We start from the raw sequence: 102769 nt of genomic DNA on the forward strand, positions 1-102769 counted from the left end.
TTCCGCCGGGTCCTCGGCGGCGACATGGTGCCGTATCTGATGAACTCGGCGATGGCCACGGTCATTTCGGTCCTGCTGACGCTGGCACTCGCGGCACCGGCCGCCTACGCCCTGGCGATCCGGCCGGTGCGCAAGTGGCGGGACTCGCTGTTCTTCCTGATCTCGACCAGGATGATGCCGCCCGCCGCCTCCATCGTCCCGCTCTACCTCATCGCCCGCGACGCCGGCCTCCTGGACAACGTGTGGGCGCTGATCCTGCTCTACACGGCGATGAACCTGCCGCTCGCGGTGTGGATGCTGCGCTCCTACTTCATGGAGGTCCCGGTCGAGGTGCTGGAGGCCGCCCGGATGGACGGCGCGGGCCTGCGGGTGCAGATCACCACGATCCTGCTGCCGCTCACCGCGCCCGGTATCGCCGCCACCGCACTCATCTGCGCGATCTTCTCCTGGAACGAGTTCTTCTTCGCGGTCAACTTCACCACCACCACGGCCGGCACAGTGCCCGTGTACCTCAGCGGTCTGATCACCGGGCGCGGCCTCTTCCTCGCCCAGCTCTGCGCCGCCTCACTGCTCGCCTCGCTGCCGGTGATCCTCCTCGGCTGGATCGCCCAGAAGCAACTGGTGCGCGGTCTGACCATGGGCGCCGTCAAGTGACCCCCGCATCCACCCCCTTGGAGTCCTCCGCCATGACCGCTCACCCTTCTTCCCCGCCCGTCGCCGACCGGGCCGGCTGGACCGAGCTGGATGTGCGCGCCGTGGACACCGCCCGGCTGCTCGCCGCCGACGCCGTGCAGCGGGTGGGCAACGGCCACCCCGGTACCGCGATGAGTCTGGCGCCCGTCGCCCATCTGCTGTTCCAGCAGGTGATGCGGCACGACCCGGCCGACCCCGGCTGGCTCGGCCGGGACCGCTTCGTCCTGTCCTGCGGGCACTCCAGCCTCACCCTGTACTGCCAACTCTTCCTCACCGGCTACGAGTTGGGCCTGGACGACCTGAAGGCGCTGCGCACCCAGGGCTCCCTCACCCCGGCCCACCCCGAGTACGGGCACACCCCGGGCGTGGAGATGACCACCGGGCCGCTGGGCCAGGGCCTCGCCTCCGCCGTCGGGATGGCCATGGCCGCCCGCCGCGAACGCGGACTGCTCGACCCCGAAGCGGCGCCCGGGGAGAGCGTGTTCGACCACCAGGTCTATGTACTGGCCTCGGACGGCGACCTGATGGAGGGGGTCACCGCGGAAGCCTCCTCCCTCGCCGGGCACCAGCGCCTGGGCAACCTGGTGGTGATCTACGACGACAACAAGATCTCCATCGAGGACGACACCGCCGTCACCTTCACCGAGGACGTGGCGCAGCGCTATGCCGCGTACGGCTGGCAGGTCATCGAGGTCGACTGGCGGACCGGCCCGGACGGCTACACCGAGGACGTCGACGCCCTGCTCACCGCGATCGAGACCGCCAGGGCCGACACCGGCCGGCCCTCCCTGATCACGGTGAACACGGTCATCGGCTGGCCCGCCCCGACCCTGCGCGACAGTGCCAAGACCCACGGCAACGCCCTCGGCGCGGCGGAGGTCGCCGCCACCAAGGAACTGCTCGGCTTCGACCCCGAGGGCACCTTCACCGTCGAGGACGAGGTCCTGGCGCACACCCGGCAGGCGGCCGAGCGCGGCTGGCGGACCCGGGAGCGCTGGGAGAAGAAGTACGCCGCCTGGCGGTCCGCGCAGCCCGAACGGGCCGCGCTCCTCGACCGCTTGCGCGACCGCCGCCTCCCCGACGGGGTGGCCGAGGCCCTGCCGGTCTTCGCCCCCGGCACCGCCATCCCCACCCGCAAGGCATCGGGTGCGGTACTGGACTCGCTCAGCGGACTGCTGCCCGAACTGTGGGGCGGCTCGGCCGACTTGGGCGAGTCCAACCTGACGACGATGAAGGGCGAGCCCTCCTTCCTCCCCGCCGACGGCCGGACCGGCGCCTGGCAGGGCGGCCCGTACGGGCGGACCCTGCACTTCGGGGTCCGCGAGCACGCCATGGGCGCCATCCTCAACGGCATCGCCCTGCACGGACTCACCCGCCCCTACGCCGGCACCTTCCTGGTGTTCAGCGACTACATGCGGCCCGCCGTCCGGCTCGCCGCCCTGATGGGGCTGCCCGTCACCTATGTGTGGACGCACGACTCGATCGGCCTCGGCGAGGACGGCCCCACCCACCAGCCCATCGAGCACCTGGCCTCGCTGCGCGTCATCCCGGGCCTCGACGTGGTCCGCCCGGCCGACGCCAACGAGACGGCGATCGCCTGGCGCACCGTACTGGTACGCACCGACCGCCCCGCCGGGCTGGTCCTGAGCCGCCAGCCGCTCCCGGTGTACGACCGCACCCGCGGCGGCTCCGCGGAGGGCACGGCCCGCGGCGGCTATGTACTGGCGGAGGCCGAGGGCGGCCCGGCCGCCGTGCTGCTGATCGCCACCGGCTCGGAGGTCGCGGTGGCGATGGACGCGCGGGCCCTGCTCCAGGACGGCGGAATCCCGACGCGGGTGGTGTCCATGCCGTGCCTGGAGTGGTTCGCCGAGCAGCCCCGCGCCTACCGCGAGGAGGTACTGCCGCCCTCGGTCACCGCCCGGGTGTCGGTGGAGGCCGGGGTCGGCACCGGCTGGCGGGAGATCGTGGGACCCGCCGGAGCGATCGTGAGCATCGACCACTACGGTGCCTCGGCCGACGCCGCCACCCTCTTCGAGGAGTTCGGCTTCACCGGCGAGGCCGTGGCGGCCACCGCCCGCCGACTGCTGGCGGGGGAGGGGTAGGCCGACACGGCCTTGAACGGCCTGCGCCGGGTTTCCCGGTCGGGCGGCGAGCGCAATACCCTTGCGCTCAAGTACGGGTACGGCAGGCGGAGTTCGGCGGAGGGAGGGCTCGGAACCGATGGCGGTGAAGAAGGTCACGATGGCCGACATCGCAAGGCTGGCGGAGGTGTCCGTCACCACGGTCTCGCATGTGCTCAACGAGACCCGGTTCGTCGCCGAGGGGCCGCGGCAGCGGGTGCTGGACGCGGTGTCGGACACCGGCTACACCCCCAACAGCGTGGCCCGGTCGATCGCCACCTCCACGACCGAGACCATAGGGCTCGCCCTGCCCGCCATGTCCAAGCCGTCCTTCTCCGGCCTGCTCAAGCACATCGAGTCCGAGGTGCGCTCCACCCGGTACAGCCTGCTGCTCACCGACACCGAGGACGATCCCGCCCTGGAGCTGCACGTCGTCGAGGAGTTGCACGCTCGCCGGCGATGAAGTTCCTCGCCGAACGCGGCATCCCCACCGTGGTCATCGACCGTTTCGTGTCCAAGAAGTTCGACCAGGTCGGCGTGGAGAACGCCGAGTCGACCGCCACCCTGGTCGAGCATCTCGTCGGGGTGGGCCACCGGCGGATCGCCATGATCTCCGGTCTGCGCGGGCTGAGCACCACCAGCGAACGTGTAAGCGGCTTCCGTACCGGCCTGGAGCGGCACGGTCTGGTGGCCGACCCGCAACTGATGATCACCGGCCATGGCGACGAACGGCACGCCGAGGAGGCGGTGCACCTGTTCCTGGCGCTGCCCGAGCCGCCGACCGCGCTGATCACCGGCAACAACCTGATGACCATCGGCGCCATGCGCGCACTGACCGACCTCGGTCTGGAAGTCCCCCGGGACATCGCCCTGGCGGCCTTCGACGACTTCCCGTGGGCCGATCTCTTCCGGCCGCGGCTGACCGCGGTGGCCCAGCCGCTGGCCGAGATCGGGCAGACCGCCGTCCAACTGCTGATCAGCCGTATGGCCGACCCCGACCGCCCCCCGCGGACGTTCCGTCTGCCCTCCCGCTTCATGCACCGCGAGTCCTGCGGCTGCACCGCGAACATTCCCTGAACACCCGCCCTCCGACGCCCACTTGACGCTGCGGCACCCGTCCGCGGATGCCGGTGGCCGGGTCGAGGCTTAGCGGCGCGTGCAGGTGGAAACGACTAACCCCGGAATGATTGTCGTCACCAAGAGACGGCACATGGACGCGGGGAGGGTACGTGACGCAGGACGCAGCCCTGTATCTGAGGCCGCGGGTGGAGCCACCGCTCGCCTCACTGCTCGGCGACGCACGGTTCCTGCACTCGCTGGTGGACGCCCTCGGCTCACCGCTCAATGTGCTGCTCCCCGAGGTCGTCGCCGAGAACGCCGCACGCTTCCGAGCCGTCTACCGGCGCCACCACCTCGCGGGCCGGGTGTACTTCGCCCACAAGGCGAACCGGTCCAGCGCCCTGGTACGGCGGCTGGCCGCCTGCGATCCCACCTCCGTCGGCGTCGATGTGGCCTCACTGCGGGAGTTGCGGCACGCGCTGGGCTGCGGCTTCACCGGGGACCGGGTGATGGCGACCGGCCCCAAGGACCCGGAGTTCCTGTGGCTCGCCGCCCGCGTCGGAGCCACCGTCAACGTGGACTCGGTCGGCGAACTCCGCCAACTCGCCGCCCTGGTACGGGAACACGGCCTCGGCCGGACGAAGGTACTGGCGCGCCTCTCGGGCTTCGAGTCGGACACCGGATACGGCGGCGCGGGCACCCGGCTGCTGTCCCGCGGCAGCCGGTTCGGCACACCGGTCATGGAAGCAGGGGAACTGTGGTCGGCGCTGGCGGAACTCTCGGACCAGGTCGAACTCGTGGGCCTGGCCTACCACTTGGACACCACCGGCCTGGAGGAGAAGGCGCGCGCCCTGGAACGGTGCGTGCTGCTGGTGGACGAGTGCCGGGCGCGCGGCCTGGCCCCCGGCGCCGTGGACATCGGCGGAGGCTTCGGCGTCGGCTATCTCGCCGAGGCCGAGGAATGGGAGCGGTGGACCACCGCGCTGAGCGAGGCCGTACTCGGTGTGCGCCCGCCGATCACCTGGCGCGGCCACGGCTACGGGCTGCGCGCCGAGGACGGCACCGTACGCGGCACCGCGGCCCTGTATCCCGCACACCGGTCCGTGGCCGGGCCCGGCTATCTGGACCGCCTGCTCTCCCAGCCCGCCCCGGCCCTCGGCCGGCCCCCGGCCACCCTGCTGCTGGAGCACCTCGACGACCTGCACATCGAACCGGGCCGCGCCCTGGTCGACCAGTGCGGGCTGTCCCTGGCCCGGGTACTGGAGGTGCGGCGCACGGGCACCGGCCCCGACCGGTATCTGGTGCGCCTGGGCATGAACGCGGGGGACGTCAGCCTGGAGGAGCACGGCGTCCTGGTCGACCCCGTCCTGCTGCCACGCGAGGGCACACGGGGCGAGTCCGGCGGCGGTGGTCCGGTCGCGGTCCATCTCGTCGGCAATCTCTGCCTGGAGTCCGATCTGATCACCCGCCGGCTGGTGCACCTGCCCCGACTCCCGTGCAGCGGGGACCTGCTGGCCTTTGTCAACACCGCCGGATACGCCATGGACTTCCACGCCCATCAGGCGCAGCAGCAGCCCCTGGCGCGGACGGTGGCGGTCACGGAGGAGCAGGACGGCCGCTTCCGCTGGTGCCCCGACGAGGACTACTGGCCGCTCACCCACCCGCAGGAAAGGCCGTTATGAGGTACGACCGCATCACCGACGCCATCGGCAACACCCCGCTGGTCCGCATCGACGCATCCGTCCACGGGCTGAGCAACATCGACCTGTACGCCAAGCTGGAGATGCTCAACCCCTTCGGCTCCGTCAAGGACCGGCCCGCCTGGCACATGGCCCGGCCGCTTCTCGCGGAGGCGGCGGGCGGCGAGGGCACCGTCGTGGAGCTGTCCAGCGGCAACACCGCCAAGGCCCTCGCCCTGCTGGCTGGGATCAGCGGACTGCGGTTCAAGAGCGTGACCAACCGGATGCGCGTCCCGGAGATCAGGGAACTGCTCCTGCTGCTCGGCGCGGAGATCGAGGAACTCCCCGGCCGCAGCGAGTGCCTGGACCCCACCGACACCGACGATCCGCTGACCCGCTTCCACCGGGAGCTGTCCGAGCCGGGCGGTGAATACCTGCACACCGACCAGTACTTCAACCCGCGCAACGTCGAAGCACACGCGACGGGGACCGGGCCGGAGATCATCAAGGACCTGGACGGCCGGGCGCCCGACTGGTTCATCGCCTGTGTGGGCACCGCCGGTTCCTCGACCGGCGTCGCCAGGGTGCTGCGCGAGCATGATCCGCGGGTGCGCGTCCTCGGGCTGGTCGCCGACAAGTCCGACTTCATCCCCGGCATCCGAACCATCGACGAGGTGCACCAGGTCGGGCTGTTCCACCCGGCGACCTACGACTCCATAGCGCCGGTCACCTCCCAGGAGGCCATCGACGGCATGGTCACCCTGATCCGCCGCTGCGGCCTGCTGTCCGGCCCGACCGGTGGCGCCGCCTACCAGGGAGCCGTCCGCCAACTCACCGCCGTCAACGAGGAGTTGGCGGACACCGGGCGACGCCAGACCGCGGTCTTCATCGTCTGCGACCGGGCCGAGAGCTACCTCAGCTACGTCCGGGACCGCTGCCCCGAACTCCTCGGCAGGGCCCGGCGCGGCCACTCCGCCGCCACCCTCAGCGACGCCGAGGTCCACACCGAAGGCAGGACCATCGGCGTCGAGGACGCCCGGCGCTGGGTGACCGAGGGCGACCCGCGCCCCCTGGTGATCGACCTCCGCGGCCCGCACGCCTACGCCGCCCTGCACATCGCGGGATCGACCAACATCGTGGACGAGGTCTTCGAGGAACTGGTGCGGAACGGACTGCCGTTCAGCAAGCGGACCCCGGTGCTGCTCGCCTGCCCGGTGGGGGAGAAGTCGCTGCGCTACGCCGCGCTGCTGACCCGGATGGGGCACCCGGATGTGCGCAGCCTCGCGGGCGGCATCGTCGCCTGGCGGGACGCCGGCGCACCGCTGGTGAGGGAGTGAGCCGATGCCCCAGGAGACACAAGACGCGGGCGGGGACTGGCAGGCGCGTGCGCGGGCGCAGTTCCCCATCCTCGCCCGCCACCCGGAGCTGACCTATCTGGACAGCGCGGCCACCTCGCAGAAACCGCAGGCCGTGCTGGACGCCGTACAGGACTATCTGACGACGTCCAACGCCAACGCCGGCCGCGGCACCTACCCCTGGGCCAACCGCACCACGGAACTGGTCGAACGCGCCCGCGAGCGGGTCAAGGAGTTCCTCGGGGACCCGGCCCCCGACCGGTCCTCCGTGCACCTCACCAGCGGCACCAGCGAGGGCCTGCGCACCATCGCCCGCGACTGGCTGCCGCACCAACTGGCCGACGGCGACGAGATACTGGTCCCCTATGAGGACCACCGGGCCAACCTCGAACCCTGGCTGGAGGCACGGCAGTTGCTCGCCGAGCGCGGCACCCGGGTGCAGGTGCGCGCCCTGCCCCGGCAGTCCTCCTCGGGCGAGTACGACCACCGCGCCCTGGCCGACGCCGTCGGCCCCCGTACCCGCTTTGTGGCGGCGACCCATGTGCACCATGTCTACGGCGGCGATATGAACGTCCACCGCATCCGCGCCGCCGTCGGCCCGGAGATACCGATCTGCCTGGACGCGGCGCAGAGCGTCGGGCATCTGCCGATCCGGCTCGGGGACCCGGCGCTCGATGTCGACTTCGTCGTCTTCTCCGGGCACAAGGCGCTGGCCCTGCCCGGTACCGGGGCGGTCTGGGCGCGCAACAGTCGGGGCCCGGCACTGCGGCCCGCGGGCTGGGCCGGCACACCGAACACCGTGGGCGCCGTCTCCCTGCTGGCCGCCCTCGACTGGCTGGACGCGGTCGGCGTCGACCGTGTCGCGGCCCATGTCATGAGCCTCACCGTCCTCCTGACCGACCGCCTCGGCCGCCTGGACTCCTATGAGGTCCTGGGCTGCCCCGCCAGTCTGACCGCGGACTCGGTACTGCCCGCAGCGCAGCGGCGGCACGGCATCGTCACCTTCCGGCACCGCGAGATCCCCTCCGACGACCTCGGTTTCATCCTCTTCAGCCACGGCTTCATGGTCCGCGCGGACAGCCTCTGCCAGGCCGGCGCGCACGAACAGAACGGCTCCGTCCGGGTCAGTCTGCACGTCTACAACACCCGCGAGGAGATCGATCGGCTGCTCGCCCTGCTGGAGTCCCTGGAGTGAATGACTATTGACAACGATTTTCACCTGTAGATTGCGCGGTAGCCACAAGGGGTGAGAGACGGAAGAGGTGCACCACCGGTGAGCGTGAGCATGGAGACGGCCAGGACCTGGATCGAGCGCTGGGAACGCCAGCAGCAGCGATACGCGCTCGACCGCGAGGAGCGCTTCACCGTGATCTGCGACGTGGTGGAGCATGTGTGCGTCGACCGCACCCGCCCGACCCTGCTCGACCTCGGCTGCGGTCCCGGCTCCCTGTCCGCCCGGCTCGCCCGCCGGCTGCCGGACGCCGAGATCGTCGCGGCCGACATGGATCCCATGCTGCTGGAGCTGGCCCGCGCCCACCATGCCGGCATCGCCCGCTATGTGAACGTGGTCATCGGCGAGGACGGCTGGACCGACGCCCTGGGCCTGGAACACGGGCTGGACGTCGCCGTCACCACCACCGCCCTGCACTATCTGCCCGCCCCCGTCCTACTCAGGACCTACCGCAGCCTCGCGGCCCTGCTGCGCCCCGGGGGAGCCCTCGTCAACGGTGACCACTTCCCGCCGGACGCCCGCTCCTGCTCCGACCTCACCGCCCATGTCGGGCGCCGCCGGGCGGAACGGGCGGGCGAGCAGTGCCAGGAGGACTGGGAGTCCTGGTGGGCGGCGGCCTCCGCCGATCCCGAGCTGGCGGACCTGTTCGAGCAGCGGCAGCGGAGCCGCCCCTCGTCCGGCGGCAGCGGCGAGAACTGGCATCTCCCCGTGAGCCGCCACACCGAACTGCTCCGCCAGGCGGGATTCGGCCGCGTCACCCCGGTCTGGCAGGTCGGGGACAGTTGCGTACTGGTGGCGTTGCGGGACTGACCGCCGCCGGCACCGTATTCACCGGAGCCGGAGGAGGTTGAGCCGGTAGTCCTCGACCTGCGGGAGACGCTGTGCCGCCAGGCCCGACAGCATCTCCCGCAGGGAGTCCGGCAGCCGGTCGCACAGCGGTGGGGGCAGCTCGGCGACCGTGCGGGAGTCGAGCACCGAGGCCACCCCGTGCCAGTCGGTGAGCGCGGCGGGAGCGGGGCAGTTCCACTGCATACGTGCCTCGACCTTGGCCAGCACATCGTGCTCGTCCTGGGTGTCGATCATCCCGGGACCGGTCGTGTCCAGCGCCAGCAGCGAGCCCGGGAACCGCTCGGCGATCCCGTCCACCACCCGGTGCACCTCGTCCTCGGTGAGGTAGGGCAGTACGGCCTCGGCCGCGAAGAAACAGGGGCCGGGCGCGGTGAGCGCGACGGTGTCGAGCCAGGACGGATCGGTCACGGAGGCGCTGATCGAGGTGCGGCGCGGGGTGTCGGCGAAGAAGGACCGCCGCACCGCCATGACGTCCGGCAGATCCAGCTCGAACCAGCGGGCCCTGCCGTTGTCCGTCCGCTCGTAGCGGGTGTTGAGGCCGGTGCCGATCTCCACCACCGTTCCGTCCGGGTGGGCGGTGAGGAACTCCGACACCCACTGGTCGAAGAGGGCGGTGCGCAGGACGGAGCCCAGCAGGCTCGGCATCCCGTCGAAGCGGGCGAAGTCGTAGTCGATGGAGGCGACGATCGCCTCGGCCCGGGGGTCGCGCAGCGCCGGTTCCGGCTTGCGGCTCTCCACCGCGCGTCCGTACAGGGGGATCAGCAGGGTCTCCTGCACCGTGCCGAGGGTCACCGCTTGGCGTGCGGTCATGGTTGCCTCCAGGGGTGGGCGGGAGCGTGTGCGTACGGGTCCCCGACCGACGTAGCGAACATGATTGTCATATTAGCCAGGTCGGGCGCCGGGCCGCAGGCTCCGTCCTCAACTGCCGGAATTGCAGAGCCTGATGCCGTTTCCGCATGATGTGCGGATGGGGAACGCGAGGCAGGACAGGCTGGCGGGGGTCGGACCGCGACTGCGGGAGCTGCGGCGCCGGCGCGGGATGACCCTGGCCGGGCTCGCCGAGGAGACCGGCATCAACCAGAGCACCCTCTCCCGGCTGGAGGGCGGCACCCGCAGACCGACCCTGGACATGCTGCTGCCGCTGGCCGAGGTCTACGCCGTCCCCCTGGACGAACTCGTCGGCGCCCCACCCACCGGGGACCCCCGTATCCATCTCAGGCCGGTCACCCGGGGCGGTATGACCTATGTGCCGCTCAGCCGTCCCGGCGGTGTCCAGGCCCACAAGCTGCTGATCCGGCCCGGCCCGGACACCGAGCCGGAGCTGAAGACCCACGAGGGCTTCGAGTGGGTCTACGTCCTGGCCGGGCGGCTGCGGCTGCTCCTGGGGGAGCGGCGGATCGTGCTCGGTGCCGGGGAGGCGGCCGAGTTCGACACCCATGTACCGCACTGGCTCGGCCCGGACGACGAGCGGACCGTCGAACTCCTCGTCCTCTTCGGCCGCCAGGGAGAACGCGCCCACCTCAAGGTCCGCACGCCCTGAGTGGGCTCGTCAGCGCGCGTCGGCGGCGGCCAGGTCCTGTTCCAGCAGTCGGCCCACCACGGCGATCGCGGCGGCCGAGGCCGCACCGGCGGCGGTGATGACCTGGGCCCGCGGATCGACCACGTTCCCGGCCGCCCACACACCGGGCACACTGGTCGCGCCCGCGGCGTCGACGCGCACCCATCCGGTGCCGGGGTCGGTGGCGCAGCCCAGGGCGCGCAGGGTGCCGTCGTTCGGGCGCGGGCGGGGCGCGATGAACACCGCCGCGCAGTCCAGCCGCCCGCCGCCGGCCAACTCGACGCCCACCAGGCGCCCTTCGTCGGTGGCGAGGCCGGTGGCCTTCCCGTCGGCGATACGGACGCCGTGGGCGCTGAGCCGGCGGAGCTCGGTGTCGGGTACCTCCATCCCGTTCGGGCAGAGGGTCACGCGGTCGCTGTATCTGCGCAGCAGCCCCGCATGGTGCAGGCTGATCGGCGGCATCCGCCCACCGAGTACCACGATCTCCTGCCCGCGCACCTCGTACCCGTGGCAGTGCGGGCAGTGGTGCACCGACTCGCCCCACAGCTCCCGCACACCGGGCAGTTCGGGTAGCTCATCGGTCAGCCCGGTCGCCACCAGGACGGCCCGCGCCCCGGCCAACGAGCCGTGGCTGAGCCGGAGTTGGAACGAACCGTTCGGCTGCCGGACCGCGTCCTCCACCCGCCCCTCCGCGAGGGTGCCCCCGTAGCGGGCGAACTCCTCCTTCCCGGTCCGCTGGAACTCCAGCGGAGACATCCCGTCCCGGGACACGAACCCGTGCATCGCCGCCGCCGGGGCGTTCCGCGGCCGGCCCGCGTCGACCAGCAGCACCTCGGCCTGCGCCCGGGCCAGTACGATCCCGGCCGTCAGCCCGGCCGCACCGCCACCGACGACCACCACATCATGACGACTGTCCATATGCGTCACCTCCGGCGCAACCATGACCAGGGCATTGCCGTAGACGCAATCTTTGTTGCCGAAACTGGAACGCCGTGCTGGAGTGGCCGGATGGATTCCATCCCGGAGATCGCGGCGACCCTCGACCGGATCCCGGCGCGGCTGCGGCAACTGCGCGAGAAGCGGAGCATGTCCCTCACCGATGTCTCCGCCGAGACCGGCATCTCCAAGAGCACCCTCTCCCGGCTCGAATCCGGCCGGCGCAAGCCCAGTTTGGAGCTGCTGCTGCCCATCGCCGCCGCACTCGCCGTCCCCCTGGACGAGATCGTGGCCGCCCCGCGCGTCGTCGATCCCCGGGTGCCCAGGGAAGCCGGCCGCGCCGCCGGCCGCACCTTCATGCCGCTCTCCAGAACCCAGGGCGAGCCCAAGGCGTTCAAACTCACCATCCCCGCCGGCGAGACCCAGCCCTGGCCCACCACCCACAACGGCTATGAGTGGCTGTACGTCCTCAGCGGGCGCCTGCGCCTGATCCTCGGCGACTACGACCTGGTACTCGGCCCCGGAGAAGTCGCCGAGTTCGACACCCAACTCCCGCACTGGATCGGCTCCACGGGACAGGGCCCCGTGGAACTCCTCAGCCTCTTCGGCAAGCAGGGCGAACGCATCCACATCCGCACCCGCCCCGGCGCACGACCGTCCTGACGGCCCCGCGAGGGGATCGGCCGCCGACGTCCCTGCAGGTTCCTGCCACTTCCTGTCATCGGGGGTGACCATTTCTCGCCGCCAAGTGACCGGATATGGACGTCCGTTGGCCGCTTGTGGCCAGCTCGTATGCCGCCATGCCGTACCGCGTTTCTACTCTTCTCCAGGGGGCCGTCGATTCCGGTGGCCGGGACACAGAGGAGAGGCAGATGCCGGCGCTCACCACGCGGGCCCGGAGGTGGTCGGTCGCCACCCGGCTCACTACACGGGAGAGGGGCTTGGAGCGCCGTATGACGCGCTCCCTCGATCAGGTGGAGGAGCGGCTCCACGCCTGCGTCGGGACCGCGTCCGAGCCGCTGCTCGTCGACTCGGTCAGCCATCTGGTGACGGCCGGAGGCAAGCGGCTGCGCCCGCTACTCACCCTCCTCGGCGCCGAGTTCGGCGATCCCGCAGCCCCCGGTGTCCTCGACGCGGCGGTGGTCGCCGAACTCGTCCACACCGCCTCCCTCCACCACGACGACGTGATGGACGCGGCGCCGCTGCGCCACGGCGTCCCCAGTGTCAACGCGCGCTGGGGCAATCTGCTCGCCGTCCGCTCCGGCGACTGGCTGCTGGCCAAGGCCGCCCGGGTGGGCTCGGAGCTGGACCGCGACGCGATGATGCTTCAGGCGGCGGCGTCCGAGCGCCTGGTCCGTGGTCAGATGCGCGAGTTCTCCGGTCCCGCCCCCGGGGAGGACCGGCTCCAGCACTACTTCGAGGTGATAGCGGACAAGTCGGCGTCCCTGATCTCCTTCTCGCTCCAGCTCGGCGCCGTGCAGTCCGGGGCGCCGCAGGGGGTGAGCGAGGCGCTCGCGCGGTACGGCGAACACCTCGGCGTGGCCTTCCAGATATCCGACGACCTGATCGATATCACCGTGCCCTCCTCGCAGTTGGGCAAGGAGCAGGGCATGGACCTCGCCGCCGGAGTCGCCAGCCTGCCGGTCCTGCTGGTACTCGAAGCCGGACGCCCCGAGGACGGGGAACTGCGGGCCCTGCTGTCCGGGGCCGCCGGGCTGGGCGGCGAGCAGCGGGCACGTGCGCTGGAGCTGCTGGAGTGCTCCTGGGCCGTCCGCCGCGCCGAGGAGATCATGCGGGAGCGGCTGTCGGCGGCCCGTACGGCCCTCACCCCGCTGCCCTCGGGCTCGGGCCGACGGGCGCTGACCACACTCTGCGACGTGGTGGAGTCCCGCAAGGAGTGACCCCTCCCGGCCGCATCAGGGGCCTCCCGGATCTCCGCTGAGCCCCGTGGTGCCGGCTACGCCCCCGGCGGGGGGCCGGTCTCGTGGGAGAGGAGGGTGCCGAGGGGGCCCAGGTCGAGGTTGAGGTCTTCCCGGCGGAGGCCGTGCAGGGTGCAGAGTTCCGTCATCCGCTCGTCCAGCAGCATCAGGGTGGTGCCGACCCGTTCCTCCTGATCGGGCGTCAACTCCCCGCTGTCGAACCGCCGTACCGCCTGCCGCTCCATGAGCTGGCGGAGCAGTTCCACCACCGTCAGGACGAGCGAGGCGAGATCGCGGCCCGCGCGCTCCGGGTCGAGGTCCACCCGGGTGCCGCTCACAACGGGCCCCCGTCGCCCCAGGGCGCCGGCACCCGCTCGCTCACCGAGGCCAGCAGCGCGTGCAGGGAGAGGCGGACCAGCGGCACCTCCGCGATGGCGATCACCAGATCCCCGCTGATGACGACACCGGTGCCGAGGACCCGGTCCAGCAGGTCGACCAGGGGCACCCCGATGGGCGCCGCCGACTCCGGTCCCTGCCACGGGACGGGCTCACGCGTGCTCTGCACGGTCTTCTCCCTCCGTGAGGTCCGCGAGATCGGTGAAGGAGTAGGGGACCCAGGGCCCGGAGACATCGATCTCCACCCCGGCCAGCGCCGGATCGTCCTGCAACTTCCCGATGGCGGCGGGTAGTTCGGCGCTCCGGTCGTCGGCGATCAGATAGGCGGCGTTCATGATCTGGGTGCGGTCGCGGCCGGTCACCTCCGCGCCGTGCGGCCGCCGCCGCATCGCCGCGACGGCCAGCCCGCGCACCGTACGGTCCACCTGCTCGGCGGCGTCCAGCGCGTTCTGCCGGTGCTGCTCCCGCACCTGCTGGCGGCCCCGCAGCCGGTCCAGATAGGCGCGCCCGGAGACGGCCTGACCGGCTGCCGGGGTGGCTGGGCGGGGCGGGCCTGCGGCCTGGGTGAGATGGACCTTGACGGCCCACTCGGCACGTCCGGTGACGTGCTCCAGCGCCCGGAGGAACCGGTCCCCGTGCTCCCCGAGCGCCGCCCCGGCCCGCGCGTCACCGAGGTAGAGCGTGGCCAGTGGCAGCGGTACGGCGGGGCCGGCGGCGGTCGCCGCGGTGACCACCTCGTGGTGGGTGCGGGCGCAGTGCTCCAACTCGGCGGGATCCGCGAACCGTTGCCGGAGAGCCGTCTCGCTGAAGTCCCCCTCCGGCACGTCCTGGACCAGGGCGCACACCGCTCCCGCCGCCAGCAACCGCAGCGGTCCGCCGCCGCCGTGTCCGCGGACGGTGGCGGGTACGCCCGGGTGCCCGGCACGGCAGACGGCATAGACATAGGTGGCGGTGGCGGAGGCGGTGGGCGAGGTGGGGGTGCGGGGCGGGGTCACGGTCATCGGTGGCGCAGTTCCTTCGTTCTGTCCTTCGTTCTGTCCTTCGGCCGGTCCGTCGTCCAGTCGTGCACGGGGTCGCGGGTGCCGGTGTCCCCGGTCTCGCCGGTGTCGGCCTCCAGTGCCTCGATGCGCTCCCGCAACCGCCGGTTCTCCTCGGCCAGGGCGTGGTCCGCGGCGCGGGTGGAGAGCGCGGGGTCGGTCTCCCACCAGTCGATGCCGGCCTTCTTCGCCGTCTCGACGGAGGAGATGAACAACCGCAGCCGGATGGTGAGCAGTTCGATGTCCAGCAGGTCGATCTTGATGTCACCGGCGATGACGATGCCCTTGTCCAGGACCCGTTCCAGGATCTCCGCCAGGTTCGCGGTGGCGGGCGGGCGCGAGGGGGCGTTCGTGGTCCAGGGGGCCGGTTCGGTCATGGCCGGCCTCCCGCCCCGGGCGGCCTCCGCTCCAGCAGGTCGAGCAGCCGCTCCTCCTCGCGCTCGAACTGCTCCGACCCGATCTCGCCGTCGTCCAGCGCGCGATTGAGCGCGGCGAGCCGGGCCCGGACCACCGCCGGGTCGTACAGCTCCGCCTCCGCCGCGTCCGTGAGCCGGTCGGCGATCCAGACCACGCCCTGTACGGGGGCGAGCGGGAGCAGCAGGGTGCCGGAGATGAGGCCCATGTCAGACCCCGGCCGGGACGGGCGTGGCGTCGACGAAGCTGTAGCAGGGCAGCGGCCCCGTCACCCGCAGCTCCACCCGGTCCGCGTGGGCAGCGCCGAACTGCTCGGCGACGCCCCGGAGTTGGGCCTCCGCCTCCCGCGGCACCAGGAAGGAGGCGTTCAGCACGCAGCCGTCCACCTCCGGCCCCTGGCGCAACTCCTCGGCGAGCGGGGCCAGTTCGGCGGTCAGCTCGGACGCCGCGGCGGCGGCCCTGCGGTGCAGCCCGGCCGCCACCGCCTCACCGAGCCGGATGCTGTTCTCGTAACTGGGCTGCCCGCGCGTCTCCTCCCGGAGCCGCCGTACCACCGGGTCCTCCCGGACGAGCGCGGCGAGGCCGTCCTGTACGGGGGTGGCCTTGATGTTCACCTCGACCCGGGCGTCCAGGCGTGACAGCAGGGCGCCGTACTCGGCGCCGCGGGCGGTGACACCCGCCGACGCCGAGGTCTCGTCGGGGGCCACCATGCCGAAGCGCATCGGCAGCACCGGCCCGGTCGCCGCCAGCGCGAGCAGCAGGTCCTGGTGCGCCAGCAGGTCGCGGCGGCGGGCCCGCAGCCCGGGAGCGGCGGCGCTGACCACGACCGCGAGTTCCCCGGCCGGCAGCAGCCGTACCGGGGCCGGCGGGTCGCCCACGCCGCTCGCACCGGCGGGGAGCGCATGGTCGCCGCGCACGATGCCGTACACGTAGATACCGGATGCGGTCATCGGTCAGCTTCCCTTCTTCTGGCGGGTGCGGGTGCCGGTGGTGCTGCGGGTGCGGGAGGACGCGGCCTTGCGGGGGCGCTCCTCTTCCTCTTCCTCTTCCTCGTCGTCTCCGCCGGCTCCGACGGCCTGCTTGACCTTCTCGCCCACGGAGTGCGCGGCCTTCTTGGCGCCGGTCTTGCCCACGCTCCTGGTCACACTCCCGCCGAACAGTTCGGGGACCGTCCTGCTGGACTGGTCGGTCTCCAGATCGAGCCGGTTGCAGGCCTCGGCGAAACGCAGATAGGTGTCGACGCTGGCGACGACGATCCGCGCGTCGATCTTCAGGATCTCGATGCCGACCAGCGACACCCGGATGAAGATGTCGATGACCATGCCGCGGTCGAGAATCAGTTCCAGCACGTCGTAGAGGTTGCCGGCGCGCGGCACGCGGACAACTTCCTCGCTGTATGCAGTCACGGTACGGCCGTCTCTCAGCAGGGGGCCTGGGGGGATGGAGGTCATGTGTCCGCCTGACCACGTCGGTAGCGACGGACTCTGCGGTACTGCCGCAGGGCGCCGTCCTGGTCGAGGTCCACCTCGTAGGTGGCGAGGAGACTGGTGGTGTCGGGGATGCGCGGCAGTTCCAGTACGTCGATGTCGACCTGCCAGCCGTCTTCGGTCCGTGACACCGCGGACACACCTTCCGCCCGGTGCCTGATCAGTCGCGTCAGGCTGTGGCAGGCACGTTCCGCCGCGTCCTCGGCACCCGACACATGCTCGGTGCTCGCCCCGGGGCGAGCAGATCGGGAGGTGCGGGACTTTCCAGCACGTTGCTCTGGCATGTTCGCCAGTCTCATCACTGGTCGAGGGGCCCGCTTCCGGGAGGGGACCGAACGGGCCCCCGGCGGTTCGGCCACCCGATTGGCGGGGCGCCGGGGTGCGGGGGACATTGGAGTGAGGGAGCGCACCGTCCGGCGCCTCTCCTCGGTGCGGGGCCGCGAGGACGGGGAACCGCGCCAGACCACGCTCGCGGAGGCACTCATGGACAACAGCAGGAAGGTCTGCCTTGCCGCTGCCCTGGCGGCGGGCTACGTCCTCGGCCGGACCCGGAAGGGAAGACTGGCGATCGCCGTCGCCTCCGTGGTGGCGGGCCATCAACTGCCGCTCAGCCCACGTGAGTTGGCTGCCCTCGGGGCACGCAAGCTGGCGGAGAACCCACAGTTCGCCCCGCTGGTGGAGCAGGCACGTACCGAGGTGCTGGAAGCGGGCCGCACCGCCCTGTCGGGCACCGCGAACCGCCGCCTCGAATCCTTCGCCGACGCGCTCCAGCAGCGGACCGAGGCCCTGCTGGAGGAACCGCTGGAGGAGGGCGAGGAGGGAGAGGAAGAGGAAGGCCCGGAGTCCTCCTCGGAAGCCCCGGAGGGCGAGCAGGAGGCAGAACAGGAGGCGGGGGACGCCGAGGCGCGGGAGGATGAGCGGCCCGCCGCGAGGAAGAAGGCGCCCAGAAGGACCGCCGCGGCACGCTCCTCGGACCAGCGGAGGCCGGGCAGGAGCACGTCGAAGAAGGGCGCCGCCAGGACCGCGCACACCAAGGCGGGCGCGGCGGACAAGTCCCCCCAGCGCAAGAGCCGGAGGAGGTAGCTCTCATGGTCGAGCAGAAGGAGCGCCACGCGGGTTCCGGTGACGGTGCGTCCGGACTGGACCGGGTCAAGGAGCAGTTGTCCGCCTACGCGGGTGCCCAGGGGCAGCGGCTGCTGGACTCCGTCGGCGGGAAACTCACCGATGCCGCCCAGGGATTGACGGGCAAGGACGGCGGCGGGGACGGGCACCGCGGTGGTCTTCTCGGCGTCGGGAAGCGGGTGTTGGGCGGCGAGAGCCCGGTGAAGGCCTTTGTCGGGGAGAAGGCCGGCGCGGTGAAGGACAAGGCCGTGGACACCGTCAAGGGCGCGTTGGAAGGCGGCGGCGACGGTCAGAAGTCCGGCAGCCAGAAGGTGGTCAACATCGTGGAGGCCGTCGACATCGGCAAACCACTGCGGGCCGTCTACGACCGGTGGACCGAGATCGAGGAGTTCAACGCCTTCGCCAAGGGCGTCACCGATGTCTCCCAGTCCGACGAGGTGGAGAGCGACTGGAAGCTGAAAGTGGCCTTCTCCAACCGGAGTTGGAAGGCGACCGTGGAGGAGCAGGTGCCTGACGACCGTATCGTCTGGACGTCCCAGGGCGCGCGGGGCACCACACACGGAGCGATCACCTTCCACGAACTGGCGCCCAGCCTCACCCGGGTCATCGCCGTCGTCGAGTACACCCCCTCCGGTTTCTTCGAGAAGACCGGCAACATCTGGCGTGCCCAGGGCCGCCGGCTGCGCCTGGACCTCAAACACTTCCAGCGCTACGCCACGCTCACCAGCGAGGAGGAGGTCGAGGGCTGGCGCGGCGAGATCCGCGACGGTGAGGTCGTCCGCAGCCACGAAGAGGCCATGGCGGACGAGGAAGGTGAACCGGGCGAGGACGAGGAAGCGGAGCCGGAGGACGAGGCCGACGAGGACGAGGACACGGAGGACGAAGAGGGGGAGGACGAGTACGGCGAGGACGAGGAGGGGGAGGACGAGGCCGAAGGGTGAACGGCGGGGGCCGAAAAGGGGGTTGGCAGGGTGTGGCGGGCGGGGTGCGGGCGGGGGAGTGGGTAGCGTCGCTGGCCGCGCCGGAGCGTGCAGGACGCCCGTCGTGCCAGCCGCGGCCCCGCCCCGAGGAGTGCCACCATCGCCGAGTCCGACAGCCCCTCGAACCCGCCGCGGCCCGTGCGGCAGAGCCCGCAGGAGGCCCCCTTGGGGGAGACACTGCGCAAACCGGGCTATCTCAAGGCTCTGGTGTTCTCCGCGATCATCGGTGTCCCGGTGTCCCTGGTGGCGTTCTGGTTCCTCGGGGCCGTACATGAGTTGGAGCATCTGATCTGGTCGAGCTGGCCGGGCGCGGCCGGGTGGGCGCGGCCTCCGTGGTGGTGGCCGCTGCCGCTGGCGGTGGTGCCGGCGGTGGCGGTGGTGCTCGCGGTGCGGTATCTGCCGGGGCAGGGCGGGCATGTGCCGGCGGCGGGGCACCTCGGCGGCGCGTCGAAGGCGGCGCTGCCCGGTGTGGTGCTGGCCGCGCTCTGCTGCCTGCCCTTCGGTGTGGTGCTCGGCCCGGAGTCGCCCCTGATCGCCCTCGGCGGTGGACTCGCCCTGTTCTTCCGGGACTTGGTACGCGCCCCCGCCACCCGTGCCGGTACCGCGCTGCTGGGTGCGGCCGGGTCGGCGGCGGCCATCTCGGCCATTTTCGGCAATCCGCTGGTGGGCGCGATCCTGCTGATAGAGGGGGCCGGGTTGGGTGGGCCGCAGTTGTTCGCGGTGATGCTGCCGGTGCTGCTGGCCGGCGGTGTCGGTTCGATCGTCTTCACCGGCTTCGGCCACTGGACCGGGGTGAAGACCGGCAGCCTCACCCTCCAACTCCCCCCGCCGCCACGGCTGGACACCGGTGATGTGGTCTGGTCGCTGCTGATGGGGGTGGCCCTCGGGGTCGCCCTCCACTATGTGACCGGGCTGGGGAGGCGGATCGCGGTGGCGGTCGTTCCCCGTCCGGGGCCGGTGATCGCGGCGAGCGCGGCGGGGATGGCGGTGTGTGTCGCGCTGTATTCGGTGGCCACCGGGCGTTCGCCCGCCGAGGCCGCGCTGTCCGGCCAGTCGACGCTGGCCAAACTGGCGCAGGACCCGCACTCCTGGCCGGTCGCCGCACTGGTCGCGGTGCTGGCCTTCAAGGGTGTGGCGTACGCGCTGTGCCTGGGGAGTCTGCGCGGTGGCCCGATCTTTCCCTCGCTGTTCCTGGGGGGTGCGGCGGGGGTGCTGCTGGCGCCGTTGCCCGGCTTCGGGGTGGTGCCGGCGATGGCGGCGGGGATGGCGGCGTCCTCCGCGGCGGTCCTGCGGCTGCCCGTCAGCTCGGTGGTGCTGGTCGCGCTGCTGGTGGGCCATGTCGACGCGCTGCCGGTCATCATGCTGGCCGCGGTGGCGGCCTTCGTGACGGTCGAGTTGATGCCGCAGGGCCCCAAGGTGCCGCCGTTTCAGGGGAGTTGACGGTGAGGGGCGGCTGCGGTGCGGTGCACCGGGGGCCGAGGTGCGCTGGTCGGGCACGTCAAGTGACAGGCTGATCACGCTTGTTGTACCCCGCAGTCATCTGCTTCAGTGGTGCCTCCTGGGCTCTGGAGTACCACTCTTTCCTCTGTCATGCTCTGGTCAACGACGCGCGTAGAATCGCGCGTTCCCCCCAGGGAGGATCGGGACATGTGTGAGCAGTGCGGTCCGGTCGGCGCGGCGGAAGAGTTGCACGACCACGGGCCCGCGGGCCCCTCGCGGAGAAAGCTGCTGCTCGGCGTCGGCGCCGGGCTCGGAGTGGCACTGACGGGCGTGCCGGCGCTGACCTCGTCGGCCGCCGCCGCCTCGCTCAAGGACGGCCGCTGGTGCAACCCGGCGCTCGGCTACTTCCCCGCCGGCGGCGGCTACGGAGTCCCGCGCGGCGGCCTCCCGCACGCCGGCCAGGACGTCACCAACTCGTCGGGCACGGCCGTCTACGCCGCGGCCGCCGGCACCGTGGTCCGCCGCGGCACCAACGTCATCTCCGGGCGCACCGGGAACGGCATCGTCATCTCCCACGGCAGCGGCCGCTACACCTACTACGGGCACCTCAGCGCCTTCCGGATCGGGCTCAACGCCAAGGTGGCCGCGGGGCAGCGCATCGCCGACATGGGCGCCACCGGCAACGCGACCGGCCCCCACCTCCACTTCGAGACCCACAGCGGAGGTCTGGGCGCCATCACCAACCCGGTGTCCTACCTGGCCGCCCGCGGGGTGCGCCTGGGCGGCGGCTGGTCCTCCGTCGACCCGGGGGCCGCGGGCGCCACCATCAAGGTCGTCCAGTACCTGATGACCCAGCGCGGCACCAAGCTGGAGGCCGACGGCACCTACGGCTCGGTGTCGGTCGGCGCGGTCAAGAGCTTCCAGAAGGCCAAGGGCCTGGTGGCGGACGGCCAGGTCGGCCCGAAGACCTGGGCGAAGCTGGTCTACACGCTCACCAAGGGCAGCTCCGGCAACCATGTGCGGGCCCTTCAGACGGCGATGAACAAGCGCAGCGCGGGCCTCGCCGTCGACGGCACCTTCGGCGCGGTCACCAGCACCGCGGTCCGCGCCTACCAGAGCCTCAACCGCCTGGTCGTCGACGGAGAAGCCGGGCCGAAGACCTGGCAGGCACTCGTCGGCTGAGCTGACGGGGAGCCACATCGACAGGACGGGGGCGGAGCCGATACGACGGCTCCGCCCCCGTACGCGCGTCCCGCGGGTGCGCGGGCCGTGCCGGGCTCAGCCGAAGACGCCCAGCGCGAGCAGCACCACCCCGGCGAGGGCCGCGACTCCGGCGCCGATCCCGAAGCCCAGCACCTTGTTGTTCTCGCCGCGGAGCAACTCCTCCTCGGACTTGACCGACATGGTGAACAGCCCGCCCTCGGCCGGTGCCGCCATGGCCAGCTTCCCGTCCGGGTCGGCGGCCTCGCCGAGGACGTAGAAGGAACTGCCGGGGCGCACCAGCCACTCCTCGCGCTGGAAGCCGATGGTGCCGCTGCCGCCGCCGAGGTCCAGGCTCACCGGGCCGAGGTGCAGCCGGTTGCCGCCACCGGTGTGCGGGTCGAAGCGGTCGAGGACCTTCTCGGCGCCCGTGACCTGGTGCTGCCCGGGGCGCACCACCATCCGGCCGCTGGCGTCCGCCACGAAGAACGCGGTGGAGCTGCTGAACTCGGACACCACCTCGTTGGAGGTCCGCCGCTTCTGGTTGCCGTCGCTGTCCCGGTAGGTCTCCTCGTAGCGGCGGGTGATGCGGTGCCGGTGCCAGACGCAGTCCTGCTCGGCCAGTTCGGAGCGCAGGGCGCCCTTCACATGCGGCTGGACCTGGCCGACCAGTTCGCAGCGGTAGCGGAAGCTGCCCTCCCCGGCCGCCTGGACGGCCGCCGCGTGCAGTGCCCGCAGGTCCTTGACGGGCAGGGTCTCGGTGCTCTCCATGACGGCCGCCTTGCGGTGGGCGGCGCGGGCGAAGTACCCGCACACCGCGGCAACCACCAGTGCCCCCAGCCCGATCCAGATCACGTGCGTCTCCCCGTTCGCATCCGTCGTCGACGGGCGCGACCCTACCGGGGATACGGGGGCCGGGAGGTCGCCGGGTGCTATCCGCCCGTGATCGGTGTACCGGTGGCCAGTCCGTACGGGGCCAGGCCGAGGGCGGCGGCCGCGGTGGCGCCCACGTCGGCCAGGCTCGATGTGTCCGGCAGTCGCCGGGCGGGCCCGGCACCGGGGCGGTGGATGAGGACCGGGACGTACTCGCGGGTGTGGTGGGCGTGGCCGATGGCGGGGTCGTTGCCGTGGTCGCCGGTGACGATCAGCCGGTCGCCGTCGCCGGTCAGCAGGGACAGCAGCCCGGCGAGCCCGGCGTCCACCTGCTCCAGGACCTGCCCGTACCGTGCGGTGTCCTGCTGATGGCCCGCCAGGTCCGTCTCCTGCACGTTCGCCACCACCAGGCCCTCGCCTCCGGCGCGTACCGCGTCCAGGGTGTGGGCGAGGACCTCGGCGGTGGGCACCGCGGGGCGGCGCTCGGCGGCCTCGCAGGCCAGGATGTCGGCGGCCTTGCCGACCAGGGTGACGGGGAGCCCGGCGCGCGCCGCGAGTTCGGGGAGCTGCCGGGTGTGGTCCAGGGGCGCGCCGAGGTGCCGCACCCGCAGACCGCCGTTGCGGTAAAAGCCGCTGGCCGGGGTGTCCAGGCCGACGGTGTCCCCCTCACCGGCGCGGACGAAGCGGGGCAGGGGGCCGTCCGCGTGCCCGCCGACGGCGATGACGCGGGCCACGGGGGCGACGGTGCGCACGGTGCGGGCGATGGCGAGGATGCCGCCGGGCCCGTCGAAGGCGAGGTCGTCCAGGCGTCCGGAGGCGTTCCAGTTGATCCCCGGGTCGGCCTCCAGGTTGTCGTGCACGAGGACCGCCCCGTCGACCACCAACAGGGGCTGCCTGTCGAGGAGTTCGACCCGGTGCCCGGCCTCGGTGAGGGCGCCGGCGACCTGGTCGAGGTGGTCGGCGAGGCGGGCCACCGCGACCCGGCTGAAGTCGGCGCCCATCATGGTCTGGTGCCCGGCGAAGGTGTCGGCGCCCGGGTACCCGAGGGCGGCGCGGCCAGCGGCGACCGGGAGCCGGGTGGAGCGCGCCAGGCCGGGGTGCGGGTGCACCAGGCCGAGCCCCAGCGCACCGAGTACGGGTAGCCGCGGCGGGCGTCCGGCCGGGGTGTGCGCCTGGTCCAGGACGTGCCCGCAGGTGTCGGCTGCCGTGTCCCCGGGCCGGAGGGTGCCCGCGTCGGGCATGGCGCCGACGCCGAACCCGTCGATGACGACAATGACCGTCTTGGCCATGGGAGTTGCTCCTTACAGTGCTCGGCCCTGCGCGTCGTACAGCCCGGTCAGCCGGGGGGTGCCGGAGGCGAGTCCGGAGACGACGGCGACGGTGGAGCGGGTGACGAAGATCTGGGTGCGGAAGGCGAGGACCGCGGTGTCCCCGAGGCGGATTCCGGTGCCCGCGGGGGGCGCGTCCAGCAGCCGGTAGTAGTCGATGTTCTCCGCGGGCGCCGTCCGCACCGGCAGCCGGGCGCCGGTACGGGGCAGCAGGGCGGTGTGCGGGTGGGAGCGGGCGTAGAAGCCGCCGCCGAAGAGCGCGGGCCGGCCGTCGGCGAGGGTGTGCGCGACCTCGCTGACATACACATAGGCGGGCTTCTCCGGCTGGTCCGGGTCCAGGGCGTGCAAGGGGGTGGTGCCGGTGAGGGCGTGGCCCGGTTCGCCGTGGGTGGCGCCGAGTCGGGCGAGCAGCGGCAGCGAGGCGGCCGAAGTCGCGCTGGGCGCACTGAACTTCAGCTCCTGATGCCCTCGCCCGGCCAGCAACTCCCTTGCCTTCAAGGCCAGTTCGAAGTTCGGGGTGGCGATGGGGCGGCCGGTTGCCGGGTCGCACAGTACGCAGGGGAAGGCGGTGACCCCGGCGATACGGATGCCGTCCAGGGCCTCCGCCGCCTCGGCGAACGCGCCGAGTCCGTCCAGCGGTACCCCGCCCTCCTGGCCCGGGTAGACACTGCCGTCGGCGCCCTCGATCCGGATCAGCACCTCCTGGACGAAGCCCTGGGCGCGGGCCGCCGCGGCGACGGCACGGGCGTTGTCCAGGTCGTAGACGGTGACGAAGTCCGGCCGCCGGGCGAGGAGTTCGGGCAGGACGCGGCGGGGGATCTGCACCAGGTGGCCGAGGTTGCCGAGGCGGGCGCCCGCGGTGTGCAGGATGCGGGCCTCGGTGGTGTCGATGGCGGCGGCGTCCGGGAGGTGCCGGGCGATCGCGCGGATCAGCTCCGGGTTGCGGCCGAGCTGCTTCACCACGAACCACAGCCCCACACCGTGGAGTTGGGCCTCGGCGGCGAGCAGTGCGGCATTGGCCTCGATGGCGTCGAGGTCCATCACATAGGTGTCGGGCGGGATGGCGCCGCTGGTGTGCAGGGCGGCGGCGGTGTCGACGAGTTCGGGATTGCGGGCGAGCACGGTGTCGAGGAACACGGTCAGCGGTTCTCCGTTCCGTCGAGGGCGGCCAGCGAGCGCCGCAGGATGTCGATGACGAGATCGGCACCTGCCCGCATCGGGTTGATCCGCACCGTCCAGTCGGCCAGCCGGGGCGAGTCCTCGCGGGCGGAGCTGGACATCCGGTAGAAGAGCGGCGCGATCTCGTACCGCGAGTTGGACCCCACCGGATACGGGGCGGCGCCGAACCGGGCTGCCACGGACGGGAGTTGGGGGGCCACGGGCCGGTCGAGCCGAACCAGCAGGCAGCGGTCCTGGGCGTTGGCGACGCGCACCTCGGCGACCCCGGCCACCTCGCCCGCCGCCAGCCGCCGCGCGACCTCGGCACCCACCTGCGACTGCACCGACCACAGCACCGGCACATGGGTGAGGGCACGCAGCGCGTCGAGCGCCTGGTGGCCCTGGACCTGACCGCCGCCCGAGTAGTTGTCCTGACGCACCCGCGCCACCAGGTCCCGGGCGCCGACGACCAGGCCGACACCCTCCGGGCCGTGCAGCTTGAAAAGGGAGAAACACGAGGCGTCGGCGCCGAGTTGGACCCCGGCGGCGGGTGTGCGCAGCACCGTGTAGTTGTCGTCCACCAGGGTGCGCACCCCGGCCGCCCGGCAGGCGGCGATGACCTCGGCCGGGTCGTAGGAGTCGGCCAGCCGCTGCCGGCTGTGCTGGATGTACGCCCAGCGGAAGCGGCCGGAGCCCAGCGCCTGACGCAGCGCGGCCGGGTCGTTGAAGTCCGCCTCGACGGTGTGCACCCCGATTCCGCGCAGTGTGGTCCCGGTGGTGCGGTAGACCGGCGCACGGTGGATCAGCAGCGAATCTCCGCCGCTGACAGCCGAGTTGAGGGCGGCGCGGATGGCGCCGGTGCCCGCGCCCTGCACGAAGGCGGCGTCCTCGGCCCCGAAGAAGTCCGCGAGCACCGCCTCCACCCGCGCGGTGGTACGCGGCCGGCCGAGACCGGGTACGACTCCGGCGTCGGCGGCGAAGAGCTGCTCGCCCTCGAAGTGCGCCGCGGTGGCCTCCAGCAACCGGAATTGCAGCGCGACGGCCTCGTCCAGGGGGACCGTGGGCAGCGGGTGGGTCTCGGGCAGAGTGGGGGGTTCGGGCAGGGGGGTGGAGGGTTCGGGAAGAGTGGGGGGCATCAGTTCTCCTCGGCGCTCGCGCCGGTCAGGAAACGCAGGGGGTTGCGGCGGGTGAGCAGGTCGATCAGGTCGTCGTCGGCGCCCGCCGCCCTCAGTTCTGGCAGGAAACCGCGGAAGAGGTGCCCGTAGCCCTGCCCGCCCTCCTCGGTGAGGTAGCCGTGGCGGGAGATGTCGCAGCTCAGCAGGGCGCGGTCGGCGTGCCCGGCCTCGATCAGGGCGAGCAGCAGCCGCAGCCGTGTCCGGTCGCTCTGGTAGGAGGACTTGCCGACGGTGTCGAAGGCGACATAGGCGCCGCGGGCGGCGAGTTCGCGGTGCACACCCGGGTCGTCCAGCAGGTCCTGGTGCCCGACGCACACCCGGTGGGCGGGCAGCAACTCCGCGGTGAGCAGGTCGAGTTGGGCGGGTCCGCCATGGCCGAGCTGGGCGTGGGTGGCGACGGAGAGGCCGCCGGCCAGGGCGGCGCGGGCGGCGGCCCGCAGCACCTTCGCCTCCGCCGGTGCGGGGGTGTCGCCATGGCTGCCGACCTCGCCGATCACCCCGGGCCGCACCCCGTCCGGGCCGATGCCGTCCTCGATCTCCCGCACCAGTACGGCGGTCAGCGCCTCGACGTCCAGCCCGGTCACCTCGTCCGGGTGGAACGGCTCGTAGTACCAGCCGGTGGCCGCGACCACCGCCACGCCCGCCGCCCGCGAGATCCGGCCGAGCGCGGCGACGTCCCGGCCCATCCCGCGGCAGGTCAGCTCCACGACCAGCGACAGCCCGAACTCCTCGCGCAGCGCGGTGAGTTCGGCGGTGACGGCAGCGGCGTGGCGGTCCGGCGCGAGGACGGCCGCCCCGTCCCCCCGGTGGTCCAGGTCGAGTGCCAGATGCTCATGGGGGAGGACGGGGCCCCGCACCGAGGCGGTGTCGAGCCCGCCGGTGACGGTGCGCAGGGTGCCCGGCGCGGGGTGGTCCATGGTGGCGCTCTCTCCTCGGTACGGCCGTGGTTACGGGGTGGCCTCAGCCCTTGAGCGGGGTGAACAGGTGCAGCCAGTGCAGGACGTTGAGCAGGATCCCGCCGACGATCACGGCGGCCGGGGCCGCGGCCATCCGCACCACGGGCCGGCCCATGGACTCGTTCAGCAGGTAGAGCCCGCCCACGATCAGAATGCCGAGGCCGCCGCCCATCGCGTGGGCCGCCATCAACGAGCCGAAGAGGATGGCGAGTTGGAGGCTGTCGGTGATGGCGCTGCGCAGGTGCTCCGAGGAGTCCCGCACACTCGGCAGCCGGCCCAGCACCCGCCCGATCCAGGACAGCGCCAGCACCTCCACCGCGAACACCAGGGCACCGACGACGACCGCCAGCAGCGGGTTCGGCAGCAGATAGCCGATCGGGTACACCAGGGTGAATCCGGCGATGCCGTACGCACCGGAGGCCAGCGCGGTGGTCGCGATCAGCGGGACGAAGCCGAAGACGCGGTAGAAGTCGACCTGGGCGGCCTCGGAGTACTGCCCCTTGGCGATGAGGAAGCTGGTCGCCTCACCGCCGCCGAACACATGCATCTGCGCCAGCAGGCACACCCCGGCACCCAGCACCATGAACAGCGGCAGATACCGGCGCAGCCGGGCCGCGTTGGCGCTGAAGAGGGACGCCATCGGGTCGTCCTGCGCCTTGGCGGAGGGGTCGGCGGTGGCACCCTCGGCGGCACTCGCCGCCTGGTCGGCCCGGCGCTGCCGCAGGTCCTTGGCAACGGCCAGGCCGATGAGTATCAGCACACCCACCGCCATCGCCAGCGCACCGGCGAACATGTTCGGCCACAGCTTCATCGTCATGACGACCAGGGCCAGTTCGACCACACCGGCCAGCGCGCCCCAGCGGCGGCCGAACTGCTTGGTGATGGCGAGCACCGGGAAGAGCGTGAAGAGGAACAGGATCGGTGTCGACATCTGCTGCATCGCGGTGAGGAAGTCGACCGGCAGATCGTGTGCGAGGCGGTTGGTGCCGTTCAGGCCGAAGACGACCACCGCGCCCCAGCCTCCGCCGAGGATCGGCGCCAGCCACCTCTTCGGTGCCAGCAGGCCCAGGATGTCGGTGGGCAGGAACAGCAGCCACGGGTTGAGTACCCCGCTCGACAGCGCCATCGGGGCACCGAGGCCGAAGATGAAGCCCGCGGAGAGACCGAAGGAGACGGCCGTGGTCGCGTTGCGGGTGGTGCGCCCCTGGATGAAGTCCAGCAGGAACGGGCGCACCCCGTCGTTGAACACGGCGAGCGCCATATGCGAGATGTAGGCCGTCAGCGCACAGAGGGCTATCACGGTCAGTTGCTGCGCCAGCGAGAAGTCGAGGCTGGCGCCGGCGGCGAGGGTGGTGCTCACAGGTCACTCCTTGGGCCGGTGGGAAACCTAACCGCGGGCGGCGATGGCGCGGGCCATCCGCGGGGCGATGGTGTCGAGTTGGTCCATCGAGAAGCCGAAGACCTTCTTGCCGTCGGCGAGCAGGGCGGCGATCTCCTCCTCGGTGGGGGTGCCGCGGCCGAAGGTGTGGCAGACGGCGCTGCCCATCAGGCCGACCAGGACGCCCAGCGAGGCACCGGCGCCGGTGTGGCAGGTCCCCAGGTAGTAGTCGGCCTGCCCGGCGCGGAGCTTCATCGCGGCGTCCATGTCGCTGGACGGTGTGATGTCGAGGGACTCGATGCCGAGTGCGGACACGGCGCGGGTGACCTCGGTCTTGCCGACTCCACCGGTGAGGATCTTCGTCATGGCGCTCTTTCTCTCTGTGTACGGGGGTGTGGGCCTGGTCAGTTGGCGGGAGCGGACGGGGGCTGCTGGGCCAGGACGGCCAAGTGCATCCCCAGGAAGTTGACCTCGGACTCGGGGAGTTCGGCGCCCAACTCCCGTGCCGCGCGGGCGGATACGGCACGGGCGCGGGCCACGGCCCCGGGGTGCTCGGCCAGTTCCGCGGCGATCTGCTCGTCGGTGGGGAACTCGGCGATCGGTTCCCCGCGCACCAGGCGGGTGAGCGCCATCATCAGATGGCTGGTCAACATGCCCGCCGTGGCTTCGGTGACGGGCCGGCCCTCGGCTTGCAGCGCGGCCAGTTCGGCGGTGACGAAGTCCGCCACCTCGGGCGTGACCTGGCCACCCTCGCGGAAGAGCCGGATCCGCAGTTGGAGCTGGTCATCCATGAGGTCCTCCTTAAAACAACAGTAACCAGGATTCTGGATTCTTGGGAGTGCGGGGCCTGTTGGGATTTCCCGGCACCCCCCGGGGGTCCGGTGGTGCGGCCGCTCGGCGGTGGACGATCGTCAACGAGCAGGCAGCCACGGCCCGTTGACGGCGGCCCGGTTCAGTACGAGGGGACGCGCTCGCCCCGCAGCACCTCGTTCTGTAGTCGCGCCACCAGGGAGAGGTCGAGTGAATCGCGCACCGCGGCAAGGGCCTTGGCGCCATCGGTCCGGCCGATGAGTGCCGCCCGGGAGTTCCGCGAGGCGAGCCCTTCGGTGATCTCCTCGGCGAGGGGCAGTACGTCGATACCGGGTCCGAGCCGGTCCCGCACCTCGTCCAGATTCCACACCGTGGCGTCCACCTCCCCGCGGGCGAAGAGATCCGGCAGTTGCATATACGAGGCCTCACGCCACTCGACGTCCGTACGGCCCGCGAACGCCCGCTCCACCAGCATCCGCAGATCCTCCGAGGCATGGTCGACCGCGACCCGCAGCCCGGGGGAGTCCGGGTCGACGCCGTGCCGCACCAACATGCCGTGCGCGCCGACATAGGTGTCGGGTCCGAGGTCGGCCACCAGCTCCAGCGGTTGCTCCTCCATGAGCCGGTCGGCCGCGAACCGCGACAGCACCACCAGGTCGACCTTCCCCTCCAGCAGTGCCGCGGTACGGGCGCCGGCGCCCCGCATGAACGTCACCGCGAAGGGCGCGCCCGCCGCGTCGAAGGCCTCCCGCAGCCCGGTCGCCAGGCCCTCGTAGCGGCGGGAGTAGGGCAGGGGCATGGCGGCGAGCAGGGTGCCGAGGCCGGAGAGGCGCCACAGTATGGCGCGGTCGGAGTGGACCAGGAAGGTGCCGAGATGGCCGCGTGCCGCGGTGGTGATCGCCCCTGATTCCTCCAGGAGTTGGAGCGCGGCCTGCACTGTGCCGTTCCCGCAGCCCAGCTCCTCGGCGAAGTCCCGCACCCGGGGCAGCCGGGTGTCCGGCTCATGGTGCAGCAGGAGCACCGCGAGCTGGCGGGCGGCGAGGCCGTTGCGGGTGAGGAGCCGCTCCTCGAAGTCGTTCACGAGGGCGACAGTAAACAGAATCCTGGATATTGGCAAGGGTCCCCGGGATCAGTGCGATACCGGTCCTTCCGGCCCGCCCTCGCCTCGCTGCCAGCGGATCTCGCCCTCGTGCCGGTGGGCGGTGGGCGCCAGTCCGGCGGCGGTGGCCACGGCGGCGGACGCGCGGTGCTCCGGGTGGATATGGGCGATGACGGTGTGCACCTGCTGCCGGCCGAGCCAGCCGACCAGTGCCCGCGCCGCTTCCCCGGCGATCCCCCTGCCCTGCCATGGGGTCCCCACCACCCACGCGATCTCGGCGAGCGGCCCGGCTTCGGCGGGGCGGACGGTCGCCTGGACGGTACCGGTCAGACAGGACTCCGCACGCAGCCGGACCACCCAGTTCAGCCAGGAGACGTCAGGATCGGGGGAGCCCGCGGCCAGCCGCCGGTAGCGCGAGCGCAGGCCCCGCGGGGTGTCCGGCGCGCCACCGACGAAGGTGTGCAGGGCGGGGTCAGACAGCACCGCCGCCATCTCCTCGGCGTGCTCGACGCACAGGGGAAGCAACTCCAGCCGCCCGGTGCGGATTTCCTGCGCGACGCGGGCGTTCACCGGGCGGGTCCGCCGTCTCGGGTGACGGTGGTCGACGGTACGCCGAGGGCAAGTCGCCCCTGCTGCCGGTGAGTTGGTCGGTGCATGGACTCATCCAACACGGTCGTCTCCCGGCGCACGAGTACCGGAGCCGGATCACCGCCGACCACCGTGACCGCGCCGCGAGGGACGGCTCACGCGCCTGGCGGTCCAGGGGGTCGGCCCGTACACGCGGGGAGTTGGGCCTATGTGCATACGGATACGCCTTGCCGGTGACGCTGCCGGGACGTCTGCGGTGAGGCGTGGCCGAGGGGTGGTAGGGCTGAGTGCCGTCGTCCGTCCCGGACGGTATCCGTGCCGCTCATCAGGAGTCCGTCGATGGCCGATGTGGTCTTCATTGCCGTGACGATCGCGTTCTTCGGGGCGATGGTGCTCGTGGTGAAGGGGGCCGAGCGCCGGTGAGCGCGGAGAACACCGTCGGCCTGATCGCCTCGGCCGGCCTGCTGCTCTATCTCGTCCTGGCCCTGCTCTTCCCGGACCGCTTCTGATGAGCGACACCGCCGCCGGGCTGACGACGATCGCCGTGCTGGTGCTCGCGCTTGCGGTGGTCCATGTGCCGATGGGCGAGTACATGGCGCGGGTGTACGGCGGCCAACGGCACCTGGGCGTCGAGCGGTTGGTGTACCGGGTGGTGCGGGTGGCGCCGGACAGCGAGCAGCGGTGGACCGCCTATGTGCTGTCGCTGCTCGGCTTCTCCGCCGTCTCGGTGCTGTTCCTCTACGGCTTTCTGCGGCTCCAGGGGGTGCTTCCGCTCTCCCTGGGCTTCGGCGGTGTCCCGCCCGCCGGTGCGTTCAACACCGCGGTCTCCTTCGTCACCAACACGAACTGGCAGTGGTATTCAGGGGAGTCGACGCTGGGCCACCTGGTGCAGATGGCCGGGCTCGCGGTGCAGAACTTCCTCTCCGCGGCCGTGGCGATGGCCGTGGCGGTCGCCCTGGTACGCGGCTTCGCCCGCTCCCGTACCGACCAACTCGGCAATTTCTGGGTCGACTTGGTGCGGGGCACGGTACGCGTCCTGCTGCCGGTGGCCTGTGTCGCGGCGGTGGTGCTGCTCGCCGGGGGAGTGGTGCAGAACTTCGCCGGGCCGCAGCAGGTGCACACACCGGGCGGCGGGGTCCAGGCACTGGTGGGCGGGCCGGTCGCCTCACAGGAGGCGATCAAGGAGTTCGGCACCAACGGAGGCGGTTTCTTCAACGCCAACTCGGCGCACCCCTTCGAGAACCCGAACGCCTTCACCAACCTCCTGGAGGTCTTCCTGCTGCTGCTCATCCCCAGCGCCCTGCCCCGGACCTTCGGGCGGCTGGTCGGCAACACCCGCCAGGGCTGGGCGATCCTGGCCGCGATGGCCGTCCTGTGGGCGGGCGGCCTCGCGGCGGTGACCGGCGCGGAACTCGCCCACCCGGGCACCGTGCCGCACACCGCCGGCGCCTCCGTGGAGGGCAAGGAGCAGCGCCTCGGAGTATGGGACACGGCCCTCTTCGCCGACGCCACCACCATGACCTCCACCGGAGCCGCTGACTCGGCCCACGACAGCTACACCGCCTACGGCGGCGGGGTGCTGCTGCTGAACATGCTGCTGGGCGAGGTGTCACCCGGCGGCACCGGCTCGGGCCTCTACGGAATGCTGACCATGGCGGTGCTGGCGGTGTTCCTGGCCGGCCTCATGGTGGGCCGCACACCCGAGTACCTGGGCAAGAAGATCCGCCGACGCGAGATCACCTACGTCGCGCTCTACGTACTGGCGATGCCGTTCTCGGTCCTGCTGGGCACCGGGCTGGCGCTCGGCTTCCCCGGGCCGCGCGCTTCCCTCCTCAACCCCGGCCCGCACGGCCTCTCCGAAGTGCTGTACGCCTTCGCCTCGTCCGCCAACAACAACGGCAGCGCCTTCGCCGGACTCAGCGCGAACACCGACTTCTACAACGCGGCACTGGGGCTGGCGATGCTCATCGGCCGGTTCCTGCCGATCGTCTTCACCGTGGCGCTCGCCGGCTCCCTCGCCCGGCAGCGGCACGTCCCCGTCGGCGAGGGCACCCTCCCCACCCACCGGCCGCTCTTCGTGGTCCTGCTGATCGGCGTCGTCACCATCGTGGCCGGCCTGGCCTTCTTCCCGGCACTCGCGCTCGGCCCCCTCGCGGAAGGGCTGTCATGACCTCGGCCGGCACCCCACCACCCCAAGCAGACCGGGTCACCGCCGGCCTGTTCAACCCGAGACAACTGCTGGTGTCCCTGCCGGAGGCGTTCCGGAAGCTGGACGTACGGCACATGGTGCGCGCCCCGGTGATGTTCGTGGTGTGGGTGGGATCCCTCCTCGCCACGGCCTTCGCCGTCCGGCACCCCAGTGTCTTCTCGGTGGCGACGGCGGTGTGGCTGTGGGCGACAGTGGTCTTCGCCAACCTCGCCGAGGCCGTCGCCGAGGGACGGGGCCGCGCCCAGGCGGCCACCCTCCGCCAGGCCAAACAGGAGACGGTGGCCCGGCGGCTGGCCGCCGACGGCACCGAGGAGCAGGTACCGGGCACCCGACTGCGGGTCGGCGACCTGGTCGTCATCGAGGCCGGGCAGATCGTGCCCGGCGACGGCGAGGTCACCGAGGGCATCGCCAGCGTGGACGAGTCGGCCATCACCGGGGAGTCGGCGCCCGTCATCCGTGAGTCGGGCGGGGACCGCTCGGCGGTCACCGGGGGCACCAAGGTGCTCTCCGACCGGATCGTGGTGCGGATCGTGGTCAAGCCCGGGGAGAGCTTCATCGACCGGATGATCGCCCTGGTGGAGGGCGCGGTCCGGCAGAAGACACCCAACGAGATCGCCCTGAACATCCTCCTGGCCGGACTGACGATCGTGTTCCTGCTGGCGGTGGCCACTCTCCAGCCGCTGGCCGCCTACTCCGGGCGGCAGCAGGCCATCGTGGTCCTCGTCGCCCTCCTGGTGTGCCTGATCCCCACCACCATCGGCGCGCTGCTGTCCGCGATCGGCATCGCCGGGATGGACCGGCTCATCCAGCACAACGTGGTGGCGATGTCCGGCCGCGCCATCGAGGCCGCCGGAGACGTGGACACCCTGCTCCTCGACAAGACCGGCACCATCACCCTCGGCGACCGGGAGGCCGCCGAGTTCGTACCGGTGGGAGACATCGCGCAGACCGAACTCGCCGACGCCGCCCAACTGGCCAGCCTCGCCGACGAGACCCCGGAGGGCCGCTCCATCGTGGTCCTCGCCAAGGAGCGCCACGGACTGCGGGCCCGTGAGGAAGGCGCCATCCAGGGCGCCCACTTCGTCCCGTTCTCCGCGCACACCCGGATGTCCGGCGTGGACCTGGACGACCGTCGGGTACGCAAGGGCGCCGCCGCGGCGGTCATGAAGTGGGTGCGCGACAACGGCGGCCACCCCGCGGCCACGGTCGGACCCGTCGTGGACGCCATCAGCGCCGAGGGCGGCACCCCGCTGGTGGTCGCCGAGCATCTGCCGGGGGAGCCGGCGCGGGTGCTCGGCGTCATCCACCTCAAGGACATCGTCAAGGCCGGGCTGCGGGAGCGGTTCGAGGAACTGCGCAGCCTCGGCATCCGCACCGTGATGATCACCGGCGACAACCCGGCCACCGCCCGGGCCATCGCCCGCGAGGCCGGAGTGGACGACTACCTCGCCGAGGCCACCCCCGAGGAGAAGCTCGCCCTCATCAGAAGCGAGCAGACCGGCGGCCGGCTGGTGGCGATGACCGGCGACGGCACCAACGACGCCCCCGCCCTCGCCCAGGCCGACGTGGGTGTCGCCATGAACGCGGGAACCACCGCGGCCAAGGAGGCGGGGAATATGGTCGATCTCGACTCCAACCCCACCAAACTCATCGAGATCGTCGAGATCGGAAAGCAACTCCTCATCACCCGGGGCGCGTTGACCACCTTCTCCATCGCCAACGACGTGGCCAAGTACTTCGCCATCATCCCGGCGATGTTCGCCGCCGCCTACCCGCAGCTCGACCACATCAATGTGATGCGGCTGGCCACACCGGAGTCCGCGATCCTCTCCGCCGTCATCTTCAACGCCCTGGTCATCGTGGCGCTGATCCCGCTCGCCCTGCGCGGCGTCCGCTACCGCCCCACCGACGCGGCGGCCATGCTCCGCCGCAACCTCGGCATCTACGGCCTGGGAGGCATCGTCACGCCCTTCATCGGCATCAAACTCATCGACCTGGCCGTCGTCTCCCACCTCCCGGGACTGGGGTGAGCCGCCGATGACCGCCAACTTCCTGCGGCAGGCGGCGGCCGGACTGCGCGTACTGCTCGCGCTGACCGTGGTCGTCGGCGTCGTCTACCCGCTCGCCGTCTGGGCGGTGGGACAGCTCGCCTTCCCCCACCAGGCGGGCGGCTCCAAGGTCAGCCACCAGGGCCGCACCGTCGGCTCCTCGCTGATCGGGCAGGACTTCACCGGCCCGGCCTGGTTCCACCCCCGGCCCTCCGCGGCGGGCAAGGGCGGCGGATACGACCCGCTCGCCTCCGGCGCCTCCAACCTCGGACCGGAGAACCGCAAGCTCCTCGCCCAGGTCGAGCAGCGCCGCACAGCGGCCGCAGCGGAGAACAAGGTCACCGCCTCCCGGGTCCCGCCGGACGCGCTCACCGCCTCCGGCAGCGGTCTCGACCCGCACATCTCCCCGCAGTACGCTCGCCAGCAGGCAGCCAGGGTGGCGACGGCACGGGGCCTCGCCGGGGCGCGGGTCCGCGCACTGGTCGAAGACCACGTCCAGGGACGCGTCCTGGGGTTCCTCGGTGCACCCCGCGTCAACGTCCTGGAACTCAACCTGGCGCTGGAGCAGCTCGCCCGGAAGGGGTGACGGCCACCGTGCCGCGCGGAAAGCTGTGCGTCTACCTCGGGGCCGCCCCGGGTGTGGGCAAGACCTACGCCATGCTGGCCGAGGGACACAGCATGGCCGGCCGGGGCACGGATGTGGTCATCGGCTTCGTCGAGGACTACGGGCGGCTCCCCACCCGCAGGATGACCGAGGGCCTGGAGACCGTACCGCGCCGCACCATGACCTACCGGGGTGCGAGCTTCACCGAGATGGACCCGGACGCCGTGCTCGCCCGGCACCCCGAGGTCGCGCTGATCGACGAACTCGCCCACACCAACATCCCCGGCTCCCGCCGCGAGAAGCGGTGGCAGGACATCGAGGACCTGCTCGGCGCGGGCATCGACGTCATCTCGACCGTCAACATCCAGCACCTCGCCTCGCTCAACGACGTCGTGGAGCAGATCACCGGGGTACGGCAGCAGGAGACCGTCCCCGACGACGTCGTCCGGCGCGCGGACCAGATCGAGTTCGTGGACATGTCCGCCGAGGCGCTGCGCCGCCGTATGGTCCGCGGCAACGTCTATCCGCAGGAGAAGGTCGACGCCGCCCTCACCCACTACTTCCGCTCCGGGAACCTCACCGCCCTGCGGGAGATCGCCCTGCTCTGGGCGGCGGACCGGGTCGAGGAGGCGCTGCTGCGCTACCGCCGCGACCACCACATCCAGCAGCCGTGGAACACCCGCGAACGCCTGCTGGTCGCCCTCTCCGGCGGCCCCGAGGGCGCCACCCTGATCCGCCGGGCCAAACGCATCGCCGCTCGCGGAGCCGGCGGCGAGTTCCTCGCCATCCACGCCAGAACCGGTGACGGCCTCGCCGGTGCCTCGCCTCAACTGCTGGCCAGGCAGCGGGAATTGGTGGAGGAACTGGGCGGCAGCTTCCACACCGTCACCGGCGACGACCCGGCCCGGGTCATCCTCGCCTTCGCCCGGAAGGTCAACGCCACCCAGATCGTCGTCGGCGCCACCCGCCGCAGCCGCCTCAAGGAACTGATCCGCCGCGGGATGGACGAGGCGCTCATCGAAGGCTCCGGCGACGACATCGACGTCTATGTGGTCACCCACGCCGAAGCCGCCCACGGCCGCTGGCTCCGCCGCCGCACCCCCGCCCCAGCCCCCGACCGCACCCCGGACGCCCCGGAGGACGACATCGAGTAGGCCACGGCTGATCGCGCAACTACCTTGCGCGGAGGGGGAGTTGGTGGTGCCAACCCGGACCGTCAGGGCCGCCGGAGCCAGTGTGGGCGCCAGGGGCCGTGGGGGCGCCTCATCGCCGGGGGCGGTGGCTGGGCGGGCGGGGGTGGCGGCTGTGGGGGCGGGGGAGGCGCGGCGCTCCGGGCCGGGTGCTCGATGGTACGGCTGGCCGGGTACAGGGCCTCCTCGTCGTAGTGGGCCGCGGCGATGGTGTCGATGATCTGCCGGTCCGTGAAGCTCTCGGACCCCGGCACATACGGCACAAAACCCACCAGCACACCGTCCCGCAGCACCTCCGCCCGCAGCCCCGCGGCCCCGCCCATCGTCCACAGCGCCTCACTGCCGTCGGGGATCACCACGCGGACGCCGTACTCGTAGACGCCTTCGTCGGCGCGGTGGGCCATGACCTCCCGGGCGCGCAGAGCGGACACGATGCCGTCCACACGATCGCTGTCCACCACGGGGACCTCCTCGTCGGCGAGCCTGACCAGGTGGTTGCCTCACCCACAACTCACCATACTGCGGCGGCCCGCGGACGGTCGCCCGGGAACGTCAATCCCGAATTTCCCTTCCTTTACCTGATCGGGGAGTTCGGTGAGTGTGCCGGTGCCAGACTGTAAGTGGTGTCTCCCGATACCGGTGAACGCGGTATCGGGGAGAAAGTCCCACGCAAAGGAAAAACCATGCTCAGCATTCGGAGTCGAAGCACCCGGCTGATGGCCGGGGGTCTGCTGTCGGCCGGTCTGCTGGCCGGTGGAGCGATAGGCGCGACGGCCGCCTCGGCTGCCGCTCCCGCCCATCCCGCCACGGTCGCCGCGGCCACGACGGCGCACGCGATCTCGATCAAGGCAGTTCCGACCACGGTCACGGCCGGCAACGAGGCCACCTTCGTAGGCCACGCGTCAGGCATGAAGCAGGGCGACGTGGTCACGCTCGAACACCAGGTGAACGGCACCTGGCAGCCCGTCACCCAGTCCGGCAAGAACGTCAGCACGACGCTCAACAGCTCCCTCAACTACTCGATCCACACCAAACCCACGATGAAGGGAATGCAGCTCTACCGGGTCGCCGTGGGCAATGAGACCTCCGCCGCGGTGAACATCACCGTCAACTGACGCCCCGCACACGGAAAAGGGAGATTTATTAGGTGCAATTTATTAGGCCGGTTCTCCGGCGGTTTCCTCGGCGCCCGGTGTCATCACCTGGGTGTGTTCCAGGAGGGCGGCCACCAACTCGTCCAGATCGAGGCGCTTCTCGACCGCCGCCAGTTCGGGCAGACGGGCCCGGAGGCTGACGCGGGGCGGCGCGAGCAACTGGCAGCAGTCCTCGTCGGGCAGTACCGAGATGCCGGCGGTGCCGATGGTGCGGGCCTCGTCGATGATCTCCTGCTTGTCCCAGCCGATCAGCGGACGCAGCACGGGGAGCGCCGCCGCCTCGTCCACCGCCGCGAGATTCGCCAGGGTCTGACTGGCGACCTGGCCGAGGCTGTCCCCGGTCACCAGCGCCTCGCCGCCGTCCCGGGCCGCCAGCACGGAGGCCGTACGGACCATCAGCCTGCGCTGCGCCACCACTTGAAGCCGGCCGGCCCCGGCGACGGAGAGCTGCCTCTGCGCCTTGCCGAGGGCGATCACCTGCAACCGCCCCGGCGGCTGGTACCGGTTGAGTTCCCGCGCCAGTGCGTACGCCTTGTAGACGGAGGACGGGTTGGCGTATGGGGCGCCGCTGAAGTGCACGAAGTCGCAGGCGAGTCCGCGGCGCATGGCGTGGTGGGCGGCGACGGGCGAGTCATAGCCACCGGAGAGCAGCACCAGGGCGCGGCCGCTGGAGCCGACCGGGAGACCGGTGAGGCCCGGCAGGCGCCGCCAGGACAGATGGGTCTCCCCGCGGTCCACGGCGATCGAGAGCCGGACGTCCGGACGCTTGAGGCTGACCGTCAGTTGGGGCAGCGCATCCTTGATCCTGGCCCCCACATACCGGTCCACACCGGAGGAGTTGAGCGGGAACCGCTTGTCCCTCCGGCGGGTGCGTACGGCGAAACTGCGGACCTCGTCGCGGTCGCTCTCCGATTCCAGGCGGCGCAGTGCCGCGATGGCGTGGTGGGTGATCTCGTCCAGGGTGCTGGGGATGCGGATCGCCGGTTCGACATGGGTGAAGCCGATGACGCGGCGGGCCCGTTCCACCAACTCCTCGACGGGCGCGTCACCGCCGAGGACGGTGACGCTCTGCACCGGCTTGATCCAGGTGGAGCCCTCGACACCGCGCAGCGCGACGCGGAGGTTGTCGTGCAGGCGCTCGGTGAACCGGTGGCGGTTGCGGCCCTTGAGGAAGACCTCGCCGTGCTTGAGCAGCACACAGGGCTGTCCGGGCGTGTCCATCGTCAGGTCCTTCGGGGTGCGGGGGTCCGGGACAGAGGGTAACCGGCCGGTCAGCCGGTGCCCAGCTCACGCCGGACGATGCGGGCGGCGGCCACCAGATGCTCCAGGGAGGCGCGGGTCTCCGGCCAGCCGCGGGTCTTCAGCCCGCAGTCCGGATTGACCCAGAGCCGCTCGGCGGGGATGGCCCCGAGCCCGGTACGCAGCAGCTCGGCGGCCTCCGCCGCGCTGGGGACGCGGGGGGAGTGGATGTCGTACACGCCGGGGCCCGCCTCCCGGGGGTAGCCGTGGGCGGCCAGCTCGTGGGCGATCCGCATACGGGAGCGGGCGGCTTCGAGGCTGATGACATCGGCGTCGAGGTCGTCGATGGCCTGCACGATGTCGCCGAACTCGGCGTAGCACATATGAGTGTGGATCTGGGTGTCCGGACGCACCCCGCCGGTGGTGAGGCGGAACGCCTCGGTGGCCCACGCCAGATACGCGGGCCGGTCCGCGGCCCGCAGCGGAAGAGTCTCGCGCAGTGCGGGCTCGTCTACCTGGATCACCGAAGTGCCGTTCGCCTCAAGGTCGTTCACCTCGTCGCGGAGGGCGAGCGCCAGTTGCCGGGCGGTGTCGCCGAGCGGCTGGTCGTCGCGGACGAAGGACCAGGCGAGCATGGTGACCGGGCCGGTGAGCATTCCCTTCACGGGCCGGCCGGTGAGCGACTGGGCGTACGCGGTCCAGCGCACCGTCATCGGCCCGGGCCGGGAGATGTCGCCCGCGAGGACCGGCGGGCGGACATAGCGGGTGCCGTAGGACTGGACCCAGCCGTGCCGGGTGGCGAGGTAGCCGGTGAGCTGCTCGGCGAAGTACTGCACCATGTCGTTGCGTTCGGGTTCGCCGTGCACCAGGACGTCCAGGCCCGCCTTCTCCTGGAAGGCGACCACCTCGCGGATCTCACCGCGGACGCGTTCCTCGTAGCCCTCGGTGCCGAGCCGCCCGGCGCGCAGATCGGCGCGGGCGGTGCGCAGTGCGGTGGTCTGCGGGAAGGAGCCGATGGTGGTGGTCGGCAGCAGCGGCAGCCCGAGGCGCGCCCGCTGCGCCGGGGCCCGCTCGGTGTACGGCTGGGAGCGGTGGGTGTCCGCCTCGGTGACGGCCGCGGCGCGGGCGCGTACCGCGGAGTCGCGGGTGAGGGGGGAGGTGGCGCGGGCGCCCAACACGGCGCGGTTCACGGCGAGTTCAGCGGTGATGGCTTCGGTGCCGCGGGCAAGTCCCTTGGCGAGGGTGGCGAGTTCGGCGGTCTTCTGGCGGGCGAAGGCGAGCCACCGCAGGAGCTGCGGGTCGAAGTCCCGCTCCAGGGCGGTGTCCAGCGGGACATGCAGCAGCGAGCAGGAGGCCGCGACATCGACCCGGTCGGCGAGGCCCAGCAGGGCGCCGAGGGTGGTGAGGGACTTCTCCAGGTCGTCGGCCCAGATGTTGCGGCCGTCGACGACACCGGCGACCAGGCGCTTGCCGGGCAGGCCACCGACCGCGGCGAGTGCGTCCAGCCGGGCGGCGGCGGGCCCGGTGAAGTCCAGCGCCAGACCCTCGACCGGCGCCTCGGCGAGTACCGGCAGGGCGTCACCGAGGCGGTCGAAGTAGGTGGCGACGAGCAGGCTGGGGCGGTCGGTGCGGGCGCCGAGATCGCGGTAGGCGCGGGCGGTGGCGTTCAGCTCGGCCGGGGTGCGGTCCTGCACCAGCGCCGGTTCGTCGAGCTGCGCCCACTCGGCCCCGGCAGCCCGCAGATCGGCCAGGACCTCCGCGTACACCGGGAGCAGCCGGTCCAGCAGGGTGAGCGGATCGAAGTCGGCGGGCACCCCGGGCGCGGGCTTCGCCAGCAGCAGATAGGTGACCGGGCCGACCAGCACGGGCCGGGCGGTGAGACCGAGGGCACGGGCCTCCGCGAACTCGCCCACCTGCTTGCCGGAGTCCGCCGCGAAGACCGTGTCCGGCCCCAACTCCGGTACCAGATAGTGGTAGTTGGTGTCGAACCACTTGGTCATCTCCAGCGGTGCGACGTCCTGGGTGCCGCGGGCCATCGCGAAGTAGCCGTCCAGCGGGTCGGCGGCGACAGCCGCGCGGTGCCGCTCGGGGATCGCGCCCACCATCACGGTGGTGTCCAGCACATGGTCGTAGTACGAGAAGTCGCCGGTGGGGACCTCGTCGATGCCGGACTCGGCCAGCTCCAGCCAGTTGCCGCGGCGCAGTCCGGCGGCGGTGGCGCGGAGGGCACCGGCGCCGGTACGGCCCCTCCAGTAGCCCTCGATCGCCTTCTTGAGCTCCCGGTTCAGCCCCTGGCGGGGGTAGCCGTACACGGTGGCCCGTGCTGCCGCGGCTGCGGTCTCGGTGGTCACGGAGTGCTCCTCCGAGAGACTCCCTCTTACGACGCCCCGCCCGGCAGACGGGGCGAACCAACTGCACACACCAGCCTACGGTCCGGCGCCCGCGGAGCGCCAACAGCGCCCGCGGCACGGACACCGCCCGCCCGAGCCGCCGGAGCGGGACGCACGATGCGGGGGAACCGTGGCGGCGGGCCCGGGGTGCGGCTCGCCCCGGCCGTCGAACTCCATCTGCTGCCCCTGCTACGGGACTTGGGCCGGCTCGGCCCGTCCGCCGCCGCCGGAGAGGTACCGTCCCACGGGGCGATCACCCCCTACCGTGAGGCCCGGGGCGCGCCGGGGTGAGGAGGATCACGTATGACTGAGGGCAGGAGCGACGGCACGGGTGGGGACCCGCACCGGTCACCGCGGGAGGGGGGCCGTACCGATCCGCTCGTCCGGCTGTCCCTGGAGCAGTTGCGGCAGCGCAGCAGTACGAAGTGGCGGGCGCACCCGGCGGACGTGCTCCCGCTGTGGGTGGCGGAGATGGACGTCCCGCTGGCGCCCGCTGTCGCCGAGACCCTGCACCGGGCCGTCGAGTTGGGCGACACCGGGTACCCGCACGGCACCGCCTACGCCGAGGCGCTCGCCGGGTTCGCCGCGACGCGCTGGGGGTGGGACGGGCTGCGGGTGGAGCACACCACCGTCGTGCCCGATGTGATGCTGGGCGCCGTCGAGATCCTCCGCCTGATCACCGGCCCGGGCGACACGGTCGTGGTGTGCTCGCCCGTGTACCCGCCGTTCTACGCGTTCGTGGAGCACTCGGGCCGCAAGATCGTCGAGGCCCGCCTCGGCCCGGATCTGCGGATCGACCTCGACAACCTGGAGCGGGCGTTCCGCCTGGCGCGGCAGCGGGGGCGGCGGGCGGCGCTGCTGCTGAGCAACCCGCACAATCCGACCGGCGCGGTGCACACCCGCGCGGAGCTGGAGGCGGTCGCGGCGCTCGCCCGCGAGCACGGTGTGCGGGTCGTCGCCGACGAGATCCACGCCCCGCTGGTGCTGCCCGGCGCCTTCTTCACACCGTTCCTCAGCGTGCCAGGCGCGGAGAACGGCTTCGCGCTGACCTCCGCGTCCAAGGCGTGGAACCTGGCCGGTCTCAAGGCCGCCGTGGCCATGGCCGGGACCGAGGCGGCGGCCGATCTCCGCCGGATGCCGGAAGAGGTCAGCCACGGGCCGAGCCACTTCGGCATCCTCGCCCACACCGCCGCCCTCCGCGACGGGACCGACTGGCTGGACGACGTCCTGCGCGGGCTCGACGCCAACCGGACCCTGCTGGGCGAGCTGGTCGCCGAACACCTCCCCGGGGTGAAGTATCTGCCGCCGCAAGGCACTTACCTCGCCTGGCTGGACTGCACCCACCTCGGACTCCACGACGACCGGCCGTCCGAAGGCCCCGGGACCGTCGGCGAACTGGCCGGACCGGCGCGGGTGTTCCTGGACGAGGCGCGCGTCGCCCTCAGCTCCGGGCACATCTTCGGCACCGGCGGCGCGGGCTGCGTTCGGCTCAACTTCGCCACCTCACCGGCGATCCTGCGGGAGGCGCTGGCACGGATGGGCCGGGCACTCGACGGCCTCGGGCCGGGCGCCATCCACTCCTGAGACCCCCGCGGACCACCCGATCCCCACCTGTTGCGTACGAGAGGGAGACACCCGGTATGGCGATCCAGCGGATGGACAACGTCCTCATCGTCGTCGACGACCTGGACTCGGTCGTCGACTTCTTCGTCGAGGCGGGCATGGAGCTGGAGGGGCGGAGTGCCGTCGAGGGGCGCTGGGTCGACCGTGTCATCGGGATCGACGGTGCCCGGCAGGAGGTGGCGATGCTGCGCGTCCCGGACGGCCCCGGCCGTATCGAGCTGGCGAAGTTCCACACCCCTCGGGCGATCACTCCCGAGCCCGCCGAGGCTCCGATGAACACACTCGGTCTGCGCCGGGTGATGTTCGCCGTCGACGACATCGAGGACACCGTCGCCCGACTACGTGCCCTCGGTGCCCAACTGGTCGGCGAGATCGCCCGGTTCGAGGACTTCTACCTGCTCTGCTACGTCCGCGGCCCCGAGAACATCGTCCTCGGACTGGCCCAGCGACTCACCTGACCCACCCACCGACCAGGGGGCGGTCTTGGCCGCGGCGGAGGCACACGGTAACTTCAGTACGTTGTTGACGACGGTACGACGGAAGCCGGTGGAAGTCCGGCACGGTCGCGCCACTGTGAGCGGGCGGTCCTGGGACCGTGCGTGAGTCAGACCCGTGGCCGTCGTCCTGTGCACCACCGAGACGGGACGCGAACTCCCGAAGGAGGCTCCGCCATGGCGCAGCACGTCGCCCAGCCGACCGCCACCACCCCCGCCATACCGGCCAAACTGCCGCTGAAGGACATCGCCCCCTGGGCGGCCTTCTTCGGTGTGCTGATGCTGGTCCTGCTGTACTTCGTCGGCGCCGAGCAGGGCGCCACCTCCGTGTTCAGCGGCGCGGGGGTCCATGAGTGGGTGCACGACGCCCGCCATCTGCTCGGCTTCCCCTGCCACTGACCAGAGGGACGCCGCCCGCTCATGAACTCAACAACCGTACGCAACCTGCTCGTTCGGGGAATGCTCGCCGGTCTGGCCGCCGGCGTGCTCGCCCTGATCGTCGCCTACTGGCTCGGCGAACCCCATGTCGACGCCGCCATCGGCTTCGAGGAGGCCGCCCACGCCGGGCACTCGCACGGCGACGACGGCGAACTCGTCTCCCGCAGCCTCCAGTCCACCGCCGGCCTGGCCACCGGAATCCTGGTCTACGGGATCGCGTTCGGCGGTATCGCCGCCCTCGCCTACAGCTTCGCCCTCGGCCGGGTGGGCCGCTTCAGCCCCCGCGCCACCGCGCTGCTGCTGTCGTCCTGCGCACTCCTCGCCGTGTACGTCGTGCCGTTCCTCAAGTACCCCGCCAACCCGCCCGCGGTGGGCGGCGAGGACACCATCGGCAAGCGGACCACCCTGTATCTGCTGATGATGGTGCTGAGCGTGCTGCTCGCCGTCGCGGCCACCATCGCCGGGAAGCGGCTCGCGCCCCGGCTCGGCGGCTGGTGGGCGACGGTGGCGGCGCTCCTCGGTTTCGCCGTGGTCATCGGTGTGGCCTACGAGTTCCTGCCGGTGGTCAACGAGGTCCCGGAGCACTTCCCGGCCGACCTGCTGTGGCGCTTCCGCCTCTCCGCGCTCACCATGCAGCTTGTGCTCTGGGGCGGATTCGGCCTGCTCTTCGGGGAGTTGGCGCAGCGCCTGCTGCAACCGGAGGACACCGAGGCAAGGGAGCCGGTACCGGCCGGGCAGTGACGGGCATCGTCATACGAGGGGGCGGCCCAGGCGGAGGTTCCAGCGGCCGTCCCGCCCGCTCAACTCGGTGACGGTCAGCGGCGGTACGTCGAACCGCCAGAAGGAGGTGAGCGGGGCGCCCGTCGCCAGAACCGCCGCGGCCCGCACCACCTCCGCTTCCACCACGGCCACCCACCGTCCCGTACCACCCTCGGCCACCCCGTCCAGCCAACCGCCGACCCGTGCGCACACCCCGGACACCGACTCCCCACCGGGCGCCGCCGACTCCGGATCGGTCAGCCAGCGGGACAGCAACTCCGGTTCCGTGGCGGCGACTTCGTCCAGGGTCCGGCCCTGCCACCGGCCCGCGTCAAGACCGGCCGGCGCACCGCCACCGTGCTCGGCGCGGAGCCCCAGGGCGGTCGCGGTCCGCGCACACCGCACACTCGGCGAGTGCACCGCGCGGGCGTCCCCGGGCAGTGCTCCGGCCGCCGACTTGGCCTGCGCGGCGCCCTGTTCGTCCAGCGGATCCCCGTCGTCGAAGACACCCCGTCGCAGCGAGCGGGTCATGGCGGGGGAGACGAGCAGGAGACGGACGGACACGGCACTCCTCGGACGGACACGGGACAGTGGGAGCCTTGAGCCTGCCATGGCGCGGGCGGAACACTCATCCGCGCCCCTGGTGGAAGCGTTCCAGCCCCTCGGCGAGGTCGACCACCGGTTCCGGATAGTCCAGCCGGGCGCGCCGCTCCACCGGGAGCTGCCAGGGCTCATGCACCAACTTGCCCTCCACCGACCGGAGTTCGGGCACCCAGCGCCGTACGTAAGCGCCGTCTGGATCGAAGCGCCGGCCCTGGGCGACCGGGTTGAGGACACGGTTGGGCCGGGTATCCGTGCCGGTACCGGCCACCCACTGCCAGTTGAGCTGGTTGTTGACGATGTCCCCGTCGACCAGCAGCGCAGGAAGTGCCGGGCGCCGATCCGCCAGTCCACATAGAGCGTCTTGGCGAGGAACGACGCGGCCACCAGCCGGGCCCGGTTGTGCATCCACCCCTCCTGCCGCAACTGCCGCATCGCCGCGTCCACCAGCGGATAACCGGTACGCCCCGCCCGCCAGGCGGCGATGTCCCCGGCCGCCTCGTCCTCGGTACGCCACCGGTCGTGGCGGGGGCGGTAGTCCAGGGCGGACGCCTCGGGGCGGGCGGCGAGCACCTGGTGGTGGAAGTCCCGCCAGCACAACTGCCGTTGGAACGCCTCCGCACCCGCACCGCCCCGCGCCCGCCGCACCAACTCCAGCGGGGAGAGCGCACCGAAGTGCAGAAAGGGCGAGAGACGCGAGGTGGCATCCCCGGCCAGATCGTCGTGCCGCTCCTCGTACCGCGGCAGTCCGGTGCGCGACCAGCGGGAGAACTGCTCCCGCCCCACCTGCTCCCCACCGGCGGGCAGCCCCGGTGAGAGCTGCGCCACCGCACCCCGCGAGGGCAGCGGCTCCCCGCGCACCCCGTCCGGTACCCGTACGGTGCGCGGCGCCGCACGGGGATCGCGGAACCGCTGGGTGGACCAGCGGCGGAAGTACGGGGTGAACACCTTGTAGTGGTCGGAGCCGGCGGGGGTGATCTGCCCCGGCGGCAGCACGGTCGTCACGCCCTCATGTACCTGCAACGCCGCGCCCTGGGCAGCGAGTTGGGTGTGCAGCAGCTCCTCGCGCCGACGGGCATAGCCGGTGACCGCCGCGGCCAGATGCACCTCGCCGGCCCCGCACTCGGCGGCGACCGCGGCCACCTCCCGCGCCACCGGACCGCGGCGGACCACCAGCCGTCCGCCGCGGTGGCGCAGTGCGGCGTCCAGATCGGTGAGGCAGTCGGCGAGGAAGGCGGTGCGGTTGGGGGTGTCGAAGCCCGCGGAGTGCACTCCGGGATCGAGGACGAAGAGCGGCACCACCTCCTCCGCCGAGGCGCAGGCCGCGGCGAGCGGCGGATGGTCATGGACCCGAAGATCCGCGGTGAAGAGGACGACCGCGCAGGTCATGGCGTCACTCCTGGCGTCGGGCAGCGGCTGCCGCGCCCCGGAGGCCCCACCGGGGATCACGGGGAGTCGGCGAGTGTATCGACGGGCCGCAGGAGTCGGCCTGTTGCCGCTCAGGCGCCCAGGTCCGCCACGAGCCGCCGGGCGAGCAGTCCGGAGGAGGCCGGATTCTGCCCGGTGTAGAGAGTGCGGTCGACCTCCATGTAGGGGCGCAGCGGCAGCAGCCCCTTGCGGTAGTCGGCGCCGCTCTCCCGCAGGCGGTCCTCCAGGAGCCATATCGCCCTGCGGCCGAAGCTGTTGAGCTTCTCCTCCAGATTGGACAGGCCCGTCATCCGGTATCCGGCGAACGGCCAGGAGCCGTCTTCGTTCCGCGCCGCCAACGCGGCGGCCGGTGCGTGGCACAGCAGCGCCAGCGGCCGGCCGGCCCGCAGTACATGGGTGAGCAGCGCTCCCGACACCGGGTCGACGGCGAGGTCCTCCATCGGCCCGTGCCCGCCCGGGTAGAAGACCAGGTCGTAGGCGTCCGGGTCGATCTCGCCCAGGGGGACGGGGCTGTTCAGTTCACCCTGGAGGGAGTCGAGGTACCGGGCGACCCGGCGCAGCCTGGACGGCCGCCCGGCGGTGCGGGACATGCTCAGGCGGTCCAGGGTGGGGGCCTTCCCGCCGGGTGTGGCCAGCGTGATCTCCCATCCTGCGAGGGTGAAGTCCCGGTGCGGCACGGCCAGTTCCTCACCCCAGTACCCCGAGGGATGCACTTCGGCGCCCTGCAAGGTCCAGCGGTCGGCCGCCGACACCACGAAAAGGACTCTGGTCATCTCTGTACTCCCGGGTTCTGGATGGTGGCGTGCAGGGCCGAGGTGAGGGTGTCGACGGCGAGGGTGCGGGCGGCCTCGGCGGCGCGGGTGTCGCGCAGGCTGTCCAGCATCAGGAAGTCATGGACCATGCCGCCCACCCGCACCGATGTGACATCCACCCCCGCTTCCCGCAGCCTGTCGGCGTACTGCTCGCCCTCGTCGCGCAGCACATCCGCCTCATCGGTGACGACCAGCGTGGTGGGCAGCCCCCGCAACTGCTCCAGGGACGCCCGGAGCGGAGCGGCGTACGCCTCGGCGCGCTGGGCGGGGTCATCGGTGTAGGCGTCCCAGAACCACCGCATCCCGGCGCGGGTGAGGTAGTAGCCCTCCGTGAACTGCCGGTAGGACGGGGTCCCGAAGCCGGCGTCGGTCACCGGGTAGAGCAGGACCTGGGCCTTGAGGCCGATCCCGCCGCGCTCCTTGTTCATCAGCGCGAACACCGTGGACATACAGCCGCCGACCGAATCGCCCGCGACGGCGATACGCGAGGCGTCCAGGCCGTACTCCGCGCCGTGTTCCAGGATCCACCGGCCCACCGCGTAGTTCTGTTCCACCTGGGTCGGGTACTTCGCCTCCGGCGCCCGGTCGTAGACGGGGAAGACGCCCGCGGCGCCCGCTCCGACGGTGAGTTCGCGGAAGAGGCGGTCATGGGTCTGCTCGTCGCCGAAGACCCAGCCGGCGCCGTGGATGAAGAAGACCACCGGCAGCGGTCCGCTCACCCCCGCGGGGCGGATGACGCGGGTGCGGACGGTGCCCCACTGCCCGGCGTCCACCGCGACCCATGTCTCGTCGACGTCCGGGCGGGGCACGCTGCTGTCGCTCTGGAGGTCGCGGAGGACCTGCCGTCCCTGCTCCGGTGGCATCTCGTAGATCCGCGGATGCGGGTCGGTCGCCTCGGCCAGTTCCTTCGCCGCGGGTTCGAGGTAGGGGGCGTTGGGCGGCGGTGTCTCGGGCATGGCTGCCTCCCGGTCCCGGGGTGGATGTTCCGTCGCGCCGCGCGTCCGGCGCCCGCCGGAGTGCGCGGCGCATGTCCCCCTCTTCATCGTGGTGCCTCACCCGCGATACGCAACCTCGCGGGACTCCCGCCGGAGCGGGGCCGGAGTGCGCGGGCCTCGTGGCGCCGTCGTTCGGCCCGGCGGCGGGCCGTGGTCACGCGGCCCGGTTCGTCGTCGGGGCGGTGTGCGGGGAGGCGGTCAGCCAGGTGCGGTAGCGGCGGAGTGCGCGGCGCTGCCGGAGTTGTTCGCAGGCCAGGGCACGCGCCGGGTGGGTGCCGGGCCAGGGGGCGCTGCCGCGGGCGATACGGCGCATCTGGTGGCGGACCTGAGCCATGGTGGCGGCCGAGGCGAGCGCCTTGTCCGACCAGGTCACCGGCCGCAGTCGACGGTCCGCCTCGCGGCCGCCGCGCCAGCGGTCGGGCAGATCCGGGGTGACGGAGAGCGCGGTGCCCATCCCGACGAGCGCCACCCCGCTGTCGAGCACCGCCTCGGCGGTCCCACGACGGGTGATGCCGCCGGTGAGCATCAGGGGCAGCGGGCTCACGGTGACCAACTCCCTTGCCAGGTCGAGGAAGTAGGCCTCCCGGGTCCGGGTGCGCTCATCGGCGGGGCGGCCGGTCATCGCCGGACTCTCGTAGCTGCCTCCGGACAGTTCGACCAGATCGACGCCGAGCGGCTCCAGCATGTCGATCACCTGGCGCGCGTCGTCGGCGGAGAACCCGCCGCGCTGGAAGTCGGCCGAGTTGAGCTTCACCCCGACCCCGAACGACGGCGAGACCGCGGCCCGCACGGCACGGACGACGTCCAGCAGCAGCCGGGCGCGGTTCTCCAGCGAACCACCCCAGGCGTCGGTCCGCTTGTTGACCAGCGGAGACAGGAACTGCGACAGCAGATAGCCGTGTGCGGCATGGATCTCCACACCGTCGAAACCCGCCTGCTCGGCACGGTGCGCCGACACCGCGAACCGGGTCACCGTGGCATCGATCTGCTCAGGCGTCATGGCCACGGGCCGGCCGAACCGGCCGCTGTGCCGCCCCAGTTCGACGCCCACCTCCGAAGGACCCCAGACGACGCCCGGCATCCCGGCCTGCACCTGGCGTCCGGGATGGTTGAGCTGCATCCATATCGAACCGCCGCCCGACTTGCCGGCCTCGGCCCACTCGGTGAACGGCGCCAGCGGAGCGGCCTCGTCCAGCACGACGCCCGCGGGTCCGGTCAGCGCCTCGGCGTGCACCATCACATTGCCGGTGATCAGCAGCCCGGCCCCGCCCGCGGCCCACTCCCGGTACAGCGCCGCCAACTCCCGGCCGGGCAACTGCCCTTCGGCGGCGAGGTTCTCCTCCATGGCCGCCTTCGCGATCCGATTGCCCAGCACCTGCCCGGAACGCAGGGGCAACGGCGAGAACAGCTCGCTGCTCATGGGAATCCCTCTCTGCTCTGCGCGTATAGAATGTGTACGGCGCTCACATTAACCGGAGAATGTAAGCGGTGCATACACGAGAGGGTGTGTCCTGTGCCACAAGCGACCGCGTACCACCACGGCGATCTGCCTGCGGCCTGTCTGAGCGCCGCGCGGGAACTGCTGGAGGAGGACGGCAGCGCCGCACTGTCGATGCGGGCCGTCGCCCGGCGCGCAGGCGTCTCCCCGACCGCCCCCTATCGCCACTTCCCGGACCGTGAAGCCCTCGTCTCCGCGGTCGCAGCCCAGGGCTACCGCGAACTCGCCGAACATCTGGCCGCCGCCCACCCCGCACCCACGACCCCCGAGGAACTCGCGGCGGTCGCCGTCGCCTACGTCCGCTTCGCCCTCGACCACCCCGCGCTGTTCCGGGCGATGTTCGCCGAGCCCTGCGACCCGGGCAACGAGGAACGGAACGCCGCGACCGCCGCCGTCGCCGAATACGTCCGCGACATCGTCCACCGCACCTTCCCCGGCGCTGACCCGGACGCACTGTGGACATCGGTCTGGGCACTCGCCCACGGTCTGGCGTTCCTGCACCTCGACGGCAAACTCGACGCCGCGACTCCCGAAGCGGTCACCGTCCAGGTCCGCACCGCGGTCCTCGCCCTGTTCACCGCCGCCCCGGCACTCCCGTAGCGCGGCACCCGTGCGGCCCCCGGCAGCGGGCGCCCGGTACCAGGGCTTGGCGATCACCGTTGCTAGCCTCGCGGGATGACTGCAATCTTCGACAAGGCCGTCCGTGCACGGCTCAGCGCCGCCAACATCTGGTACGTGGGCACCGTGTTCGCCGACGGAGCCCCGCAGGTCAGCCCCATGTGGGTGGACCTGGAGGGCGAGAACGAGCTGGTGTTCAACACCTCCGTGGGCCGGGTGAAGGAGGAGAACCTGCGCCGCGACCCGCGCGTCTACCTCTCCCACGCGGACGCCGAGGACCCCTTCGACCGGGTGCAGATCAGCGGCGAGGTCGCCCGCTTCATCGAGGGCGAGCAGGCCCATCACCAGATGGACCGGCTGGCCCACAAGTACCTCGGCCATGACCGATTCCAGTGGATCATGCCGGGGGAGAAGCGCGTCGCGGTCGTCGTACGCCCGGTCAAGGTGCGGCACATCGTCGGCGTCGAGCGTTTCCGCCCGGGCGGCCCGGTCCCGGCGTCCTGAGAGCGGTGCCCCGCGGGCCGCGGACCTCGAACTGGGCCGCGGCACGCGGGTGTTGAGGCTCCCGCGGTGGTACCGGCGGGTCAGGACGCGCCGTCGCGCAGCTCCGCCAGGGCCGAGGCGGTGAGCTGCCGGGGTATCTGCTCCGCGTCCACCAGGACCACGGTGCAGCCGGCGCTGTGCGTGAGCGCCGTGGTGAAACTGCCGTCGGCGAACTGCGCCAGCGGCCCGCGCGGCGAACATCCGATGGCGACGGTACGGGCCCCCACCTGACCGGCGTGCCGGGCCAGGGCTCGGCCGGCGGCGGCGTGGTCGCCGACGCTGGTGAGGATCTGTCCGGTGGCGGGCGTCCCGTGGGCGGCGAGCCGGTCCAGATGGGCGGTGACCGCGGCCCGCGCCTGCTCCTCGGACTCGGTGTCCACGGCCTGCTCCTCGACCACCGCGGTCTGCTGGACATGCACCACCTCCAGCGGGCTCCCGGTGTCCCGCGCCAGCCGGGCCGCCGCGTCCACGGTGCCGGGGGCCAGTTCATGCGCTCCGACGGCGACGATCACGGGCGCCGTACCGGTCGCGGCCGGGGCGCCGACCGGGATCAGCGACGGGCCGACCGGCTCCGGATCGCCGGGACCCGACTCGGCCTTGGCCAGCAGCCGGTGGCCGCTGGCCAGGACCGGGATGGCGATCAGGAAGGTGGCGGCACCCAGATAGAAGGGCACACTCAGATCGGTGGCATCGGCCAACTTGCCCGCCGCATAAGGCGCCAGACCCCCGCCGATGAACCGCAGAAACCCGTACGCGGAGGAGGCCACCGGCCGTTCGACCGGCGCGACGAGCATCACGGCCTGAGTGGTGAGGGTGTTGTTGATACCGATGAAGGCACCGCTGACGATGACCGCCACGATCACCGTGCTCGGACTGCCGACGCCCGCCGCGATCACCGTCATCACCGCGGTGAGGCCGAGCAGATTGGCGTAGAGGACGGGCGCCGTGCCGTAGCGGGCCTGGAGGCGGGGAGCGAAGAAGACACTGAAGGCGGCGACCAGCAGCCCCCAGCCGGTGAAGACCAGTCCGAGCTGGTGGGCCCCGAGCTTCATCGGGTACGGCGCGTAGCCGAGCATGGTGAAGAAGCCCCAGTTGTACAGCAGGGCCATGATGCCCATGGTGAGCAGCCCGCGGTGACGCAGCGCCTTCAGCGGGGCGAGGGGGGAGGTGGGGCGCTTCGGCTTCGGCAGCGAGGGCACAAACGCGAGCGTGGCGAGCAGCGCGATGGCCATCAGTGCGGCGACACCGAAGAAGGGCCCGCGCCAACTGATGGCGCCCAACTCGCCGCCCAGCAGCGGTCCGACGGCGATTCCCAGGCCCAGCGCGGTCTCGTAGAGGATGATCGCGCCGCCGAAGCCGCCGCTGGCGGAGGCGACGATGACGGCCAGCGAGGTGGCGATGAAGAGGGCATTGCCCAGACCCCACCCGGCGCGGAAGCCGACGATGCCGTCGATCGAGTCCGTCGCCCCGGCGAGCGCGGCGAAGACCACGATCACGGCGAGGCCGATGACCAGGGTGCGCTTGGCGCCGAACTTGCTGGAGAACCAGCCGACGAACAGCATCGCGACCGCGGTGACGATCAGATAGGTACTGAACAGCAGCGACACCTGGCTGGGCGTGGCATGAAGACTCTCGGCCAGCGCGGGCAGGATCGGGTCCACGAGGCCGATGCCCATGAACGAGATGACACAGGCGAACGCCACCGCCCACACGGCCTTCGGCTGCCGGAACGGACTGGCTCTCCGCCCCTGCACGACAGGCGCACTCTGCTCGCTGTGCGGTCCTTGCTTGCTCTGCGGTGAACTCATTTACCGCTTCTCTCCACTCTGCTGGCACGGGGACGGTCGATCGTGCGGCGCGGCGCGGCGCGGGGCGGGCGCGGCCCGGCCGGTGTGCTCCTGCGGACGGGTGCTCATGGGCGTGCGGGCCGGTCCGCGATCACTCGGGCCAGCGCCGGGAGGGCGACCCGTACCGCCTCCCGTTCCGGACCGGTCAGCTCGTCCATGAGCTGTTCCAGTGCCCGGACACGTTCGGCACGCCGCTCGTGGAACACCCCAGCTCCCGCCTCGGTGGCCGCCACCAGCACGCCCCGCCCGTCGCTGTGGTCGGCGGTGCGCCGCACCAGTCCGGCGCGTTCCAGGCGGGTGACCAGTTGCGTCATGTTCGGCTGCGAGGCGTTCTCCGCCCGGGCCAGCTCGGTCAGCCGCTGCGGTCCCTCGCGGCCCAGCCGACTGAGCGCGGAGGAAGCCGCGGTGCTGAGCCCTCCGGCGGTGGCGCTGCGGCGTACGTGGCGGACCATCTGCTCGATGGCGAGCATCAGGCGCTCCGTGGACACATCCGGAGAGCCGGGGTCCATAACCCGCTTATGCATCACTCCATTATGCATAAGCGTGTACGGGGCATCAATATGGGCCGATGCTGGGGTGGGGCTGAGCCGGACTGGTCGGGCGAGGGTCCGGTCGCGGTCAGGGCGCCGGTATGAAGGTGTCCGCGAGCGCGGTGCGCAGGCCGTCGAGGTCGGGGGCGGCGGCATCATCCGAGGCCCAGGCGACATAGCCGTCGGGGCGGAGCAGTACGGCGGCAGCGTCCAACTCCTCGGTGGAGGTGGCGCGGACGAGGTCGACGCGCGGTGGCAGCGGGAAGCTCTCCGGGACCAGTCCGGTCAGGTCGAGCAGGACGGCGTGCCCGGAGGAGAGCAGTCCGGAGAGCCGGGTGGGGCCGGTAGATGTGTCCAGATCCGCGTCCGGCAGGCGGTGCCCGGTCAGCGGATGGGTGCCCGGCAGGTCGTAGTGCAGTGAGATGCCGGAGACCAGGCCCGCGAGATGGCGATTGGTGTCGGGCAGACGCAGTAGGTCGATGACGATGTCCCGGAGGGCGGCCACATCCTCGCTCGGAGCCGGGTCGGACAGTACGCGCTGTGCCGAGGTGTGGTGTATGACCTCGGCGCCGACCGGGTGCCGCTCGGCGTGGTAGGTGTCCAACAGGCCGTCCGGCGCCCGGTGTTGGACGACCGCGGCCAGTTTCCAGCCGAGGTTGAAAGCGTCCTGGATGCCCAGATTGAGCCCTTGGGCACCGAGTGGGGGATGGATGTGCGCGGCATCGCCCGCGCAGAGCACGCGGCCACTGCGGTACTGCTCCAACTGCCGTGTGCCGTCGGAGAATCGAGAGGAATTGTCAACCTCGGCCAGCGTGGTCCCCTCGCCGTACAGGGCGTGCAGCGCGGTGCTGATCTCCTCCTGGGTGACGGGGGTGACCCGGTCGCGTTCGGGCTGGTCGGCGCGGCCGAAGGTGAAGCGGTACCGATGGTCGCCGAGCGGGACCAGCATGGCCCAGTGGTCGCCGGCCCGGCGGATCAGTGTGCTGACATGCCCCCGCTTCTGCGGCACCAGGGGTGAGGCGGCGGACAGTCTGATGTCGGCCAGCACCGCCTGATGTGTACCCGACCGGCCTGGGAAAGGTAGCCCGAGCAGCTTGCGTACCGTGCTGTGGCCGCCGTCGCACGCCACCAGATATTCCGCCCGCACCCGCAGTCCGTCCGCCGTCACCACCACCCCGTCGTCGTTCTGCGTCACCTTCGAGACGGCGGCACCGCGCACCACCCGTGCCCCGGCAGCCACCGCAGCCTCCTCCAGCGCCTCCTCGATCTCCCACTGCGGGACCGCGATCGGATAGGGGTGCCGGGTCGGCAGGGAGGTGTAGTCCAGCGGTACGGGCAGCAGCGCGAAATTCCCGCCGACCGGCTCGCGCGGCCCGGCCCGCTTGAGCAATGGCTCCAACAGGCCCCGGAATTCGAGGAGTTCGGCAGTGCGCGGCTGCACCCCGCCGCCCTTCACCTGCCGGACCCGCTCCGTCAGCCGCTCCACCACCAGCACGCCGACCCCGGCCAGTGCCAGCTCATACGCCAGCATCAGCCCCGTCGGCCCGGCCCCCACCACGGCAACCTCAACCTCGACTTTAGCTTTAGGGATATCGGGCATCATCATCGCTTCTCCGCTCCGTCCATCGCCAACCTGAGTGTAAATGTACACCAGGTATAGAAAGATACCAGGGGAATTTATCTGCTAGGGTGGGCCTGTGGACAACAAGCCAGGACTGCGGGAGCGCAAGAAGCAGCGCACTTATGCGGCGATCTCCGATGCGGCGATCGGCCTCTTCCTTGAGCACGGCTTCAACCAGGTCTCGGTGGCCCAGGTGGCCGAGGCCGCCGAGGTGTCGAAGCGCACCCTCTTCGCCTACTTCCCGACCAAGGAAGACCTGGTGGTGCACCGCCTCGCCGACCACGAGACCGAGGCGGCCCGCGTCATAAGGTCCCGCCCCGAGGGCACCGACCCGCTGACGGCACTGCGCGAGCACTTCCTGAGAGGGCTGCGGGAGCGGGACCCGATCACCGGGCTCAACGACCACCCGCAGGTGCGCCGGCTGCACCGGATGATCCTGGACACGCCCTCACTGGTCGCCAGGATGGGGCAGTTCCAGACGGGTGCCGAGCGCGCACTCGCGGAGGCTCTGCGCGAGACCGCCGGCACCGAGGAGATACCCCCGCTCACCGCCCGTCTGGCCGCCGCCCAGATCGTCGCCGTCCAGTGGACGCTGGCCCAGGACAACGCCGAGCGCCTCGCCTACGGAGAGCCGGCCGACGACCGTGCCCCCGCCGCCACGGCAGACGCGGAGCAGGCCTTCGCCCTCCTGGAGAACGGCCTGGGGCAACTGGCCGCCCGGCCCTGACGCGGGCCTCGGGCGTCGCCGGAGAGGGAGCGGAGAGATCGGTGTCCCTCTGGGGCCCGCCGCCTCACCGCTCCGCCCGCAGTCGGTATCGATGCAGGTCAGTGGCGCGTTAACAGAGATGACAACGGTCACCGGTGCAGCCTTTGGCGATTCACCGGGGAGTGAGGTTCACTGCGGACAGGGAGGACCAGAGCCGGACCCACCGGCCAGGTCGCCGACGGCGGCACCAACGGGTTCGACGGCGAATACGGCATCGACTACGGCATCCGAACGCGAGGGGGAAGGCGTACACGATGAGTGGCATGGGGCAGGCGCACGGCGCGGAGCACGGGCACGGCGCCGGGCATGTGCACGGCGCGGGTGGGCACGCCGGGCATGGGCACGGGGTGTCCGCGGACGCCGACCGCCGCTGGCTGGCGACAGCGCTCACCCTGATCACCGCCTTCATGGCGGTGGAGGTCGTCATAGGTGTCCTCGCCCAGTCGCTGGCGCTGATCTCGGACGCGGCCCATATGCTCACCGACGCCGCGTCCATCGTCCTCGCTCTCATCGCCATGCGGCTGGCCGCCCGTCCCGCCCGCGGCGGCTACACCTTCGGGCTCAAACGGGCCGAGATCCTCTCCGCCCAGGCCAACGGCCTCACCCTGCTCCTGCTCGGTGTCTGGCTCGCGTACGAGGCGGTGCGGCGGCTGATCGAACCGCCGCAGGTGCAGGGCGGGTTGATGCTCGGCACCGCACTCGCCGGGATCGTGGTGAACATCGCGGCGACCTGGTGCCTCTCCCGGGCCAACCGCTCGTCCCTCAATGTCGAGGGCGCCTACCAGCACATCCTCAACGACCTCTTCGCCTTCATCGGCACCGCGGTCGCCGCCCTGGTCGTGGTCCTCACCGGCTTCGCTCGCGCCGACGCCATAGCCACCCTGGTCGTGGTCGCCCTGATGGCCAAGGCCGGGTACGGGCTGCTGCGGGAGTCCGGCCGGATCTTCCTGGAGGCCGCCCCGGCGCATGTCGACCCGGACGTCCTCGGCGACCAACTCGTCGCCAGGCCCGCCGTCGTCGAGGTCCACGACCTGCACGTCTGGCAGATCACCTCCGGGCAGACCGCGCTGTCCGCGCACATCCTGGTCGAGCCCGGCGGCGACTGCCACGCCGTACGGCGCGGACTGGAGAAGTTCCTGCGGCAGGAGTACGGCATCACCCACACCACGCTCCAGGCCGACCACGCCCCGCTGCCCGCGCTCCACTCCCTCGGGCGTGGCCATCGCAGCCTGCTGGCCACCGACGAGACCGCGGGCCACTGCGAGGAGTCCCACGGCCCGGTCCACCGCCCCGAGCCCCACTCCCACTGAGCCGACCCGCCCCCGAGTCCCCGCCCGCGCAGGGCGTCCCCTCGCCCTACCCGGAGGGGGGACGCTGCGGAGGACCGGAGTCCCGGCGCGTCCGGCGGCACTATCGTGGGCCCCCGCGGGAACGCTACTCAGGGGTGGCCGGACGATTCGGTGCGTGATGCCCTGCCCGCCAACGGGGAGGAAAAGTACCGGTGTTCAGCGTCATCGTCGTACCGGCCGGAGTCCAGGGGCCCGACGCCCAGATCCGCCTCGGGCCGGGCGAGGTACTGACCTTCGGCCGCGGCCCGCACCAGGGGGCGGCGTACGACGCGGCCTCGGCGGGCGGTGGGCATCTGACGGTCGACCATCCCGGGGTGTCCCGTACCGCCGGGCGGATCGCGGCTACCGGCACCTTCTGGACGCTCACCAACCTCAGCCGCCGGCACACCTATGTGGTGGAGAATCCGGAGGGCGCCGGCGAGTACATCAAGATCACACCGGGGCGGATCGAGGCCCCGGTGCCCTTCGAGTTCTCCCGTGTGGTGCTGCCGGCCACCGACCGGTTACTGACCTTCGACGTGTGGGCGCCGCGGCACGACTTCCTCGACCGTGAGGTGCCCAGCAGCAGCGGCGAGCCCACCGCCTCCGCTTTCCCGCTCGACCACAGCAAGCGGTACTTCCAGGTGCTGGCCGCGCTCTGCGAGCCGCGGCTGCGGCAGGCTCCGCACTCGCCGCTGCCCACCGTCAAGCAGATCGTGGAGCGGCTGCGGCCCAACTGGCCGAAGGCCAACGCGGCTTCGGTGCAGTGGAACATCGACTACCTGGCGGTGAAGCTGCGGCTGAAGGCGGCCCCCGAAGCGGCCGATCCGGGCCCCCGGCTCAACGGCAAGAAGGAGGCCCTGGTCTCCCTCGCCCTGCGCTTCGACCTGGTCCGCGAGGAAGACCTCGGCTCCCTCGGGACGGACCCGGGAGCGCTCGGCACGCATCCGGGGGCGCCCTGCACGAACGCCGGTTCGTTCGGGACCGACTCCCGTTCGTTCGGGGCGGATCGCGGATGAGCGGCGCGAGGGGGACGGGCGGGAGCGGCGGGCCGGGCCGCGGCCCCGGTCGTGAGGCGGCGGCCGTCCCCGTACCCGACGGCTACCGCGTCGGGCGCTGGCAGGTCGGTGAACTGCTCGCCTCCGGCGCCTTCGCCAGCGTCTACGCGGCGCACCGCACCGACGACGGCAGCGGCCCCGACGGGCTGCCCGCACAGGCCGCCCTCAAATTCCTCCCCACCGGCACCAGCACCCCGCGCCAGCTCCGCCACCTCAAGGAACTCGCCGAGCGCGAACTGGAGTTGCACCGCAGACTGCGCCGCCCCCGGCTCAACACCCTCTACGAGGCCCTGACCGTCGACGACCCCGGGCGGCCCGACCTCGACGGCGCCACCGTCCTCGTCCTGGAACGCGCCACGGGCAGCCTCGACCGGCTGCTGGACGAGCACGCCCCCGGCCCGCTGCCCGACGGCCCGGCGATCCTCGCCCAGATCTGCGAGGGCCTGGCCCAACTCCACGACGCGGGCTGGGTGCACGGCGATCTCAAGCCGGGCAATGTCCTGCTGATGCCCGACGGCTCGGTACGCCTCGGGGACTTCAACCTCGCCGCGGAACTCGAAGGCACCCACGCCTACACCCCCGCCTTCTCCACCCCCGACTACACCCCTCCCGAAGTGCTCTGGTCGGAGATCGGCGAACGCGGCCAGCAGCTCCGGCCCACGGCCGACGTGTGGGCCTTCGGTGTCCTCGCCCATCTGGTGCTGACCGGCTCCTTCCCGCTGCCCGGTGCCAGTACCGCCGCCCGCCGGGACGCCGCGGTGCGCTATGCCCGAGGCCAGGAAGGGCTGCGCCTTGCACCCGAACTCCCCGCCGCCTGGCGGGAGATCATCACCGACTGCCTCGCCCCCAGCCACCAGGAACGCGCCCGGCACCCGGCCCGGGACCTGCGGCGCCGGGCGGAGGCGGCGGCCGGAAGCGCGCCCGCCGCGCGGTGGTTCAGCGTCCGGCGCCCGCGGTCGCCGAGGCTGTGGGCGCGGCACCCGGTGTTCTGCGCCGCGGGGGTGGCGGCCGCCCTCTCCGCGGTGGCCGCCGTCACCCTCACCGTCCTGCTGTCCGAGCAGACCCCCTCCTACGGCTACCAGCGCTGCCCGGTGGGCACCGTCTGCTTCTTCAGCGAGCCCGACGGCAACGGGAAGATGTGCAGTTGGGCGGGCGACGACACGGACTGGCAGTCCGGCGCCGAGACCTGCCCCTGGGCCCGCACCAGACCCGTCAGATCGATCTTCAACAACGACCGCGAGTCCAAGGAGCGCCACGACGTCGAGTACCACTGGCGCGCCGGATACAAGCCGCTCAAGGACGGCCGGATCCGCATCGGCTGCACCGCGGTGAACGCCCAGGGAAACCTCGCCGGCACCTACGCCCCCCAGGCCCACCGGTGGATCAAGCACTGCTGACCGCCACTCTGCCAGCCCCGGCCGCGCCCAACACCCTCTGATCTACGAGGTGTTGTCCCCGCGGCGGCACTGCTTCACTGGCCGGCAGGGCTGTCCGGCCGACACCGCCGGAGACCCGCCCAACGCCGCGACCGGCCCAAACGACCGGCCGGGCCGGTGCGGCAGCAGACCTGTACAACATCGGGGGACAGGTGTTGAGGATCCATTTCAGCGATCGCGACCTGGCACGGGTCACGGTGGTGGGCGACCCCATGTGGGAAACCCTCCTCGCCGTGCACCAGTTGGGCGGACGATCACCAGCGAACTTCCGGCCCTGGCGGCGTCAGGTCGCCCAGGCCGATCCGACCGGGCCACTCGGCCGGGCGGTGCGTATGCTGCGCACCCTCGCCCCGCCGCAGGCCGGATACTTCCCCGACTTCCTCACCCCGGAAGCCGGACGCGGCGGCCTCACCGCAGGCCTGGACGCACTCCGCGGTACCCGCCGCCGCAGACTCACCGACGAACTGGTCCGTGCCTTCGACGGGCGGCGCCCACCACCCTGGGTGCGGGACCTGGCCCGCGGTGACGACCAGCGCCTCACCGAACTGGGCGGCGCCCTGCGCACCGTGCACCGCAGCGTCGTCGCCCCCGACTGGACCGGTGCCGCCTGCGCCGTGGAGGTGGACCGGGTCCTGCGGGCGCGGGCGCTGCGGGATGGCGGGGTCCACGGACTGCTGCGCACCCTTCGCCCGATGCTGCGCTGGCGGGCGCCGGTGCTGGAGATGGACTATCCCGAATCCAGGGATCTCCATCTCGACGGGCGCGGGCTGTGCCTCGTCCCGTCCCGCTTCTGCTGGGGCAAGCCGGTGGCACTGGCGGACCCGGATCTGCCGCAGGTGGTGGTCTACCCGGCGCAGCAGGACACGGTCCGCCCGGTGGCCGCCCCCTCCGAACCGCTGAAGGCGCTGCTGGGGCGCACCAGAGCCCGCGTACTGGCCGCGCTGGAAGGCGGCTGCACCACCGGGGAGGCGGCGCGCATCCTCGACCTGGCTCCCTCCTCGGTGAGCGAACACATCACCGCGCTCCGCGCTGCCGGACTGGTGCACAGCCGGCGCCTGGACCAGCAGGTGCAGCACGTACTCGCGCCGCTGGGCACCGGACTCCTGCACAGCGGGAGCCCGCGCCTGCGGTGAAACCAGACCGCCCCGGCCGTACCCACGGGGGGACGGCCGGGGTCGCCGTCAGCTCTGTCCGGTCTGCCCGGCGAAGACCGGTGCCAGTTGCTCCCGCTCCTCCTGGGTGATGTCCTCGGCGCAGCCGTGCCGTTGGGTGAGCCAGGCCTCCAGGGTGAAGTCCTGGCCGAGGAGATAGGTGGCGAGGCAGTAGTCGAGGCCCGTCTCGGACAACTCGTCGAGGGCGTCCGGCAGATGCTGCGCGACGTGGCGGATCAGGCCCTCCGCTATCTGCCAGGCGCTGCCGTCGTACCAGAAGACGCCGCCCGCGTAGAGCACGGTGTTCCCGGTGGCCTCGTCGGTGAGGTTGAGGGACTCGTAGGTCTCCGGCTGGTTGAGGACGACGGACTTGAGTTCGTCGGGAACGCCGTCGTACAGGGCCAGTTGGAGGGCGTAGTCGCCCTCGGCGTAGAGATTGAGATCGGTCTCGTGGTCGAAGACGGCGAGCAGGGCGCGGCCGTCGGGGAACCAGTACCAGACGGTGGACTGCCCGCCGCCGTCGTTCCACGCGCTGCGGACGGCGGGGCCGACCCGGTGTGGGTCCTCCGTGCCGCCCGCCTCCAGCCGCCGGACCGCGTCCACGATCTCGGCGCGGCGGCGCACCTCCTCGACGGGGGTGTCCCGCAGGGCCTGCAAGGCGCTGTGGTCGGTGCTCATCGGGAGGCTCCGTTCCTCGGCGGCCCGCACCCTTCGGCGCGGGCTCTCGTCATCCGATTCCACCAGACACCACTGACAACGACCGGCGCTCGTAGACGTAGATCCCGGCTCGATCAGGTCGGCGGCGAGGGCGTAGCGGGCGTAGTCGAGGCAACCGGCGGCGGCTCTGGCCGGCTTGACGACCTGCGCGCATCCCGCGAGATACGCGTCGCGGTCGTCAGGGTCCAGCCGCAGTTCTCCGGCAATGATGATCACGGAGCTCCTCGCCTTGCGGTTGCTCGTCCGACGACGGCGACCGCCCGCCGTGACGGCCACCGGAGAGACGGACCGCAGCCGCCCCAGAACTCATCGGTATACGAGAGCGCGGCACCACGGCCGAACCGGTACCGTCAGCCGCGCAGTTCAGACGGAGGACTCGGTACACGGACGGGGCGTGGATGGATCTCGGGATGATCAGTGCGGCCGGAGCCGCGGTCTGCTTCGGGCTCGCCACCGTGCTCCAGGCCATGGCGGCCCGCTCCGCCTCCCAGGGCGGCACCGCCGGGCTCGACCCGGGACTGCTGCTGCGCTCCCTGCGCAACTGGCGCTATCTGCTGGGCCTCGCCCTCGACGGCGCCGGTTTCCTGCTGGAGTTGGTGGCGCTGCGCACCCTCCCCATCTATGTGGTGGGCGCGGCCCTCGCGGCCAGTCTCGCGGTGACTGCGGTGGCCGCCTCCCGACTGCTGAAGGTGCGGCTGGCGGCTCGGGAGTGGTCCGCGGTGGCCGTGGTCTGCGGCGGGCTCGCGCTGCTGGCGCTCGCGGCCGGCAGCGAGGGGCACAGCCGGGGTTCGACGGCACTGCGGATCGGGATGCTGTGCGGCGCCTTCGCGCTGCTCGGTATCGGCGCCGCCGCCGGCGCGCTGCCGGACCGCGCCCGCTCCGCGGTGCTCGGCCTCGGCGCGGGCTGCGGCTTCGGCGTGGTGGAGGTCTCGGTACGGCTGATCGACGGGACGACCCCGGGGGCGCTGCTCACCAACCCCGCCACCTACGCGGTCCTCGTCGGCGGCGGCACCGCCTTCCTGCTGCTGACCTCCGGGCTCCAGCAGGGAGCGGTCACCGCCGTCACCGCCGGAATGGTGCTGGGCGAGACCATCGGCCCCTCGCTGGCGGGCGTGGTCTGGCTCGGCGACCGCACCCGGGAGGGCCTGGGCGCGATGGCCGTCGGCGGCTTCGCCCTGGCGGTGCTCGGCGCCCTCGCTCTCGCCCGCTTCGGCGAACCGCCCGCCACGGACTGACCCGGCGCCATCCCCGCCCGGGTGCGCGGGGGATCGTGGGCGGGCAGGGTGGGGCGGGCAGGAGTCGTCGGCCGCGGCCGGCGGTGGCGTACGGAGGTGGTCGTGCCGGCCGGAAAGGGCAGCGGGAGCGGATCGGGCGGGAAGCGGTCCCGGCCGGGGGATGTGCCGGGCCTGGAGGCGATGCTGGACGAGCTGTACTCGGTACCGCCCTCGGACTTCGTGACCCGGCGTGCGGAACTGGCGGCTGCGGCGGCACGGGCCGGCCGCCGCGAGGACGCCCGTGCGCTCCGGGTGATGCGGCGGCCCACGCTCGCCGCCTGGGCGGCGAACCGGCTGGTCCGCCGGCGGCCCGAGGAGTGCCGCCGGTTTCTGGAGTTGGGCGTGGCGCTGCGGGAGGCGTACCGGACCTTGGACGGGGCGCGGCTGCGGGAGTTGTCCGGGCGGCAGTCGGGGGTGGTGGCCGCGCTGGCGGCGCAGGCCGGGCAGCTCGCCGAGGAGGCGGGGCGCCCGCTGGCCGAACCGGTACGGCGTGAGGTGGAGTCCACCCTGCGGGCGGTGCTCGCGGACCAGGAGGCGGCGGACCAATGGGCGGCCGGGCGTCTGACGGTGGCACTCGTCCCGCCGACGACCCTGCCGTCCGCCCCCTCTGCCCCCTCCGCTCCGCCGTCGGCCGAGCCGGCAGCGCAGACCGGGGACGAGCTTGCCGTGCGGCGGCGGGCCCGGGAGGAGGCGCTGGCCAAGGCGCGTACCCGGGCCGAAGCGGCCCAGCGCCAACTGGCCCGTCGGCGCGAGGAGAAGACCGCGGCGGAGGCCGCCCTCGCGCGGGCGCGCGAAGGCCGGGAGCGGGCGGAGCGGGAGGTGGCCGAGGCGGACCAGCGGCTGCGCCGGGCGCGTACCGCACTCCGGGAGGCCGACGAGGAGCAGCGCGCGGCCGAGACCGGGGTGCGCGCGGCGGGGGAGGCGGTCTCCGGGGCGCGGCTGGAGGCACGGGAGGCGGCGGACGAGGTACGCCGCCTGACCGCCCGCCGAAGCCCCCGCCGCCGATCCGACCCGCACGACTCTCCCTAGCCTCCCGCGAGCCCCGTTACCGGTGGCTGAACTCCGCCCCGGGCAAAGGGAGTTCACCAGTTCCGCGCCTCGTCTCGGTCCCTGGTCACCGGCTGTCTGTGGCTCATGGAGGTGGCATACCATCTCTGGATGCTGAAGCGACTTGAGGGCGCTGCGACCACCGGGGGCCCGCCCGGGGTGTGGCGGGTGCCCGGGATGCAGCCGATGCTCGCCGCGACCGGACTGGGCTTCGCCGGTGTCTCCCTGCTGATGCCGGTCGCGCCGCTCTGGGCCATCCACGGCGGCGCGGACGACCTGGTCGCGGGACTGGTCAACACCGTACTGATGGGCTCCACCGTCCTCGCCCAACTCCTCGTCGTCCGGCTGCTGGACCGGTACGGCTGGCAGCGTTCGCTGGCGCTCGGACTGCTGCTGCTCGGCCTGCCGGCGCTGGCGCATCTGGCCACCGACCGGCCGGCGGTCGTGGTGGCCCTGGCCGCGGTGCGCGGCCTCGGCTTCGGCATCCTCACCGTGTGCGGGGCGAGCGCGGTGGCGGCACTCGTCGAGCCCGCCCGGCGCGGCCGGGCGATCGGCGCCTACGGTCTGGGCATCGCCCTGCCGCAGTGCGTACTGGTGCCGATCGCGCCCTGGCTGGCCGAACGGGCCGGATTCTGGCTGGTGTTCGCGGGTGCCGCGGTGCCGCTGCTCGGTGTTCCGCTGACCGGGCGGGTGGCGCGCGCACTGCACCCCGCCGAGGACGAACCCACCGCCCCGGAAGGCCCGGCGGACCGGGCCGGGCTGCGGCGGGCCCTGGTCGGACCGGTCGCGGCGCTGGTGGTCATCACCGCGGCGGGCGGCGCCATCCTGACCTTCACCTCCCGGCTGATCCCCGGCCAGGCAGCGGTCTACCTCGCACTCCTCGCGTTCACCGCGACCGCCGCGCTCGCCCGGTGGGGGATCGGGCACCTGGCCGACCGCCGCGGGCCCGCACCCGCGATCGCCCCGCTGCTCTTCGCCGGCGCCCTGGGACTCGGGGCCATCGCGGCCGGAGCGGCGGCCGGTACGGGTTTCGGCGGGGCGCCGCTGGTGGTAGCCGGGATGCTGGTGGTCGGTGCCGCCTACGGCGGTTTGCAGAATCTGACGCTCGTCCAGGCCTTCGCCGCGGCGGGGGAGCGGTCGCGGTCCTCGGTCAGCGTCGTGTGGAACATCGGCTTCGACGGCGGCACCGGTCTCGGCGCCTTCGCGGCCGGCGCACTCGCCACCGCCAGCTCCTACTCGGTGGCCTATGTCGTCCTGGCCGCCGTCACCGCCGCGGTCGGCACCGGCTGGGCGGCGGCACGGTGGCGGGGGAGCGCGCGGGAGGGTTCTGCGAGCACCTAGACAGGTCGCCCATTTGGTATGCCGGTGTCAACTCGGCGCAGCGGGTGGGCGGTTCCATCGGCCCGGCCGCGGCGCCGTAGCCGCAGCACCCGGGTCCGTGTCCGGTCAGGAACGCGACCGTCCGGCCAGGGCGGGGACCAGTTTCTGAGCGTCGACGGTGCCGAGGCCGGAGGCCAGGTCGTAGCCCGGGCCCGCCGGATAGCCGCCCGTGCCGTTGCGGCCGGTGGTGATGTCGACGATGCCGGACGAGGCGCCGGTCCCGGGATCGGGGGCCAGCCGGTAGAGGGCCGGGTTGATGTTGCCGAGGCCGCCGCCGTGCTTCTGGTCGGCGAGGGCGACGATGCCCGCGAAGAGCGGCGCGGACAGACTCGTACCGCCCATCGGTTCCCAGCCGCTGCCCTGGTCGTCGGTGAAGCGGACCATGGTGGAGCCCTCGGCGGAGGCCGTCAGGGAGAGATCGGGGACTGCCCGCTGCTTTCCTGCCTTGTCCGCGACGGAGGACTGGTAGGCGGGGCGGCCGAAGACCGCGGAACGGCCGCCGCCGGGGGCGCCCACCGAGTCGTCCCAGACGGAGTCCGGCCGGGTGCGCCGACCCGCGTCGTCCAGGAAGAGCCGGGTGCCGCCGACACCGGTCACCTGGGGGTCGGAGGCCGGCCAGTCCACCGTGCGGTCCGGGGCGCCGCCGACCGAGCCGTTCGGGTCGAAGGCGCCGTTGTCACCGGAGGCCGCCACGAGGGTGATGCCCTCGCCCACCATGCCGGAGAACATCTCGGAGGCCGCCCGGTAGAGCGCCCCGAACTCCGGGACACCGGGGCCGGCCTCCGGGTAGCCGAGGCTCAGCGAGATCACCTCGGCGGAGCGGTGCCGGCCGATGTCCGCCAGCGTCCTGACGAGTGTGGTGAAGGCCGCCGGGTCGATCTGGTTCTCGACCTCGGTGGGCGCGAACCGCATCTGGTGCAGCACGATCCGGGCGTCCGGCGCCATCGCGTGCACCGCCTGGAGGTCCATCGTCACCTCGCGGGCACTGTCGGCCATGGTCTTGTTCTTCCAGTCGAAGGGCGCCGCGGAGCCGTTCGCCGGCTGGTGGTCGACGACCTTCAGATGCGGTGCGGGCAGCCCCGACTGGCGGCTGAACTCCTTGAGGTCCCGGGCCGCGTTCGGAGCGCCGATCGGATCGATCACGGCGACCGTGACGCCCTTGCCGGTCAGGCCCTGCTTCGCCAGGGCGTCGATGCCGTAGGCGGTGCGCAGTTGGCCGAAGGTGTAGCAGGCGGTGTGCGTACCGGCCCGGCACTCGGCCTGTACCGCACCCGGCGGCGGTGAGGATTCGGCCCGCCCCAGTACCTCGGCCCGGTCCACCTCGGCGGACTGCCGGGAGGTGCAGGCCGTGGCGGCGATGAGGGCGAGGGCCAGCGCGGGGAGGACCAGACGTCGGCTCGGGCGTACCGGCATGGGCAGTTCACTCCCAGATCCCCGAGACCGTGCGAATCGACTGACACCGCGCACCAGCATCGCCCACCCCGCCCGTCCCCGCCACAACAGCGGCCATGCACAGGGGGAGATTAGGGAAAAGCGGATTCTTTCGGTCAATATGTGCCCATGTTTTCTTCTCCCCCCTGGAACAGCCGGAGCGGCCGCCGATGAGTCATCTCAGTGCCGGTACGGAGGAAACGTTTCGGTCGGCGCCGACACCCGAGGCCGCCTTCGACGCGCTGTATCTGCGAGCCGCCCCCCACCTCATCCACCAGACACATCTGCTCACCGGTCGCCGCGCCCGCGCCTTCGAGTCCGTCGAGTACGCCTTCCGGCACGCCTGGCAGCACTGGCCCGAGGTGGCCGTCGACCCGGACCCGACCGGCTGGGTACGCGCCCACGCCTACGAGTACGCGCTCTCGCCCTGGCACCACTTCCGGGAGGGCGTCGGCGAGGTGCCGCCCGCCCCGGACGACCCCGTGCACCGCGCACTGCTGTGCCTGGCCCCGCGCCACCGGCGCACCCTCCTGATGTGCGACGGACTCGGCCTGGACGTGGCCCAGGTGGCCGCCGAGACAGAGGCAAGCGACCCCGTGGTACGGAGCCGACTGCTCAACGCCCGCAGTGAACTGGCCGCACAGGTACCGGAGTTGGCCACCGCCCCGGACGAACTCCGGGCCCGGATGCGGACCTTGGCCGGCGCCACCTCCACCGCCACCGTTCCCACGGCCACTTCGGTACGCGCGGGCAGCGACCGCCGGCTGGCACTGCTCACCCGCACCGTGGTCGGCGCGGTCGCCGCACTGGTCGGACTGGTCAGCCTGTCCATCGCCACCGGCCCGGACCAACACCAGCCGCCCCAGGAGTCCTTGGGGCGGCTGGGAAGCTAGGCCCGTACCGCCCTGCCGCCCGTCAAGGGGTCGGGCGGTGGGGCGGTCAGAGCATGTTCTGGCGGAAGCGCTGGCTGGTCAGGGCCCAGATCACCCAGATGTCCAGCGCGATGGAGATGATCGCCCACAGCGGCTGGTAGGGCAGCCAGAGGAAGTTGGCGATCAGATTGAGACTGGCGATGAAGACGCCCAGCACCCTGGCCCACATGGCGTCCGTCAGCAGCCCGATACCGGTGATGACCGCGACCGCGCCGAGCGCGAGCAGCGTCCAGCCCCACCCCGTGAGGTCGAAGCGGTAGACGTAACTGTTGACCCGGCCGTAGATGTCATTGGTCGAGATCGCGGTGATGCCCTTGAGGATGCCGAGCAGGCCGTCCACGATCAGCACCACTCCGGCGAACACGGTGCCGCCCGCCGCCCATGGGCTCGTCCGCTCCCCGGTGCCGAAGTCCCCCCGCGGAGGAGCCCCCGATGAGGTGTGGTGTGCCATGACGTGTTCCCTTCCCTCGGATGAGACCAGCGTCCGCGCCGGGCGTCGACGCCACCATTCGGATGCGTCCGAACGGGTGACATCTCGCGGCCCGCCCCGGACCGGTCCCGAGCGCCGCCGCCTCAGCCACCGCCGTCGGCACCGTCCCCCGCGTTTTCGGTTGCGATCCCGGTGTTGAGCCAGTGCGCGAGTACGGCGGCCTCGCTGTGGTCCACGTCCTTGGTGGCGGTGAGCAGGGTGACATGGCCCGCCGCCGCCAGTTGCCGCAGGCGGTGGACGGCGGGGCGGTGCTCGGCGTCGTGCAGCTCGTCGACATAGCGCTGGTGGAAACCGTCGAAGCGGTCCGGCTCGTGGTGGTACCAGTGGCGCAGTTCGGTGGAGGGGGCCACCTCCTTCAACCACTCGTCCAGGCGGGCCCGTTCCTTGCTCACACCGCGCGGCCAGAGCCGGTCCACCAGCACCCGCTTGCCGTCCTTCGGGGTGGCGTCCTCGTAGATCCTGCGGTAGCCGAACTTCCCGGCCATGGTGGGGTCTCCTTCTGGGTGGGTGTTCCGTGGGGTGGCGCTCCCGGGGAGGAGGCCGTCACGGTGTGATCCGCACCAGGATGTTCTTCATCAGCGGCTGGTCGCTCTGGCTGCTGTAGTCCGCCGCTCCGACCAGCACGTTCATCTCCGGCATATATCCGGCGGCGCAGCCCCGCGGCATGTCGTAGGGCAGTGCCCGGTAGCCGGACAGCCTGCGGGTGGTGCCGTCCTTGGAGGTGGCGGTGAGATCGACGAGGCTGCCCACTTCGATACCGCGGGCCCGCATGTCGTCCTCGTTCATCAGGACCAGGGTGCGCAGATTGCGGATGCCGCGGTAGCGGTCGTCGTCGGAGTAGATGGTGGTGTTCCACTGGTCGTGGGAGCGCATCGTCTGCAGGACGAGGGTGTCGCCCCGCGGCACCACGTCCGGCAGCGGTGCGGTGGAGAACTCGGCGCGTCCGGACGGTGTGCGGAAGACCAGTTCACGGGCCGGCTGCTTGATGCGGAAGCCCAGCGGCAGCCGTACCCGGCGGTTGAAGTCCTCGAATCCGTCCAGGACTTGGGCCATGGTGTCGCGGATGCGGTCGTAGTCCTCGATGTAGTGCTCCCAGTCGGTGGGGCTCTGCGGGAGGGTGGCGCGGGCCATGCCGGCGATGATGGTCGGCTCGGACAGCAGTTGGGGTGAGGCGGGGCGCTTCATACCGCGGGACAGATGCACCATGCTCATCGAGTCCTCCACGGACGTGGCCTGGAGGCCGCGCCGCTGCTGGTCCCGCTCGGTGCGCCCCAGGCACGGAAGGATCAACGCCCGCTTCCCGTGCACCAGATGGCTCCGGTTCAGCTTGGTACTGACATGCACCGTCAGCCGGCAACTCCGCAGCCCCTCGTGCGTGTACGCGGTGTCCGGCGCGGCCATGGCGAAGTTGCCGCCCATCCCGACGAACACCTTGACCCGGCCCTCGTGCATGGCCCGGACCACGCCGACCGTGCTCAGCCCGTGCTCCCGCGGCGGCTCGATCCCGCACACCGCAGCCAGCCGGTCGAGGAACTCGGGCGGGGGCCGGTGGTCGACCCCGCAGGTGCGGTTGCCCTGCACATTGCTGTGCCCCCGCACCGGCGACGGGCCGGTGCCCTCCCGCCCCAGATTGCCGCGCAGCAGCAGCACGTTGACGATCTCCCGCACCGTGTCCACCCCGTGCTCGTGCTGGGACACCCCGAGGCACCAGCTGATCAGGGTCCGGTCGGAACGCGAGTACACACCGGCCGCCGCCAGGATGTCCGTACGGGACAGGCCCGACTGCCGCTCCAGTTCCTCCCACGGGGTCGACTCGCAGAGCGCCCGGTACTCCTCGAAGCCATGGGTGTACCGCTCGATGAACTCCGAGTCCAGCGCCTTGGGATCGGTGGCCGACTTCTCCAGCAGCGCCTTGGCGATGCCCCGCATCAGCGCCAGATCGCCACCGGACCGCACCTGGAGGTTGAGCGTGCTGGTCGGCGTCGACTTGTTCAGCGCCATGTCGACGAACTCGTGCGGCACGATGGTCCGCGTCGCCGCCGCCTCGATCAGCGGATTGATGTGCACGATCTGCGCCCCGCGCCGGTACGCGTCGGCGAGCGCGGTGAGCATCCGCGGTGCGTTGGACGCCGCGTTGGCACCCATCAGGAACAGTGCGTCGGCGCGCTCCCAGTCCGCCAGGTCCGCCGTGCCCTTGCCGGTGCCGAGGGAGGCCTTGAGGGCGCGGCCGGACGCCTCGTGGCACATGTTGGAGCAGTCCGGAAGATTGTTGGTGCCGTATTCGCGGGCCATCAACTGGTACAGGAAAGTGGCCTCGTTGCTGAGCCGGCCCGAGGTGTAGAACGCGGCCTCGTCCGGGTCGTCCAGGGCCCGTAGTTCGCCGCCGATCAGATCGAACGCGTCCTGCCAGCCGATGGGTTCGTAGTGGTCGGTCCGCTCGTTGTACACCATGGGTTCGGTCAGCCGGCCGGCGTCCTCCAACTGGAAGTCGGTCCAGGTCGCCAGCTCGGACACCGGGTGCGCGGCGAACAGGCCGCGCCCCGCGCGCTTGGGTGTCATCTCCCAGGTGACGTGCTTGATGCCGTTCTCGCAGATGTCCAGCCGCAGGCCCTTGATGTCGTCGGGCCAGGCGCAGCCAGGGCAGTCGAAGCCGCCGTTCTCGTGGTTCATCCGGAAGACGGCCCGCGGCCCGTCGACCAGGGTGCGCTCCCGCAGCATCACCCGGGCGACGCTCTTGGCGGCGCCCCAGCCGGCCGCCGGATGGTGGTAGGTGTGCTGCGCGGCGCGTCCGGTGGCCTTCGGCCCGTCGCCGCCGGGCGGCGAGGCCCGGTGCGCGGTGTCCTGACCGCCTTGTCCGCCGGGGGAGTTGGCGCCGTCTTCGGCGTCCGAGGTGCTCATGCTCATCTCGCCTTCGCATCGGTGACCGGCCTGCACCCGCGGTGGGCCGGTACGCCCGGCGGCCGCGGTCCGCCTCTCATCGTCCCCCGCCGTCATCGGGGCCGCGACCGGCACGGCACCCGCCGCCGTCAGCCCCGGGCCCGCACCTCGATCCGGCCGTCCCGGACCCGGGTCTCGTACCCGGGCTGCGGTACGGACGCCGGGCCGTGCACCACCCGGCCGTCGGTGAGGGAGAAGGTGCTGCCGTGCCACGGACAGGTGACGCAGCCGTCGGAGATCCGGCCCTCGTCCAGCGGCCCGCCCATATGCGTGCAGGTGGCGGACAGCGCGAGGACGGAGTCGCCGTCGCGGTACAGCAGCACCGGGACACCGTCCACCGCCACCCGCCGGTGCTGCCCCGCGGCCAGCTCCGCGTCCGCCAGCGCGTCGGTCCACTGCGGGGGCCGGGACTCGTAGGCGGTGCGGTTGACGTTGGTGCCCTCCGCGTAGGTGAGGTGGCCGCCGAGATAGCCCCCGGCGGCCAGGGCGCCGAGGCCGGACAGGGCGAGGGTCCGGCCTCGGTGGCGCTGCCCGGTGCACCGGGCCCACAGCGAGCCGGCGAACAGGCCGAGCGCGGTGACGTTCGCCGCCGCGTGCACCAGGCCGACGCGGCGCGGTGCGCCCACCGTGTTCGACCAGTCGTTGAGGCCGGCCGCGGCGGTGGGTACCGCGGCGCCGATACCGACCATCACCAGCAGATCCGCGGCCCGCTCGCTCCGCTCCCCGCCCGCCGAGTCCAGCAGTACCGCCATACCCCAGGCCCCGATCGGCAGCGTGGTCAGCGGCGGGTGCACGGGGTGGCCGACATGGCTGCCGCTCAGCAGATCGCGTACCGGTCGGGGCCGCACCGCACGGCTGACCAGGGCCGACAGGGGGCGGGCGACCGCGTCCAGGGCCTCGGACCTTTCCAGGAGCCGGGCGAAGTCGTAGAGGAAGGGCATGGTGGGGACTCCTCACAGAGGGGCGGGCGGGATCGTGGAGTGCGGGCCGCGGAGGTGCTCGCGACGGCCGGCGCCGTACGGCGGCCCGTGCCTCAATGCCGTATCACCGGGCACTCGGGGGGAAACGGGCCGATCGGGTTGGTACGCCCGAGTGGGCGTGAAAACTCGAAAAAGGGACGGAGCGAAGTGAGGGAGCGGGATGGTGCACCGCATCTGCACGATCGGGCATTCGAACCGGGAATTCGACGAGGTGCTGGCGATGCTGCGCACCTGCGGTGTGACCTTGCTCACCGATGTCCGTTCCTTTCCCTCCTCGCGGAAATTCCCGCAGTGGAATCAGTGGGCCGTCGCCGAGGCGCTGCCGCCCGATATCGGATACCGCTGGATTCCCGCACTCGGCGGCCGCCGGTACACGCCCGTGGATGTGCCGAGCCGGAACGGGGCCTGGCGGGTGAAGGCGTTCCGTGACTACGCCGACTACATGGCCACGGACGCTTTCGCGCAGGGCCTGGCCGAGTTGCTGGCCCTCGCGGAGCGGGAGTGGCCGGCGATCATGTGCAGCGAGGCGGTGCCCTGGCGCTGCCACCGCCGGCTGATCACGGACGCACTGCTGGTCGAGGGCGTGGAAGTACGGGACATCCTGTCGGCCACCTCCACCAGACCGGCCGTGCTGCACTCCGCGGCCCACATCGAGAACGGACAGATCACCTACCCGCCGCTCAGCGATTCGGGGAAAGGGGCTTGAGGGAGGTCGGAGAGAATGCGGGTGTGAATTGCCGGAGAAGGTTCTGAGTGACGCCCGTGAAGAAAGCTGAAAAGAAAATATCCAGCCTGATAAGTCGGGCCTATCAAGTGATCCAGATCGCTTGTTTGACATTGCCACCGGTTCTGCTGGAATCTTCGTCATGCCGCGGGAACGGGCGGGTCGGCACCGCAGGCGCCATACGCCCTCCGGCACCGGTATTCGGACGAGAAGAGGCGAGTACAGCATGAGCCGCAACGAGGACCCGGGTGACGAGCTGAAGGTGACCGAGCCGAAGCGCTGGGCCACCGGGGCGCCCGCGGTCGCGCACGCACTGCAGTACTCCCTGGAACAGACCTCGGTCCGCCGCACCGCCCTCACCCTGCTCAACATCAACCAGGTCAAGGGCTTCGACTGCCCCGGCTGCGCCTGGCCCGAACCGGCCCCCGGCAAGCGGCACTTGAACGAGTACTGCGAGAACGGCGCCAAGCACATCGCCGACGAGGCGACCAGCCGCCGCATCACCGCGGACTTCTTCCGCGAGCACTCCATCGCCGAGCTGGACACCAAGTCCGACTACTGGCTCAACCAGCAGGGCCGGCTCACCGAGCCCATGGTCAAGCGCCCCGGCGCCGAGCACTACGAGCCCATCGGCTGGGACGAGGCCCTCGATCTGCTCGCCGGTGAACTGCGCGCCCTGGCCCACCCCGACGAGGCCCTCTTCTACACCTCGGGCCGCCTCAACAACGAGGCCGCCTTCCTGCTCCAGCTCTTCGCCCGCGTCTACGGCACCAACAACCTGCCGGACTGCTCCAACCTCTGCCACGAGTCCAGCGGTTCGGCCCTCCAGGAGACCATCGGCGTCGGCAAGGGCACCGTGTCCCTGGACGACATCCACAACGCCGACCTGATCTTGGTGGTGGGGCAGAACCCGGGCACCAACCACCCGCGGATGCTGACCGCCCTGGAGGAGACCAAACGCAACGGCGGCCGCGTCATCGCCGTGAACCCGCTGCCCGAGGCCGGCCTGATCCGCTTCAAGCACCCGCAGAAGGTCCGCGGGGTCATCGGCCACGGCACGAAGATCGCCGACGAGTTCCTCCAGATCAAGGCCGGTGGGGACCTGGCCCTCTTCCAGGCGCTCAACCTGCTGCTGCTGGAGGCCGAGGAGGCCGCCCCCGGCACTGTCCTCGACCACTCCTTCATCGAGTCCCACACCACCGGCTTCGCCGAGTTCGCCGAGAACGCGCGGAAGACCGAGTGGCGGGACATCCTGGACGCCACCGGGCTCACCCGCGAGCAGATCGAGCGGGTCCACGAGATGGTCCTCGGCAGCAAGAGCGTCATTGTCTGCTGGGCCATGGGCATCACCCAGCACAAGCACGGTGTGCCCACCATCCGCGAGATCGTCGACTTCCTGCTGCTGCGCGGCAACCTCGGCCGCCCCGGCGCCGGTGTCTGCCCCGTCCGCGGACACAGCAACGTCCAGGGCGACCGCACCATGGGGGTGTGGGAGCGGATGCCGCAGAGCTTCCTCGACGCGCTGGGCACCGAGTTCGGCTTCACCCCGCCCACCCAGCACGGCATGGACTCCGTCGACGGCATCCGCGCCATGCGCGACGGCACCGCCACGTTCTTCCTCGGTGTCGCGGGCAACTTCGTCCGGGCCACCCCCGACAGCGACGTCACCGAGGCCGCGATGCGCAACTGCCGCCTCACCGCGCATATTTCGACCAAGCTCAACCGCTCCCACACGGTGTGCGGTCAGACCGCGCTGATCCTGCCCACCCTCGGCCGCAGCGACCGGGACGTACAGGAGGGCGGCCTGCAGTTCTACACCGTGGAGGACTCCATGAGCGAGGTGCACGCCTCCCGCGGACGCCTCGCCCCCGCCTCCCCGCACCTGCTCAGCGAGGTCGCCATCATCAGCCGCCTGGCCCGCCGCACCCTCGGCGACACCCCGGACATCGCCTGGGAGGACTTCGAGGCCGACTACGGCACCATCCGCGACCACATCTCCCGAGTGGTGCCCGGCTTCGAGGACTTCAACGCCCGCGTCGCGCAGCCCGGCGGCTTCCGACTGCCCAACCCGGTCAACGAGCAGACCTACCGCACCCCCAGCGGCAAGGCCGTCTTCACCTGCAACGACTTCGAGACGCCGCATGTACCCGAGGGGCACCTGCTGCTCCAGACCCTCCGCTCCCACGACCAGTGGAACACCATCCCCTACGCCCTCGACGACCGCTACCGCGGCATCCACCAGGCCCGCCGCGTCGTCCTGGTCAACCCGGACGACCTGGCCCGACTCGGCCTCGCCGACCGGGACTTGGTCGATCTGATCGGCATCTGGAAGGACGGGGTGGAGCGCCGCGCGGAGGGCTTCCGCGTCGTCGCCTACCCCACCGCCCCCGGCTCGGCCGCCTCCTACTACCCGGAGACCAACGTCCTGGTACCGCTGGACAGCGTCGCCGACGTCAGCAACACCCCGACGTCCAAGGGCGTCGTGGTCCGCCTGGAGCCCGCCACCGGTACCACCGCCGAGGCCCACGCCCCCGAGGCGGCGCACAGCGCCTGACCGGCGCGGCCCGGTAGCCGGGCGGTGGCCGTCACCCGCCGCCCGGCAACCGCTCCAGCGCACCGGCCACATCGGTGGTCCGGGCGATCTCGGTCAGCGCCCGCGCCATCATCGACTCCGGGTCCCGGGACACGGTGACCAGCCCGACCGGCACCGCACGCGCCGGCTCCACCAGCGGTACCGCGCGCATCCCGGGCGGCACCCCGAAGACATGCAGCCAGGCGCGGGCCACGATGCTCGCCCACTGCCCGGTCCGCACATGCGCGAACAGGGCGCCCACCGAGTCCGTCTCCACCCGGGGCGCCGGTTCCAGACCCAGCTCCGCGAAGACCGCGTCCAGCACCCGCCGCCCCTGCATCGCCCCCGTCAGCAGACACAGCGGCAGCCGGGACGCCTCCTCCCAGGTCGCCGTGGGCTGCCGCGCCCGACCGTCCCCCGCCGCGGTCAGCAGCACATAGCGCTCCTGGTACAGCGGCACCCCCTGGAAACCGTCCGGTAGTTGCTCATGCACATAGGTCAGCGCGGCGTCGATCTCGAAGTTCCGCAACTGCCGCAGGATGTCCACCGACTGGAGATCCGCCAGCACCTCCACCGTGACCAGCGGATGCGCCGCGCAGAACGGCCCGGTCAGCAGGGACACCGCACCGGACGCGGTCGGCACCGAACCGATGCGCAGCCTGCCGCTCAGCCCGGAGCGCAGCGCACCCACCTCGTCGCGCAGCGAGTCCCGGTCGGCGAGGATGCGCTGCGCCCACAGCACGATGCGCTCGCCCTCCGGCGTCAGCCCCTCGTACTTGCGTCCGCGCCGCACCAGCGGCACGTCCAACTCCTCCTCCAGCTTCCGCACCGCGGCGGACAGCGCCGGCTGGGACACATGGCAGGTGTCGGCGGCACGCGCGAAGTGGCGCTCCCGGGAGAGGGCCACCAGGTACTCCAGTTGTCGAAACAGCACGCCACGGGTGTACCCGACAAGTCGACGTATTGCCAAGCGGGTCCCACGCGGCGACACCCCCGCGCAGAATGCCACCGGATACATCAGGATGGCGGTCCGGGGTACCGGGCACTCCGTGGCGGGTGCCGCCGCGGTGCCGGACCGCAACGGACCGCCGTACGCCCAGCGTTCTCAGGAGGCCACCCGCAGTGGAGTCGCAAGCCGTGATCGAAGCCCCGGCCAAAGCAGCCGTGTTCCTCGTCGCCACCATCGCACCCGGCGGCGAGGACACCGTCCGCGGACTGCTGGAGGACCTGTCCGCACTGCGCCGCTCGGTCGCCTTCCGCGCCCCCGACGACCACCTCACCTGCGTCACCGGCATCGGCTCCGCCGCCTGGGACCGCCTCTTCACCGGGCCCCGCCCCCGCGACCTGCACCCCTTCGTCCCGCTGGCCGGGGCCCGCCACACCGCCCCGAGCACCCCGGGCGACCTCCTCTTCCACCTGCGGTCCCGCCGCACCGACCTCTGCTTCGAACTGGCCCGGCTGATCACCGACCGCCTCCGCGGCGCCGTCCGCGTCGAGGACGAGGTCCATGGCTTCAAGTACTTCGACGAGCGCGACCTGCTGGGCTTCGTGGACGGCAGCGAGAACCCGGAGGGGCGGCTCGCGGAGGCCTCGGTGTTCGTCGGCGGGGAGGACCCGGACTTCACCGGCGGCAGCTATGTCATCGTGCAGAAGTACCTGCACGACCTCACCACCTGGCACGCCCTGCCCACCGAGGAGCAGGACCGGGTCATCGGCCGGCGCAAGCACGACAACGTCGAACTCCCCGACGCCGTCAAGCCCGCCGACTCCCATGTCGCCCTCAACACCATCACCGGCGAGGACGGTACCGAACGCAAGATCGTGCGCGACAACATGGCGTTCGGCACCCTCGGATCGGACGAGTTCGGCACCTACTTCATCGGCTACTCGCACACCCCCGACGTCACCGAGCAGATGCTGCGCAACATGTTCCTCGGCGACGGCGACGCCACCCACGACCGCATCCTCGACTTCTCCACCCCCGTCACCGGCTGCCTCTTCCATGTGCCGACCGAGGACTTCCTCGACGCGCTGCCGCCCGCACCCGCAGCCGCCGCCGCGGACGGCTCCCTCGGCATCGGCGGCCTCAAAGGAGCGTGACCATGACCCCGCCCGCCACCACCAACCTGCACCGCGAACTCGCCCCCGTCACCCCCGCCGCCTGGTCCGAGATCGAGGACGAGGCCCGCCGCACCTTCCGCCGCAACCTCGCCGGCCGCCGGGTGGTCGACGTCTCAGGCCCCGACGGACCCACCCTCGCCGCCGTCGGCACCGGACACCTCACCGGCATCGAAGGACCCGCCACCGGGGTCGGTGCCCGGCTCCGCACCTCCCAGCCGCTGGTCGAGCTGACCGTGCCGTTCACCGTGACCCGGGACGCCGTCGACGATGTGGACCGCGGCGCCCAGGACTCCGACTGGCAGCCGGTGAAGGACGCCGCCCGCACCATGGCCCTCGCCGAGGACCGCGCCGTCTTCACCGGCTACCGGGCCGCCCGGATCGACGGACTGCGCGCCCGCACCTCCAACGAGGTGCTGCGGCTGCCCACCGAGGCCCGCGACTACCCGGACGCCGTCAGCCACGCCCTCACCGAACTCCGCCTCGCCGGTGTGCAGGGCCCGTACTCGCTGGCGTTGGGCGCGGAGGCGTACACCGCGGTCAGTGAGACCTCCGACCACGGCTACCCCATCACCGCCCACCTGGAGCGCATCCTCGACGGGGACCTGGTGTGGGCGCCGGCGATCGAGGGCGGCTATCTGCTCAGCACCCGCGGCGGCGACTTCGAACTGCGCCTCGGCGAGGACCTGGCCATCGGCTACACCGCCCACGACGCCCACCGCATCGAGCTGTACTTCCGCCAGACCCTGACGTTCCTGGTCCACACCGACGAAGCGGTGGTGGCACTCGACCCGGCCTGAGCCGGTCCGGGCTCCGGAACGCCGCGGCGGCCCTGAGTTGCAGAGCCGGGGGCATCGCGTTTCCGTGGAAGGGACCCGTCGCCGCTCCAGGAGCCACCATGTCGATGTCGTCGTTCGGTTTCGGTCCGTCCGATCCCTTCAGCGAGATGCTGAACAGGTTCTTCGGGATGTCACCCGCCTCCTCGCCCCCGGCGGTCCAACGGGTGCCCATCGGACGGCTGTTGACGGAGTCCTCGCAGGAACTCCTCAACCTGGCCGGACAGCGCGCCGTCGAGGACGGCACCTCCGACCTCGACACCGAACACCTGCTGTGGGCGTGCACCAGGGTCGACCCGGCCCGCTCACTGCTCGCGCAGGCCGGTGCGGAACCCGACGCCCTCGCCTCCCGGATCGCCAAGATCCTGCCCCGCGAGTCCGGTGAGCCCTCCGCCGAACCCGGCCTCACCCCCGCCGCCAAACGCACCCTGTCCGCCGCCTACGCCCGCTCCCAGGCGGCCGGGGTCTCCTACATCGGGCCCGAGCACATCCTCGGCGCACTCCTCGACGACCCCGACACCGGCGCCGCCCGCCTCCTCGGCGCGGAAGGCCAGGACGTACCGCAGCTCTCCCGGCTGACCGAACAGGCGGCCCGCGCGGACGGGATGCCCACCGAGGGCAGGCAGCAGCCGGCCACCACCCTGGACGAGTTCGGCCGCGACCTCACCGAGGAGGCCAAGGCCGGCAAGCTCGACCCGGTGGTGGGGCGGGCCGAGGAGATCGAGCAGACCGTGGAGATCCTCTCCCGGCGCTCCAAGAACAACCCGGTGCTGATCGGTGAACCCGGCGTCGGTAAGACCGCGATCGTGGAGGGCCTGGCCCAGCGCATCGTGGCCGGTGAGGTACCCGACACCCTCAAGGACAAGCGGGTCGTGGTGCTCGACCTGTCCGGCATGGTGGCGGGGGCGCAGTACCGCGGCCAGTTCGAGGAGCGGCTGAAGAAGGTCATCCAGGAGGTGCAGGACGCCCGCGGCGGGATCATCCTCTTCATCGACGAACTGCACACCGTGGTCGGCGCCGGCGCCACCGGCGAGAGCTCCATGGACGCCGGGAACATGCTCAAACCGGCCCTGGCCCGGGGCGAGTTGCATGTGGTGGGCGCCACCACCATCGACGAGTACCGCAAGCACGTCGAGAAGGACGCCGCGCTGGAACGCCGCTTCCAGCCGGTGCTGGTGCCCGAACCCACCGTCGAGGAGACCGTGCAGATCCTGGAGGGCCTGCGCGACGTCTACGAGGCGCACCACCAGGTCCGGTTCGCCGACGGAGCGCTGACCGCCGCCGCGGAACTCTCCGACCGCTACATCAGCGACCGCTTCCTCCCCGACAAGGCCATCGACGTCATGGACCAGGCGGGCTCCCGGGTACGGCTGCGCAGCGCGGCCCGCTCCACCGAGGTGGTCAGCCGCGAGGACCGTATCGCCAAACTCCGCCGCGAACAGGACCAGGCGGTCGCCGCCGAGGACTTCGACCGGGCCGCCGAACTCAAGCGCCAGATCGCCGAGGTGGAGGGCGAGTTGGCCGGTGTCGAGGAGCGCCGCGAGGGCGTCGTCTCGGTCACCGCCCGCGATATCGCCGATGTGGTGTCCCGCCGCACCGGCATCCCCGTCTCCCAGCTCACCGCGGGCGAGAAGGAACGCCTGCTGAGGCTGGAGGAGGAGATGCACTCGCGGATCGTCGGCCAGGACGAGGCGGTCACCGCCGTCTCCCAGGCGGTACGCCGCAACCGGGCCGGGATGGGCGACCCGAACCGCCCCGTCGGCTCCTTCCTCTTCCTCGGCCCGACCGGCGTCGGCAAGACCGAACTGGCCAAGACGCTCGCCGAGTTGCTCTTCGGGGACGAGAGCCGCATGGTCCGCTTCGACATGAGCGAGTTCCAGGAGAAGCACACCGTGGCCCGCCTCGTCGGCGCCCCTCCCGGATACGTCGGCTACGACGAGGCGGGCCAGCTCACCGAGAAGGTCCGCCGCCAGCCGTACAGCGTGGTCCTCTTCGACGAGGTGGAGAAGGCGCACCCGGACGTCTTCAACACCCTGCTCCAGATCCTGGACGACGGGCGGCTCACCGACGGGCAGGGCCGCACCGTCGACTTCCGGCACTGCGTGATCATCATGACGTCCAACATCGGCGCCCACCGCATCCTGGACCACCAGGGCGATGTCTCCGAGCTGAAGGACACGTTGATGGCGGAACTGCGGGCACGGTTCCTGCCCGAGTTCCTCAACCGCATCGACGACATCATCATCTTCCACAGCCTCGGCGAGGACGACCTCTCCAAGATCGTCGACCATCTGCTGACGCAGAGCGAACACCGGGTGCACGCCCAGGGCATCACCCTGAAGGTGACCGGGGCCGCGAAGAAGCTGCTGATCGCCCACGGGCACCAGCCGGAGTTCGGCGCCCGCCCGCTGCGCCGCACCATCCAGGCCGAACTCGACAACCGCCTCGCCGAGTTGCTGCTCAGCGGCGAGGCCGACCCGGGCGACACCATCACCGCCGACGTCCTGGACGACTCCCTGCACTGCACGGTCACCAAGGGCGAGGAACGGGACAACTCGACTGGCGTGGAGGCCGGTTGAGGCGGCCGACACGGCCTGGGCGTCTGACAGGATGGCCGGGTGAACGATCGCATATCGCCCCCCACATTCAGTCCTGCCCGCGGCATCGCGCACGTCACCATGGTCACCCTCGGTCTCGCCGGGGCGGCCTGGGCGGCGTTGGCGGTCTGGCATCTGCGGCTGGCCGCCGCCGGGATGCCGGCCTCGGGCCCGCCCGACCAGGGTGACGGTGTGCACCGTCCGCTGAACGCCCTGGAGAACGGCTACCACATGGTCGGCAATGTCAGAGACCTTGCCACCGTGATCTGCGCGATCACCTTCATCGCCTGGCTGTGGCGCGTCCGGGACAACGCCCTCGCCCTCTCCGGTGTGCGCCCCGCCTACGCCTGGCCGTGGATCTACCTCGGCTGGGTCGTCCCGATCGTGAACCTGTGGGTGCCGCGCGGCATCATCGCCGGTGTCCACCGCGCCGGCGACCCGGGCCGGCCCCTGCCGCGCATCCTCAACTGGTGGTGGGCGTGCTGGCTGTTGGGCGTCTACGGCGGCGTCGGCCTGGTCTACGCCGACTCCACGGACCACGTCATCGAACGCGCCTACACCGATGTGGGCTGGCTCCTCGCCGCCGACGCCGCCGTCATCGCCGCCGCCGTGACCGCCGCCTTCCTCGTCAAGACCATCACCGACGGCCAGTACGAGCGCGCCGGATCCGCGACCACCGAGGACTGACCTCCACCGGTCAACGGGCCGCGGATCAGGGCGCGTCGCGGTCCTTGCGCCACTCGCGCGCGAAGCGCGGCCCCGCGGCGTCCCGGCGCGGTGCAGGGGCCAGCGGGTGCACAGGTCGGCGACGTCCAGGACGGTGGGGCGGGCCACCTGGCCGTGCGGGGTTTCTCCGCTCGGTCGTGCGGGTGGCGAGCGCTGCTGCTCAGGCTCGGGGTCTGCGGCGGACGGCGAGGAGGGCGATGTCGTCGATACGTCCCGGGGCCTCCTGGCCGGCCAGGAAGTCGACCAGGTCACCGAGGTCGAGGAGGGGGCCGCGGGGTGCGCCCCAGCGGTGGATCTCGTCGATCATCTCCCGGACGCAGACGTCGATGTCGGCGTCCCGGCGCTCCACCAGGCCGTCGGTGAACAGCAGCAGCGCCTCGTCGTCGGCGAGCCGGGCGGTCGTCGTCGGGAAACCGGCCCACGGGTCCACCCCGAGCGGCGGCCCGCCCGCCAGCTCCACCTCGCTGACCGCCCCGCCCCGCACCCGCCATGGATGCGGATGCCCGGCCCGCGCCCCGCGCAGGGTGCCGTCCACCGGGTCGAGCACCAGATAGGTGCAGGTGGCGAAGCGGTCGGTGTCCAGGTCGCAGTGGACGCGGTTGACATGCGCCAGTACCGCGCCCGGGTCCAACCGCGCCTCGGCGGACGCCCGTAGCGCGACCCGGAGTTGCCCCATCACCGCGGAGGCGTAGGCGTCGTGGCCCTGGACGTCGCCGATGATCAGGGCGGCGGTGCCGTCCCGGCGCGGCAGGAGGTCGTACCAGTCGCCGCCGATCTGCATTCCGCGGGTGCCGGGCAGATAGCGGGAGTGCACGGTCAGCGAGGGCAGTGGGGGCAGGCGGCCGGGCAGCATGGCCTGCTGGAGGTCGCTGGCGAGCTGGTGCTCGGTGTCGAAGAGCCGGGCGCGTTCCAGGCTCTGGGTGAGTATCACCGCGACCGCCGTGTAGAAGGTGCGCTCCCCGGCGTCGAAGTGCCGCGGCCGCGCGAAGGAGATCAGACAGGCGCCGGTGACCCGGTCCACCGACCCCAGGGCGAGCACCACCCAGGAACGGGCGGGCAGTCCGCCCGTGGGCAGCCCGGCGAGAGCGGGGCCGGGCGGCCGGCTGAGGTCCTCGATGAACAGCGGCTGCTCCCGGGTGGCCGCCGAGGACATCGCGGCGTGCGCGGCCGGCCGCAGGTACTGGAGGGAGGTGGATACGGAGCTGTCGCCGACGATCCGCATCTCGCCCGCCTCGGTGAGCCCCAGGATCAGGTTCTCGGCGCCGAGCGCGGGCCGCGCCAGCCGGGTCATGACCTCGGTGACGTCCCGTACGGTGACCGCCTGGCTCAGGGCGCGGGTCAGGGTGAAGAGGAACGAGTCCCGGGAGCTGTCCGGGGACTCGGGGCCGCGCGGCGCGACCTGGATGCCGGGATCGGTCTCCAGCAGCAGCCCGAGGGTGCGGGTGGGGTGCCCCGCCTCGTCCATCAACACCCGCCCGTACTCGGTGACATGGTGCACGCTGCCGTCGGGGTGGCGGACCCGGAAGCCCACCTGGTAGCGGCCCGCCCCGTCCGGGTCCCCGTGTGCGGCGGCGGTGGCGGCGTCCTCGGCGACCTGGGCGATCGCCGCCTGGAGAGCCGGTACGTCGTCGGGGTGCAGGGTGGAGAAGAACGTCTCGGCGCTGCCGCCGAAGGACGCCGGGTCGAGGCCGAAGATGGCGCGGGTCCGCTCGTCCCAGTACGCGTTGTCGGAGACGAAGTCCCAGGCGAAGACACCGGCGCGGGCGGCCCGTACCGCGTCGGCGAGGCCCGGTCCGGTCTCGGCGGGATCGGGCAGGGCGCGGCCGCAGCACTCGGCGATCAGCGCCAGCTCCTCCGCATCGGCGGTACGGCCCGCGGCGGGCGGCACCGCCAGGGCGCCCCGGACCCGCCCGGCGGGCCCCAGCGGCAGGATCCGGGTGCCGGGGGCGAGTGGGCCGAGGGTGGTGGCCCGGCCGGTGCGCAGGACGCGGCGCACCGCGGGCAGGAGCGGGTCGCCGCCGGGCGGGGCCGCGGGGAAACGGACCGGGTCCTGGTCCTTGCCGTCCAGGTAGAGCGCGATGCCGTCCGGCGGGAGTCCGGCGTTCTGGCCGCCGTCGGTGAGGGCCCTCAGCAGCTCCTGCGGGGTGCGGGACCGCAGCACTCGGGACAGCAGTCGCACCAGCCCCGTTGGTTCCGCCATGAACGCGCCCTTTCGCGCCGATTCCTTATCGGATCGGATAAATCGCCCCAATTCTAGGGGTGGGTGTGTGGACCCGCCCGGCGGTGGTGGGCCGGGCGGGGTCGGCGGGGAGTCCGTCGCGTGGTCCATGCCGTGGCGAGAAGGGGGATCCGAGGGGGTTGCCAAGGAAATGATTAAGGCCTTAGATTTCTAGTGCTGTTCGAGTGGGGGACCGGCCGTGAGCGGCCCGGCATCGCTCGGCGCACCCTGTACGCCCCTTCGCCAGGAGGTCCTGCCATGCCCGGTCTGCCCGCAGACGAGATCCTCATCGGGGGCCGCTGGCAGCGCGGAGCCGGCCAGGCCATGGACACCGTGAACCCGGCCGACGGCACCGTCCTCACCACCCTCCACGCCGCCGACGCAGACCAGGTCGACACCGCGGCCCGCGCCGCCGCCGAGGCCGCCGCCGATCCGGCCTGGCGCGATCTGCTCCCACACCGCCGCGCCGCCCTGCTGCACCGGATCGCCGCCCTGGTCGAGGACGCCGCCGACGAGCTGTCCGCCCTCCAGACCGCCGACACCGGCAAGACCCTCGCCGAGACCCGGGCCCTCGCCCTCAGCGCCGCCGCCACCTTCCGCTACACCGCGGCCGCCCTGGAGACCGCCGAGGACGCGATCACCCCGTCCCGCGGCGAGTACCTCACCCTCAGCGTCCATGAACCGATCGGCGTGGTGGGCGCGGTCAACCCGTGGAACTCGCCGGTCGCCAGCGACGCGCAGAAGATCGCCCCCGCGCTCGCCGGCGGCAACGCCGTGCTGCTGAAGCCCGCCGCATGGACCCCGCTGGTCTCCCTCGCCCTGGGCCGCATCATCCAACGGGCCCTCATCGAGGCGGAGTTGCCGACCGCACTGCTCTCCGTGCTGCCGGGCAGCGGAGGCGTGGTCGGGGACGCCATCGTGCGGCATCCGCTGGTCGGGCGGATCGGTTTCACCGGCGGTACCGGGACCGGGCGGGCCATCGCCCACGCGGCGGCCGAGAAGCTGGTCCCCGCCTCGCTGGAGTTGGGCGGCAAGTCGCCGACCATCGTCCGTGCCGACGCCGACCTCGAACAGGCCCTGGCCGGCGTCATGTTCGGCGTCTTCTCGTCCAGCGGCCAGTCCTGCGTCGCCGGCTCCCGGCTGTTCGTCGCCCGCGAGATCTACGACCGGTTCCTCGCCGAACTCGTGGAGCGCGTACGGAAGTTGCGCGTAGGCCCCGGGACCGATCCGGACACCCAGGTCGGGCCGCTCGTGCACCACCGGCACCGGGACTCCGTCGCGGCCTATGTGGACCTCGCCCGCGAGGAAGGGGGCCGTGTCCGGTGCGGAGGCGCGGCCCCCGAGGGCGACACCTACACGGCCGGTGCCTACTACCTGCCCACCGTCATCGACGGCCTGCCGCCCACCGCCCGCGTCTGCCGCGAGGAGATCTTCGGCCCGGTCCTGGTCGCCCTGCCCTACGACGACGAGGAGGACCTGGTGCGGCAGGCCAACGACTCGGTCTACGGGCTGGCCTGCGGCATCTGGACCCGGGACCACCGGGCCGCCTGGCGGCTCGCCCGCCGGATCGACGCCGGCACCGTGTGGATCAACACCTACAAGCAGTTCAGTATCTCCACCCCGTTCGGCGGGATGAAGGACAGCGGCCTCGGCACCGAGAAGGGCCGCGACGCGATCCGCGCCTACCAGCGGCAGAAGTCCCTCTACTGGGGCACCTCCGACGCCCCCCTGCCCTGGGCCGGCTGACCGCCGCCACCGCCCCGCCCCGGCGACACCCCGGGCCACCCCACCCACGCACCTCTGGAGACGGCCATGCCCCAACCGCCCATCGCCCGGCTGCGCGCGCTGCGTTCGGTCGAGCTGCTCACCCCCGACTTCACCGCGGCCAACGACTTCTACCGAGAGGTGTGGGGCCTGGAGGTCGTGGAGGCGGAGCGGGACGCCAGTTGGCTGCGCGGCACCGGACCCCAGCACCACGCCCTCCAGTTGACCCGCAGCGACCGGATCGGCCTGGGCCGTCTGGTCTTCGCCGTCGCCACGCCCGCCGAGATCGACGAGGCCGCCCGCCGCCTGGAGGCCCGCGGTATCCGGCCCCTCGCCGGACCCGGGCCGCTCGACCAGGTCGGCGGCGGCTACGGCCTCCGCTTCCACGACCACGAGGGCCGGCTGGTCGAACTCTCCGCCGAGACCTGGGCGGTGGCCGAACGCGGCCGGGACGCGGCCGTCCCGGTCGGCGTCACCCACACCGTGCTCAACACCACCGACATCGACGCCGCCGTCGCCTTCTACCGCGACGTCCTCGGCCTGCGCGTCTCCGACTGGTCCGAGCACCAGATGGCATTCCTGCGCTGCAACAGCGACCACCACTGCGTCGCCTTCAACCAGGCCGACTGGGTCTCCCTCAACCACGTCGCCTACGAGATGTCCTCCGTCGACCACTTCATGCGCGGCCTCGGGCGGCTGCGGCACCACGGGGTGGTCCCCGAGTGGGGCCCCGGCCGCCACGGCCCCGGCAACAACACCTTCTCCTACTTCACCGACCCCACCGGCCTGGTCTGCGAGTACACCTCCGACGTCGCCCAGATCGAGGAGGACCGCTGGATCGCCCGGGTGTGGCGCCGCATCCCGGAACTCTCCGACCTGTGGGGCACCGCCGGCCCGCCCTCGAAGCGGATCCGCTGCCATATGGCGGGCACCGCCGACGGCACGCCCGTACAGCCGCCGCTCGACGCCCACGCCCCCCAGGGAGCCGCCGTATGAACACCCGCACCGTAGGACTCATCGGCTGGGGCGCCATCGGCCGTGTCGTGGGCACCGCCCTCGCCGCGGGGGAGGTGCCCGGCGCCCGCCTGGAGTGCGTCATCGACAACCGGCCGCTCGGCGACAGCGCCCCCGCCCCCCAACTCCCCCTGGAAGAAGCCCTGGAGCGCTGCGACCTCATCGTGGAGGCGGCTGGGCAGGGCGTGGTGCGGGAGTGCGGCGAGCGGATCCTGGACGCCGGGGTCGACCTGCTGATCGCGTCCACCGGCGCCCTCACCGACGAGGACCTCGCCAAGCGGCTGCGCACCGCCGGGCCCGGCCGCGTCTACTTCACCGGCGGCGCCGTCGGCGGCCTCGACCTGCTCCAGGCGGCCCGCGGCATGGGCCCGCTCACCGAGGTCCGCCTCACCACCACCAAACTGCCCGCCACCCTCGAACAGCCGTGGATGGACGAGGAGTTGAAGCAGCGGCTGCACACCACCACCGAACCGGTCACGGTGATGTCGGGCACCGCGCGCGACATCCCGGTGAAGTTCCCCAAGTCGACCAATGTCGCCGCCTCCGTCGCCCTCGCCGTCGGGGACCTGGACGCCGTCCGGGTCGATGTCGTCGCCGACCCGGCCGCCCACCACACCTCGCACACCATCGAGGCCACCGGCGCCCACGGCAGCTACCGCTTCGAGGTGCGCCACCTGCCCGACCCGTCCAACCCCGCCACCAGCCAGGTCGTACCGCACGCCGTGCTGCGCAGCCTGGGCGCGATCGCGGGCCGAGGGGGGCAGATCCTGTGAGCGCCGCCTACGACACCGCCGGGCTGCACCTGGAACAGGCGGGCGAGCAGGGGCCGTTGCTGCTGTGCCTGCACGGCATCGGCTCCTCCTCCGCTGCCTTCGCCCCCCAACTCGACGAACTCTCCGACCACTTCCGGGTACTGGCCTGGGACGCCCCCGGCTACGCCAAGTCGGCTGACCCGCACGGCCCGTTGAGCCTGGACGACTACGCCGACACCGCCGCCGCGGTGATCCGCGCACACGGCGGCACCGCCCATGTCCTCGGCGTGTCCTGGGGCGGTGTCATCGCACTCCGACTCGCCCTGCGCCACCCGGAGTTGGTCGACTCGCTGATCGTGGCGGACTCCAGCCCCGGTTCCGGAACCGACCCCGGCAAGGCCGCCGGGATGCGCGCCCGCGCCGCCGAACTCGCCGCCGCGGGACCCCGTGCCTTCGCCGAACAGCGCAGCGCCCGGCTGCTCTCCCCGGGCGCGCCCGCAGAACTGGTGCGGCGCGTCACCGACACCATGGCCGACTCCGTCCGCCTGCCCGGCTACGGGTACGCGGCCGAGGCCATGGCCGCCGCCGACCTCCGCCCGGACCTGCCCCGGATCACCGCACCCACGCTGGTGCTCTGCGGCGACCAGGACCGCGTCACCGGCATCGAGGGCGCCCAGGCCGTCGCCGGCGGCATCCACAAGACCGCCTACGTGATCGTCAAGGACGCCGGTCACCTGGCCAACCAGGAGCAGCCCCGGCGGTTCAACGCCTGGGTCCTGGCCCATCTGCACATCGTCACCGACTGAACTCCCGGGTGACGAACCGCACGCGACCACCCGCACGCGACCACCCGCACGTGACCATCCGCACCACCGTTCCGCACCGGAAGGACAGCACCATGCCGCTCACCACCGACGCCTACGACAACGGGGGCGACCTCGCCTCCTACACCGACTCGCTGATCGCCAGCCGCGAGTCCCGCGTCGCCGACTTCGACACCCTCTCCTTCCAGGAGAAGGCCGGACCGCAGTACCGCCGCGGCCAGATCCGCTACGTCGGCTCCGGCGCCACCGGCAACCACGAGGGCGACAGCCGCATCATCCCCTCCGGCGGCTTCACCTTCTCCAACATGCTGCTGCCGCCCGGCGCCGAGGGCCCCGCCCACACCCACCACGACGTGGAGGAGGCCTTCTTCGTCCTGGAGGGCGAGGTCAAGGTCGGCATCCACCGCGGCGCCGACGAGGCCGAGTACCGCACCCTGGGCTACCGCGACATGATCGTGGTGCCGGCCGGGGTGACCCGCTCGCTGAAGAACGAGGGCGACACCGACGCGCTGTTCTGCGTCGTCATCGGTACGCGGAAGCCGCAGGTGCCGAGCTACCCCGAGTACTCCCCGATGCACGGTGTCACACGTGACTGAGGCGCCCGCGGGCGCCGCCCGTACGGTCGTCGTGACCGGGGCGGGCCGTGGTCTGGGACAGGCCATGGCCCGCCGGGCGGCCGAGGACGGCTTCCGGGTCGTCGTCGCCGAGCTGAACGAGGAGTGGGGCGCCCGTACCGCCGGCGCCCTGCGCGCCGACGGCCTGGACGCCCACTATGTGCACTGCGATGTCGCCGACCCCGGCTCGGTGGCCGCCCTGGCCGAGGCGGTGGCCGTCCTCGGGCCCCTCTACGGCCTGGTCAACAACGCGGCCCTGGCCGACGGGGTCGGCGGCCGGGAGTTCCAGGACATCGAACTCGACGTCTGGGACCGGCTGATGGCGGTCAACGCCCGCAGCCCCTGGCTCGTCGCCAAGGCGCTCCACCCGCAGCTCACCGGCCACGGCGGACCCGGCCGGATCGTCAACATCGCCTCCGACGCGGCCCTCTACGGCTCGCCCCGGCTGGCCCACTACATCGCGTCCAAGGGCGCCGTGATCGCACTCACCCGCGCCATGGCCCGCGAACTCGGCGACCGCGGTATCACCGTCAACGCGGTGGCGCCCGGACTCACCGAGGTCGAGGCCACCGAGGGCGTACCCGCGGAGCGCCACGCCCTGTACCGCGGCGGCCGGGCCATCAGCCGCCCCCAGCAGCCCGAGGACCTCGTCGGCCTGGTGGCGTTCCTGCTGGCCGAGGAGTCCCGCTACCTCACCGGCCAGGTGATCGCCGTCAACGGCGGCTTCACCATGCACTGAACCAGCCCCCGCACCGACGCCCCAACCCGCCCGCACCGCACAGGAGTCACCCCATGGATCTGGGTCTCGCCGACCGCACCGTACTGGTCACCGGAGGCAGCTCGGGCGTCGGCCTGGCCACGGTCCGCGCCCTGCTGGACGAAGGCGCCAAGGTCGCCACCTGCGGCCGGGACGCCGACCGGCTGGCCCGCGCCGCGGAACACTCCGGGGCCGGCCCCGACCGCCTCTTCACCGCCGTCTGCGACATCCGCGACACCGCCGCCGTCCACGACTTCGGCACCCGCGCCGCCGACCACTTCGGAGGCATCGACGGGCTCGTCAACAACGCCGGCCAGTCCCGGATGAAGCGGCTGGACGAGACCACCATGGACGACTGGCGGGACGAACTCGACCTGAAGTTCGCCGGGGTGCTCAACCCGCTCGCCGCCGTCCGCGAACAGCTCCGCGCCTCCGAGCAGGCCGCCGTGGTCAACATCAACGCCGTCCTCGCCAAGCAGCCCGAGCCGCGCCTCATCACCACCGGCGCCGCCCGCGCCGGCATCCTCAACCTCTCCAAGGCCCTCGCCACCGAACTCGCCCCCGAAGGCATCCGGGTCAACTCGGTCTGCCTCGGCCTGGTCGACACCGGCCAGTGGACCCGCCGCTACGCCGCCGGCAGCGGCCTCAGCTACGAGGAGTGGCAGGCCGAACTCGCCGCCGACCGCGGAGTGGCCCTCGGCCGCCTCGGCCGCGCCGAAGAGGTCGCCTACGCCGTGGTCACCCTGCTGTCCCCGCGCGCCTCGTACATCACCGGCACCAGCCTCGACGTCTGCGGCGGCGTCGGCCGCGGCATCCTCTGACCCCCGTCCCTCCCCGGGAACACCAGGAGCACCCCATGCGCCACGACACCGGAGGCGACCTCCTCGTCGCCGTCCTCAAGGAACTCGGCATCGACACCGTCTTCGGCATCGTCAGCGTGCACAACCTGCCGCTGGTCGAGGCCGTCGACCGCGAACTGCGCTTCGTACCGGTCCGCCACGAGGCGAGCGCCGTCAACGCGGCGGACGCCTACGGCCGGGCCCGCGGCGGCCTCGGCTGCGCCCTCACCTCCACCGGCACCGGTGCCGGCAACGCCGCCGGCTCCCTCATCGAGGCCCTCGCCGCCGGCACCTCCGTACTGCATGTCACCGGGCAGATCGAGTCCGGGCACCTCGGCTTCGGCCGCGGCTTCATCCATGAGACCAAGGACCAGCTCGGGATGCTGACCGCGGTCTCCAAGTACGCCGCCACCGTCCACGACACCACCGGTGCGGGCGGCATCCTGCGCGAGGCCGCGGCCGCCGCGCTCACCGCCCCCGGCGGCCCCGCCAGCGTCGAATGGCCCATCGACCTCCAGTACGCCCCGCAGGACGACACCGCGCCACCCGCCCCCGAGGCACCGCTGCCCACCGCCGAACCCGGTGAACTCGCCGCCGCGGCAGCCCTGTTGGCCACCGCGCGCCGCCCGCTGATCTGGGCCGGCGGCGGCGCCCGCACCGCCGGCGCCGAACTCGCCGCCCTGCTCCAGACCACCGGCGCCGGACTGCTCACCTCCAACTCCGGCCGCGGCATCGTCCCCGAGGACCACCCGCAGGTCATCGGGAACTTCGCCACCACCCCCCAGGCCCGCGCCCTGCTCGCCGACGCCGATGTACTCCTCACCGTCGGCACCCACTTCCGCTCCAACGAGACCGCCGACTACGGGCTCACCCTCCCCGAGGCGCATATCCAACTCGACGTCGACGCCGCCGCGTTGGGCCGCGTCTACCCGGCCCGGCACGCCCTGCACGCCGACGCTGGCCCCGCCCTCTCCGCGCTCGCCCGGCACGCCCGCCCCGCCGAGGACGACTGGACGGTCCGCGTGGTCGAGGCGCGCGGCCAGGTCCGCGCCGTGCTGCACGAGAACATCGGCCCGCAGGCCGCGGTCTGCGACGCCGTCCGCGCCGCCCTGCCACGCCGCGCGGCGATCGCCCGCGACGTCACCATCCCCTCGTCGAGCTGGGGCAACCGCCTGCTGGAGATGTACGACCCAAGGGACAACGTCTTCCCCCGAGGCGGCGGCATCGGGCAGGGCCTCGGTATGGGCATCGGCGCCGCCCTCGCCCGCCCCGGCGATCCCACCGTCGTCCTGGCCGGCGACGGCGGCCTCGCCGTCCACCTCGGCGAACTCCTCACCCTCGCCCAGGAACGCCCCCGCCTCACCCTGATCGTCTTCAACGACGGCGGCTACGGCGTCCTCCGCAACATGCAGGACCGCTACTGCGACCGCCGCTCCGGAGTCGACCTCGCCACCCCCGACTTCGCCCGGCTCGCCGAGGCCTGCGGTCTGCCGTACGCGCGGATCGGCGCCGAGTCCGAGGCGGCCGCGACCATCGCCGCGGCGGTGGCGAGCGACGGGCCCACCCTGGTGGAGGTCGACCTGGCGGCCCTCGGCCCGATGAAGACCCCGTTCACCCCGCCCGTCAAGATCCCCAGCGCGTGAGGAGGCACCACCATGAGCCCTGAGCGGGAAACCGAACTCGACCTCCTCGTCCACCGGATGAGCTGGGAGGCGGAGGGCGTCCTCTCCGTCGAACTCGTCCACCCGGACGGCAAACCGCTGCCCGCCTGGGAACCCGGCGCCCACCTCGACCTGCACCTCGGCGGGCTGATCCGGCAGTACTCGCTGTGCGGGGACCCGGCCGACACCGCCCGCTACCGCATCGGCGTACTCGACGAACCCGACTCCCGCGGCGGCTCCCGGCACGTCCACACCAAGCTCCGCCCCGGCCAGCGGGTGCACACCGTGGGCCCCCGCAACCACTTCGCGCTGGAGCCCGCCGCCCGCTATGTCTTCGTCGCGGGCGGGATCGGCATCACCCCGATCCTCGCCATGGCCCGCGAGGCCGACCGCCGCGGCGTCCCGTACACCCTGGTGCACGGCGGGCGCAGCCGGGCCTCGATGGCCTTCGGCGGCGAGCTGAACGCCCTGCGTGGCGGCCGGGTCACCTTCGTCCCGCAGGACGAGCACGGCCATATCGACCTGCCCGCCGCCCTCGCCGGACTCGACCAGGACACCCTGGTGTACTGCTGCGGACCCGAGCCGCTGCTCGCCGCGGTGGAGGAGGCGGTACCGGACGGGCGGCTGCGGCTGGAGCGGTTCGCCGCGCCCAAGAGCGAGACCACCGGCGACGACACCGCCTTCGCGGTGGAGTGCCGCGCCTCCGGTGTCACCGTCGAGGTCGGCGCCGGCACCTCCGTGCTGGACGCCGTGGAGGCCGCCGGGGTCGCCGTGGGCAGCTCCTGCCGCGAGGGCATCTGCGGCTCCTGCGAGACCCGGGTGGTGTCCGGCACCCCCGACCACCGTGACTTCCTGCTCAGCGAGGCCGAGCAGAACTCCGGCGCCACCATGATGATCTGCGTCTCCCGGTGCGCCTCCGACCGCCTGGTCCTGGACCTCTGAGACTGCTGACACCACGTCAGCCCCCACCCCGAGAAAGCCCCGTGAACTGGAGGAGCACCATGCCGCGCTACGTCGAGGTGCACCAGACCCGCACCCATGAACCCACCCCGTACGAGATCAAGCTCGCCGGTGTGCTGGAGGAGATCTACGCCGATGTCGGGCACCAACTGACCGACGTGGTACGGGGCTTGAACGAGCGCCATGTGTATCCGCCGGACGGTGGGCCCTGGACCGAGGAGTCCTTCACCGCCGAGATCAAGCGACTGGGAGCGTGACCCGATGACCGCCACCACCGCCCCCGCGACCCCTGGCAGCAAGGCCGAGGAGCTGTACGCCACGGGCCTGCGCAACCAGTGGTACCCCGTGTACCCCTCGCACTTCGTCGCGCCCGGCGAGATGAAGCGGGTGGTCCGCCTCGGCGACCCCTGGCTGCTCTTCCGCCGCCCCTCCGGCGAACTCCATATGATCGCCGACCGCTGCCCGCACCGCAGCGCCCCCCTCTCCCTCGGCCAGCACCTCGGCGACCGGATCGCCTGCCAGTACCACGGAGTGCAGGTCGACGGCGAAGGCACCGTCGTCAAGGTCCCCGGCCTGCCAGGCTGCAATCTGGAGGGCAAGCGCCTCGTCACCTCGCTCCCGCTGCGCGAGGCACACGGAGTGGTGTTCGCCTACTTCGGCGACGAGCAGCACCCCGAGCCCACCGAACTCGCCCTGCCCGACCGCCTGGAGGACGAGGACACCGCTTCCTTCCTCAACTACGCGGAGTGGGGCGCCCCTTGGCGCTTCTACATCGACAATGTGCTGGACCCGATGCACGGCGCCTTCCTGCACGGTCACTCCCACTCGATGGCCGGCGGCGCCAAGTCGGCCCGCTTCCGCATCCGGGAGACCGGCCGCGGTTTCTTCTTCGAGAAGACCGACCAGGTCGGGGTGAACTTCGACTGGGTCGAGTTCGCCCGCACCGGCGTCGACTGGGTCGACCTGGAGATCCCGTACCAGACGTTCGCGGGCCCCGGCGGCTCCTTCGGCATCGTCGGGATGGCCACCCCGATCACCGCGACCGAGTCGGCGATCTTCCACTGGCGCTGCCGCCAGGTGCGGGGCTGGGAGCGGGACTCCTGGCGCTTCCTCTACCGGACGACGCTGGAGGAGCGCCACCACGAGGTCCTGGAGCAGGACCGGGTGATGCTGGAGGGGATGCCGGCCGACGCCGACCAGCGGGAGAACCTCTACCAGCACGATCTGGGCGTCGTCCGCATCAGGCGCCTGTACCGGGCGGAAGCGGCCAGGCAGGCCGCCGAACTGGAGCAGGGGTGAGCGCGACCGGCGCCGGGCAGAGCCCGGCGCCGGTCCCGTCTGGGGACAACACGGTGATGCTCACCGTGATCCTCCGGCACGACCAGTCGAAGAACCTGCACGAGATCCAGAGCACCCTCGGCGACCGCGGCTGGTGGGAGCGCTTCCCGCCCGGCGACGCGGAGATCGTGTCCTGGGTGGTGGCGATGGGCATCGGCCAGATCGTCACCCTGCGCCTCCCCGCCGACCAGATCAGCCTGGTCAACGTCGAGTTGGAGCGAAGCGCCTGGGGCGTCTTCCACACCGACTTCCACCCCACCTACGACTTCGTACCGGTACGGGAGCGCCTCACCCGCGAGTGGCGTGCGGCCCAAGTGCCCACCGGCGGGCGGGGGTTGGCGCGGACGCTGAGCGCGCCGGAGGTGCCGGGCGCACCGCGGCCCGGTATGTTCAGCGCCGGCAAGGCCGTCGGCGACCGTTTCACGCTCTCCGGGATGCACGCGGGCGACGGCCACGGCGGCGTCCTCGGCGACGGCAGCACCTACGACCAGGCCCGCCAGGCCCTGACCCGCATCCGGGCCCTGGTGGAGGCGGCGGGCGGCGTCATGGACGACGTCCAGAACCTGCGGATCCACCTCACCGATATCGCCGACAAGGCCGAAGTGGGCCGCGCCAGGGCCGAGTTCTTCACCGGCGACTTCCCCTGCTCCACCCTGGTCGAGGTGTCCCGGCTGGTGGAGCCGGCCCTCACCGTGGAGATCGAGGCGGAGGGCGTCCTCGGCTCCGCCACCCGCCCCTGAGCCACATCGACAACGGGCCCCGGACGACTGCTCGTCCGGGGCCCGCTGCCCCAAGTGCCGTACCGCACTCAGGTGTTGAGCTCTTCCAGCGCCTTGCCCTTGGTCTCCACCGCGAAGAGGCACACCACGGCACCCACCGCGGCCACGATGCCCAACTGCAGGAAGACGGTACGCAGTCCGCCGCCCGCAGCGACGATGGCGCCGACCACGATCGGCCCCAGGGTGACCCCCAGCCGGTTCCACAGCCCGCCGAAGGCGGCCCCCTTGGCCCGGTTGCGGGTCGGGTACAGCTCCGGCGCGTACAGGTACAGGCCGGCGTTGACGGCGAAGAGGAAGAAGCCGGTGCAGGACGCGAAGACGGCGACCTGGGCGCCGGAGGTGGCGCCGAGCAGCGCCAGCACCAGCAGGGAGACGGCCGCCCCGCCGAGGCCGAGCGTCAGCGAGGGCCGCCGACCGATCCGGTCGATCAGCAGCGCCACCAGGAAGGTGCCGAGCAGACCGAAGGCGTTGGTCAGCATCGAGTACACCAGCGCGGTGGTGAGGTCCAGCCCGAACTCGCTGGTGTAGAGCTGCGGCAGCCAGGCGGTGATACCGAAGTTCACGTAGTAGGCGACGAACCACAGCGTCGAGAGCACGGTGGTGCGGCGCAGGTAGCGGCCGGTGAAGAGGTCGCGCATACGGCCCTTGCTGGTCTCCTGGACGACGGCGGGCCCGGGCTCGGGCAGCTCGCCCCCGGTGGCGGCGCGCACCTCCGCCTCGATCTGCTCGACGACCCGTTCCGCCTCCTCGTACCGGCCCTGGGAGAGCAGCCAGCGGGGGGACTCCGGAACGGTGCGGGGGAGGGTGACGGCGAGGAGGACCGGCAGTCCGCCGAGGATGAACATGGCCCGCCAGCCCAGGTTGGGCACCACCCACACGGCGACCAGGGAGGCCGCGGAGAGGCCCGCGGGGAAGATCATCTCGTAGAGGAGCACGAACCGGCCGCGCTTGTCGGCGCGGGCGATCTCGTTGACATAGGTGGCCGCGACCGGCACCACACCGCCGATGCCGAGGCCCTGGCAGAGCCGCAGCAGCGAGAACATCTCGATGTTCTGCGCCAGCGCCACACCGAGCGAGCCGAGCGTGGTCACGGCGACCCCGAGGGCCACCGTACGGACCCGGCCGATGCGGTCGCCGAGCCAGCCCGCGGCCAGCGCGCCGAGCAACATGCCGAGGGAGGCGGCGGTGATGGCGAAGGTGGCCTGGCCGGTGTCGAGGTGCCAGGTCTTGGTGAGGACCGGCAGCGCCGAGGCGGCGAGCAACTGGTCGAAGGCCTCCAGGAACGTCACCGCGCCGATGAGCACCCTGACCTTCACATGCCAGCGGGAGTGCGGGAGCCGTTCAAGTCGGGCGGCTATGGTGCCCGTGGCCGCTCGCGTGGCCGGTGTCGTCATGTGGTCTTCCTTCCGCAGGCCGGATGCGGAGGACACTAGAAGGCATTACCTAAGCGGTCAATAACTTGCAGTTAAGTTAATTCGTGGACATGTACGGCCCCGGAACGCGCCCCGTTGATGCTTCAGCGAGGTCTCTTCGTTCGCCGGAATACTTTTGTGCTTAGGTAATTGGGGCTACTCTGGCCACGCTGCCGCACTCCGCGCACCGCCCCCGCACACCGTGCCCGGCGGCCCCCGGAGCTGTTCATCCCCCAACGGGCAGCCGTGCGCCCCCCGCTCCTGGAGAGGAACATCCATGACCAAGCTGACCGTCGGAATCGCGGGCGCGGGTGTGGGAGGCCTCAGCGCCGCCCTCGCCCTGCGCACCCTCGGCCACCACCCGGTCGTCTTCGAACAGGCCGCCCAGTTCGGCCGGGTCGGCGCGGACATCAACCTCACGCCCAACGCGGTACGCGCCCTCGACGGCCTCGGCGTCGGAGAAGCGGTCCGCCGCACCGCCGCCCGCCCCACCCAGCGCATCAGCCGGATGTGGGACACCGGCGAGGTCACCTCCCGCCTCCCCATGGGCGACACCGCCGAACAGCGTTACGGCTCACCCCAGTTGACGATCCACCGCGCCGACCTCACCGAGGCCCTGGGCGCCGCACTGCCACCCGGGACCGTCCGCCACGGCCACCGGCTGACCGGCGTGGACACCACCGGCGACCGCCTCCGCCTGAGCTTCGCGGACGGCGACCCTGCCGAGGCCGATGTGCTGATCGGCGCCGACGGCATCCACTCCGCGGTGCGCACCGCCCTCTTCGGCCCCGAGCAGCCCGAGTTCACCGGCGTCGTCGCCTACCGTGCCGTGGTCCCCGCCGACCGGCTCGACGTTCCGCACCTGGACGCGTTCACCAAGTGGTGGGGCCCCGATCCGCAGACGCAGCTCGTCACCTTCCCGCTCAACCGGGGCCGGGACGTCTTCGTCTTCGCCACCCGCCCCCAGGACGCCTGGCGCGAGGAGTCCTGGACCACGCCCGGCGCGGTCGCCGAACTCCGCGAGGCCTACGCGGCGTTCCACCCGGAGGCCCGCGCCCTGCTCGCCGGCTGCGACAGCGTCCTCAAGTCCGCGCTCTACGTACGGGATCCGCTGCCCACCTGGACCGCCGGGCGGGTCACCCTGCTCGGCGACGCCTGCCACCCGATGATGCCGTTCATGGCGCAGGGCGCGGGCCAGGCCATCGAGGACGCCGTGGTACTGGCCCGGTGCCTCGCCGAGGAGAGCCGCACCCCCGAGGAGTCGCTGCTCGCCTACCAGGCGGCCCGGCTGCCCCGCACCAGCAGGGTCCAACTCGGCTCCCGCGCCAACGACTGGCTCAAGAGCGGCGGCGACGCCGACTGGCTCTACGGCTACGACGCCTGGTCCGAACCGACCGACGGACGCGCTCCGGTGCCCGCCTGACCGTTCCCCTCCGTACCGCGGGCGCGGTGGTCACCCCGCGGTGTGCAGGTTCTCGCCCGACTGCACGCGGCCAGCGGGCCCCGCGGCGCGCGGCGTCGGACCATCGACCGAGTGCCGCCTGCCGACCCCGTCGCGGGCGGCCCGCCGCAGCGTCGGCGAGCCGCCCGCATCGGCGGTCGGCGGCCGCACACCGCAACCACCGCAGTCCGCACAGCAGGAGAGGTGACGTGATGTCCGACCGGCTCACCGTGAGCGTCCTGGGCACCGGGATCATGGGCGCGGCCATGGCGCGCAACATCGCCCGCGCCGGGCACACCCTCCGCGTCTGGAACCGCACCCGGGCCAAGGCCGAACCGCTGGCCGCCGAAGGAGCCCAGGTCGCGGACACCCCCGCGGAGGCGGTCGAGGGCGCGGACGTGGTGCTCACCGTGCTCCACGACGGGCCGGCCGTCCTGAGCGTGATGCGCGAGGCGGCACCGGCACTCCGGCCCGGCGCCGCCTGGCTCCAATCCACCACCGCGGGCCTCGACGCCCTCGACGAGCTGGCGCGGTTCGCCCGCGAGCACTCCCTGGCCTTCTTCGACGCCCCGGTCCTCGGCACCCGGGAACCCGCCGAGGCCGGACAGCTCATGGTGCTCGCCGCGGGCCCGGTCGACCGCCGGGAGTCGGTGGCGCCCGTACTGGACGCCGTCGGCGCCCGCACCGTGTGGACCGGGACGGACGGTGCCGAGGGCAGCGCCTCCCGGCTGAAGCTGGTGGCCAACAGCTGGGTACTCGCCGCCACCAACGCCGTGGGCGAGTCCCTGGCCCTCGCCAAGGGACTCGGTGTCGACCCGCAGGGCTTCCTGGACGCGATCGCGGGCGGGGCCCTCGACATGGGCTATCTGCACGCCAAGTCCCGGCTGGTGCTGGAGGACCGGCTCTCCCCGCCGAGCTTCGCCGTCGCCACCGCGGAGAAGGACGCCCGGCTGATCATCGCCGCGGGCCGACGGCACGGCATCCGCCTTGACGGCGCCGAGGCGGGCGCCGAACGCCTCCGCCGCGCCGCCGCCCAGGGCCACGCCGAGGAGGACATGGCCGCCGCCTACTACGCCAGCTTCGCGCCACCCGCGGACACCCGTCAGACGGCCTCTCAGCACTGAGTGACAAGCCGTACGGACCGGGCACCCGTCGCACCATGCCGCCCGACCACAGCCGAGCCCCCGTACTGGAAGCCCTCGCCGCCTACCGGGCCTCCGGGCAGACGCCGTTCACACCTCCGGGACACAAGCAGGCCCGCGGCGCCGACCCCGAGGTCCGCGCCCTACTCGGGGACGCCGTCTTCCTCGGGGACGTCCTCGCCACCGGCGGGCTCGACGACCGGCACGGGCGGGGGCGGGTCCTGGAACGGGCCGAGGAACTGATGGCCGACGCCGTGCACGCCGAGCACACCTTCTTCTCCACCTGCGGCAGCTCACTCTCGGTCAAGGCCGCCATGCTCTCCGCCGCGGGTCCCGGCGACGAACTCCTCGTCGGCCGCGACGCGCACAAGTCCGTCGTCTCCGGCCTCATCCTCTCCGGGGTGCGCCCGGTGTGGGTCGACCCCCGGTGGGACGACGAACGGCACCTCGCCCACCCGCCCTCCGCCGAGGCCTACGCCGCCGCCTTCGACCGGCACCCCGGCGCACACGGCGCCCTGGTCACCAGCCCCACCCCGTACGGGGTCTGCGCCGACGTCCGGGCCATCGCCGACGTCTGCCACGAGCGCTCCCGACCGCTGATCGTCGACGAGGCGTGGGGCGCCCATCTGCCGTTCCACCCGGAGTTGCCGACCTGGGCCATGGACGCGGGCGCCGATGTCTGCGTCACCAGCATCCACAAGATGGGCAGCGGCCTCGAACAGGGCTCCGTCTTCCACCTCCAGGGCCCGCACATCGGCCCCGGCCGCCTCGCCTCCCGCGCCGACCTGCTCGGCACCACCAGCCCCTCCGTCCTCCTCTACGCGGGCATGGACGGCTGGCGCCGGCAGATGGTGCTGCACGGGCACCGCCTCCTCGGCCGCGCCCTCGACCTGGCCGCCGGGGTGCGCACCGCGATCGAGGAGATCGACGGGCTGCACGTCAACGACCGGGCGGACTTCTGCGGGCGGGGGAGCGGCGCGCAGTTCGACCCGCTGCCGGTCGTCATCGACGTCTCCGGCCTCGGGACCACCGGCTACCGCGCCGCGGACTGGTTGCGCACGGAGCACGCCGTCGACACCCACATCAGCGATCACCGGCGGATCAGCACCCAGCGCACGCCGTCGACACCCACATCAGCGATCACCGGCGGATCAGCACCCAGCTCACCCACGCCGACGACGAGCGGACCACCGGCACCCTGCTCGGCGCCCTGCGCGCACTGTCCCGGGCGGCCGGCTCCCTGCGCCCCGCGCCCCGGGTGCGGGTGCCGTCCGGGGCGGAGCTCAGGATGGAGCAGTGCCGGACTCCGCGGGACGCCTTCTTCGGGCCGGTGCGGGACGTGCCGGCCGAGGAGGCGGTGGGCAGGATCGCCGCCGAGATGATCACGCCGTACCCGCCGGGCATCCCCGTGGTCCTGCCCGGGGAACGGCTCACCGCCGTCGTCCTCGACTACCTCCGCAGCGGCGCCGCCGCCGGGATGAACCTGCCGGACGCGCAGGATCCGGAGCTGCGCACCGTCCGGGTCGCGGACGCCTGAGTCAGGACGCGCTCAGCAGCGGGCGCAGCCGGGTCGCGGCGAGCCGGTCGGCCAGCGCCTCCGGGCGGCGGCGCACCACGTGCATCGCGGCCCAGGCCACCAGCGCGCCGACGACCACGCCCGCCGCGACATCATGGGGATAGTGCGCCCCGACCCAGACCCGGGAGGCGGCCATCGCGGCGGCCGCGAACAGGGCGACCACCCCGAGCCGCCGGGAGACCAGCAGCAGCGCGACCGCGGCCGCGGCGGCGATGGTCGCGTGGTTGCTGGGGAAGGACCAGTCACCGGCGGCCGGGCAGGACTCCAGGGTCGACACCGGGAGGCTCTGGCAGGGCCGGTCCTCCCGCACCAGCGACTTCAGCACCATGTCCACCGCATAGGCCCCGACCACCACCAGCGGCACCGCCAGCGCCGTCAGCGCCAGCCCCGCACTCACCCGCCGCGCCCGCCACCACACGACCAGCATCAGCACCGCGAACACCGCCAGCCCGTACGTGGACCAGAGCGAGACCACCGCGTCCAGCCAGCCGGGGGAGCGGCGGGCCAGTTCCACCACGTCGGTGTAGACGGAGCCATCGATCCCGGAGCCGTCCATGGCGAGCCGGACACCCGGTGCCGGCGGCAGCGGTGCATGAGGGAACATGGATGGGCCTTTCGGTACGGACCGGGGAGGGCGCGGCTGAGCCCGCGAAAGTATACGTCTACAGAGCTGTAGACCGACTATGGCACTGTAGACGAAGAGCGGACGAAGATGGTTCCCATGGAGGACGGTTCCCATGAGTGACGCGAAGGACGAACGCCGCCCCGCCGGCGAGCTGGAGGCCGCCGTGATGGCCGCGCTCTGGTCCGCGGGCACCCCGCTCACACCCGGCCAGGTGCAGTCCCACCTGGACGCCGGCCTGGCCCGCACCACGGTCACCACCATCCTGACCCGCCTGCACGGCAAGGGCGCCGTCGAGCGCCGCCGCCAGGGCCGGGGCTACGCCTACCTCCCCGTACGAGAGGTCCAGGACGCCCAGGGCCTCACCGCCCGCCGGATGCACAGTGAACTCGACCGCGAGACGGACCGGGAGACGGTGCTCGCCCGCTTCGTCGCCCAACTCAGCCCGGACGACGAGCAGTTGCTGCGCCATCTGCTGGAGGCTCCGGAGCAGTGACCGCCCTGCTGCTGCCGTTGCTGGCACCCCTGCTGCTGCCCTGCGCCCTGCCGTTGCTGGCCCGCGGTGCCCTGCGGCGCCTCAGCCCGGTCGCCGCGCTGTGGGCGCTCACCGCCACCGCGCTGGTGCTCGGCGCCGCCGCGGTCGCCGCACTCGGCGGGCTGCTGCTCACCGGCCTGCTGAAGCTCCCGCCCCTGGCCGCTCTCGGACACTTCGTGCATCCGCTGCGCACCCCGTCCGACCTCCTGGTGCTGCCCGCGGCCGGGCTCGCCGCCGGGGCGCTCGCGGTGAGCACCTGGACCCTGGCGCGATCCGGGCGGCTACAGATCCGGGCGCTGCGCACCGCCCGCAGAGCGGTGGCCGCCCGCCCCGCCGCCGGCGACCTCTGCGTGCTGGAGTCCCCGCACCCCGACGCCTACGCGCTGCCCGGCAGGCCGCACCGGATCGTGGTCACCACCGCCATGCTGCGCAGCCTCGGCGCCGACGAGCGGGAGGTCCTCTTCGCGCATGAGCGTGCGCACAACCGCGGCGGGCACCACTTCTTTCTGGCCGCCGCCGAGTTGGCCGCGCACTGCCATCC

Annotated in this window: 99 protein-coding genes, 2 pseudogenes and 1 riboswitch (1 of these 102 running past the window's edge); of the genes and pseudogenes, 60 read left to right on the top strand and 41 right to left on the bottom strand. The window is 72.2% G+C overall.

The features are described from left to right. The 8 genes from ACFVST_RS03390 to ACFVST_RS03425 form a co-directional block, all read left to right on the top strand. On the top strand, positions 1-654 hold the 3' portion of the coding sequence (locus ACFVST_RS03390; protein ID WP_390146405.1) for a carbohydrate ABC transporter permease. 195 nt of this gene lie to the left of the window's left edge; 654 of the gene's 849 nt are visible here — the last part of the coding sequence; its start codon lies off the left edge, out of view; the stop codon is at positions 652-654. Positions 655-686: 32 nt separating this feature from the next. Continuing rightward, positions 687-2795 carry a transketolase gene (gene tkt / locus ACFVST_RS03395; RefSeq protein WP_390146407.1) on the top strand — a complete coding sequence of 703 codons (2109 nt, stop codon included), beginning with the start codon at positions 687-689 and terminating at the stop codon, positions 2793-2795. A gap of 118 nt (positions 2796-2913) precedes the next feature. Continuing rightward, the gene (locus ACFVST_RS03400) at positions 2914-3276 is read left to right on the top strand and encodes a LacI family DNA-binding transcriptional regulator (RefSeq protein ID WP_390146409.1); all 363 of its coding nucleotides are present in this window, start codon (positions 2914-2916) and stop codon (positions 3274-3276) included. After that, positions 3273-3890, top strand: coding sequence for a substrate-binding domain-containing protein (locus ACFVST_RS03405; RefSeq protein WP_390146411.1), 618 nt, complete (start codon positions 3273-3275; stop codon positions 3888-3890). Before ACFVST_RS03400 ends, ACFVST_RS03405 begins: the two co-directional genes overlap by 4 nt. Before the next feature lie 152 nt (positions 3891-4042). Next, entirely contained in the window at positions 4043-5554 is a 1512-nt protein-coding gene (locus ACFVST_RS03410; protein ID WP_390146413.1) for a Y4yA family PLP-dependent enzyme, read from the top strand. Then, the gene (locus ACFVST_RS03415) at positions 5551-6888 is read left to right on the top strand and encodes a pyridoxal-phosphate dependent enzyme (RefSeq protein WP_390146415.1); all 1338 of its coding nucleotides are present in this window, start codon (positions 5551-5553) and stop codon (positions 6886-6888) included. Before ACFVST_RS03410 ends, ACFVST_RS03415 begins: the two co-directional genes overlap by 4 nt. A 4-nt stretch (positions 6889-6892) precedes the next feature. After that, entirely contained in the window at positions 6893-8101 is a 1209-nt protein-coding gene (locus ACFVST_RS03420) for an aminotransferase class V-fold PLP-dependent enzyme (RefSeq protein WP_390146416.1), read from the top strand. Between the two features lie 78 nt (positions 8102-8179). After that, positions 8180-8947, top strand: a complete 768-nt coding sequence (locus ACFVST_RS03425; protein WP_390146418.1) for a class I SAM-dependent methyltransferase — start codon at positions 8180-8182, stop codon at positions 8945-8947. Positions 8948-8965: 18 nt separating this feature from the next. On the opposite strand, the gene ACFVST_RS03430 is transcribed toward ACFVST_RS03425, so the two are convergent. Beyond that, complete coding sequence (locus ACFVST_RS03430; protein ID WP_390146420.1) at positions 8966-9796, bottom strand: class I SAM-dependent methyltransferase; 831 nt, start codon at positions 9794-9796, stop codon at positions 8966-8968. Between the two features lie 157 nt (positions 9797-9953). Here ACFVST_RS03430 and ACFVST_RS03435 point away from each other — a divergent pair, with 157 nt between their 5' ends. Further along, positions 9954-10526 carry a helix-turn-helix domain-containing protein gene (locus ACFVST_RS03435; RefSeq protein ID WP_390146422.1) on the top strand — a complete coding sequence of 191 codons (573 nt, stop codon included), beginning with the start codon at positions 9954-9956 and terminating at the stop codon, positions 10524-10526. Between the two features lie 9 nt (positions 10527-10535). Here ACFVST_RS03435 and ACFVST_RS03440 read toward each other — a convergent pair whose 3' ends face one another. After that, on the bottom strand, positions 10536-11462 hold the full coding sequence (locus ACFVST_RS03440) for an NAD(P)/FAD-dependent oxidoreductase (RefSeq protein WP_390146424.1): 927 nt from the start codon (positions 11460-11462) through the stop codon (positions 10536-10538). A 90-nt stretch (positions 11463-11552) separates the two neighbouring features. Between ACFVST_RS03440 and ACFVST_RS03445 the strand changes: the two genes are divergently transcribed. Beyond that, the gene (locus ACFVST_RS03445) at positions 11553-12143 is read left to right on the top strand and encodes a helix-turn-helix domain-containing protein (protein ID WP_390146426.1); all 591 of its coding nucleotides are present in this window, start codon (positions 11553-11555) and stop codon (positions 12141-12143) included. 290 nt (positions 12144-12433) lie between these two features. Beyond that, positions 12434-13381 (top strand): polyprenyl synthetase family protein, encoded by a 948-nt coding sequence (locus ACFVST_RS03450; RefSeq protein ID WP_390146428.1) that lies wholly within the window; start codon positions 12434-12436, stop codon positions 13379-13381. A gap of 56 nt (positions 13382-13437) precedes the next feature. Here the strand turns inward: ACFVST_RS03450 and ACFVST_RS03455 are convergent, their stop codons facing one another. The 8 genes from ACFVST_RS03455 to ACFVST_RS03490 are packed head-to-tail and all read right to left on the bottom strand — an operon-like array spanning position 13438 to position 17017. Beyond that, positions 13438-13737 carry a gas vesicle protein K gene (locus ACFVST_RS03455; RefSeq protein ID WP_390146430.1) on the bottom strand — a complete coding sequence of 100 codons (300 nt, stop codon included), beginning with the start codon at positions 13735-13737 and terminating at the stop codon, positions 13438-13440. Continuing rightward, positions 13734-13964, bottom strand: a complete 231-nt coding sequence (locus tag ACFVST_RS03460; RefSeq protein WP_390146432.1) for a gas vesicle protein — start codon at positions 13962-13964, stop codon at positions 13734-13736. Before ACFVST_RS03460 ends, ACFVST_RS03455 begins: the two co-directional genes overlap by 4 nt. After that, entirely contained in the window at positions 13948-14796 is an 849-nt protein-coding gene (locus ACFVST_RS03465) for a GvpL/GvpF family gas vesicle protein (protein ID WP_390146434.1), read from the bottom strand. The genes ACFVST_RS03460 and ACFVST_RS03465 overlap by 17 nt, the downstream gene beginning before the upstream one ends. After that, positions 14793-15209 (bottom strand): gas vesicle protein, encoded by a 417-nt coding sequence (locus ACFVST_RS03470; protein WP_390146435.1) that lies wholly within the window; start codon positions 15207-15209, stop codon positions 14793-14795. Before ACFVST_RS03470 ends, ACFVST_RS03465 begins: the two co-directional genes overlap by 4 nt. After that, the gene (locus ACFVST_RS03475; protein ID WP_390146437.1) at positions 15206-15454 is read right to left on the bottom strand and encodes a gas vesicle protein GvpG; all 249 of its coding nucleotides are present in this window, start codon (positions 15452-15454) and stop codon (positions 15206-15208) included. The genes ACFVST_RS03470 and ACFVST_RS03475 overlap by 4 nt, the downstream gene beginning before the upstream one ends. Position 15455: 1 nt before the next feature. After that, positions 15456-16196, bottom strand: a complete 741-nt coding sequence (locus ACFVST_RS03480) for a GvpL/GvpF family gas vesicle protein (protein WP_390146439.1) — start codon at positions 16194-16196, stop codon at positions 15456-15458. A gap of 3 nt (positions 16197-16199) precedes the next feature. Next, positions 16200-16697: a gas vesicle protein GvpJ gene (gene gvpJ, locus ACFVST_RS03485; RefSeq protein WP_390146441.1), complete on the bottom strand. Its 498-nt coding sequence runs from the start codon at positions 16695-16697 to the stop codon at positions 16200-16202. Continuing rightward, complete coding sequence (locus ACFVST_RS03490; protein WP_390146443.1) at positions 16694-17017, bottom strand: gas vesicle protein; 324 nt, start codon at positions 17015-17017, stop codon at positions 16694-16696. The genes gvpJ and ACFVST_RS03490 overlap by 4 nt, the downstream gene beginning before the upstream one ends. A gap of 112 nt (positions 17018-17129) precedes the next feature. Between ACFVST_RS03490 and ACFVST_RS03495 the strand changes: the two genes are divergently transcribed. The 4 genes from ACFVST_RS03495 to ACFVST_RS03510 all read left to right on the top strand — a co-directional run bounded on the left by ACFVST_RS03495 (position 17130) and on the right by ACFVST_RS03510 (position 21457). Continuing rightward, complete coding sequence (locus ACFVST_RS03495; protein WP_390146444.1) at positions 17130-17816, top strand: hypothetical protein; 687 nt, start codon at positions 17130-17132, stop codon at positions 17814-17816. Positions 17817-17821: 5 nt separating this feature from the next. Continuing rightward, positions 17822-18796: an SRPBCC family protein gene (locus ACFVST_RS03500; RefSeq protein ID WP_390146446.1), complete on the top strand. Its 975-nt coding sequence runs from the start codon at positions 17822-17824 to the stop codon at positions 18794-18796. 204 nt (positions 18797-19000) lie between these two features. Continuing rightward, positions 19001-20275, top strand: a complete 1275-nt coding sequence (locus ACFVST_RS03505) for a chloride channel protein (RefSeq protein ID WP_390146448.1) — start codon at positions 19001-19003, stop codon at positions 20273-20275. Positions 20276-20482: 207 nt separating this feature from the next. Continuing rightward, complete coding sequence (locus tag ACFVST_RS03510; protein WP_390146450.1) at positions 20483-21457, top strand: peptidoglycan-binding protein; 975 nt, start codon at positions 20483-20485, stop codon at positions 21455-21457. Positions 21458-21553: 96 nt separating this feature from the next. Here the strand turns inward: ACFVST_RS03510 and ACFVST_RS03515 are convergent, their stop codons facing one another. The 10 genes from ACFVST_RS03515 to ACFVST_RS03560 form a co-directional block, all read right to left on the bottom strand. Then, positions 21554-22330 carry a GIDE domain-containing protein gene (locus tag ACFVST_RS03515; RefSeq protein WP_390146452.1) on the bottom strand — a complete coding sequence of 259 codons (777 nt, stop codon included), beginning with the start codon at positions 22328-22330 and terminating at the stop codon, positions 21554-21556. Positions 22331-22407: 77 nt separating this feature from the next. After that, positions 22408-23637, bottom strand: coding sequence for a phosphopentomutase (locus ACFVST_RS03520; RefSeq protein ID WP_390146454.1), 1230 nt, complete (start codon positions 23635-23637; stop codon positions 22408-22410). A gap of 12 nt (positions 23638-23649) precedes the next feature. Beyond that, entirely contained in the window at positions 23650-24813 is a 1164-nt protein-coding gene (locus ACFVST_RS03525; protein ID WP_390146456.1) for an alanine racemase, read from the bottom strand. 2 nt (positions 24814-24815) lie between these two features. Then, on the bottom strand, positions 24816-25970 hold the full coding sequence (locus ACFVST_RS03530) for an aminotransferase class V-fold PLP-dependent enzyme (RefSeq protein ID WP_390146458.1): 1155 nt from the start codon (positions 25968-25970) through the stop codon (positions 24816-24818). Beyond that, positions 25970-26926 carry a phosphotriesterase gene (locus ACFVST_RS03535; protein ID WP_390146460.1) on the bottom strand — a complete coding sequence of 319 codons (957 nt, stop codon included), beginning with the start codon at positions 26924-26926 and terminating at the stop codon, positions 25970-25972. Before ACFVST_RS03535 ends, ACFVST_RS03530 begins: the two co-directional genes overlap by 1 nt. 43 nt (positions 26927-26969) lie before the next feature. Then, positions 26970-28325 carry a YhfT family protein gene (locus ACFVST_RS03540; protein ID WP_390146462.1) on the bottom strand — a complete coding sequence of 452 codons (1356 nt, stop codon included), beginning with the start codon at positions 28323-28325 and terminating at the stop codon, positions 26970-26972. 27 nt (positions 28326-28352) lie between these two features. Further along, positions 28353-28709: a DUF2620 domain-containing protein gene (locus ACFVST_RS03545; protein WP_390146464.1), complete on the bottom strand. Its 357-nt coding sequence runs from the start codon at positions 28707-28709 to the stop codon at positions 28353-28355. A gap of 38 nt (positions 28710-28747) precedes the next feature. After that, positions 28748-29134: a transcriptional antiterminator gene (locus ACFVST_RS03550; protein WP_390146466.1), complete on the bottom strand. Its 387-nt coding sequence runs from the start codon at positions 29132-29134 to the stop codon at positions 28748-28750. Positions 29135-29295: 161 nt separating this feature from the next. Continuing rightward, positions 29296-30234 (bottom strand): GntR family transcriptional regulator YhfZ, encoded by a 939-nt coding sequence (gene yhfZ, locus ACFVST_RS03555; protein ID WP_390146468.1) that lies wholly within the window; start codon positions 30232-30234, stop codon positions 29296-29298. Positions 30235-30282: 48 nt separating this feature from the next. After that, positions 30283-30822 (bottom strand): GNAT family N-acetyltransferase, encoded by a 540-nt coding sequence (locus ACFVST_RS03560; RefSeq protein ID WP_390146470.1) that lies wholly within the window; start codon positions 30820-30822, stop codon positions 30283-30285. A 437-nt stretch (positions 30823-31259) separates the two neighbouring features. On the opposite strand from ACFVST_RS03560, the gene kdpF reads away from it, so the two are divergent. From kdpF to ACFVST_RS03585, 5 genes are read left to right on the top strand one after another with little or no spacing between them, the layout of a single operon-like run. Further along, a complete protein-coding gene (gene kdpF, locus ACFVST_RS03565) occupies positions 31260-31349 on the top strand; it encodes a K(+)-transporting ATPase subunit F (RefSeq protein WP_390146472.1) in 90 nt (29 codons plus the stop codon). Continuing rightward, positions 31349-33010 carry a potassium-transporting ATPase subunit KdpA gene (gene kdpA / locus ACFVST_RS03570; RefSeq protein WP_390146474.1) on the top strand — a complete coding sequence of 554 codons (1662 nt, stop codon included), beginning with the start codon at positions 31349-31351 and terminating at the stop codon, positions 33008-33010. The genes kdpF and kdpA overlap by 1 nt, the downstream gene beginning before the upstream one ends. Beyond that, positions 33007-35079, top strand: a complete 2073-nt coding sequence (kdpB, locus tag ACFVST_RS03575; RefSeq protein WP_390146476.1) for a potassium-transporting ATPase subunit KdpB — start codon at positions 33007-33009, stop codon at positions 35077-35079. The genes kdpA and kdpB overlap by 4 nt, the downstream gene beginning before the upstream one ends. A 7-nt stretch (positions 35080-35086) precedes the next feature. After that, the gene (gene kdpC, locus ACFVST_RS03580) at positions 35087-35683 is read left to right on the top strand and encodes a potassium-transporting ATPase subunit KdpC (protein ID WP_390146478.1); all 597 of its coding nucleotides are present in this window, start codon (positions 35087-35089) and stop codon (positions 35681-35683) included. Between the two features lie 8 nt (positions 35684-35691). Next, entirely contained in the window at positions 35692-36855 is a 1164-nt protein-coding gene (locus ACFVST_RS03585) for a universal stress protein (protein ID WP_390146480.1), read from the top strand. A gap of 62 nt (positions 36856-36917) precedes the next feature. On the opposite strand, the gene ACFVST_RS03590 is transcribed toward ACFVST_RS03585, so the two are convergent. Next, positions 36918-37349 (bottom strand): hypothetical protein, encoded by a 432-nt coding sequence (locus ACFVST_RS03590; protein WP_390146482.1) that lies wholly within the window; start codon positions 37347-37349, stop codon positions 36918-36920. 225 nt (positions 37350-37574) lie between these two features. Between ACFVST_RS03590 and ACFVST_RS03595 the strand changes: the two genes are divergently transcribed. Continuing rightward, complete coding sequence (locus ACFVST_RS03595) at positions 37575-38006, top strand: hypothetical protein (RefSeq protein ID WP_390146484.1); 432 nt, start codon at positions 37575-37577, stop codon at positions 38004-38006. A 42-nt stretch (positions 38007-38048) separates the two neighbouring features. Here the strand turns inward: ACFVST_RS03595 and thiI are convergent, their stop codons facing one another. Both thiI and metE read right to left on the bottom strand, forming a co-directional pair. Beyond that, a complete protein-coding gene (gene thiI / locus ACFVST_RS03600; RefSeq protein WP_390146486.1) occupies positions 38049-39266 on the bottom strand; it encodes a tRNA uracil 4-sulfurtransferase ThiI in 1218 nt (405 codons plus the stop codon). A 50-nt stretch (positions 39267-39316) separates the two neighbouring features. Continuing rightward, the gene (metE, locus tag ACFVST_RS03605) at positions 39317-41635 is read right to left on the bottom strand and encodes a 5-methyltetrahydropteroyltriglutamate--homocysteine S-methyltransferase (protein ID WP_390146488.1); all 2319 of its coding nucleotides are present in this window, start codon (positions 41633-41635) and stop codon (positions 39317-39319) included. 156 nt (positions 41636-41791) lie between these two features. Here metE and ACFVST_RS03610 point away from each other — a divergent pair, with 156 nt between their 5' ends. From ACFVST_RS03610 to ACFVST_RS03630, 5 genes are all read left to right on the top strand, one after another. Continuing rightward, entirely contained in the window at positions 41792-41965 is a 174-nt protein-coding gene (locus ACFVST_RS03610; protein ID WP_390146490.1) for a hypothetical protein, read from the top strand. A gap of 12 nt (positions 41966-41977) precedes the next feature. After that, positions 41978-43258, top strand: a complete 1281-nt coding sequence (locus ACFVST_RS03615; protein ID WP_390146492.1) for a MalY/PatB family protein — start codon at positions 41978-41980, stop codon at positions 43256-43258. Positions 43259-43314: 56 nt separating this feature from the next. Further along, positions 43315-43755: a VOC family protein gene (locus ACFVST_RS03620; RefSeq protein ID WP_390146494.1), complete on the top strand. Its 441-nt coding sequence runs from the start codon at positions 43315-43317 to the stop codon at positions 43753-43755. Positions 43756-43809: 54 nt separating this feature from the next. Beyond that, positions 43810-43933: riboswitch (cobalamin riboswitch) on the top strand. A 35-nt stretch (positions 43934-43968) separates the two neighbouring features. Next, positions 43969-44190 carry a CbtB-domain containing protein gene (locus ACFVST_RS03625; protein ID WP_390146496.1) on the top strand — a complete coding sequence of 74 codons (222 nt, stop codon included), beginning with the start codon at positions 43969-43971 and terminating at the stop codon, positions 44188-44190. A gap of 21 nt (positions 44191-44211) precedes the next feature. Beyond that, positions 44212-44970 carry a CbtA family protein gene (locus tag ACFVST_RS03630; RefSeq protein WP_390146498.1) on the top strand — a complete coding sequence of 253 codons (759 nt, stop codon included), beginning with the start codon at positions 44212-44214 and terminating at the stop codon, positions 44968-44970. Between the two features lie 9 nt (positions 44971-44979). On the opposite strand, the gene ACFVST_RS03635 is transcribed toward ACFVST_RS03630, so the two are convergent. The 5 genes and pseudogenes from ACFVST_RS03635 to ACFVST_RS03655 all read right to left on the bottom strand — a co-directional run bounded on the left by ACFVST_RS03635 (position 44980) and on the right by ACFVST_RS03655 (position 50243). Continuing rightward, complete coding sequence (locus ACFVST_RS03635; protein ID WP_390146500.1) at positions 44980-45723, bottom strand: histidine phosphatase family protein; 744 nt, start codon at positions 45721-45723, stop codon at positions 44980-44982. After that, positions 45617-46977, bottom strand: a pseudogene (locus tag ACFVST_RS03640) (cryptochrome/photolyase family protein). The gene ACFVST_RS03635 and the pseudogene ACFVST_RS03640 overlap by 107 nt, the downstream one beginning before the upstream one ends. A 110-nt stretch (positions 46978-47087) precedes the next feature. Beyond that, positions 47088-47789 carry a type 1 glutamine amidotransferase domain-containing protein gene (locus tag ACFVST_RS03645; protein WP_390146502.1) on the bottom strand — a complete coding sequence of 234 codons (702 nt, stop codon included), beginning with the start codon at positions 47787-47789 and terminating at the stop codon, positions 47088-47090. Beyond that, a complete protein-coding gene (locus ACFVST_RS03650; RefSeq protein ID WP_390146504.1) occupies positions 47786-48784 on the bottom strand; it encodes an alpha/beta hydrolase fold domain-containing protein in 999 nt (332 codons plus the stop codon). Before ACFVST_RS03650 ends, ACFVST_RS03645 begins: the two co-directional genes overlap by 4 nt. A gap of 193 nt (positions 48785-48977) precedes the next feature. Then, complete coding sequence (locus ACFVST_RS03655; RefSeq protein ID WP_390146506.1) at positions 48978-50243, bottom strand: NADH:flavin oxidoreductase/NADH oxidase family protein; 1266 nt, start codon at positions 50241-50243, stop codon at positions 48978-48980. Between the two features lie 93 nt (positions 50244-50336). On the opposite strand from ACFVST_RS03655, the gene ACFVST_RS03660 reads away from it, so the two are divergent. Together ACFVST_RS03660 and ACFVST_RS03665 are read left to right on the top strand one after the other, a co-directional pair. Beyond that, positions 50337-50921 carry a TetR/AcrR family transcriptional regulator gene (locus ACFVST_RS03660; RefSeq protein ID WP_390146508.1) on the top strand — a complete coding sequence of 195 codons (585 nt, stop codon included), beginning with the start codon at positions 50337-50339 and terminating at the stop codon, positions 50919-50921. A gap of 75 nt (positions 50922-50996) precedes the next feature. Then, complete coding sequence (locus ACFVST_RS03665; RefSeq protein ID WP_390146510.1) at positions 50997-51443, top strand: TIGR03618 family F420-dependent PPOX class oxidoreductase; 447 nt, start codon at positions 50997-50999, stop codon at positions 51441-51443. An 80-nt stretch (positions 51444-51523) separates the two neighbouring features. On the opposite strand, the gene ACFVST_RS03670 is transcribed toward ACFVST_RS03665, so the two are convergent. The 3 genes from ACFVST_RS03670 to ACFVST_RS03680 form a co-directional block, all read right to left on the bottom strand. Further along, positions 51524-53290 carry an MFS transporter gene (locus tag ACFVST_RS03670; RefSeq protein WP_390146512.1) on the bottom strand — a complete coding sequence of 589 codons (1767 nt, stop codon included), beginning with the start codon at positions 53288-53290 and terminating at the stop codon, positions 51524-51526. A 104-nt stretch (positions 53291-53394) separates the two neighbouring features. Continuing rightward, a complete protein-coding gene (locus ACFVST_RS03675) occupies positions 53395-53853 on the bottom strand; it encodes a MarR family winged helix-turn-helix transcriptional regulator (protein ID WP_390146514.1) in 459 nt (152 codons plus the stop codon). A 94-nt stretch (positions 53854-53947) separates the two neighbouring features. After that, positions 53948-55459, bottom strand: coding sequence for an FAD-dependent oxidoreductase (locus ACFVST_RS03680; protein WP_390146516.1), 1512 nt, complete (start codon positions 55457-55459; stop codon positions 53948-53950). A gap of 97 nt (positions 55460-55556) precedes the next feature. On the opposite strand from ACFVST_RS03680, the gene ACFVST_RS03685 reads away from it, so the two are divergent. From ACFVST_RS03685 to ACFVST_RS03705, 5 genes are all read left to right on the top strand, one after another. After that, on the top strand, positions 55557-56207 hold the full coding sequence (locus tag ACFVST_RS03685) for a TetR/AcrR family transcriptional regulator (RefSeq protein WP_390146518.1): 651 nt from the start codon (positions 55557-55559) through the stop codon (positions 56205-56207). Positions 56208-56500: 293 nt separating this feature from the next. Beyond that, positions 56501-57556 carry a cation diffusion facilitator family transporter gene (locus ACFVST_RS03690; RefSeq protein WP_390146520.1) on the top strand — a complete coding sequence of 352 codons (1056 nt, stop codon included), beginning with the start codon at positions 56501-56503 and terminating at the stop codon, positions 57554-57556. A gap of 191 nt (positions 57557-57747) precedes the next feature. Next, positions 57748-58593, top strand: a complete 846-nt coding sequence (locus ACFVST_RS03695) for an FHA domain-containing protein (RefSeq protein WP_390146522.1) — start codon at positions 57748-57750, stop codon at positions 58591-58593. After that, on the top strand, positions 58590-60029 hold the full coding sequence (locus tag ACFVST_RS03700; protein WP_390146524.1) for a serine/threonine-protein kinase: 1440 nt from the start codon (positions 58590-58592) through the stop codon (positions 60027-60029). The genes ACFVST_RS03695 and ACFVST_RS03700 overlap by 4 nt, the downstream gene beginning before the upstream one ends. 191 nt (positions 60030-60220) lie before the next feature. Then, the gene (locus tag ACFVST_RS03705) at positions 60221-61201 is read left to right on the top strand and encodes an ArsR/SmtB family transcription factor (protein ID WP_390146526.1); all 981 of its coding nucleotides are present in this window, start codon (positions 60221-60223) and stop codon (positions 61199-61201) included. A gap of 48 nt (positions 61202-61249) precedes the next feature. Here the strand turns inward: ACFVST_RS03705 and ACFVST_RS03710 are convergent, their stop codons facing one another. Then, on the bottom strand, positions 61250-62152 hold the full coding sequence (locus ACFVST_RS03710; RefSeq protein ID WP_390146528.1) for a putative quinol monooxygenase: 903 nt from the start codon (positions 62150-62152) through the stop codon (positions 61250-61252). A gap of 182 nt (positions 62153-62334) precedes the next feature. Here ACFVST_RS03710 and ACFVST_RS03715 point away from each other — a divergent pair, with 182 nt between their 5' ends. The 3 genes from ACFVST_RS03715 (at position 62335) to ACFVST_RS03725 (ending at position 65598) form a co-directional block, all read left to right on the top strand. After that, a complete protein-coding gene (locus ACFVST_RS03715; RefSeq protein ID WP_390146530.1) occupies positions 62335-63171 on the top strand; it encodes a hypothetical protein in 837 nt (278 codons plus the stop codon). Between the two features lie 102 nt (positions 63172-63273). Further along, a complete protein-coding gene (locus tag ACFVST_RS03720; RefSeq protein WP_390146532.1) occupies positions 63274-64239 on the top strand; it encodes a hypothetical protein in 966 nt (321 codons plus the stop codon). A 129-nt stretch (positions 64240-64368) separates the two neighbouring features. Further along, a complete protein-coding gene (locus ACFVST_RS03725; protein WP_390146534.1) occupies positions 64369-65598 on the top strand; it encodes an MFS transporter in 1230 nt (409 codons plus the stop codon). A gap of 105 nt (positions 65599-65703) precedes the next feature. On the opposite strand, the gene ACFVST_RS03730 is transcribed toward ACFVST_RS03725, so the two are convergent. After that, complete coding sequence (locus tag ACFVST_RS03730) at positions 65704-67050, bottom strand: S8 family serine peptidase (protein WP_390146536.1); 1347 nt, start codon at positions 67048-67050, stop codon at positions 65704-65706. 188 nt (positions 67051-67238) lie between these two features. Here ACFVST_RS03730 and ACFVST_RS03735 point away from each other — a divergent pair, with 188 nt between their 5' ends. Further along, entirely contained in the window at positions 67239-67961 is a 723-nt protein-coding gene (locus ACFVST_RS03735; RefSeq protein ID WP_390146538.1) for a sigma factor-like helix-turn-helix DNA-binding protein, read from the top strand. Positions 67962-68007: 46 nt separating this feature from the next. Here ACFVST_RS03735 and ACFVST_RS03740 read toward each other — a convergent pair whose 3' ends face one another. The 4 genes from ACFVST_RS03740 to ACFVST_RS03755 all read right to left on the bottom strand — a co-directional run bounded on the left by ACFVST_RS03740 (position 68008) and on the right by ACFVST_RS03755 (position 72368). After that, on the bottom strand, positions 68008-68451 hold the full coding sequence (locus ACFVST_RS03740; RefSeq protein WP_390146539.1) for a hypothetical protein: 444 nt from the start codon (positions 68449-68451) through the stop codon (positions 68008-68010). 122 nt (positions 68452-68573) lie between these two features. Further along, a complete protein-coding gene (locus ACFVST_RS03745) occupies positions 68574-68975 on the bottom strand; it encodes a DUF488 domain-containing protein (RefSeq protein ID WP_390146541.1) in 402 nt (133 codons plus the stop codon). Positions 68976-69033: 58 nt separating this feature from the next. Beyond that, positions 69034-71388 (bottom strand): FdhF/YdeP family oxidoreductase, encoded by a 2355-nt coding sequence (locus tag ACFVST_RS03750; RefSeq protein WP_390146543.1) that lies wholly within the window; start codon positions 71386-71388, stop codon positions 69034-69036. A 128-nt stretch (positions 71389-71516) separates the two neighbouring features. Continuing rightward, positions 71517-72368 (bottom strand): Rieske 2Fe-2S domain-containing protein, encoded by an 852-nt coding sequence (locus ACFVST_RS03755; RefSeq protein WP_390146545.1) that lies wholly within the window; start codon positions 72366-72368, stop codon positions 71517-71519. Positions 72369-72567: 199 nt separating this feature from the next. Between ACFVST_RS03755 and ACFVST_RS03760 the strand changes: the two genes are divergently transcribed. Together ACFVST_RS03760 and ACFVST_RS03765 are read left to right on the top strand one after the other, a co-directional pair. Beyond that, positions 72568-73113, top strand: coding sequence for a DUF488 family protein (locus tag ACFVST_RS03760; RefSeq protein WP_390146547.1), 546 nt, complete (start codon positions 72568-72570; stop codon positions 73111-73113). Positions 73114-73357: 244 nt separating this feature from the next. Beyond that, positions 73358-75685, top strand: a complete 2328-nt coding sequence (locus tag ACFVST_RS03765; RefSeq protein ID WP_390146549.1) for an FdhF/YdeP family oxidoreductase — start codon at positions 73358-73360, stop codon at positions 75683-75685. A gap of 31 nt (positions 75686-75716) precedes the next feature. Here ACFVST_RS03765 and ACFVST_RS03770 read toward each other — a convergent pair whose 3' ends face one another. Next, on the bottom strand, positions 75717-76637 hold the full coding sequence (locus tag ACFVST_RS03770; RefSeq protein ID WP_390146551.1) for a LysR family transcriptional regulator: 921 nt from the start codon (positions 76635-76637) through the stop codon (positions 75717-75719). A gap of 188 nt (positions 76638-76825) precedes the next feature. Here ACFVST_RS03770 and ACFVST_RS03775 point away from each other — a divergent pair, with 188 nt between their 5' ends. The 4 genes from ACFVST_RS03775 (at position 76826) to ACFVST_RS03790 (ending at position 81941) form a co-directional block, all read left to right on the top strand. After that, positions 76826-77803 (top strand): Dyp-type peroxidase, encoded by a 978-nt coding sequence (locus ACFVST_RS03775; RefSeq protein ID WP_390146553.1) that lies wholly within the window; start codon positions 76826-76828, stop codon positions 77801-77803. Positions 77804-77805: 2 nt separating this feature from the next. Then, the gene (locus ACFVST_RS03780; protein ID WP_390146555.1) at positions 77806-78621 is read left to right on the top strand and encodes a family 1 encapsulin nanocompartment shell protein; all 816 of its coding nucleotides are present in this window, start codon (positions 77806-77808) and stop codon (positions 78619-78621) included. Positions 78622-78719: 98 nt separating this feature from the next. After that, the gene (locus tag ACFVST_RS03785) at positions 78720-81236 is read left to right on the top strand and encodes an ATP-dependent Clp protease ATP-binding subunit (RefSeq protein WP_390146557.1); all 2517 of its coding nucleotides are present in this window, start codon (positions 78720-78722) and stop codon (positions 81234-81236) included. A gap of 39 nt (positions 81237-81275) precedes the next feature. Continuing rightward, complete coding sequence (locus ACFVST_RS03790) at positions 81276-81941, top strand: DUF4328 domain-containing protein (RefSeq protein WP_390146559.1); 666 nt, start codon at positions 81276-81278, stop codon at positions 81939-81941. A 199-nt stretch (positions 81942-82140) separates the two neighbouring features. Here ACFVST_RS03790 and ACFVST_RS03795 read toward each other — a convergent pair whose 3' ends face one another. After that, positions 82141-84180, bottom strand: coding sequence for a SpoIIE family protein phosphatase (locus ACFVST_RS03795; RefSeq protein ID WP_390146561.1), 2040 nt, complete (start codon positions 84178-84180; stop codon positions 82141-82143). Between the two features lie 276 nt (positions 84181-84456). Between ACFVST_RS03795 and ACFVST_RS03800 the strand changes: the two genes are divergently transcribed. The 12 genes from ACFVST_RS03800 (at position 84457) to ACFVST_RS03855 (ending at position 95461) form a co-directional block, all read left to right on the top strand. Next, the gene (locus tag ACFVST_RS03800) at positions 84457-85944 is read left to right on the top strand and encodes an aldehyde dehydrogenase family protein (RefSeq protein WP_390146563.1); all 1488 of its coding nucleotides are present in this window, start codon (positions 84457-84459) and stop codon (positions 85942-85944) included. A 66-nt stretch (positions 85945-86010) separates the two neighbouring features. Next, positions 86011-86958 carry a VOC family protein gene (locus ACFVST_RS03805; RefSeq protein ID WP_390146565.1) on the top strand — a complete coding sequence of 316 codons (948 nt, stop codon included), beginning with the start codon at positions 86011-86013 and terminating at the stop codon, positions 86956-86958. Further along, on the top strand, positions 86955-87749 hold the full coding sequence (locus ACFVST_RS03810; protein ID WP_390146567.1) for an aspartate dehydrogenase domain-containing protein: 795 nt from the start codon (positions 86955-86957) through the stop codon (positions 87747-87749). The genes ACFVST_RS03805 and ACFVST_RS03810 overlap by 4 nt, the downstream gene beginning before the upstream one ends. Further along, positions 87746-88534, top strand: a complete 789-nt coding sequence (locus ACFVST_RS03815) for an alpha/beta fold hydrolase (protein WP_390146569.1) — start codon at positions 87746-87748, stop codon at positions 88532-88534. Before ACFVST_RS03810 ends, ACFVST_RS03815 begins: the two co-directional genes overlap by 4 nt. 92 nt (positions 88535-88626) lie before the next feature. After that, positions 88627-89148 carry a cupin domain-containing protein gene (locus ACFVST_RS03820; RefSeq protein WP_390146596.1) on the top strand — a complete coding sequence of 174 codons (522 nt, stop codon included), beginning with the start codon at positions 88627-88629 and terminating at the stop codon, positions 89146-89148. Next, complete coding sequence (locus tag ACFVST_RS03825; RefSeq protein ID WP_390146571.1) at positions 89141-89905, top strand: SDR family oxidoreductase; 765 nt, start codon at positions 89141-89143, stop codon at positions 89903-89905. Before ACFVST_RS03820 ends, ACFVST_RS03825 begins: the two co-directional genes overlap by 8 nt. A 53-nt stretch (positions 89906-89958) precedes the next feature. Next, on the top strand, positions 89959-90744 hold the full coding sequence (locus tag ACFVST_RS03830) for an SDR family oxidoreductase (RefSeq protein WP_390146573.1): 786 nt from the start codon (positions 89959-89961) through the stop codon (positions 90742-90744). Positions 90745-90779: 35 nt separating this feature from the next. Beyond that, positions 90780-92405 (top strand): thiamine pyrophosphate-binding protein, encoded by a 1626-nt coding sequence (locus ACFVST_RS03835; protein WP_390146575.1) that lies wholly within the window; start codon positions 90780-90782, stop codon positions 92403-92405. Between the two features lie 12 nt (positions 92406-92417). Next, positions 92418-93365 carry a PDR/VanB family oxidoreductase gene (locus tag ACFVST_RS03840; protein WP_390146577.1) on the top strand — a complete coding sequence of 316 codons (948 nt, stop codon included), beginning with the start codon at positions 92418-92420 and terminating at the stop codon, positions 93363-93365. A 59-nt stretch (positions 93366-93424) separates the two neighbouring features. Beyond that, complete coding sequence (locus tag ACFVST_RS03845; protein ID WP_390146579.1) at positions 93425-93640, top strand: recombinase-like helix-turn-helix domain-containing protein; 216 nt, start codon at positions 93425-93427, stop codon at positions 93638-93640. A gap of 4 nt (positions 93641-93644) precedes the next feature. After that, positions 93645-94682, top strand: coding sequence for a Rieske 2Fe-2S domain-containing protein (locus tag ACFVST_RS03850; RefSeq protein WP_390146580.1), 1038 nt, complete (start codon positions 93645-93647; stop codon positions 94680-94682). Next, complete coding sequence (locus ACFVST_RS03855) at positions 94679-95461, top strand: RidA family protein (protein WP_390146582.1); 783 nt, start codon at positions 94679-94681, stop codon at positions 95459-95461. The genes ACFVST_RS03850 and ACFVST_RS03855 overlap by 4 nt, the downstream gene beginning before the upstream one ends. A 68-nt stretch (positions 95462-95529) precedes the next feature. On the opposite strand, the gene ACFVST_RS03860 is transcribed toward ACFVST_RS03855, so the two are convergent. Further along, positions 95530-96894, bottom strand: a complete 1365-nt coding sequence (locus ACFVST_RS03860; RefSeq protein ID WP_390146584.1) for an MFS transporter — start codon at positions 96892-96894, stop codon at positions 95530-95532. Between the two features lie 295 nt (positions 96895-97189). Between ACFVST_RS03860 and ACFVST_RS03865 the strand changes: the two genes are divergently transcribed. From ACFVST_RS03865 to ACFVST_RS03875, 3 genes and pseudogenes are all read left to right on the top strand, one after another. Further along, a complete protein-coding gene (locus ACFVST_RS03865) occupies positions 97190-98335 on the top strand; it encodes an FAD-dependent monooxygenase (RefSeq protein ID WP_390146585.1) in 1146 nt (381 codons plus the stop codon). A 230-nt stretch (positions 98336-98565) separates the two neighbouring features. Beyond that, the gene (locus ACFVST_RS03870) at positions 98566-99477 is read left to right on the top strand and encodes an NAD(P)-dependent oxidoreductase (protein ID WP_390146587.1); all 912 of its coding nucleotides are present in this window, start codon (positions 98566-98568) and stop codon (positions 99475-99477) included. 35 nt (positions 99478-99512) lie between these two features. Next, a pseudogene (locus tag ACFVST_RS03875) lies at positions 99513-101032 on the top strand (aminotransferase class I/II-fold pyridoxal phosphate-dependent enzyme). A gap of 1 nt (position 101033) precedes the next feature. Here the strand turns inward: ACFVST_RS03875 and ACFVST_RS03880 are convergent. After that, positions 101034-101675: a phosphatase PAP2 family protein gene (locus ACFVST_RS03880; protein WP_390146589.1), complete on the bottom strand. Its 642-nt coding sequence runs from the start codon at positions 101673-101675 to the stop codon at positions 101034-101036. 133 nt (positions 101676-101808) lie between these two features. Here ACFVST_RS03880 and ACFVST_RS03885 point away from each other — a divergent pair, with 133 nt between their 5' ends. Both ACFVST_RS03885 and ACFVST_RS03890 read left to right on the top strand, forming a co-directional pair. After that, positions 101809-102189, top strand: coding sequence for a BlaI/MecI/CopY family transcriptional regulator (locus ACFVST_RS03885; RefSeq protein ID WP_390146591.1), 381 nt, complete (start codon positions 101809-101811; stop codon positions 102187-102189). Next, a partial coding sequence (locus ACFVST_RS03890) for a M48 family metalloprotease (protein ID WP_390146593.1) occupies positions 102186-102769 on the top strand: 584 nt, incomplete at its 3' end. The genes ACFVST_RS03885 and ACFVST_RS03890, both read left to right, overlap by 4 nt.

This window comes from Streptomyces sp. NPDC058045, assembly GCF_042885635.1.
Classification (GTDB): Bacteria; Actinomycetota; Actinomycetes; order Streptomycetales; family Streptomycetaceae; genus Streptomyces.

What these genes read in the sequence shown, in the direction of transcription:
- tkt (WP_390146407.1), top strand. Translation starts at nt 687, where the DNA reads ATGACCGCTCACCCTTCTTCCCCGCCCGTCGCCGACCGGGCCGGCTGG.
- ACFVST_RS03400 (WP_390146409.1), top strand. Translation starts at nt 2,914, where the DNA reads ATGGCGGTGAAGAAGGTCACGATGGCCGACATCGCAAGGCTGGCGGAG.
- ACFVST_RS03405 (WP_390146411.1), top strand. Translation starts at nt 3,273, where the DNA reads ATGAAGTTCCTCGCCGAACGCGGCATCCCCACCGTGGTCATCGACCGT.
- ACFVST_RS03415 (WP_390146415.1), top strand. Translation starts at nt 5,551, where the DNA reads ATGAGGTACGACCGCATCACCGACGCCATCGGCAACACCCCGCTGGTC.
- ACFVST_RS03420 (WP_390146416.1), top strand. Translation starts at nt 6,893, where the DNA reads ATGCCCCAGGAGACACAAGACGCGGGCGGGGACTGGCAGGCGCGTGCG.
- ACFVST_RS03430 (WP_390146420.1), bottom strand. Translation starts at nt 9,796, where the DNA reads ATGACCGCACGCCAAGCGGTGACCCTCGGCACGGTGCAGGAGACCCTG.
- ACFVST_RS03435 (WP_390146422.1), top strand. Translation starts at nt 9,954, where the DNA reads ATGGGGAACGCGAGGCAGGACAGGCTGGCGGGGGTCGGACCGCGACTG.
- ACFVST_RS03440 (WP_390146424.1), bottom strand. Translation starts at nt 11,462, where the DNA reads ATGGACAGTCGTCATGATGTGGTGGTCGTCGGTGGCGGTGCGGCCGGG.
- ACFVST_RS03445 (WP_390146426.1), top strand. Translation starts at nt 11,553, where the DNA reads ATGGATTCCATCCCGGAGATCGCGGCGACCCTCGACCGGATCCCGGCG.
- ACFVST_RS03450 (WP_390146428.1), top strand. Translation starts at nt 12,434, where the DNA reads ATGACGCGCTCCCTCGATCAGGTGGAGGAGCGGCTCCACGCCTGCGTC.
- ACFVST_RS03465 (WP_390146434.1), bottom strand. Translation starts at nt 14,796, where the DNA reads ATGACCGTGACCCCGCCCCGCACCCCCACCTCGCCCACCGCCTCCGCC.
- ACFVST_RS03470 (WP_390146435.1), bottom strand. Translation starts at nt 15,209, where the DNA reads ATGACCGAACCGGCCCCCTGGACCACGAACGCCCCCTCGCGCCCGCCC.
- ACFVST_RS03475 (WP_390146437.1), bottom strand. Translation starts at nt 15,454, where the DNA reads ATGGGCCTCATCTCCGGCACCCTGCTGCTCCCGCTCGCCCCCGTACAG.
- ACFVST_RS03480 (WP_390146439.1), bottom strand. Translation starts at nt 16,196, where the DNA reads ATGACCGCATCCGGTATCTACGTGTACGGCATCGTGCGCGGCGACCAT.
- gvpJ (WP_390146441.1), bottom strand. Translation starts at nt 16,697, where the DNA reads ATGACCTCCATCCCCCCAGGCCCCCTGCTGAGAGACGGCCGTACCGTG.
- ACFVST_RS03490 (WP_390146443.1), bottom strand. Translation starts at nt 17,017, where the DNA reads ATGCCAGAGCAACGTGCTGGAAAGTCCCGCACCTCCCGATCTGCTCGC.
- ACFVST_RS03500 (WP_390146446.1), top strand. Translation starts at nt 17,822, where the DNA reads ATGGTCGAGCAGAAGGAGCGCCACGCGGGTTCCGGTGACGGTGCGTCC.
- ACFVST_RS03510 (WP_390146450.1), top strand. Translation starts at nt 20,483, where the DNA reads ATGTGTGAGCAGTGCGGTCCGGTCGGCGCGGCGGAAGAGTTGCACGAC.
- ACFVST_RS03520 (WP_390146454.1), bottom strand. Translation starts at nt 23,637, where the DNA reads ATGGCCAAGACGGTCATTGTCGTCATCGACGGGTTCGGCGTCGGCGCC.
- ACFVST_RS03530 (WP_390146458.1), bottom strand. Translation starts at nt 25,970, where the DNA reads ATGCCCCCCACTCTTCCCGAACCCTCCACCCCCCTGCCCGAACCCCCC.
- ACFVST_RS03535 (WP_390146460.1), bottom strand. Translation starts at nt 26,926, where the DNA reads ATGGACCACCCCGCGCCGGGCACCCTGCGCACCGTCACCGGCGGGCTC.
- ACFVST_RS03545 (WP_390146464.1), bottom strand. Translation starts at nt 28,709, where the DNA reads ATGACGAAGATCCTCACCGGTGGAGTCGGCAAGACCGAGGTCACCCGC.
- ACFVST_RS03550 (WP_390146466.1), bottom strand. Translation starts at nt 29,134, where the DNA reads ATGGATGACCAGCTCCAACTGCGGATCCGGCTCTTCCGCGAGGGTGGC.
- kdpA (WP_390146474.1), top strand. Translation starts at nt 31,349, where the DNA reads ATGAGCGACACCGCCGCCGGGCTGACGACGATCGCCGTGCTGGTGCTC.
- kdpB (WP_390146476.1), top strand. Translation starts at nt 33,007, where the DNA reads ATGACCTCGGCCGGCACCCCACCACCCCAAGCAGACCGGGTCACCGCC.
- kdpC (WP_390146478.1), top strand. Translation starts at nt 35,087, where the DNA reads ATGACCGCCAACTTCCTGCGGCAGGCGGCGGCCGGACTGCGCGTACTG.
- ACFVST_RS03595 (WP_390146484.1), top strand. Translation starts at nt 37,575, where the DNA reads ATGCTCAGCATTCGGAGTCGAAGCACCCGGCTGATGGCCGGGGGTCTG.
- thiI (WP_390146486.1), bottom strand. Translation starts at nt 39,266, where the DNA reads ATGGACACGCCCGGACAGCCCTGTGTGCTGCTCAAGCACGGCGAGGTC.
- ACFVST_RS03610 (WP_390146490.1), top strand. Translation starts at nt 41,792, where the DNA reads ATGCGGGGGAACCGTGGCGGCGGGCCCGGGGTGCGGCTCGCCCCGGCC.
- ACFVST_RS03615 (WP_390146492.1), top strand. Translation starts at nt 41,978, where the DNA reads ATGACTGAGGGCAGGAGCGACGGCACGGGTGGGGACCCGCACCGGTCA.
- ACFVST_RS03620 (WP_390146494.1), top strand. Translation starts at nt 43,315, where the DNA reads ATGGCGATCCAGCGGATGGACAACGTCCTCATCGTCGTCGACGACCTG.
- ACFVST_RS03625 (WP_390146496.1), top strand. Translation starts at nt 43,969, where the DNA reads ATGGCGCAGCACGTCGCCCAGCCGACCGCCACCACCCCCGCCATACCG.
- ACFVST_RS03630 (WP_390146498.1), top strand. Translation starts at nt 44,212, where the DNA reads ATGAACTCAACAACCGTACGCAACCTGCTCGTTCGGGGAATGCTCGCC.
- ACFVST_RS03635 (WP_390146500.1), bottom strand. Translation starts at nt 45,723, where the DNA reads ATGAGCCCTGGCAGCTCCCGGTGGAGCGGCGCGCCCGGCTGGACTATC.
- ACFVST_RS03645 (WP_390146502.1), bottom strand. Translation starts at nt 47,789, where the DNA reads ATGACCAGAGTCCTTTTCGTGGTGTCGGCGGCCGACCGCTGGACCTTG.
- ACFVST_RS03650 (WP_390146504.1), bottom strand. Translation starts at nt 48,784, where the DNA reads ATGCCCGAGACACCGCCGCCCAACGCCCCCTACCTCGAACCCGCGGCG.
- ACFVST_RS03655 (WP_390146506.1), bottom strand. Translation starts at nt 50,243, where the DNA reads ATGAGCAGCGAGCTGTTCTCGCCGTTGCCCCTGCGTTCCGGGCAGGTG.
- ACFVST_RS03665 (WP_390146510.1), top strand. Translation starts at nt 50,997, where the DNA reads ATGACTGCAATCTTCGACAAGGCCGTCCGTGCACGGCTCAGCGCCGCC.
- ACFVST_RS03670 (WP_390146512.1), bottom strand. Translation starts at nt 53,290, where the DNA reads ATGAGTTCACCGCAGAGCAAGCAAGGACCGCACAGCGAGCAGAGTGCG.
- ACFVST_RS03675 (WP_390146514.1), bottom strand. Translation starts at nt 53,853, where the DNA reads ATGCATAAGCGGGTTATGGACCCCGGCTCTCCGGATGTGTCCACGGAG.
- ACFVST_RS03680 (WP_390146516.1), bottom strand. Translation starts at nt 55,459, where the DNA reads ATGCCCGATATCCCTAAAGCTAAAGTCGAGGTTGAGGTTGCCGTGGTG.
- ACFVST_RS03690 (WP_390146520.1), top strand. Translation starts at nt 56,501, where the DNA reads ATGAGTGGCATGGGGCAGGCGCACGGCGCGGAGCACGGGCACGGCGCC.
- ACFVST_RS03700 (WP_390146524.1), top strand. Translation starts at nt 58,590, where the DNA reads ATGAGCGGCGCGAGGGGGACGGGCGGGAGCGGCGGGCCGGGCCGCGGC.
- ACFVST_RS03715 (WP_390146530.1), top strand. Translation starts at nt 62,335, where the DNA reads ATGGATCTCGGGATGATCAGTGCGGCCGGAGCCGCGGTCTGCTTCGGG.
- ACFVST_RS03725 (WP_390146534.1), top strand. Translation starts at nt 64,369, where the DNA reads ATGCTGAAGCGACTTGAGGGCGCTGCGACCACCGGGGGCCCGCCCGGG.
- ACFVST_RS03730 (WP_390146536.1), bottom strand. Translation starts at nt 67,050, where the DNA reads ATGCCGGTACGCCCGAGCCGACGTCTGGTCCTCCCCGCGCTGGCCCTC.
- ACFVST_RS03735 (WP_390146538.1), top strand. Translation starts at nt 67,239, where the DNA reads ATGAGTCATCTCAGTGCCGGTACGGAGGAAACGTTTCGGTCGGCGCCG.
- ACFVST_RS03740 (WP_390146539.1), bottom strand. Translation starts at nt 68,451, where the DNA reads ATGGCACACCACACCTCATCGGGGGCTCCTCCGCGGGGGGACTTCGGC.
- ACFVST_RS03745 (WP_390146541.1), bottom strand. Translation starts at nt 68,975, where the DNA reads ATGGCCGGGAAGTTCGGCTACCGCAGGATCTACGAGGACGCCACCCCG.
- ACFVST_RS03750 (WP_390146543.1), bottom strand. Translation starts at nt 71,388, where the DNA reads ATGAGCACCTCGGACGCCGAAGACGGCGCCAACTCCCCCGGCGGACAA.
- ACFVST_RS03755 (WP_390146545.1), bottom strand. Translation starts at nt 72,368, where the DNA reads ATGCCCTTCCTCTACGACTTCGCCCGGCTCCTGGAAAGGTCCGAGGCC.
- ACFVST_RS03760 (WP_390146547.1), top strand. Translation starts at nt 72,568, where the DNA reads ATGGTGCACCGCATCTGCACGATCGGGCATTCGAACCGGGAATTCGAC.
- ACFVST_RS03765 (WP_390146549.1), top strand. Translation starts at nt 73,358, where the DNA reads ATGAGCCGCAACGAGGACCCGGGTGACGAGCTGAAGGTGACCGAGCCG.
- ACFVST_RS03780 (WP_390146555.1), top strand. Translation starts at nt 77,806, where the DNA reads ATGACCCCGCCCGCCACCACCAACCTGCACCGCGAACTCGCCCCCGTC.
- ACFVST_RS03785 (WP_390146557.1), top strand. Translation starts at nt 78,720, where the DNA reads ATGTCGATGTCGTCGTTCGGTTTCGGTCCGTCCGATCCCTTCAGCGAG.
- ACFVST_RS03795 (WP_390146561.1), bottom strand. Translation starts at nt 84,180, where the DNA reads ATGGCGGAACCAACGGGGCTGGTGCGACTGCTGTCCCGAGTGCTGCGG.
- ACFVST_RS03800 (WP_390146563.1), top strand. Translation starts at nt 84,457, where the DNA reads ATGCCCGGTCTGCCCGCAGACGAGATCCTCATCGGGGGCCGCTGGCAG.
- ACFVST_RS03805 (WP_390146565.1), top strand. Translation starts at nt 86,011, where the DNA reads ATGCCCCAACCGCCCATCGCCCGGCTGCGCGCGCTGCGTTCGGTCGAG.
- ACFVST_RS03810 (WP_390146567.1), top strand. Translation starts at nt 86,955, where the DNA reads ATGAACACCCGCACCGTAGGACTCATCGGCTGGGGCGCCATCGGCCGT.
- ACFVST_RS03820 (WP_390146596.1), top strand. Translation starts at nt 88,627, where the DNA reads ATGCCGCTCACCACCGACGCCTACGACAACGGGGGCGACCTCGCCTCC.
- ACFVST_RS03830 (WP_390146573.1), top strand. Translation starts at nt 89,959, where the DNA reads ATGGATCTGGGTCTCGCCGACCGCACCGTACTGGTCACCGGAGGCAGC.
- ACFVST_RS03835 (WP_390146575.1), top strand. Translation starts at nt 90,780, where the DNA reads ATGCGCCACGACACCGGAGGCGACCTCCTCGTCGCCGTCCTCAAGGAA.
- ACFVST_RS03840 (WP_390146577.1), top strand. Translation starts at nt 92,418, where the DNA reads ATGAGCCCTGAGCGGGAAACCGAACTCGACCTCCTCGTCCACCGGATG.
- ACFVST_RS03845 (WP_390146579.1), top strand. Translation starts at nt 93,425, where the DNA reads ATGCCGCGCTACGTCGAGGTGCACCAGACCCGCACCCATGAACCCACC.
- ACFVST_RS03850 (WP_390146580.1), top strand. Translation starts at nt 93,645, where the DNA reads ATGACCGCCACCACCGCCCCCGCGACCCCTGGCAGCAAGGCCGAGGAG.
- ACFVST_RS03860 (WP_390146584.1), bottom strand. Translation starts at nt 96,894, where the DNA reads ATGACGACACCGGCCACGCGAGCGGCCACGGGCACCATAGCCGCCCGA.
- ACFVST_RS03865 (WP_390146585.1), top strand. Translation starts at nt 97,190, where the DNA reads ATGACCAAGCTGACCGTCGGAATCGCGGGCGCGGGTGTGGGAGGCCTC.
- ACFVST_RS03870 (WP_390146587.1), top strand. Translation starts at nt 98,566, where the DNA reads ATGTCCGACCGGCTCACCGTGAGCGTCCTGGGCACCGGGATCATGGGC.
- ACFVST_RS03880 (WP_390146589.1), bottom strand. Translation starts at nt 101,675, where the DNA reads ATGTTCCCTCATGCACCGCTGCCGCCGGCACCGGGTGTCCGGCTCGCC.
- ACFVST_RS03885 (WP_390146591.1), top strand. Translation starts at nt 101,809, where the DNA reads ATGAGTGACGCGAAGGACGAACGCCGCCCCGCCGGCGAGCTGGAGGCC.